Genomic DNA, 113,853 nt, shown 5'->3' on the forward strand with positions numbered 1-113,853 from the left:
CCGTGCCCAGGTACGTGTCGGACGCCGGGGTCACCTCGGCGGAGCACCTCGCGGCGCACAAGGACAAATTCAAAGGCAATATCTACGGCATCGCGCCGGGGGCCGCCGCCAACCGGATGGTGCTCGGGATGATCCAGCAAGATGTCTATGGCCTCAAGGGCTTCACGCTGGTCGAGTCCAGCGAGCAGGGCATGCTCGGCGAGGTGAGCCAGGCCGTGGCGAACAAGGAGTGGATCGTCTTCTTCGGGTGGAGACCGCACCCGATGAACAACCAGATCGACATGACCTACCTCGCCGATCCGCTCGAGAAGTGGGGGCCGGGCGGCGGCGCGTCGGTGGTCCACACGGTGGCGAGCAAGGGCTTCGTGGAGCGTTGCCCGGACCTCGTGAAGCTCTTCAGGAACATGAAGTTCACCGCCGAGATGGAGAACGTCCTGATGGGGCAGATCCTCGAGGGCAAGATGGCCCCGGAGGACGCCGCGCGGGCGTGGCTCCGCGCCCACCCCGAGCAGGCCGAGGCCTGGAAGAGCGGCGTGCCTCCCGCGCGCGCGGCGGCCCCTCGCGCCACGACCCCCGCGGCGCCGCTCACCGAGGCAGAGACCCCGGCGGCGACCGCGCGGAAGCTCCCCCTGGGCGACTGGATCGAGCGCGGGACAAGGCTCATCACCGCCCGGTTCGCGGGGCAGTTCCGCGCCGCCTCCAGGGCGGTCTCCTGGCTGCTCGAGGGGAGCGTACACCTCTTGCTCCTCGCCCCGCCGCTGCTCCTGATCGGGGCCGCTGCCCTGCTCACCTACGCGCTGCGGCGCCGGGTCGCGCTCTCGGCCGCGGTCCTCGCCGGAGGGCTCTTGATCTGGAACCTCGGCTACTGGCAGCCGACCCTGGAGACGCTCGTGCTGGTGCTTATGTCCACTACGCTCTCCCTGCTCCTCGGCGTGCCCCTCGGCATCGTCGCCGCGCGGCGCGCCAGGTTCTACGCAGCGCTGCGGCTGTTGCTCGACCTCATGCAGACCATCCCGACGTTCGTTTATCTCATCCCCACGCTGATGCTGTTCGGCCTGGGCGTCGTCCCCGGCCTCCTCTCGACCGTGGTGTTCGTCCTCCCGGCGCCGATTCGCCTGACGTACCTGGGCATCACCAGCGTACCCAGGGAGATCATCGAAGCCGGGGAGGCGTTCGGCGCGCGGCCCATGCAGCGCCTCTTGAAGATCGAGATCCCGCACGCGCTGCCGACGATCATGGAGGGCGTGACCCAGGCGCTGATGCTCTCTCTCTCCATGGTGGTCGTCGCCGCGCTCGTCGGCGCCGGCGGCCTGGGCTCGCCGGTGGTGCGCGCCCTCAACACCGTCGATATCCGTCAAGGGTTCGAGGCAGGGCTGGTCATCGTCATCCTGGCCATCTTGCTCGACCGGACGTTCAAACATCACAGACCCCAGCGCACCTTTTCGTGAGGCAAGAGCGCATGATCAAGGTCGAGCATGTCTACAAGGCGTTTGGCCCCTCCCCGCGGGGCGCGCTCGCCCGCCTGGACCACGGAGAAGATCGGGAGGCCATCCGCAAGGCCACCGGAAACCTCGTCGCGCTCGCGGACGTCTCGGTCGAGGTGAACCCGGGAGAGATCCTCGTCGTGATGGGCTTCTCGGGGTCCGGCAAATCCACGCTCCTCCGCTGCCTCAACGGCCTGGTCCGACCTGATCGCGGCCGCGTGCTCATCGAGGACGGGGGCCGGGAGATCGACCTCACCACCGCGGACGAGGAGACCCTCCGGCAGATCCGCCTCACGCGGATCGCCATGGTCTTTCAGAAGCACGCGCTCCTGCCCTGGCGCACGCTGCGCCAGAACGTCGCCCTGGGGCTCGAGCTCCGCGGCCTCAGCAGCGCCGAGATCGACAAGATCGCCGACGCGAAGCTCGATCTCGTGGGCCTCGGTGACTGGAAGGACAAACACCCCGACGAGCTGTCCGGCGGGATGCAGCAGCGCGTCGGCCTCGCCAGGGCGCTCGCCACGGACGCGGACATCCTCCTCCTCGACGAGCCCCTGAGCGCGCTCGACCCCCTGATCCGCATGCGAATGCAGGACGAGATCCTGGCCCTGCAGCGGGTGCTCAAGAAGACCATGATCTTCGTCAGCCACGATCTGGACGAGGCGCTGCGGATCGGCACTCGCATCCTCCTCATGGAGGGAGGGCGCGTCGTGCAGCTTGGCACCCCGGCGCAGATAGTCACCGCCCCGGCGACGGCGTACGTGAAGAAGTTCGTGGCCCACGTCAACCCGCTCGCCATCCTCCGCGGAGATGCGCTGATGCGGCCCCTCGCGAGCCTCCCACGTGCCCCTCTGGACCCGCGCGTCGTCCTGCTCGACAGAACCGGGCGTTACCGCTGCGTGCTGAGCGCGGAGGGCCGGCCTTCCACGCTCGTTTTCGAGGGCAAAGAGGGGGGGCGCTTCGTTCCCTACGACGATACCCTCGCGCTCGACAGGATCGCCGAGGACGCGATCGTCACCGGGAGGCTCGACACGACGATGCGCACCGCGCTCACCGTGAACCACGCCACAGGCCGGCCCATGCTCATGGTGGACGCCGACGGCAGGCTCGAAGGGGTCATCAGCGAGTGGGAACTCCTGCGCGCGATGGCGGAAGAACGATCGACCCCCGCGGATCGACAGGGCTCAGCGCAGGGCATCGAGGCGGCGGCGCCATGAGCCCCCACAAGACCCGGCCGAACATCCTGTTCATCATGGCCGACCAGCTCGCGCCGCAGTTTCTGCCGGCGTACGGCCACCGCGTCGTGAAGGCAAACGCGATCGAGCGGCTCGCCGGCACGGGCGTCGTCTTCGACGCCGCCTACTGCAACGCCCCGCTCTGCGCGCCCTCGCGCTACGTGCTGATGACCGGGCGGCTTCCGTCGCAGATCGGGGCCTGGGACAACGCCGCCGAGCTCTCCGCCGACATCCCCACGTTCGCCCATTACCTCTCGAGCCTCGGCTACCGCACCTGCCTGAGCGGCAAGATGCATTTCTGCGGCCCCGACCAGCTCCACGGCTTTCAGGAGCGGCTCACCACGGACGTCTACCCGTCCGACTTCACCTGGACGCCTGACTGGGACGCGCCAGACCGCGTGCTCGACTGGTATCACACGATGGACGTCGTGCGGAACGCCGGCCCCTGCATCCGCTCGAGCAACCTGGACTACGATGACGAGGTCGCCTTCACCGCGACGCGTTACCTCTTCAACCACGCGCGGCAGGCCGACCGGCGGCCGTTCTGCCTGGTCGTGTCCTTCATCCATCCGCACGATCCGTACACGATCCGCCCCGAGTTCTGGTCGATGTACGACCCGGAGGAGATCGACATGCCGGCGGTCAGCGCGCAGGACGCGCCGCGCGACCCGCACTCGGAGCGGCTGCGGCGCGCGATCGGGATGGAGGATCCGCCGCCTGCGCCGGACCAGGTCCGCAACGCGCGAAGGGCCTATTACGGCGCCGTCAGCTACCTTGACGGCAAGGTCGCCGCGCTGCTCCAGGCGCTCGAGGAGGCCGGCCTGGCCGAGAACACGGTCGTGATCTTCACGAGCGACCACGGCGACATGCTGGGCGAGCGCGGCCTCTGGTACAAGATGAGCTGGTTCGAGCACTCGGCCCGCGTCCCGCTGATCGTCTCGTTCCCTGCCGCGTTTCCGGCGCGTCGCGTCGCGGCCTCTGCCTCGCATGTCGACCTGCTCCCGACGCTCGTCGATCTGGCGACCGGCGGCGGCCGGTACGATTACCCGACCCCGCTGGAGGGCCGGTCCTTGCTGCCGGAGCTCTCGGGGAGCGTCGGCCGGGACGAGGCGATCGGCGAGTACTTCGCGGAGGGCACGGGCGCGCCGCTCTTCATGATCCGGCGGGGCGCCCGGAAGTTCGTCACGTGTGATGGCGACCCGGATCAGCTCTACGCGCTCGACGAGGACCCGCGAGAGCTCCGCAACCTGGCGGGCGATCCGGCGCGCGGCGGCGAGGTGGAGCTGCTTCGCAACGAGGCGAAGCGGCGCTGGGACGTGGCGAGCCTCCGGGCCCAGGTGCTCCAGAGCCAGCGGCGCCGGCGCTACCTCGCCCAGGTGATGCGCACGTCCGGCGTGAGCTGGGATTACCAGCCGAGGGAGGACGCCTCGAAGGCCTATATCCGGAACAACCTGCCCATCTACGAGATCGAGCGCAGGTCCCGCTTCCCGTGAGCGCCGCACCAGGTTGGCAGGCCATTCGCGCCTCACGCCCTTGCGGCTCGTCGAGCTGGCGGATCTTGACCTCCCTCGGATCGGGGCCGAGCGCCTGGCTCAGCGCGTAGATTGCTCTTCCGCGCGTGCTGCTGGCGACGGTAGGCCCCCGGCGACATGCCCGACCACTGTCGGAACGCGTGGCTGAACGAGGCTTCCGACGCGTAGCCGGTGAGCTGAGAGGTGCGCGCGAGCGTCGCGCCTTCGCGCAGCAGCGTCGTCGCCCTCTGCATGCGCATCCGCGTGAGGAAGCCGAGCGGCGGCTCGCCCACGAGGCTCGTGAAGCGCGCCGCGAAGGCAGACCGCGACAGCCCGACCTGCTCGGCGAGCGAGGCGACCGTCCACGGATGCTCCGGTCGACGGCTCATCAGGCCCAGGGCCGTGGCCATGCCCGGGTCGCGCAGCGCGCTGACCAGCTCGAGCGATCGACACGAGTGAGAAGGCTCGTCGCCGAGCGTCTCGACGTACGCCCGCATCACGTGGACGAACAACACGTCAGCCATGCGGGCGAGCACGAGATCGGAGCCGAACGGCCTCGACTCGATTTCTCGCGCGAGGAGACGGAGGTGCTCCACGAGCGACGTCTGACCCGCGCCCGCCCCAGCGAGCCGGAACACGGGCGGCAACGACGACACGACGGGGACGGAGAACGGATCCTCGAGCTCGACCAGCGCCGACGTGACCCTCGTCTCGGTCCCCGCGCCGCCCAGGGTCAGGCGCCACACGCGATCGTCACCGCTCGCACGGACCCCGGGCAGCTCTTCGAGAGCGACCACCGGCGTGCCTTTGCGATCCCGGAGCGAATGCGCCAGGCCGTGCGGTACCACGACGACATCACCGGTCGTCACGGCGAGCGCGTGGGCGTCGTCCTCGGTCGAGAGCCAGGCCGCGCCGCTCACCACATGGTGGATGCAGAAGGTCGAAGGCCCACCTCGAAGCGCGACGCCCCACGGCGCCCTCGCGTCGAGGCAGGCCCACGACGCGGCCCTCGCTCGAACCGAGGACAGGAGTTCGCTCAGAGGGTCCACGCGCGGCCCCGGCTGGACGATTTCGTAAGCAACTTGGACGCGCTCGACTGGTCGCATCCGCGCGAGCGCCGCATGGTTGTGGGGTAATTCGAGGCCTTCATTCGCCTCGGGAAGGGTAACTCATGTCCATTGAAGCGACCACCGAGCCGGTGCTGGTCACCGGCGCCACGGGCAAGCAAGGCGGAGCCGTCGCCGCTGCGCTGCTCGAGCGAGGCGTCCCCGTGCGTGCGCTCGTTCGTGACCCTGCCGCGGCCCCTGCGATCGCGCTGCGCGCTCGCGGCGCTGTCCTCGTGCGGGGCGACTTCGACGACCCCGGCTCGCTGCGCGTCGCCAGCGAGGGAGCGCGGGCGGTGTTCTCCGTGCAGCGCCCGAACATCGCCGACCTCGAGTCGGACTGCGAGCGAGTGCAGGGAAAGAACCTCGTCGAGGCGGCCCGGGCGGCCGGCGTGCCGCAGTTCATCCACACCTCGGTGTCCGGAGCCGGCGCGCACCACCGGCGCGCGCCGGGCTGGGAGCTCGAGCGGGGCGCTGCCCGTAACTACTGGGAGAGCAAGGCGTACACCGAAGAGCTGGTGAAGGACGCCGGATTCCGCTTCTGGACCCTCATCAAGCCGTCCTTCTTCATGGAGAACTTCGTCCGCCCTTCCGTCATGTTCGAGGGGGGCACGGGGGACCACCTGCTCACCACGATCGCGCCTGACACGGAGGTGGCCCTGGTCGCCGTGCAGGACATCGGGGCAGCGGCCGCGGCCGCTGTCCAGGAGCCGTCACGGTTCCACGGCGTGGAGCTCGAGCTCGCGAGCGAACGGTTGACGATGCGCGAGATCGCCCGTGCCCTGTCCCGTGCGCTCGACCTTCCCATCGAAGCTCCGTCGCTCACTGTCGACGAGGCCATCGCCCGGGGTGCCTTGCCCATGATCGCGCGCCCGCACGAGCGGCTGAACCACCACGGCAGCCCGGCCACTCCCGAGGCGGCACGCGCGCTTGGCATTCCGCTCACCGACTTCGAGACCTGGCTGCGACACCACCCTGTGTGAGGTCGAGGGCTTGCCTGACGGCGCGTGTTGGTGCGGTCACTCCGACTCGCCCTCGGCGAGCGCGACGGGCTGGTGGCTCTCGGTCAGCACGCCGCGCCCGTGCCACACCATCAGCACCGCATAGAGCGCCGCGAGCACGCGAAAGCCGCTGAGCAGGCCGAAGCGCTGCCCGAGCGAGCCGCCCGCCACCGCGCCGATCAGGCTCCCGGCCGGTCCCGAGAGCGAGAACAGACCGCCTACCCGGCCGCGGCCGAGCTCGGCGGTGAGCGCCGCGAAGCGGTTGACGCTCGTGAGGTGCTGCACGCCCAGCCCGAGCCCGAGCAAGATCGCCCCGATCCACAACGACGCGACGCCGAGGGGGAAGGCGAGCAGGAGCTCGGTCGCGAGCAGCAGCGAAAAGGCGATCGCGTAGCGGGTCGCGTCGCGCAGCGGCGACAGGGCGCCCCCGGCGAGGAGCAAGGTCAGCACGAACACGGCGCCCTGGATGGTCACCAGGCTCGCGGCTTGTGGGACCGAGAGGTGAAACTCGCGAATCGCGATGAGCACCACGAACACGGCGAAGTAGGACATCGCCATCTGACCACACAGCTCGATGAGCATGCTCTGGCGCAGCTCGCGGCGAGACAGGATGATCCCGACCTGTCCGCGCAGGCGCTCGACGAGCGGCGTGGCCGAACGTCCGCGGCCGGGGGGAGCGCCGGAGAGCACGCGATCGCCGACGAAGACCGTCGCCAGCAGCCCGAGCCCGGTCACCACGAACACGCCGGTGTAGCCGAGCAGGCCCAGGAGCTGCGCGCCGAGCATCGGGCCCACGAAGAACATGCCGAGCGAGTGGGACGCGCGCTGCCAGCCTGCCTTGCGCGGGCCGAGGCGAGGAAGCAGGTGAAGAAACTCGGTCTGGGTCGCGACCATGCGAAACGGGTTGAGCAGCCCGAAGAGGACCACGCCCGCGATGAGCTGCCAGGGCCGATCCATCTGGGTGAAGCCGAGCAGGTACAGCGCCGCGCCCGCGAGGCCGCCGAAGCGGAACAGCGGCCGGCTGCCGTGGCGGTCGATCAGGCCTCCGACCGGCATCGAGAGCAGCAGCATGCCGGTGAACTGCAGGCCGCCGACCAGGCCGATCTGCCAGGGGGAGGCGTGGAGCGAGGCGGCATACAGCGGCAGGACCACCTTGGCCACGCCGTTGCTCGTGCCCGCGAGCATGCCGAGCACCATGAAGCCGAGAAGATAACGCTGGGGGAGAGGCGGCGAAGAGGTCATCACGCGAACCGAGGCGAGCAGCCGCTCGATCGGCGCGTTCGTCCGCCGTGCCGAATCGGGTGTTGCTGCCGCGCGGGCGCCCTGCAAATCACGCTCCCGAGCCGGCGCAGGCCCATCACCAGCGCGCGCCTTGAGACGTCGCCGACACGCGCGGCAGGACTCGGCGGCCCCTCGTCACGCCGCGCCGCCCGCCGCCTGCTGCGCCAGCAGCACACGCGCAGCACGCGCCCGCTGCTGGCGCAGCACGGGAGCATCCGATATAACGGACGACGCATCTTTCCCAGCGGACGCTCGAGGGCGGGCTCGGGCTGGCAGTGGTCCGCCTGGGGGCCGCCTCCTGCGTGGGCCGAGGGCGGCTCGTCGTGGTACAGCCCGCCCTCGACGTGAACGGCGCGAGCGATCGCCCGTCTGCGTCAGGCGATGCACCTGGACCGCCGGCGTCTGCGCTCGATCGCAGGCGACTCGGCTCGAAGGAGTGACACATGAAGATCGGAATCATCGGCGCCGGCTCGATCGGCGGGTCGCTGGCAAAGCTGTTGGGGAAGCTCGGTCACCAGGTCGTGATCGCGAACTCGCGCGGGCCGGAGACGCTCCGCGAGGTCGCCGCCGAGACCGGGGCCACCCCCGTCACGGCCGCGGAGGCCGCGCGCGGCGGCGAGATCGTGGTCGTCACGATCCCCCAGCGCGCGGTCGTGGACCTGCCGAAGGATCTCTTCGCCGGCGTGCCCGCCGACGTGGTCGTGATCGACACCAACAACTACTACCCGGTCCGCGACGGCAGCATCCCGGCCATCGAGGCGGGGCAGGTCGAGAGCGCGTGGGTCGCCGAGCAGATCGGGCGGCCGGTGGTCAAGGCGTTCAACAACATCTACTTCGAGAGCCTGCTCACGAAGGGCAAGCCGAAGGGCGCGCCGGGGCGCGTCGCGCTCCCGATCGCGGGGGATCCGCCGGAAGCGCGGGCGAAGGTCATACGCCTCGTCGACGAGCTCGGCTTCGATCCGGTCGACGCGGGCGGCCTCGAGGACTCGTGGCGCCAGCAGCCGGGTACCCCTGCCTACATCCACGACCTCGACGCGCCTCGGCTGAAGGAGGCGCTCGCCGCGGCCGAGCGGAGCCGCATCCCCGAGTACCGCAAGGCCTCGGACGACTGGCTGCGATCGCTCCTCGCGTCGCAGAGCCCGAGCTGATCAGCCCGGCCTGACCCGCTGGGCCGCAGGACGGCTCGTGCAGCGGGCGATCCACGCGTTCACGTTCGCGAATGGCGAGAGATCCACGCCGAAGCGGGCGAGGAACGGCAGCGCCGTCACGATCGCCACGTCGGCGAGCGAGAACTGGTTGCCCACGAGGTACTCCTTGCCCTCGAGCGCGCGGTCGAGGATCCCGATCCCGTTCGCGAGGTCCTGCTTCGCGCCCTCGGCGACCTTGGGGTTGCGCTCGTCGGCGGGGAAGCGCTCCAGGGTGTTGCGCAGGAGCCGCGTCGTCGCCTCGAACAGCGTGACGTTGCTCCAGGCCATCCACTTGAACGCCTCGGCGCGATCGCCGCTGAGCGGCGGCGGGAAGAGGCCCTTGTCCACGCCGAAGCGCTCGCCGAGGTAGAGCAGGATCGCGAGCCCCTCGAAGATCGGCTTCCCCTCCGCGATCAGCAGCGGGACCTTGCCGTTCGGGTTGAGCGCGAGGTACTCGGGCTTGCGCTGATCTCCCGCAGCGAGGTCGAGCTTGACCTTCTCGTAGGGGACACCGAGCTCCTCGAGCGCCCAGTGCACCCGGTCTGCGCTCGTCATGGGGGCGTAGTAGAATTTGAGGTCGGACATGCGGCGAGCAGAACCCCGCCGCGCTCGAGCCGCAAGGGGGCTTTGTTCGTCGCGCAGGAGCTCGATCTCGGTGGGCGGCGCTCCACCTGAAGGACGTCACGCCCGAGGCGCCGTGACCCGACCGGGGTTGGGGGAACCAAGCCACGGCCCTTGGCTCCGCGTGCTCCTTCGAGCGTCCACGATTTGCGCCTTCCCGCTCACGCGGCTTCGAGCCCCGTGACGAAATCACGCAGCGCGGACGCGAGCGCGAGGGGCGCCTCGAGGGGCGACAGGTGCCCTGTGCCGGGCAGGACGCGCAGGCCTGCGCCGGCGATGCGCGGCACCACCTCGCGCCGCAGGACGTCGAGGCGCTCGACCTTGTCGAGCTCACCGGCGATCACCAGCGCCGGCGCGTCGATCGACGCAACGGCTGCGGAGATGTCCTCCTGCGACGCGACGTGCGGCCAGGCGGCCTTGGCGGCGGGCGCGCCGCGCAAGCTGTCCTCGATCACCTGCTGGCGCAGCGCGGAGCTCAGCGGACGCGCGGTCAGCACATGATCGAGCACAAAGCCGACCGATTCCGGCGAGTCATAGGCGCGGGCCATGGTCGCGCGTTGCTCGTCGCTGAGCGGCATCGGCGTGGGCGGCGCCGGGGCGACGAGGACGAGCCCCCGCAGTCCGGCAGGCCGGCGGGACGCTAGCAGCTGCGCGACCTTGCCGCCCATCGAGTGGCCCACCAGCACGTGGCGCTCGAGGCCGAGCGCCTGGATCACGGCCTCCGCGTCATCGGCCAGGTCGCCGATGCGATAGTCCTCTTCCGGCGCGTCGGAGTCGCCCCAGCCGCGGTGGTCGATCGCGACCGTGCGGCACCTCGGGGAGAGGGCCTCGGCCACCGCCGCCCAGGTGCGCGATGAGCCGCCCCAGTAATGGAGGAAGACGAGGGCGATGTCCCCCTCGCCTCGCTCCCGGACATGGATCTGGATCCGGTTCGCCGTGATCTTCATGAGCGCTCCATCCAGCTCAGCTGTCGAAGGGGGCGCCCTCCAGGAGGGCGCTGGCGTCGAAGGGCTGGAAACCCGGCACGTAGCGGCGGCCGTAGTCCGAGAGGAAATTGCCGGCCGCGGTGTGCGGCTTCCGCTCCACGACGCCGCAGAGGGCGCGCCGGAACGCCTGCTTCATCTCGAGCCGCGGATAGGCCCTCAGGATCTCCTCGACCGCCCCGCGCGGCAGCGCCTCCAGCCCGAGGCCGCCGTAATCGATCCCGATCCCGAGATGGGCGACGGCGACCTCCGGCTCCTTGTGGGGAGCGATGCCCAGGCTGGTGTGCAGCGCGATGGCGTCCCACACGAGGGACACCTTCTCCCGGGGCAGGCCGCGCTCGACGAGAAAGGTCCGCGCGGCGTTGGCGCCGTCGACCTCGAAGCGCTCGGGGCCGGCGAAGCGCTCGGTCAGGCCGAGGTCGTGCAGCACCACGGAGAGGTAGAGCAGCTCGCCGTCGCAGGCGAGGCCGCGCTGCCGTCTCGCGAGCTCGCCGAAGTAGTACGAGCGCATCACGTGGTGGAAGAGGTAAGGGTCCGAGACCTCGCGCGCGAGCTCGGTCGCGTCGCGGGCGAGGCGCGTGTCAGGGGCGTGGATTCCGGCGATCTCTCGGGTCATGGCGGGGGCTCCTGTCTGCCGGCGAAGGCCAGGCTCCAGGAGAATGCGCGCTCGCCGGCCGGGCGCCCTGCCGAGCTGCCGTCACTTCCTGCCACGCCCGCGGGCGCTCCCGGAGAAGCGCTCCCGGTACTCGAGCGGTCCCACGCCGAGCCGGCGCAGGAAGGCGCGGCGCAGGTTCTGCTCGTCGCCGAAGCCGCACTGGTGGGCGATCCGCTTGAGCGGGAGGTCCGTGCCGGCGACGGCCTGGCAGGCCGCCTCGAGGCGCATGTCCGCGACCGCCTTCGCCGGCGTCTGCCCGAGCGCGGCCGTGTACGCGCGCGCGAAGGTGCGCGGGCTCATCCCCGCCTGCGCGGCCAGGCGCTCGACGCGCAGATCGCCGGCGAGGCGGTCCGCCATCCAGGCATGCAGGTCGGCGAAGGTGCCGCCCTCGGCGGCCTGCGCCGCGAGCGGCGCGCTGAACTGCGACTGCCCGCCGGGCCGCTTGAGGAACACGACGAGCTGCCGGGCGACCGCCATCGCCGCGCGGTGCCCGAGGTCCTCCTCGACGAGCGCGAGGGCGAGGTCGATGCCCGCGGAGATGCCGGCCGAGGTCCAGATCGAGCCGTCGCGCACGTAGATGGAGTCCGCGTCGACGCGGACGCGCGGGTGGCGCTCCGCGAGGCGCGGCGCGGAGCGCCAGTGGGTCGCCGCGCGGCGGCCGTCGAGCAGGCCCGCGGCGGCGAGGAGGAAGGCGCCCGTGCACACGGCGCAGGTGCGGCGCACGCGCGGCGCGCGGCGGGCGAGCCAGGCGACGAGATCAGGCGGCACGGCCGGGGCCTCCGGCGGCCCGCTGCCCGGCACGATCAGGGTGTCGATGGCCTCGTCCTCGAGCGTCGCGAGCGGCTCGGCGCAGGCCGCGAGCCCGGTCGTGGTGCGCACCGGCCCTCCGGCCGTCGAGGCGACGATCGCGCGATAAGGCGGAGGAGCCGCCGGCGCGCGCAAGGTGGTCGCCACGGTGAAGGCCTCGAGGGGTCCGGCGAGATCGAGCAGCGCGACGCCCTCGAAGGCGAGCAGGACGACGAGGCGGGGCTGGGTGAAGCTCGCTGTCATGAGGGGACGGGGAGAGATAACTCAGGGCGGGCCAGCCGGGAGCGCTGGACGGCCCCGCGAGGTCGGGCGCGCGTCTCGTGATCGCCCCGCGGCGTTCACGACGCCGTGGTCGTCGTGCTCAGGTCGTGGCCGAGAGCGGTGTTCGGATTCACCACCACCTGGTAGTGACGTCCCGTGGACAGCACGCTCGGATCGACGCCCTCCTTGAGCGGTACGCGCGTCTGCGTGAGCTGGTGGCCGGGCAAGCAGCACGCGAGGGTGAAGGCCGCGTCCCAGCGCAGCCGATCGAGCACCCTGTCCATGTGCACGTGGGCGTGGACGAACGTCACGAACACCGGCATCGGGGGCAGGGCATTGAGCTCATCCGCGACGTCGTCGATGCTGGCCTTGTGCCACGCCAGGCGCCGGATCCCGAAGCGCTCGCGCCACGCCCCCACCAGGGCGACGTTGAGCAGCGGATCGACGCTGATGTTGTCCGCCTCGCTCTTCAGCGAAAAAAGGGCTCCGGTCCTCGCGTGGGCCCCGTCCCCGACGTGAATGACGCGACATGGGCGGCCCTTCGTCAGGAGGGGCCGAAGATGGTAGAGGGCAGAGTAGCTCTCGGTCATTTCCTTGGCGGGCTTGGTCGCTTTTGCGAACAAGGGCCACAGCGCTTCGAAGGAGCTCCTCCGCATCAGCCGGTCCAGGTAGTCGCTGTTCGAGGGCTGCGCGTCGGTGCTGGCCATGGAGGCTGCTTATAGCAGAGCTGCCGCGATCCGCGCGGCTCTCCCGTCTGCGTATTCCGACGGACGTGGCGGCTTGCTCCGGAGCGACGCGACGGCCCAGCCCGGCGTCACGGGCAGAGGTTCCGATACATGGGGGCCTCCGGCGGCTCGCGGCGCTCCTGCGCGGCGGCGCATCGGGGCACGACGGGGCGCTCTCGTAACCGGCGCCTCGCCGACGGTCACTCGAGCTGGAGGCCGCATCGCCGTGCGTGGCGGACCCGAGCCATGGTATAGTTTCTCTATGTCCACCGAGGAGCTTCTCGCGCAGGTGCTGCTGTTGCCCCGCCACGAGCGGGCCCGGCTGGCAGAAGAAGTGCTCTCCAGCCTCGAAGAGTGGCCCGCCCGATACGGCAATGCCCCCGACGCCGCTTCACGCTGCAGGTGATTGCCAAGGCGCGACGTCGTGGGCATGCTCGTCGCAGAAGGTACTGACGTCTACATCTCGGCAGCGACAGCATGGGGATTAGAGGAGACGCAGCATGGACCGATTCACCGGAGGTTGCCTGTGCGGCAACGTGCGAATTGTGGCGTCGGGGCTCCCATACCGGGTCGGCCTTTGTCACTGCCTCGACTGCCGCAAGCACCATGGAGCCCTTTTCCACGCTTCTGCGGTGTTCCCTCAGGATGCGGTGACGATCGAGGGCGAAACACGCGACTACGCTGGGCGGTTTTTCTGTCCCCGCTGCGGCTCGTCTGTTTTCGCGCGCAGCGCAGACGAAATCGAAGTGAACCTAGGGTCCCTGGATGCCCCAGACCAACTGACGCCGACCTACGAAAGCTGGATCGTCCGTCGCGAGTCCTGGTTGCCGCCGTTTCCACTCACGAGACGATACGACCGCGATCGTGACGCCACGGGTCGCTTTGAGGAGTAGGTCGCACGAATCTCTGGCCAGGAACAGCGCCGCGTCCGTCGTGTCCCGCACCTCGTCGACCCGCTAGAGCGGGTGGATCGAGGCCAGCGAATCCGCCTTCCGGAAGGCGCAGGCTGTTTGTAATCGTCGCCACGGCCCGCGCGCGGCCTGGTTGGTGGCGCAGGCGCTCTGGGAGGATCTGCGTCGCGGCGGCTGCGACGTCGGGCTGCTGCCCTGACACGCCGGGGCCTTGCGGTGGCCACCCCGCGGGGAGGACAATCGCGTGTTATGGTGACGTCCTCCTCGCCGGTGCAGGTCGATCTGCTGGAGCGGACGGACGTCTACGTGGTGGCGACCTGGCGGCGCCTCATGCTGCTCGTCTGGCATGGGCAGGCCAGCGTCGCCGGCGTCGAGCGTTCCCGGGCGCTCTTCCAGCCCTGGGCGGAGCGCCAGCGGGGAGGGGCAGCGTTCCTGATCGTGGTCCCCCGCCAGCGCACCGGGCCGCCCGACGAGGCGACCCGGGCGGCGATGCAGCGGGCGGCGAGCGCTCCCGGGGGGTACTTGAAGGGCATGGCCACGCTCATCGAGGCCGAGGGGTTCATCGCCGCCTCGGTCCGCGCCCTCATGATGCGGCTGCAGCCCCGCGGGACGCAGGGGCCCGCGCCGAGCTTCTTCCGGACGCCGGCCGAGGTCGCGGCCTGGGCGGCGGCGGTGCTGCAGGACCGGGAGGTCACGCCAGAGGAGCTGGCGGAGGTGATCCGCGTGGCGCGCGAGGGCTGAGCGCGCGCCCGCCGCCCGATCGCCATCGGGGCGGCGAGGAACACTTCCAGCTCGGGTACGAGCGGCGTCTGGTCGGGAAGGAGCCAGGCTCCGTTCTGCGTGGCCTGCATGGACTGCAGGCCGGGCGTCGCCGGCAGCGGCCTAAGGACCGGGGCCGCCGCGAGCCACGGCCCCTCGCCCAGGACCCGCGTCGAGGCGGGTTCGGCTCGTGACCCGGCCGAGCTTGCCGTAAGCTCCCTGCATCATGAGCGACGTCGAGGAGGTCCTGGTCGCGGCGCTGCGTCTGCCGGCGGAAGACCGAGCGGCCGTGGCGACCGCGCTGATCCAGGGCCTCGACGAGACCGAACAGACGACCGAGGGGCTCGCGGCCGCGTGGGCCGAGGAGATCCAGCGACGTCTCGCCGACGTCGACGCCGGGGTCGTCACGCCGGTCCCTTGGCCGGATGAAGCAGAGGACTGATGACAACGATCAACTACGTGGTTGGCGACGCTACCAGGCCAGTCGGCGAGGGTTCACGGATCATCGCCCACGTGTGCAACGACATCGGTGGCTGGGGCCGGGGCTTCGTGACCGCGCTGTCGGCTCGCTGGGCTTCGCCAGAGGTAGAATACCGACGCTGGCACCGAGGAGAGCTCGCTGGTCCGCCGTTCGTGCTGGGCCAGGTGCAGTTCGTGGAGGTTGAACCCAGGTTGTGGGTCGCGAACATGATCGGCCAGCACGGCGTGAGAGCGCGCGACGGGGTCCCGCCGGTGCGCTACGAAGCGATCGATGCTGCCCTCGCAGCGCTCGCGGCTTTTGCGCGTCAGCACGACGCATCCGTGCACATGCCTCGCATCGGCGCAGGCTTGGCCGGGGGCAGCTGGAGCGAGATAGAGCTCCTCATCGAGCAGAACCTGTGCGCGGCGGGGCTTCGCGTCAACGTCTATGATCTTCCGGGTCAGCGGTGATCACCTCGCCGGCCCGACCCTTCGTTGTGCAGACCGACGCAGATAGCCGGGTTGTTCGGCCTGGGCAGCTCGCCACCAGCGCATGAGGGATTCACGTGATCAACTTGCGGGCCTTGACGTCCGACGATTGGGCCGCCTGGCGCGACGTCAGGCTGCGCGCGCTCGCGGACGCTCCCTCTGCTTTCGGCTCGACGCTCGAGAAATGGGAGAACGCATCCGAGGAGCGCTGGCGCGCGCGCCTGGAGCTGCCTGGTTCCCACAACCTCTTGGCCTACGTCGACGGCGAGCCGGTCGGCATTGCGACGGGCGCGCCTTTCGAAGGCACCTACGAGCTGATCAGCATGTGGGTAGCGCCGGAGGTGCGCGGCCGCGGAGTCGGAGACGCGCTGGTCGAGGAGATCCTGCGGTGGGCATGCGAGCAGGGTGCAAGTGAGCTCCGCCTCACCGTGAAGGAGCACAATCTCCGCGCCATCTCGTTGTACATCCGCCACGGATTCATCGACGTTGGTCCGTCTCGCGAATCGGGCGAGCGAGCCATGATGAAGCGTGTGTGAGTCGACGATCGAGCTGGCGATCGCGTCCAGCGACGGCCGGGTCCCCGGCCCGCGGGACGGGTAGGCTCGACGAGCCCACGAAAACTCGGGGCGCTCACCGTCCGCCGCGCTCTCCGCCATGGCGCCGCCACCCCTTGAGAGGGATCCTTGCTCGGGTTCTCGCGTCGTTTCGCGTCGGTACGGGGTGTGCCAGGGGCCCAGAGTCATGCCGACGCTCGAGCACAACGCCCTCGTCGAGATGTTCCGCGAAACCCCGGAGCTCGCGCCCCACTTCCTCGTGACCCTCTTTCACGTCGATGTGCCGCGGCATGCCTCGGTCGCGGTGGTCGAGTCCTCGCTCGACCAGCTCATCCCGGTGGAGTTCCGCGCGGATCTGGTGCTCGAGCTCCGCGACGCGAACGGCGCGCTCGTGCTGGCGATCGTCATCGAGGTCCAGCGCGAGGAGGACCCGAACAAGAAGTTCTCCTGGCCGGTGTACGCCACGGCCGTGCGCGCGAGGAAGCGCTGCGGCACGGTCGTCCTCGTGGTCGCACCGGACGCCGGCGTGGCCGCCTGGGCGGCGCAGAACATCGACGTCGGCCTCGGCCTAGGCCACGTCAAGCCGCTGGTGCTCGGCCCGGCCGTCGTGCCCGAGATCACCGATCCGGCCGAGGCGGAGAGGGAAACGGAGCTCGCCGTGCTCTCGGCGGTGGCGCACGGCAACGGGCCGAACGGGCTCGCCGTGGTCCAGGCGGCGCTCGTTGCTCTCGAGCGGCTCGACCAAGAGCACGCGGCGGTATACTTTCAGGTCATCTGGAACGGGCTGCGCGAGCCCATGCGGCGGGCTCTGGAGGCGTTGGTCATGGAACGACAGATCGAAGGTGAGGCGACGTTCCCCTCATTCATGCAGAAGCTCATCGATCGCGGCAAGCTCGAGGGCATCCGCGAGGGCGAGCTCAAGGGCATCCGCGAGGGCAAGCTCGAGGGCATCCGCGAGGGCGAGCTCAAGGGCAAGAGGGACACGCTGCTGCGGCTGCTTGCCCGTGCAGGGATCGCGCTCACCGAGGACGAGAACGAACGCATTCAGGCATGCACGGACATTGCAACCCTCGACCACTGGATCGATAACGTCCTCAGCGCGAAGACCGCCGCTGAAGTGCTCTCCTGACGGTTGAAGGATTCCCCCCGGCAAGGCGATGAAAAGGACGGGCGCCGCCCGCCGCTCATCGCCAGGTCGTTCGGCCGCGTATCCATCCGCCCCACGCTCGTGTACGTGGTGACGACGGCTGAGTACTCGGCATGAGTTCGGCGCTTGGCTCCAGCCCGTGGCGAGAGGTTTTAACAATCACTTGACGCGCCGAGCGGACCGCAGGGAGCCTTGATGCCGATATTCTCCGCGTACTTAGACCTGAACCACTTCATCACACTCACGAAGCTGCGGCAGGCAGGGACAGTTCCATGACGACCTGGCTCAGTGGAGTCTGCGAAACGAACGGCATCAACATCCACTACCTCCGAACTGGAGGCGCCAAACATCCCGTCGTTCTGCTCCATGGTTTGATGGGGAGCGGCGCCTGCTGGACTCCCGTGGCGCGGGCGCTCGAAGGTGAATTCGACGTCGTCATGCCCGACGCCAGGGGGCACGGCGGTTCGAGCGCGCCGCACCACGGATACCGGTACGACGATCACGCGAGCGACGTCGTGGGCCTCATCCGCGGCCTGGAGCTCTCTCGTCCGGTCCTGCTTGGCCACTCGATGGGCGGCATGACCGCCGCGGTGGTGGCGAGTCGAGGGGCGGGGGTCCTCCGCGGCCTCATCCTGGTCGACCCGACGTTCTTGAGCCCCGAGCGCCAGCGCGAGGTGCACGACAGCGACGTCGCCGATCAACACCGCCAGGCCCTCCGCTTGCAGAAGTCCGAGCTCGTTGCGCAGGCCCGAGCCCGACACCCGCGCCGCTCGCCCGAGCTCGTCGAGCTTCAAGCCGAGGCGAGGCTGAAGACCCGGATGGGCGCGCTCGACGTCCTCACGCCGCCCAACCCCGAGTACCGCGACGTGGTGAGCGCGATTGACGTCCCGAGCCTGCTCGTCATTGGTGACAGCAGCCCCGTCGTCACGCTCGAGATGGCAACGGAGCTGCGCAGCCTCAACCCACGCGTACGAATCGAACAGGTACAGGACGCCGGCCACGGCCTTCCATTTGAACAACCCGAGCGCCTGGGAGAGGTGGTCCTGTCGTTCTTGCGTGAGCTGGCCTAGCTGCTGCACGCGGCGCGCGCTTGAGTCTCCCCAGCGCGCCGCGGGGGCGTCGTCATGAGCGGTCGCTTCGACGACGACCGAGCTGCGCGCACGTGCACGGGGCTGCCCCCGCGCCTTCTCGCTTGCCTCGGGCGACCGCGAGGGATACATCGTACCAATGCCCAGAGACGCCAGGGTCTTCGTATTCGATCACGTTTCGGTCGGTGTCGAGAACCTCGAGCGTGCCATGGAGTTCTACGACGCCTGTCTGGCGCCGCTCGGTTATGTCCGGCTTTGGCAAAACGCCCGTAGCGCGGGGTATGGGCCCGAGGGATACGAAGCTGAGGCGCCCTTCGCCATTGTCGCGTCCGGTCCTGACGCGAGGCCTCCCGGTCGGGGCTTCCACCTCGCCTTTGTTGCCCCGAGCCGCGAGGCGGTCGCTCGTTTCCATGCGGAGGCTCTCAGCAAGGGTGGTGTCGATGAGGGACCGCCCGGCGTTCGCGAGAATTACGATCCCGGCTACTACGCGTCGTTCGTTCGCGACCCCGACGGCCACCGGCTGGAGGCGGTGTTGCATGAACATTGACCGTGCGGCCGTTGGCCTGCTCGATCGCCGTGGCGACGTCGTGAAGCCGCGATCACTGACGACTCCCTGGAGAACCCACGGATGACGGTCGACCACCCCTTCCCGGATGCAGACGCCATCCGCAGGCGGCCCGGCATGTACATCGGCGACGTCGCCGACGGGAGCGGCTTGGTTCACTTGATCTGGGAGCTCGTCGCCAACTCGCTGGACCAGCACCTCGCCGGGCGATGCAGTCGGATCGATGTCGTCCTGCAGCACGACGGCTCTGCCCTCGTCGAAGACGACGGGCCGGGCATTCCTCTCGTCGACGTCGATGGCCGGCCCTTCGCGGAAGTCGCGTTGACTCGTTTTCACGCGACGCCGACGTTTGATGGGCACGCGCCCCACGAGCACGTCGGCGTTTGGGGCGTCGGCCTGTTCGTCGTCAACGCCCTGTCTTCGCGTCTGTCGCTCGACGTGCACAGAGACGGCTTTCACCATACGCAGCGGTTCGAGAGAGGCTTTGCGGTAAGCCGTCTGGAAAAGTTAGGCTCCTCCACGCGCACCGGCACCGGCGTATCACTCCAACCAGACCCTGCGATCTTTTCGGATCCCTGGTTCAACGCCGGCTCGATCTCTGCTCGTTTGCGAGAGCTCGCGTGGCTCCTGCCTGCATTGACGCTCACGTTCCAGGACCGCCGAGAGCACGCATTCTGTGAGCCGCGCGGGCTGGTTGTCTTCCTCGAACGCACGCGAAGAGGGCTTTTGCCGATTGAGAATGCGCTGTTCGTCGATCAGCTCGTCGGTGAAATCCGCGTAGAGGCTGCCGTCGAGTGGCTCCCGTGCCGCTGGTCGACGGTGGAGAGCTACGCCAACATCGAGCGCACCACCGATGGCGGCACGCACGCCCAGGGGCTCGTCGAAGGCCTCGCCGAGGCGCTTCGAGACGCGGTCCCCGCCTGGAAGGCCCGACCGAAGAAGAAGGCGATCGAGGCGGTCAGCAGCGGGTTGCACGCCATCGTATGCGTGAGGCTGCACGATCCTACTTACGATGCGCCGACGAAGAGCCGCCTGACCACGCCCGGAGCCAAGCGCGCAGTATCCTCCGCGGTCCGGGCCGCGTTCGCCGCGTTCGTGCAGCGCAATGCTTCGTTGCTCGGGCACTTCACTGGAGATTCGTGAGCATGCTTCCCGAAGGCATGAACCCAAGCACGGCCTTCGATCAATCGCGCGCAGTGCTGCGCGGCGCCGTCCGTGCGGTTGATGTCCCCGAAATGCGGAAGATGGCCACGGTCATCTTCCGTGTCCTGGAAGGATCTCTCGTCTGCCGGGCATGTGGACGCTCGTGGGACGTAGATCGCGGCGTTCTGGAGGGCGCAGCCTTTGAAAAAGCAGGAGCGCCATGAACATCTTGGACTCTCCCTTCCCGGTAGGCTGGTACACCGCGGGCTCGCACGAAAGCTTTTGGGGCTGGGGGCGCGGGGACACCTACACGTTGATCCCCTACGATCAGCTTCCTGAGCTCGGGCAGGACCATCGGGATGGCTCGTTTCGGTGGCTTCCTGCGCCGCCTGGCCGCGAGACGGTGTTGGACGTTCACGAGGAGAGCAACGGCAAGCGGCTGGATCTCGGCCAGCTGCACAGGGAGGCACAGCAGGCAGGGCTCAGGATTCCTGATGCTTTCGCCGTGTTCCTGACGACGCCGGAGATTCACCGTCGAGTTCCCACGTGCACGGCGTGTTATCTCGACCTGTCCGCGCGCCTCCTTGAACCTCCGGGCAACCAGCCAGGCCGCCTGCTCCGGTTCATGAACGACCAGCAGGCGTGTGTGCTCTGGTACCTGTACCTCCCGCCGGGCGATGTGCCCGCCGTCGTCGCCGGAGCGCCCGAATGGCACGATGAGGCCTCCGAAGACTCGCTCGTCGACGACGACGACGGCGTCGTGTTCGAACAATTCGTGTTGTGCGCTCCAGACTTCGAGACCTTCATGTATCGCTTCTGGATCGAGAACGCGATCTGGTACGCGCTGGCCGAGCGAAGGCCGCTGACGAGCGCACAGAGAGCATATCTCGACGCGGTTCAACGCGCCCGGCGGCAATCGAGGACGTGACTCTGCTCCGCTGGGCCGGCCCCGCAGGCTGAGGCTCTGCCATGCTGAGCTCGGCGGCCGCAACCGCGTGCTCTATGGGGGGCGGGGACGCGCCCCGACGACGTCTGAAGCGGGGCGAGCCGCCCCCCCTCACCCGCCCCGCGTCTTCTCGGCCTTCTGCCGCCGCACCATCTCCGCGATCCAGACCGGCGCGAACGGCGGCGTGCAGCCCGGCGATGCCGGGTAGTCCTTGAGCACCTCGAGCCGCTCGCCGATGGCGATCGCGCGGGCGCGCAACCCGGGGTTGCGGATGCCGATCTCGGCGAGGCAGTGGTTCATCGACCACTGCTTCGGGCCCGGCGCCGTCTTCATCTCCGCCTCGATCTGATCGAGCAGCGCGGGGAGATCGAGGCCTGCAGGGCTCTTCACGACGCGGTCCGTCGTCAGGCTCCAGCCAGCGCGCCCGACCAGCTCGCTCGCGGAGTCCTTCCAGCGGACACGCAGCTCCTCGACGTGGCGCGACGCCTTCACCACGTTGACGATGAACCAGTCGAGCAGCTTGGGGTAGCCGATCTCCCGGACCATCACGTCCAGCTCGTCCGCCGAGAAGGCCTTCGGCTTGAACACGAGCGTCGCCAGGAGGCGGGCGTCGGGGTCCCCGGTGCGCCACAGCTCGACGGCCAGGGCGTGGTCAGCCTTCAGCTTCTTCGCGAGCGCGCGGAGCTGGGTGAGGTTCACGCCGTGGGCGTCTCCGGCGCGGGCGTTGACCTCGCGCATCTTCTCGTTGCCCAGCGCGGCGAGGTCCCGCATGACGTCGGTGAGGTTCATGGGCCAGCGCTAGCCGCATCCGCGGGCGTCGTCCAGCGGCGCGGCGTCGCGTGTCGCGGCGCTCGTCACCAGGAGGTCCCCTGAGGTCGATACGGCGCGTCTCGCCAGCCCGCAAGCTGTCGAGTGAAGGCGGCCCCGCTTACTTGGACTCGACCCGCCCGAGCGGGTTGGCCGCGCCGGTCAGCGCGTCCTGCGCTTCCTGCCAGGCGGAGTCTCCTGGATAGAGCGCGGTGCGGAGGTAGGCCCAGGCGAGACGCTGGACGGCGGCCACTCGCTCGGGGTTCTCGTCCGTGGTCTCGGCGACGTCATATCCCGAGACCCCGCCCAGCCCGTGCCCTGCGTCGAACAGGGTGACCAGGGACTTGGGGCCCGGGGAGAGGAAGTAGGGGTCGGCGTGCCAGCCGGGGCCGGCGACCGTCAGGTGGGGAGAGGCGTCCTTGTCGCCGGCGACCACGAGCGCGGGCGTCGTCATCCTGGAGAAGTCGATGGTCGAGAAGATAGGATACTTCTTGGCCGCGAACTCACTGAGGGCATCGCCGCCTCTGCCGGGCGCGGCGAGCAGCACGCCCGCCTTGATCCTGGGCTCGGCGAGGTTCACCTCCGTTCCGTCGCGGGGATCCTTGAGCCGCGCGCCCAGCAGCACGCTCGCGGTGTGCCCGCCCATCGAGTGCCCGACGACGGCCACCTTGCTCCGGTCCAGACGCCCGGCGAGCGCAGCGACGGCGCCCTCGATCACGTCGAGCTGGTCGAGGATGCGCTTCATGTCCTCGGCCCGCGATCGCCAGTACAGCGGCGCCTCGGGGTGATCGGAGTCCCTGAAGGGGAGCGTCTTCGAGTCGAGATGGGTGGGCTGGATCACGACGAAGCCGTGCGCCGCCAGGTAGTTGGCGAGCGGGGCGTAGCCGTTCAAGGAGGAGAGGTGGTTGGAGGGACCGTGACCGTGCGAGAGCAAGAGGATGGGCAGCTCGCTTCCGGTCACGGGCGCGGAGACGCGCACCTGGAGATCGACGGCGCGGCCGGGGGCTGGCAGCACGACCGGGCTGACCGAGAGGACCGGCGTGGGTGCGCGGGGGGTGTCGGCTGTGGGAGTCGGTTTGCTCATGATGTTGATTTCCTTTCGTGACAAAGCCTTCTCGGGCGCCATCCGAGCACGTCCGATGCCGCGCCCTTGATGGTGCCGCTTCCGCCATCGGTGCGCCGCGGCCTCACCCCGGCTGCTTCTCCAGGTACTCCCGCACGCGCGCGAACGCGTTCGGTTGCGTATAGACGTCTCCGCGGCCGCTCAGGGCCGCGTCGCACAGCACGTGCGCGACCTCCTCCGCCGTCTGCGTCGCGCCGCCGATGGCGGCGAGGACCTCGGCGGGGAGCTTCCCGCTATCCACCATGCGCTGCCCCAGCGCGTTCTGGCCGAAGTCGGTCGCGATCCGGCCGGGGTAGACGACCACGACGCGGATATCGGGGTGCGAGCCCGAAAGCTCGATGCGGAGCGCCTCCGAGAGCGAGCTCATCGCGGCTTTGGCCGCGGCGTAGGCGGCGCGCGGAGGCAGCGGGGTGCGGCCGAGGATCGACGACACGTTCACGATCGCGCCCGTGCCGCGGGCCTTCAGGTGCGGCGTCACGACCTGCATGCCGTAGAGCGCCGACTTCATGTTGTCGCGGATCATCGCGTCGACGTCCTCGTCGGTGATCTCGAGCAGGGGGCGGCCGATGCCTCGCCCCACGTTGTTGATCCAGATGTCGACGCGACCGAACCTCGCGACCGCCTCGTCGGAGATGCGCTGCACGTCGCTGCGCTTCGTCACGTCCGCCACGACGGGGTGGGCCTGGCTCCCACAGCGCTTGGCCACGTCGCCGAGGGGGCCGGCGCGGCGCGCGGCCAGCACGACCGATGCGCCACGTCGCGCGAGCTCCTCGGCGGCGGCAGCTCCGACACCCCCGCTCGCCCCGGTGACGACAACGACGTGGTCTGAGAAATCTCGGTTGCTCATGCCGTACCTCCACCGCCTTCGTACCTCCCGCTGCCGCCCCCCGATTGGAAGAACCGGACATTTTCATCGCCCCTCCCGCGCCGGCTTGAACGGCCGCAGTGGACGTGCGACCCTGCGAGGGTGCTGCGCACGTTGGACTCTCCCGCCGTGACGTTCTCGCTTCCCCGCTTCGTCGAGGATGTTCGCGTCATCGCGCCCGCCGCTGGACGTGCATGTCACGTTGATCGGCTGCCCGACGGAAGAACGACCCTTGTGTTTCGAGTGATTGAGAGAGGCCGGAAAGGGGATGTGTGCGTCGCGGGCCCGCGAACGCGGGCGCTGTTCAAGGACGCGACCGGCATCGCGCGGGCGGTAATGCTTCAGTTCAAGCCAGGCTGGTCGGCGTCGCTGCTGGGCGTCGCAGCGAACGCGCTGACGGACCGGATCATCCCGCTGGAAGACATCTGGGGCCGTTCGGGCGGCGACCTCTGCTACGAGCTCCTTGCGGCGCGAAGCCTGCCGGAGGTGCTCGACCGACTCTCTCGCGCGATCGCCCTTCGTACCCGCCAGGCATCCGAGCCGGCCTCGGCGCGGCTCGCTCGCCGCGCGGTTCACTTGCTCGAAGGGGACGAGGTTCGGGTGGAGAGCGTGGCGGAGCGGCTTGGCGTCACGGCGCGGCATCTTCGCCGCGCCTTCACGGAGAGCGTCGGCATCGGGCCGAAGGAGTTCGCGCGGACCGTTCGCCTGCAGCGCGCCCTGCGGATGGCGGCGACCTCGAAGGACTGGGCGCGCATCGCCGCGGACGCGGGCTATTACGACCAGGCGCACCTCATTGCCGACTTCCGGGAGCTCGTCGGGCTCACGCCGGGCGCCTTTCTGAAGCGTGCGGGCGGGACAGTGTACTAGCTCAGGGCGCGCCCGTGGGTGGTTGGGCCGCTCGCTTACCGTTCGATTGATCCCTCCGGTCCTCGCAGGATTACCTGGACCCGTGAGCTGACACGTCCAGTAGCCGCCCCGCTCACGCTTGGAGCAGGCGCACGTGACGCGCCTTGCCGTAGTCGTGGATGGCGCGGTCACGTGTAACCAGCGTGGCGTCCATGCAGCGCGCGGTCGCGATAATCAACCGGTCCGCCGGATCGCCATGGCAGGTGCCGGGTAGCTCCACGCTGTCTACGGCGATCGTCGGTTCGAGCGGCGCGACGTGTACGCGCGAACGGTCGATCGCCACCTTCATCCACTCGAGCGTGGGCATGCTCAGCTGCAAGCGGCCCTTCCTGGCGAGCATGGCGATCTCCCAGAGGGAGATCGCCGCAATCCAGAGCCCACTCTCCTCGACGGAGCGCGAGATGCGGCGCGTAACCTGCACCGGCAGCCGCACGCCGCCCACGACGTCGACCCAGACGTGTGTATCGAGGATGAGGGTCTCAGTCGCGCTCGGCACCCCACACCTCACCCGTCGAGAAGAGGTCGTCCTCGCGGCGGACGATGGTGCCTCGCATGCAGCCGAAAATCGAGGGAAGAGGCTCGACCTCATCGACCGGTACGAGCTTGACGAGCGGCCGGCCGCGCTTCGTGACGACGATGGGGGTGCGTTTCGTGGCGACCTCGTCCATGAGCTTCAGGCAGCGCGCCTTGAACTCCCCGGCAGGGACCTCGATTTTCGCCTTCATGACCATGGTCACTTTGCCATGGTCACTTCAGCCTGTCGAGCGCGAGCCGCACGTCAGCCCGGCGTGAGCCGACAGCGACCGCCGCCCTCACCGACCTCCCGCGCCCCCGCGACCTCGAGCGTGCTCCTTCGCCCCACCCGGTACGTCCTCACCGGCGCCCTCCGGACGAGGCGGTCGTGCTCGACCCGGCGCGCGGCCTCCTCCTCGGCGCGGCTCCGGGCGGCACGCTCGGCGAGCCGCTCGGCGATGCGCTCCACCCCGCGGCGGACGTTCGCGTGCTGCGAACGCTCGTCCGCGACGCGCACCGTGATCCCGCTCGGCCGGTGGTGGATCCGGACCGCCGAGAGGGTCTTGTTCACGTGTTGCCCTCCCGGCCCGCTCGCCCGGCAGGCCGAGATCTCCACGTCGCCGAGGTCGATCCCGACGCCGGCCGCCGCGCCGGCCGCCGCGCCGGCGCCCGGCGCGGCCGGGTGGACCGTCACCCCCGCGAACCACCGCTTGCGCGCCGCCCGCCCCCGGCGCGGGCTCTTATCGAGCAGCGCGTGGGTGCCCAGCTCGCCGTCGAGGCGGCGCCGCGCGTCGCCCTGCACCAGGATCTCGACCGAGCCCGGCGCGTCCTCGCCCCCGTGCACCGCGACGTCGACCACAACGAGCCCGCGCTCCTCGCAGACCGCCTCCATGCGCTCGGCGAGCCGCGCCACGAAGCGCCGCGCCTCGATCGGGCCCCTCCCCGCGCTGATCTGCACCCACCACCGGCTCATCGCTTCACCGTGACGACCGGCACGAGCGGCGCGACCGCCGTCGCCAGCCCCGCCTCGACCAGGCTCTCCACCACCGGCTCGATCGGCTTGTACACGTCCGGGTGCTCCTCGAGCAGCAGCGCCGGGTCGTCGCACACCACGCGGCCGCCGAGCTCCGTGCGGGTGAGCTCGCGCCGCCGGTACTTCGCGGCGATCTTCTCGCGCGCCTCGCCGCGCCCCATCTTGCGCCCCGCGCCGTGCGCCACGGAGCGCAGCCCCGCCTCGGCGTCGCGCGCGCGCATCACCCATGACGGCGCCCCGCGCGACCCGAGCACGATCGTGAAGTCGTCGCCCCGGGCCGGCGCCGCCCCCTTGCGGTGCACCCAGGCCGGTTCGCCGCCCACGCTCTCGCGCTCGACGCCGTTGTGGGTGATGTCGAGCCCGCCGGTGATCTTGGACGGCCGCGAGGCGCCGAGGGCGCGCAGCATCCGGTAGGCGAGCAGGAACCGGTTCGCCTGCGCGAAGCGGCACGCGCCCGCGAGCTCGCCGAGGTACGGCTCGGCGGCGTCCCCCGCGAGCGCCGCGTCGCCCCAGCGCTCGGCGAGCGCGCCGCCGAGCCCGCGCGAGCCCGAGTGGGCCAGGACCACGAGGTCCCCGGCGGCGAGGCCGAGGGCCTCGGCCGCCGCAGGGTCCCGGACCGGCCCCACGCGCGCGATCTCGAGGAAGTGGTTCCCCCCGCCGATCGACCCGAGCGCGCCCTCGAACCGCGCGCCGTACGGGCGGTACGGCGACGCGTCGCCGCTCGGGCGCAGGCCGTCCTCCGGCTCGGCCGCCGCGAGCCGCACGAGCGCCTCGGGCGCGCCGTCGATCTCCGCGAGGCCCCGCGCGCCGCGCCGCCAGACCTGCTCGAACACCTCCCGGGCGTCGCAGCCGTCGAGCGGGTCCTCCTCCATGGCCTGCCGCGCGCGCCGCTCGAGGAGGTCCGGCGCCGCGCGGCCGATCGCGGTCGCGACGAGCCGCACGCCGCAGCCCGCGTCGCCGCCGATGAGCTGCGGGACCACGCGGCCGGCGAAGGCGAAGGCCGCCCCGACGGGGATGCCTCTGCCCGCGTGCAGATCGGGCATCCCCACGGCGCGGACGCAGCCGGGGAGCGCGGCGACGCGCGCGAGCTGCTGCACGGCGTTGCCCTCGAGCCAGACGTCCTCGCGGGCGACGAGGCGGGCATGGGCGGGGAGGACGACGCTGTCGGCGGGCGCTTTCATGAGATCTCCGGGGGCGAGGATGGACGCGGTAGAAGAGGGGACTTGCGGATCTCGTGCCAGCGCGCGAGACCCGCCCTCGCCGGGAGGACGCCTCAACATGGTGCGCCGTGCACCATCCTGGCTGGTGCATGGCGCATCACCTCTGGTGTACGGTGCACCAGTGAGTCGCCTCCTCCTGACGTGGTCGGACGCGGGCACGCTCGGCCCGATGCCGGCGCACCAGAGCCGCCGGCCGGAGGGCGATCGCGGGCCGGTGCTGCGGCTGCTCGACCAGGAGGAGAGCCGCTACGACGCGATCGTGGTCCTCACCATCCCGGCGGGCGAGGCGCCGTCGCGGGCGCTCGTCGAGCGGGCGCGGGCGCGGGCGCCGCGGGTCGAGCTGCGCGTCGTCGACGTCGACGACCCCTCGGACTACGCGAAGCTCTTCCGCGCGCTCGGGCCGCTGACCTCGCGGCTCCGGCGGTCGTTCCCGCCGGCGGGGTGGGCGACGGACGTGCTGCTCTCGGCGGGCACGCCGCAGGCGCAGACGCTCTGGGTCATCCTGGTCCAGGCGGGCCTCCTGCCCGCGCGTATGCTCCAGGTCATCCCGGCCGCGTTCGTGCCGCACCCGCACCCGCGGCCGGTGCGCGAGGTCCGGCTCGACATCGAGGGGTTCCCCGAGATCCGCGCCCTGCGCGACGAGCTCGTGCGCCTGCGGGCCGAGGCGCGCGCCCGCGACGTGGTCTTGGTCGGCGAGAGCGAGCCGATGCGGCTGCTCCGCGCCCGCATCGCCCGGGTCGCCGCGACCGACGTGCCCGTGCTGATCGTCGGCGAGACGGGGACCGGCAAGGAGCTCGCGGCCAGGGCCATCCACGAGCACAGCCCGCGCGCGAAGGGCCCCTTCATCGCCGAGAACTGCGGCGTCTTCGCCGAGGGCGTGCTCGCGAGCGAGCTCTTCGGCCACGAGGCGGGCGCGTTCACCGGGGCCGCGGGGCGGCGGCGCGGCGTGTTCGAGCAGGCGCACGGCGGCACGTTGTTCCTCGACGAGATCGGCGAGCTCTCGCCGCGGGTGCAGGCGTCGCTGCTGCGCGTGCTCCAGGACGGCGCGCTGCGCCGGGTGGGCGGCGAGGCGAAGATCCAGCTCGACGTGCGCGTGCTCGCGGCCACGCACCGCGACCTCGCGGCCATGGTCGAGGACGGGAGCTTCCGCGAGGACCTGTACTACCGCCTGCGCGGAGCGGTCATCGAGGTCCCTCCGCTGCGCGCGCGCGGGGGCGACATCGAGCTGCTCGCCGCCGTGTTCCTCGACGAGGTGCGGGCGCGGCGCAAGGGGCGCGGCCTCAAGGTGACCCGCGAGGCGCTGAGGCGCCTCGTCCAGCATCCCTGGCCGGGCAACGTCCGCGAGCTGCGCGCCGAGGTGCTCCGGTGGGGCGTCTTCTGCGATCACACGGTCGACGTCGGCGACCTCGCGCCCGAGATCGCGATGCCGCCCACGAGCCAACCGGCCGCTGGCGGGGGCGCGAGCGCGCGGGCGGAGGAGGCCGAGGCGGCGCCCGGCGGCGAGCAGGTCGCGCCGCTCGCGGAGTCGGTGGCGCGCGCGGAGCGGGCCGCCATCGGGCGCGCGCTCGACGCGCATCAGGGCAACATCTCCCGCGCGGCGCGCGCGCTCGCCATCGACAGGAACACGCTCAAGCGCAAGATGGCGGCGTACGGCCTCCGCGAGGCCGAGGCGCCGCGCGGGCGGCGCTGAGCGCGGCTGACAAGACAGCCGCCCCTAGCCCCTCACTTGTCGTCGAGGAACGTCATGTGGGGCAGCTTGACATTGGGGTCTTCCTGGCGGGCTTCCGCGTGAACCCTGTCCACGAGCTGCTTGCAATGGTTCAGGTCGTCGACCCGGAAGAGGAACAGGATCTCGTTAGGATCGTCCGCGTTGCTCCACAGGTGCTCCAGATACATGCCCTGCTCGGCATGACCAGGCGCGTCTCCCTCCAGCTGCTGTTTGACGTCCGCAAACTTGACGCCGGAAAGCCTCGCCAGAATGTGAGCCATGTTCGGATCTCCTGAGGGTGACGACCTGTCGACGACGAAATCATCGCGCGATCCTGCGACAATTTGACAGCGCCACTGGATCCCACGACGCCGGCCAGCCTATCGGGGGCGCGGAGGGAGTGTCAAGCCGGGGTTTCGTCAGCGCCGCGCCGGCGCCTACAGGAAATCCCGACAGGATCCCTGGCGCGCGGGGTTAGAATCGATACCGCAGCAGCCGCCCGAGTTGGGTTACAACCCCAACCATCCGCCGGGGGACAGGCTCCAAGGGCAACAGAATGCGGGAAGAGAAACACCGCAAGAGCGCAAGATGCCAGAGAGGGGATAGTTCCCTGTTTTCCCCGTGCGCCCCTCGCGGTGTTTCTTCTCTTCTGTTGATTTCTCCGAGACGCCACTGTGATCGGTGTCTAACCCTCCCGAGCGCGCCCGTCCTCCGCACGGACGAACGGCGCGCGGACGTCCCGCACGTCGAAGAAGAACACCCGATCCCAGCAGGGCACCTGATCCCGCTCCGAGAGCTCGAACACCTGGCCTCGGGACAGGCTGCCGACGAGCCGCGCGTGCGACCGGCCCCTCAGGCTCCACCGGAACTCGTACGGAAGCTGGACGCTGGGATCGCTGAAGAAGCCGCGCTTCTCGGTGAAGCTCCGCCGGGCGACCTCGCAGAAGTCCCGCGCGTGGCGGAGGTTCGGGGCCACGATGTACGTCGCCGCCAGGCCCTCCTCGAGCAGCTGCCGGTTCACGAGCTGACCTCCGGAGAGGACGAACCCGAGGACGCGCCCGTAGCTGTCGAACTTCTGCACGTCGGTCTGGATCTCCACCTCGGCCCCGACGGGGAGCAGCTCGGAGAGCCGCGCGGCGGCCGCCTCGGCCCAGCGCCCCTGCGAAGCGCCGAGGAAGTGCGTCTCCGGCGTATCGATCGACAGCAGGCGAACACCGCGGAGAACGCCGATCTCGTCGCGCACCCGGATCGTGTCTCCGTCCACCACCTTCACGACTTGCCCGCGGAAGCTGTCGCCCGAGAGCTCTGGCGCGCTACGGAGCCTCCGCCTCCCGGCAACAAGGGAAACGTAGTCGATGAACCTCCGGTAGACCGGAAGAAGTCCTGTCATCGCCCCCTCCTTCGGATACACTCCCAGAAACCGCCGTTCTTCGACGCGCCGGACGCTCGTCCTGACCAGGCGGCCTGATCCAGGATGTTATAGAGCGCCCCGCGGCCTCATGACAGCGCCCGCGCCCTCGTGGAGGTTGCAAACTCGCCTGGGAAGTCGGGAGGACCGCCGGAGCGGAACAGCGGATAACAAACTCGCCTGGGAAGCCGGGAGGACCGCCGGAGCGGAACAGCGGATAAAGATGCCTGGCGCGGAGCTCGCGGCTCGTGCCGCTCGGGGCCGCGGCTCGTGCCGCTCGGGGCGCCCCTCCCCTCCGGCCAGGGCATCGGCTAGACTCCGGTCGTGGTCCAGCCTCTTCCCAGCGGTTACTTCTTCGACCCCGCGGACCCGCGCGCCCCCACGAGCGACCAGTGGGCCCGGATGACGCCGGCCGAGCGGGCGCGCGTCGTCGACATGCTTCCGGCCGAGGTCCCGCTGGAGCTCATGCCGCCGGAGGGCGACCCGCACCGCAAGGCCAAGCGCGGCGCGCTCGACGCGCTCGACGGCTTCTTCCGCCGCGCCGCCCGCAAGGTCTATCTCTCCTCCGAGCTCGGCGTCTACTACCCCGGCGAGGCGCGCTTCGCGCCCGACCTGCTCGCCGTCCTCGACGTCGCGCTCCACGACCGCATGAAGTGGGTGGTCAACGACGAGGGCAAGGGCCTCGACCTCGTGATCGAGGTCCACGTGGCGGGCGACCGCGCCAAGGACGAGCAGACGAACGTCGATCGGTACGCCCGGCTCGGGATCCGCGAGTACTTCCTCTTCGATCGCGCGCGGCTGCGCCTGCACGGCTACAGGCTGCCCGCGGCCTCGGAGGGCGACCCTTCCCGCCCGCGCGTGTACCAGCGGCTCGTGCCGCAGGCGGGCCGCTTCACCTCCGAGGTGCTCGGCCTCGACCTCCTGCTCGACGGCACCCGCCTCCGCTTCTTCGCGGGGAACGCGCCCCTCGAGGACGCCGACGAGATGATCGCCCGCCTCGGCGGCATGCTCGACGACGTCATCGCCCGCCAGGAGGAGGCCCAGCGCCTCGCCGAGGAGCTCGCCGCCCAGCTCGATAGAGAGCGGCGCCTCCTCGATGAAGAGCGGCGCCTCCTCGATGAAGAGCGGCGCCTCCTCGATGAAGAGCGGCGCCTCCGCGAGGACGTGGAGCGGCAACTCGCCGAGGCGCGCGCCGAGATCGAGCGGCTCAAGGCGCGCTGAGCGCGCGCTCGGGCCATCGTCACGATGGCCCCGCCCGCACGCCCAGAGCCATCCGTCCGCTGGAAGCCTTCCGCGCTCGCCGCCGCGCGCCGCAGAGCACGCCGGCGGCCACGATCATGCAGCCGAGGAGCCCGCCGTGGCGCCCCTTGCCCGACGCCTCGCAGGCGCAGCCGCCGCCCGCCGCCGCGCCCGTCCCGCTCCCGCCCGCGCCCGCGCCCGTCCCGCTCTCGCCCGCCCCGCCCCCGCCCGCGGTCGCGGTCCCGCTCGCGCCGGCGCCGGCATCACACGACCCCGCGGCGCCCAAGAAGCTCGCGGTCGCCGGCCAGAGGGCCGGGCACGCCTCGCCGGTCTCGCTGTCGCTGCCGCAGGCCGGCGGCGGGCCGCAGAGGCGATCGAGCGTCATCAGGGGCGAGAACGTCTGGCCCTCGTCCGTGGAGATGCCCGCGGTGAAGCCGTCCACGAACTCGTCGGCGCAGGCGAAGAGGCCCCGCGGGGTCCAGGTCAGGCAGCGGACGCCGAGGTTCCTGACCGGGGTGAACGTGAGCGTCGCCGTCGGGGCGGTCCACAGGCCGCCGTAGTCGCTGCCCACCGCGATCTTCGATCCATCGGGCGACAGGGCGAGGCCGACGAGGCTCGCGGCCTGGAACACCTCCTCCCAGGTGGCGCCCCCGTCCCGCGTGACCAGCAGGGTGTCCGCTTCGTCGCCGTCCCGGCGGACGTACACGACGTCCGGATCCACCGGATCGACGGCGCCGATATAAGGCAGGTTGCGCTCGTCGCTGCCGGGGACGTCGAAGTCCTCCCAGGTCCGGCCGCGGTCCATGGATCGCTTCAAGATCCCCTGGAACGATGGGCCGTTCCACCGGCCGCTCACGTAGAGCCGCCGCGGGTCGCTCGGCGCGCTGTCCAGGGTCACGCCGAGGAAGGTGCTCGGGAGGTCGACGCCTGCCTGGGCCCAGGTCCTCCCGTCGTCCTTCGACTCCCAGACCTGGGTCAGGATCTCGTCGCTGCCGAGCACGCTCGAGCCGAGCAGGATCACGCTCCCTGGCTCGGCGCGGTCGATCGACAGGTCGACGATGTTGCGATCGGCGACCCCGCCCGCCCCGAGCTCCCACTGGCAGCCGCGATCGTGCGTGGCGCTCAGCCCGCCGAAGAGCCCGACGAGGATCGATCCGTCGCCGGTGAGGACCATCATGGGATCCTCGATGCCGATGTAGCCGATCGCCGGCTCGCAGATCCACGACCAGCGCTCGCCGCCGTCGCTCGTGGTGAGCACGCCGTAGGTGGCGCGGATCCAGAGATGATCCGGATCGGCAGGGTCGACGAGGATCTGCCCGGCGGAGGGGTAACGGCCGTTGGCAGACGCGGGCGTCGAGGCGGCCAGGCAGATGCACGCCGCGGCGGATCCGATCGTGATGGCGGGAAAGATACGGCTGCGGTTCACCGAGGGGCGGGTCATCCATTCTCCTGCACGTCGCCGCGCGCTGGCCGGAGGCCCGCGGCCTCGGAGCAGTCTAGTCCCGTCCGCCAGAAATCCGGCCAGGGTCGGCCGGATTTCTGGCCGCCTCGCGGCGGCTCCGGGCGGGCGGACCCAGCCTTACTGCCGCCGGAACTGCTGGTTCGTCCCGGTGTGGCAGGTGTACTGGATGAACCGGCCCCCATCGGCGGTGCTGGCGCCCGAGACGTCCACGCACTTGCCGCTGTTGGACGACCGCAGGGAGAAGACGCCGCCGCCGCGATCGATGAGCTCCCATTGCTGGCTGGCGCTGCCGTTGCAATCCACCTGCGTGATGTTCGCGCTGTTGTCCCGGCTGGCCCCCGCCACGTCGAGGCACTTCCCGCTGTTCACGTTCTTCAACAGCACCTTGCTCGTGCCGGTGATGCTCTCGATCTGCCACTGCTGATCGTTCGCCCCGGTGCACGGCCACTGGGTCACGGTCGCGCCGCTGGCGACGCTCGCGCTGGCGATCCCCATGCACTTGCCGGAATGGAGGAACGTCAGCCGCTGGCCGGTGGGGGTGCCGGTGCCGGTCCCAGTGCCAGTGCCAGTCCCGGTCCCGGTGCCGGTGCCAGTCCCGGTGCCGGTCCCGGTGCCCGGGCCGGAGACCTTGACCTGCGCGCCCGTGGGCGACACCGACAGGAGCGTCAGCGTCACGTCCGTCCCGAAGAGCTTGTGGGGGATGCCGACGGCGAGCGGCGCGTCCCTGAAGTTGCCGCCAGGGACCATGTCGAGGAGGTGCGCCCGGCCGCTCTCCCGCGACTGCGTGAAGAACGCATGGACGAGGAGGCCGCTCACGGAGAGATTGCGCGAGTCGACGACGTTCGTCTCCGCCGACTGCCGGAACTCCACCTGGTACATGAGGTCGTTCTGCCCCTTGACGCGGAGGAGCTGGGTCCCGGTGCTCGGCGCGGTCATCGGGGCGAGCGTGTAGGTCTGCTCGCCGCTCGCCGTCACGACCTGCGACGACGGGATCCACCCGAGGTTCACCTTGTAGTTGGCGTTGTAGTGCTGCCTCATGCCGTTGCCCATCGGATCGAATGGGTCGCCGTACTCGTCGATGGTGCAGCTGTCGCTCATGGTCACCGCCGCGCCCCCGCTGGTGCACTTGCGCGAGGAGGCGTGCCACAGGCCGAAGTTGTGGCCGAGCTCGTGCACGATGACCCCGGAATCGAGGCTGGCGAGCCAGGTCGCGCGGCCGGGCTGCTCACCCATGCCGGAGTACCCGCAGTTCATCTTCCCGAAGATCATGAAGTGCTGGTACCTGTTGAGGTCGAAGCCGGCGTTCCGCGCCGCGTTCTTCGCCTCGTTCTGCCAGCGGCCGTAGTCATCGCACTTGCCGAAGGTGAGGTTGAAGGGACCGGCGACGTCGTACTCGAGCGTCATCTGCCCGAACGAGGAGCCCGAGAGGTGCTTCGCCGCGCCGTCGAGCGAGTTCTTGACGTCCTGCTCCGTGCCGAGCATCTGGCCGCCGTCGAACTGCACGCGCAGCGCCAGGACACGCTTGGTCCCGGTCGTGACGAGCGCGCTCGTCAGCTCGCCGATGCCCTCGGCCGGCCGCATCACCTCCACGTCGATGCTGCCGTCGTCGTTCTCGACGCCGAACACGTCGACGGGCGAGCCGCTCGCCGTGCGCCAGTCGGTCTCCGGCTCGGCGCCGGGCGCCGCCAGGTTCGACATGGCGTCCAGGTTCAGGCGCACATAACTCCCGTCCTCGCGCTCCAGCATGTACCGGGCCTCGCCGTTGGCGACAGCGACGGTCAGCTTCCCCGAGGCGGTGGGCGCCCGCCCCGCCCCCTCGTCGCCAGCGTCGAAGCCGATGCAGCCCGACGCGAACGAACACGCTGCAACGACGAACGCAGTGGACAACTTTGTCTTGAAGCCCTTCATGGTGCCTTCCTTTCGAGCTCGGTCCGATACGCCCGCCCCCGGGGGAGGCCGCGACCGTCTCCCCCCGGGGCGAGATCGCGGCGCGACGAGCGCTGCCAAAGGAGAGGCCGCGAGCGCAGCAGCCCCTCTGCCGGCGGTGGAGATTGACAGCGTAGCTGTCGTGTTGATGGCTTGACGCTCGGCCTCGACCGTCGCGCCGGATCGCCATCCAGGCACCCTCACCCCCAGCGTTTCGTCCACCAAGCAATAGCAAGATCTCGACCACTGCTCGGCTGTAGCCGCCTCGCCTCTCTCAGCGAAAGAATCGCCTGAGGACGTTTGATAATCCAATCTGATGTGATGTTTGCGCGGTCCGTGTGGATCCTGTGAGATCCTGAATGGACTCGAAAAAACCACCCTGCCGAGGCCTCGCACCGCCGCATACCCGGTGTGCTCGGCCAGGCGAGCGCGCTGAGCCGTGGCGCGCGGGCTCGCCTCCTTCGAGGGCGATGATCGGTAATGAAGGGTGGAGAGGAGAGCTAGTGAAGGGCGGAGAGGAGGGCTGTCGAGCGAGGGCCCCGCGGGGGATGCGGACCCGTCTGCGGCGTTATCCGCCCTTCAGCTTCGCGGCCAGGAACTTGCGAACATGCTCCCACGAGTCGGCCGCGGCCTTCGTGTCGTAGCGCTCTCCGGACGGGTTCGCGAAGGCGTGGTCGGCGTCGTACCGCAGCACCTCGTGCTCCACGCCCGCGTCGTGGAGCGCCTTGTCGAACTCATTGACGGTCTCGGGCGGAATGCCCTTGTCCTGATTGCCGAAGATGCCGAGCACCGGCGCCTTGATCGCCTTGAGCTTCGCGGGGTCGGTGACGAGCCGGCCGTAGTAGATGACCGCCGCGTCGAGCTCCGGCTCGTTCATGGCGAGCTTCAGCGACCAGGCGCCGCCGAAGCACCAGCCGATCGAGCCGGTGCGCGGCGCCGCGACGCGCGCGTCCGTCGTGAGGAAGCGGTGGGCGGCGCGCACGGTCTCGATGCCCTTGGCCTCGTCGACCGCCTTCATCGCGGCCATCGCGTCGTCGGGCGTGGTCGCGACCTTGCCGCCGTACATGTCCACGGCGAGGGCGGCGTAGCCGTCCGCGGCGAGGCGGTCGGTCCAGTGCTTGATGTGCTCGTTCAGGCCCCACCACTCGTGGATGACCACGAGGCCCGGCAGCGGCGCCTTCGCGCCCGGCGGCAGGCTCAGGTACGCCTGCGTCCCGGCGATCTCGACCGTCTGCCCGCGCGCGGGCGGGGCCTTGTCCGATCGGAGCTGGTGGAGGGCCTTGAACTCCTCCTCCGAGAGCAGGCCCGTCGGGCTGTCCGCGGCGCTGGCGGGCGCGGGCGCGGGCGCCGGCGCTGCGGCGCCGGGCGGCGCGTCGGCGGGGGGCGGCGGCGCGGAGGAGCAGGCGGCCGACAGGGCGAGGGCGAGGGAAGCAACCAGGCGGCGGTGGAGCGGGCGGAGCTTCATGGCGGCGCACCCTACCAGCTCAGGGCGCCGCGCCGGAAGCCTCGCGCGGCGACGCTACGTCGCGACGCGCAGGCGCAGCTGGCTCGACGCGAGGGCCCGCTGGACCGCGGTCGCCAGGGCCTCCGGGGGGAACGGCTTCGCCACGAAGGCATGCGCGCCGAGCCTGAAGGCGCGCTCGCGCTCGCGCGCCGAGGACATCGCGGACACGATGAGGATCGCGACGTCCCGGTGGTGCCGGCTCTGCCGGATGAACCGGATGAGCTCCAGCCCGTCGATGTCCGGCAGGTTGATGTCGATGACCACGGCGTCGTACGCGCCCCGGTGCATCACCCGGAGCGCCTCGAACCCGCTCGCCGTCTCGGCGACCTCCACCGAGCCCCCGAGCTGGGGCGCTCCGACGAGCGCGGCGCGCATGTGCGCTCGCATCGCCGCGGAGTCATCGATGAGAAGGATGCGGGTCATTCGAGGGGTCCTGTCGTGACGGTCGAGCGGCCTTGTACAACAGAAACGACAAAATAAAAAGTAGGTGTCAGGATTCCGACACGTGCCCCCGCCGGCCGCAGCGTGGACGCCGGGGGAACGGCGGGGACGACCGGCGCCGCGAGGCGCGTCCGCCGCCTGCGGGCGCGATGGACGGCTGCGGGCGCGATGGACGGCTGCGGGCGCGATGGACGGCTGCGGGCGCGATGGACGGCTGCGGGCGCGATGGACGGCTGCGATGGCAGCCCTAGCGAGCGGGCGGCGGCCCTGCTAGGCGTGAGCGCTGACGACACCATGGCTTCGAGCACTCGATGGCTCCGGCGCGCGCCGGCCCTCTCGCTCGGCGCGCTCCTCGCGGTCGCGGCGCCGCAGGCCGAGGCGCAGGGCCAGCCATCGGCGCCGCCGCAGCCCTCCGCGGAAGGGCCGGCGCCCGCCGCGGAACCTGCGCCGGCGCCCGCTCCGGCCCCGAGGAGCCCCGCCGCGCCGCCGGGCCCGCGCGCGCAGGCCGGCCCCAGCCTGCGATGGGACGAGCGGTATCCGCGCGTCAGCCCGCTCGAGCACGCCGTCACCGCGGGGCTCGGGCTGAGCGCGATCCTCGTCGACCAGCTGCCCGTGGGCGACTCCGGCCGCTGGGAGAACGGCTTCGACGAGGGGATCCGCGGCGCGCTCCGCGCCGAGTCGCGCGCGGCGCGCGCGACCGCGGCCAGCGTGAGCGACGCGCTCTACTACGGGCTGATGCTCTACCCCGTCATCGTCGACACGGTCGCCGTCACGGGCTGGAGGAGCAGCGACGTCGCCTGGCAGATGCTGATGATCAACGCGCAGTCGCTCGCGATCTCCGGCGTCGCCTCGATCCTGGTCGAGCGCGTGGCCGGGCGCGAGCGCCCGTACGTGCGCGAGTGCGCGGCGGACCCGGAGTACCATCCGCACTGCGTCGAGGGCCCCGTGAAGCAGAACGTGAGCTTCCCGAGCGGCCACACGCTGATGGCCACCACCGGCGCGGGGCTGATCTGCGCCCACCACCTGCACCTCCCGCTCTACGGCGGCGGCTGGCCCGACCACGTGGCCTGCGGCGTCGCCCTGACCGCCGCCGGCGTCCAGGCCACGCTCCGGATCACGTCCGACAAGCACTACGCGACCGACGTCCTCGTCAGCGGCGCCCTCGGCCTCGGCGCCGGCTACGCGCTGCCCAGGCTGCTCCACTACCGCGCCGACCACGCCGGCGGCGCGCGCGTGGTCGTGATCCCGTACGCGACCGGGACCCAGGCCGGGCTCACCGGCGTGGGGACGTTTTGAAGCGGGCCACCGCCCCTGCCAGGGTGCGTCAAAGTGCGGTAGGAGGGCCCTCATGGTCGACATGGACCGGCTGGATCCCGGGAGCATGGCGCGCGTGTTCCGGGAGGCGTTGCGCCGCGGGATGGATGTGGAGCCCGCGGCGCTGTTCCACGATCTCGGGCGCATGCGGTCGCGGATCGCGCGCGTCCGCGCGGCGTTCCCGCCGGGCGCCCTCCACACGGTCGCCATCAAGGCGAACCCCCTCGTCGAGGTCCTCCGCGCGGCGGTCGACTGCGGCGCCGGGCTCGAGGCCGCCTCGCTCGAGGAGGTGAAGCTCGCGCTCGCGGCCGGGTGCCCCCCGGATCACATCGTCTACGACTCGCCCGCAAAGACCCGCGCCGAGATCGCGGAGGCCCTGCGCCTCGGCGTCCGGCTCAACGCCGACAACCTCGACGAGCTCGGGCGCATCGACGAGCTCGTCCGTCCCGGGGCGGCCGCGGGCCGCGTCGGGCTGCGCATCAACCCGCAGGTCGGGGCCGCCGGCATCGCGATCACGAGCGTCGCGGACCGGCGCTCCAAGTTCGGGGTCCCCCTCGAGCAGGAAGGCGCGGTGCGCGCCGCCTTCGCGCGGTACCCCTGGCTCGCCGGCCTGCACGTCCACGTCGGCTCGCAGGGCTGCGGGCTCGCGCTCCTGGTCGAGGGGATCCGCCGCGTCGAGGCGCTGCGCCAGGAGATCCGCCGCGCGCTCGGGCAGGGCGCGGCCGGCACCCTGGACATCGGCGGCGGGCTGCCGGTCGCTTACCGGAGCACCGACCGCCCTCCCCTGCTCGAGGACTACGCCGCCGCGCTGCGGCGGGAGGTCCCGACGCTGTTCGAGGAGGGGACCACGCTGGTCACCGAGCTCGGCCGCTGGGTCCAGGCCGGCTGCGGCTTCGCGGTCTCGCGCGTGGAGTACGTGAAGGAGGACTCGGCCGGGCGCACCGCGATCCTCCACCTCGGGGCCGATTTCCTGCTGCGCCGCGCGTACCACCCGGAGGACTGGCACCACGACTTCGCGGCGCTCGACCCCGACGCCGCGCCGAAGGAGGGGCCGCTCTCGCCGTGCACCCTCGCGGGCCCGCTCTGCTTCGGCGGCGACGTGCTGGCCCGCGACCTGCCGCTGCCGGAGCTGTCGCCCGGGGATCTCGTGCTCATCCGCGACACGGGCGCGTATACTTTGAGCATGTGGTCCCGCCACTGCAGCCGCGGCATCCCGGCCGTGCTCGGCGTCGACGCCGGCGAGCTCCGGGTGCTGCGCGAGCGCGAGCGGCCCGAGGACGTGGTGGCGTTCTGGAGCCGAGGCCGTGGCCAGCCATGAGGCCGCTGCGCGGCGTCCACACGGCCGTTGCCGGGCGAACCGAGCATGGGGAGAGCTCTCGGCAGCGAGCACAGCAAACGGTGAAGGAGCAGCGATGAGATCGACTGGAACGTCCAGGATCCCCGTGCGGTGGGCGCGAACGTGGCAGGTGGTCCTGCTCGGCGCCACGCTGGTCGTCCCGCCGGTGGTGAGCGCGAGCTGCAGTGGGGACGACGAGGCGAACCCCCTCGACGCCTCGGGCGGCGGCGGTGAAGGCGGCGGCGCGGCCGGCTCCGGCGGCGCGACCGGCTCCGGCGGCGCGACCGGCTCCGGCGGCGCGACCGGCTCCGGCGGCGCGACCGGCTCCGGCGGCGCGACCGGCTCCGGCGGCGATGGTGGCCATGCCGGCGGCGGCGATGGTGGCCACGGCGGCGACGGCGGCTCCGGCGGCGGCGAGGACACCGTGCGGGTGCAGGTCCTCGCCTTCAACGACTTCCACGGCAACCTCGAGCCCCCCGCCGGCAGCGGCGGCAAGATCAGGATGCCCGACGCGACGCAGGTGGACGCGGGCGGCGTCGCGTTCTTCGCGTCGCACCTCGCCGCGCTCCGCGCCGCGAACCCGAACACCGTGGTGGTCTCGGCCGGCGATCTCATCGGCGCGAGCCCGCTCGTCTCGGCGCTGTTCCACGACGAGCCCACGATCGAGGCCATGAACCTGGTCGGCCTCGACATCAACGCGGTCGGAAACCACGATTTCGACAAGGGTACCGCCGAGCTCCTCCGGATGCAGTACGGCGGGTGCAGCCCGACCAACGGCTGCACGGACGGCACCTTCTTCGGCGGCGCGAGCTTCAAATTCCTCGCCGCCAACGTCGTCGTGGACACGACGAGCGGCAGGACGCTCTTCCCGCGCTACGACATCCGCGAGTTCGACGGCGTGAAGGTCGCCTTCATCGGCATGACGCTCGAGGACACGCCGTCGATCGTGACCCCGATCGGCGTCGCGGGCCTCTCGTTCAGGGATGAGGTCGACACGGTGAACGCCATCGTCCCGGAGCTCCAGGCGCAGGGCATCGAGGCGATCGTGGTCGTGCTCCACGAGGGCGGGCTCCCGACAGGCCACTACAACGAGTGCCCGGGGATCTCCGGCCCCATCGTCGCCATCGCGGAGGACCTCGATCCCGCGGTCGATGTCATCGCCAGCGGGCATACACACCAGGCGTACAATTGCATCATCGATGAAAAGATCGTGACGAGCGCGGCGTCGGCCGGCCGTCTGATCACCGACATCGATCTGGAGATCAGCCGGAGCACGGGCGATGTGACGGCAAAGACGGCGAACAACGTGGTCGTCACGCGCGAGGCGCCCGACGCGGGGCTGGGCGCGCTCGTGACCCGTTATCAGGGCCTCGCGGCGCCGCTGGCCAGCGTCGAGATCGGCACGATCACGGCGACGCTCGATCGCTCCGTCCCCCCCATGGGCGCCGGGCTGTTCACGATGGGCGCGGTGATCGCCGACTCCCAGCTCGCCGCCACGCGCCCGGCGAGCTTCGGCGGGGCGCAGGTCGCGTTCATGAACCCGGGCGGCGTGCGCGCCGATCTGGGGTACGCGGCGTCCGGCGCGGAGACCACGGACGGATTGGTCACCTTCGGCGAGATCTTCACCGTCCAGCCGTTCGGTAACAGCCTGGTCGTGATGACCCTCACGGGCGAGCAGATCGACAGGCTGCTGGAGCAGCAGTTCTATCTGGACGCGATGGGCGTCGTGCGGAGTCGGATCCTGCAGGTCTCCGAGGGCTTCACGTACACCTACAGCCAGAGCGCGCCCATCGGCAGCAAGGTCGATATCGCGTCGATCCAGATCAACGGTGTTCCCATCGAGGCGACGCAGACGTACCGGGTCACCGTGAACAGCTTCCTGGCGAGCGGCGGCGACAGCTTCTCGGTGCTCGTCGAGGGCACCGATCGCCTGGGCGGCGCGGTGGATCTCGACGCCATACGGGATTACTTCGCGCAGCGCTCGCCCGTCTCGCCGCCCGCGCTCGACCGGATCACCGTCGTGCCCTGAGCCGGCGCGGCGCGCCCGGCTGACCGGCCGGGGTGCCGTGCCCCCCCGTCCCGCCCTCGTGGTCCGTGATTCGATGGCCGTGGGCCGCTACGGGTTCACGGCGAGCCTGCTCCCGAGCGACGAGGTGCTCGTGCTCGGAGGCCAGAACGGCGGGGCCGTCTCCACGGCCGAGGTGTATACGCCCTGATCAAGGAGCCCCGGTGATCTCCGCCATGCTCGACGCGAAGTTGTCTCGTGGGGCGAGGCCCAGCGCGCGCCGAGCCTTCTCGGTCGAGAAGCTCCCCCGGAAGCTCATGAACGCGGGCACCTGGTCCGCCGTGGCGGCGGGCAGCGCGCCGGTGCTGAAGAAGGCGGTGTACTCGCGCCAGCGGAAGTGGCCGTCGACGATGTTGAAGGCCTGCCCGACCGCCTCACCGGCGCGCAGCGAGCGGACCACGGCCTCGACCAGCGTGCTGATGTGGAGATACCCCATGATGGCCTCCCCGCCGTCCACGAGCGGGAGCTGGCCGGCCGCGATGGTGCGGGGGAGGACGCTGCCCCAGAAGGACGTGGGGTGTACGCCGAGGATGGCCGCGGGGCGGAGGACGACGGTGGGGAGGCCCCGGGCCGCCACCGCGGACAGCGCCTGCTCCCCTTCGGCCTTGCTCACCGCATAGGCGTCGCCCTGCGCCTCCATCGGCGCGGCCTCGTCCAGCACGCCCTCCCGGTTCCTGAGCTGGTACGCGGCGATCGTGGAGATGTGCACGAAGCGCTCGCAGCCGGCGGCCAGCGCGGCCTCGGCGAGGGCCGCGGTCGCGTCCACGTTCACCCGCCGGGCCTCGTCCAGCTCCGACGAGGCCGACGCCGCGCAATGCACCACGAACTGCGCACCCCGCACGGCCTCCTCCCGAGCGCCCTTCTCCGTCACCTCGCCCAGCGTCGTCTCGGCGCCGATCGCCTCGAGCTCCGCCCGCGCCTCGGGGCGACGCACGAGGGCGCGGACCCGCATGCCCTCCTCGCACAGGCGCTTCACGATGTAATGTCCGACGAACCCGTTTGCACCCGTGACGAGGGCGACCTTGCCTCTCATAAACGTACGAACCTCCAGGCGCTCGAGATCAAGGTGGCGCCTCTTGGCCGTCTACTCCAGCGAGGCCACCGCGTCACGTCCGGGCCGCCCGCGGCGCGTCGCGCGGCGTGGAGGACGAATCGATACCACCTCCCGGTAAGAGATGGTGTCCTCACGACGGGGAGGTGGGGGGATCACTCACCGCGATCGAGGAAGTCCATCAGCCAGGCCATGGCCGGCCGCATCGTGCCGTCCGGGTGCAGGAGGCCCGTGTTGGTCCGCCAGGTGGAGCCGACGACGTAACCCCAGAAGGTGATGCCTTTGACGGCGCTGTGATTGTAGAACATCGTGAACTGCTCCTCCATCACCCTGCGCTGCTCGTCGTCGTCCGCGAGGGGGATGTCGTACTCGGTGATGTACACGGGCAGTCCCGTGGCGGCGAGCCCGTCGATGTAGCCCTTCACGGTGTCGGTGTCGGTCCTGTACACGTCGTGGGCCTCGGCGCCGAGCCCGTCGATCGGGGCGCCCGCTTCGAGCGCCGCCTTCACGATCTCGACGAAGTGGTCGTGCTCGCGTTCGTACTCGATGTTGCCGTGATCGTTGAGGATCAAGGTCGCGCCCGGGCAGAGCTCGCGAGCCCACCTGAAGGAGTTGACGATCCAGTCGTAGCCGCTCTCGCCGTCGCCTCCGATGGCGTTCTTGAAGACAGGCGTGGTGTGGGGCGGCGGCTCGTTGACGACGTTGATGTACTTCGTCTCGGGGTACCGCTCACAGAACGCCTGCATCCAGTCCCTGACGGCTTGCCGCTGCTCCTCCGCGGGGAGGCTCGCGATCCCGATCGGAGGCGTGTTGCCCCACACGAAAGTGTACTGCATGAACGGGATGTCGTGGTCCTGTGCGTACGCGTAGGCCGCGTCGAGCCTGCTCCAGTCTCGAACGCCGCGGGACATCTCGACAGAGGCCCAGCTGCCGTCGTTCTCCGGCGTGATCTGGTCCCAGTACTGGATGAAGTCGTCGCGCACGGCGTGGTTCGTCGTCGTGCTACCGACGAACTTGCCGGCGCTCGTGCCGCCCGAGCCACCCGCCCCCTCGCCGGAACCGCCGGTCCCGGAGCTGCTCGTTCCAGGACCTCCGGAGCCGCCTTCGCCTGCGCCGCCCGTACCAGCGCCGCCACCGCCCGCGCCAGCCCCGCCGGCGCCCGTCGTCCCGGCGCCGCCGCCATGGCCGCCCGCTCCCGTCGAGCCGCCCGCGCTGGACGCGCCGCCCGGACCGCTGTCAGGCACATCCCCCCTGTCAGAGCAGCCAGAGAGGGCCGCGACTCCGAGCGCGAGCAAGGTCGTGCCGCACAGCCATCGACAAGAACGGTGCTTGTTCATGCCACCACCCGGCCACATCACGTGGTCCTTTCGAACGAGTCCTCATGGCTCATCGTCACATCGTCGCGGGTCAGGGACGACATGACGCTCTCGTAGCTCGCGAGCAGCCTGCGAGCCGAAACAGCATCCGCGGGATCTCCCACCAGGAGGTCCTTGCTGGCGTCGTCCCATACGTCCGGCCCTCGATCCGAGGCCACCGGGATGGTCCTCTCCCGTCGGTTGTACTTGACCCGCTCCAGCTTCGTGTTCGGCACCCTGACCCGCTCCAGATCGACCTTCAGGTCCGATATCGCCCTGTAGAAGCGCTCCGAAAAGCACCTCTGGGCCTGGCACATGGTCCTGATCACCTCGTAGGCCCCCAGCGTCCACAGCCACATCAGGTCCGACGCACGCGTCCTCGCGTCGTGCGAGAAGCCGCCTTCGCTCGAGGCGCACGCGTCCAGCCTCTCGGTGATTTCATTCGCGATCGACAGCAGGACCTGGTGCCGACCGGACAGGTAGATCGAGAACGCCGAAAGGGGGTGCTGCGTGGACATCTCTTCTTCTTCGAACGATCTGGAGGGGGTGTTGGTGGTGAAGGACAAGCGAAACGGCGCGATGATGTCAAGATCGAAGCGCCGCTCGTCTTCAGCCGCGTCGCCCATCGCGAGCGGAGCTGCGGCCCCCGGCGGTCCACGCCGTCCTCCGCCGTGAAACACAGCCTCGTGACGGACAATTGCGTCCTCGCGGCCGTCGAGCACGAGGTGAAGGGGCGTGCGATCCGTGCGTCGGGGACGGAGCTCGTCACGCCGCCGCTGTCCCCACCACGCCCGAGGTCGCAGGATCTCTGCGCCAGCAAGGAGGACGTGCCGACGCGCCAGCACTTCCGCGAGTGATGGACAACCGTCGTCCCTGGCCTCCGGGCGGCGAGCTCGCGGAGCGCCGATGCCTACGCCGGTCTCACTCACGAGCGCGCCCGCCGGGTTCGCTCCTTGCATCGCTCATCGATGCAGCGTGGGAGGTAATGCGAATGCTGGCGCTCACATACCATGGGCCGAGATGCGTCCGTGTCGAGGAAAACCCGGAGCCTCGGATTCAGCATCCGAACGACGTCGTCCTCCGCGTGAGCCGCGCCTCGATCTGCGGCTCTGACCTGCATCTCTACCATGGCTACATCGCCGACACGCGCGTCGGCACCATCTTCGGCCACGAGTTCACCGGCGTCGTGGAGGAGATCGGGCCATCCGTGCAGACCCTGAAGCGCGGCGACCGCGTCGTGGTGCCGTTCAACATCGCCTGCGGGACGTGCTTCTTCTGCCAGCGGGAGCGCACCTCCGCCTGCGAGAACACGAACCCGCTCGCCACGATCGCTGGCGGGATCTTCGGTTATTCGCACACCACCGGCGGCTACCAGGGCGGCCAGGCCGAGCGCGTCCGTGTCCCCTTCGCAGACGTCGGCCCCATGAAGATCCCCGACGACCTCTCGGACGAGGAGGTGCTCTTCCTCTCGGACATCCTCCCCACGGGGTACCAGGCCGCGGAGATGGGGGACATCGGCCCTGCGGACACGGTGGCCGTCTTCGGCTGCGGGCCCGTCGGCCTCGTGGCCCAGCGGTGCGCCTGGCTCCTCGGCGCGCGCCGGGTCATCGCCGTCGATTCGGTCGGCTACCGCCTCGATTTCGCGCGCCGGTACAGCCGCGCAGAGACGCTCGATTTCAGCAAGGTCCCTGATGTCGTGTCCGTCCTCCGGGACATGACCGACGGCCGCGGGCCGGATGTCTGCATCGAGGCGGTCGGCCTCGAAGCGAGCGGCTCGACGCTGCACGACGTGCTCGGCAAGACGCTCATGCTCGAGGCCGGCTCGCCCGTCGCCCTCAACTGGGCCATCCAGTCGGTCCGCCGCGGCGGGCGGGTCTCGATCGTCGGCGTCTACGGGCCGCCGTGGAACCTCGTCGACGTGGGCGCGGCCATGAACAAGGGCCTGACGCTCAAGGCCGGGCAGTGCGACGTGAAGCGGTACATGCCCCACCTCCTCGCGCACATCCGCAAGGGGAACCTCGATCCCAGGCCGCTCATCACCCACCGCGTCCCGCTCGAGGCGGCCGCGGAGATGTACCGCCTGTTCGCGTCGAAGACCGACGGGATCATCAAATGCGTGCTCATTCCATCGGGGGCCAAGTGAGCTCCGTCATCGAGGAGGCGACCATGGAAGCCGAGATCGCCGCGATCCTGCGGCCGAAGGAGCTACCGTACTGGGGAGTTGATCTGTGCCCGGAGGACAGGCCCGGCGTCCCGAGAGAGGCGCCGCCGCACCTTCTTTCGTGCACGCACTGGATAGAGCCCGAGCGGCAGCCGATCGAGGGCCGGGTGCTCATTCACTCAGGGCTCGCCCGCCCGACCCCGGTGTTCAGCACGGCCCTGCCGCCGAGGGGGGCGAGCGGCGCGCTGCGCCGCGTGGCCTACGCGGCCCCGGATCACCGGCTTCCTCACTGGATCCTGCTGGCGGTCGCGGATCGGGTCGACGTGCTCCAGAGCCTTCCTCTCCTGCTCAAGAGACGGGCCGTCAGGGCGGGCAGGCGCAGGAGCGCGGCGCAACAACCCAGGTGACAGGGGCGCCGAGCTGCGTCCCGGCGAGCTCGGCGAGCCCTAGGCGCCCCTCGGCGGCGCGCTCGTCCCCCCTACGGCCGCGGAGGCCACGCCATCCGCTGCACGGCCGGGCCCGCGGGCGCGTGATAGATGGCAGGCGACGCCAGGAACGACGCGTCCTCCTGGGACCCGCCGCTCGCGAAATCCCTCGGCCACCAGCTCATGCTGAGGTGGATGTGGTGATGGTGGTACGGCCACCCCTCGCCGTAGGCCATCCGGTCCTCGAAGCTCTCGAGCTCGGCGCGGGTGATCTTCCTCGGATCGTCCGCCGGCAGATCGTACAGCGCGGCCGCTGTCTCCGCGAGGAGAGGCGCGATGACCTCGTCGACGCCGATGACGCGCGTGCGCCGCGAGCGGAACAGCCGCGCCATGAAGAACGCCTCGCGCTCGAGATCCACGATGTGGTTCCGCTTGGCGGTCGAGGAGCAGAACCCGTCCTCGTGCTTCGACCCGTCGCCGCAGATGATCACCCCGTCGTTCGAGCCGTCCGTCTGGAAGTACGCGATATCGATGTTGCCGCCCTGGTCGTGCGTCGACTGGGGGTGGCGCGGGCTGCCGACGTCGTAGCCGGGCGTGGTGCCGTCGATCTGGCAGACGTCGATGAGCGACAGCGGCGTCGTCCCCGGGAAGGCCCGGAGCGTCTCCGCGAGCGCGTCGCGGACGAGCATGATGAGCTCGCGGCGGGCAAACCGGTAGTTGCTGAAGGTCTCCCAGACATAACCGCCGCCGACCACCGAGTCGTCCGGGTCGGGGAACGGGAACGGCAAGAGCCCGCTGCCGCCGTCGCCGAAGCCGGCGCACTCGTCGGACGAGAAGCCGGCGCCCGTGCAGCTCGGGCCGTCGACGTAAGGATACGTCGTCACGTCGAGGCGATACGCGTTCTGCTCCCCGTCGTGGCCGACGACGCGGACGAAGTACTCGGCGCCGCCCCGCTCGGAGTAGAACCCGTACACCTCCGTGCCCGTCTCATGGCCGCGGTACGAGTACGGGTACACCTCGCCGTAGCGCGAGCCGAGCAGCCGCCCCTCGCGGTCGTACGCCACGAGATCCAGGTCCCCGGCGGCGCCGCGGAACTCGACCCCCACGCGGACGATCGTGCCCTCCGGCACCTCGATCCGGAACCAGTCCTCGTCCCCCGCGCACACGGTGAGCTCCTCCGTGACGCCCTCCGACGCGGTCACCGCGGACCCGAGATCGTCGTTCGGCTCGAGCGCGTCGCCCTCGCCCTCGCACGCGAAGCGCTCGCTGCGGCACGCGCCGTCGTCGCACGTGGTCCCCTCCGGGCACCACCCGGACGGCACGTCCGGCGAGCACGCGACCTCGTCCGACACGCAGAGCTCTCCGAGGCACGTCGTGCCGCTCGGGCACGTCGCCGCGGCGTCGCACCCGGCGAAGCAGGCGGACCTGCCCTCGCCCTCGAGCGTGTGGCACACGTAGCCGGGCCGGCAGTCCAGATCGCTGCCGCACGTGTTCATGCACAGCGGCGAGCCGTCCGCCGCCGCGGCGAAGCAGCCCGCCTCCGGCCCGCACTGCTCGTCGCCCTCGCAGCCGAAGGCGAGGCAGTAGCCCTCGACCCAGCCGTTCGGCTCCGAGGTGCTCGCGTCGCTGTAGCAGGTCGCGTCGGGGAGCGCGCAGGCGTCGGCCGCGTCGCAGGCCGCGCCCACGCTCCCGGGAGCGACGGTGTCCTCCTCGCACGCGGCGCCGCACGCCGGGTTGCACCCGTCGCCGCGCCGCGGAGAGCAGAGGCCGTGACGGTTCTCCACGCCCTCGCAGGTCGCGGGATCGTAGATTGGATAACACACCCCCGTGTCCGCCAGGATATCGGTGTTGAAGCAGCGGGAGCCGGGCGCGCAGCCCTCCTCGGTGTTCGGCGCCGCACACGGTCCCTCCGCGCGCTGCATGCATATCCCGAGCATGCAGACGGCGGCCTCGCCGCCGCAGTCCGCGTCGCAGCTGCAGCGCGCCCCGGGCGGCCCGGCCTTCGGGCTGACCCCGCCGCGCAGGCCGCTGTCGCCCACCGCCGGCGCCCCCCGGCCATGATCACACGCGCCCAGAGCGCCCATGAGCGCCGGCGCAACCACGAAGAGCCATCGCCACCGTAGAACCATCTTCCCTGCCTGTCGACGAGTGCGAGAGTGCACGCGGCGCGCGTTCTAACCGCAGGCGAGGCGCAGAGGGCCATTGAAAAGAGAGGGCGAGTTGCGCAGGCCACCCCGCGCGGGCATATTCCCACCTTCACCGCCGGCGCGGAGCGGTGTTGTGAATCGTGGAGGTGGGGTTGCCTACTCGACGGGTGCGCGACCGCGCGACCGCCGCGACGGGCATGCGGGCGTGCGGGCCTCGGTCGGCGCAGCGCGGCGCGCGCCCGCGCGTATTTCGCGCGGCGCGGCCCGCGCGTATTTCGGTCGGCGCGGCAACCCCGGTTATCTCGGTCGGCTCGGCGCGCCCTACTCGTATTTCTGGACGACGCGGAACGAGCCGAGCGAGCGCACGCCGGTCGCGTGCTGCTCGAGCAGCGCGAGGGCCTCGCGGAAGGCGGGCTCCTCGGTGCTGCCCTCGCACTCGACGAGGAAGAGGTACTCCTCGGGGTTGTCGGGCAGCGCGCGCGAGACGATGCGGGTGAGGTTGAGTTGATGTCTGCCCAGCGCGGACAGCGCCGCGACCAGGGCGCCCGGCCGGTGGTCCAGCCCGAACAGGAGCAGCGTGCGGCCGCCGGACGGCGGCGGCTCCGGCTTCTTCCCGATGATGAAGAAGCGCGTGACGTTCTCGCCCTTCGCGCCGAGCTTCGGCACCAGGACCTCGAGGTTGTAGATCGCCGCCGCGCCCCGGTTGCCGATCGCGAGGGCCTCGCCGTCCTGCGCCGCGCGCTCGACGGCCTCGGCGGTGCTCTCCGCCTCGAGGATCTGCGCGTCAGGGTACTGCTCGCGGAGCCACTCGCCGCAGTGCTTGAGCGGGACGAAATGGGAATAGATGCGCTTCGGCAGGACGCCCTTCCGGCCGAGGAGCGACAGCGTGACGTGCAGCGAGAGCTCCTCGCACACGGCGAGCTCCGCGCGCGTCCCCTCGCGGCGGATCAGCTGGTCGACCGTGTCGTAGATGGGGCCGCCCACCGCGTTCTCTATCGGCACGACGCCGTAGGTCGCCGCGCCGGAGACCACCGCGTCGAACACCTCCGAGATGGTGCGCCGGGGCGTGAGGTCCGCGCGCCCGCCGAACCGCCGCGACGCGACCTCGTGGCTGAACGTCCCCGGCCGCCCGAAGTACGCCACGGCGCCCAGAGGCGCGCGCGACGGCCGGGCCTCCCCCGCCTCGCCGCCCAAGGGCGGCGCCGGCGCCTCCGCCGTCCCCGGCGTGTCCGCGTCAGCAGCCATGGGCGACGTGCACCTCGCCCGGGACCGCGCGGGCGACCGCGGCGCGCCGCCAGCAGGGCGCGCTGCTCCGCCGGAGGGCCGGCGTCGTTCGGTAATACCAGGACATCTCGGGCCGCGTGTCTACCGGCGCGGCGCCGTGGCGTCCAGGGGAGGAAGGCGAGCCGCGGCGACCAGAGCCGCGGCGACCAGCACGCCGTCCGCGCCGTCCGCGCCGTCCGCGCCGCCTCCCCCACGCAGGACGAACACACGCTCGCCTGGAGGAACGATCGTTACATCCTCAAAACAATCGTGGATCCTCCGATTTCGGCACGATTCAGCGCTGCTCCAAGCAACTCGCCGATCGCGGGCGCCGGACAGGAAAGTGCCACCTTTGCCTACATGAGCGCACCTTTTTGGTCAAAATTTGCCGGGAATGGCCGCGGCCGTGTTTTGCAAGTTTCGTTTCCTGTGATAACGATCGTTACGCGATGCCGGGCACGGGGCACGAGAGCGATGGAGCAGCGCCGCCGAGCGACAAGGAAAAGGCTTTTGCTAGGATTTTTAACAAGACAACGATAGTGCTCGTCAAGCGCTGGCTGCGCCTGCTCGGCGTGCCTCGCCGCGACCGGAGGGACATCGCCCAGGACGTCATGCTCGCGGCGCACGTGAGCTTCTCGAAGTACGACCCGGAGCGCGGGCCGCCCGACCGCTGGCTGAACCGGATCGCGGTCCACACCGCGTCTCACTACGGCGAGCGCTCCCGGCGCAGGGTCGAGGTGCCGCTGCCGGACGACTACGAGGCCGAGCTCGAGCAGCCGTCGGCGGAGGAGCAGATCGGGTCGGAGACCGACCGGCTGTTCGTGCTCGAGATCCTGCAGCAGATCGACGCCGAGCTCAGCTCGGTCCTCGTGGCGCACGACCTCGAGGACATGCCGATGTCGGAGTTCGCGAGCCGGGCCGGAATCCCCCTCTCGACGGCCTACAAGCGGCGGGTCCGCGCGCTCGCCGCGCTGCACGCCCTGGCGCAGGCGCGGCTCGACCCCCTGGACGAGACGGAGTCCCGCGAGGGCGAGCCGTCGCGCTCGTCGCCGCCGCCGTCGCGCTCGTCGCCGCCGCCGTCGCGCTCGTCGCCGCCGCCGCCGTCACGCTCGTCGCCGCCGCCGTCGCGGCCGTCGCCGTCACCCGGGGGCGCGGTGATCTTCCTGTCGCCCGAGCGGCCGTGACGCCCGCCGGCTCACCGCCCGGGGCGCCGGCTCGACGACGCCGGGACGGAGGACCGCGGGGCGCGCTCCTCCGCGCGAGGCCGGGAACGCGGCCGCGATCGCTCGGTGTCGTCCTGGATGAGCGCGAGGATGGCCTGCTTCTTCTGCGACTCCTCCGGCTCGATCAGCAGGAAGAGGATCGCCTCCTGGAGCGCCTCGGGCGCGCGGTCGAAACGATCGGCGACGACCGCGGAGACCGGGCTCCGGCCGTCGCCGGGCAGGAGCAGCCGAGCATCGCAGTTGAGCCCCTGTGCGATGAGCGCCAGCGCGCCGAGCCCGAGATCGCGCTCGCCGCGCTCGACCTGCCGCAGGTACGTCGAAGAGAGGTGCGCCTTCTCCGCGAACTCGGCGTAGCTGAGCCCGTGCAGCAGCCGGAGCACGCGAATGGCCCGACCGACCTCCTTGGGAAGCGCCTCGCCCATACCCGCGCAGCCTATCAACTCTCACCACGGCCAGAGAAGCACGATCGCACCTTTCTCTCCGCAATCAGCGCCTCCTGACCTGGCCTCGCCTAGCCTAGCCGCGCACGCGAAGACCGACCTCGCTGCCGGTTACTTACCATAACTGATTCACCCCCTCTCCACCTGCGCCCGGAACTGCGAGCTCTCGTCGTTTCGAACACCGTGGTTGGGAGAAACGCGCCCGCGCCGGCAAGTTCGTCGCCGGCCGCGCAATGCGTTGGTGAATTCCGTCGACCCCTGGTCCATGCTGCGCGCAACCATCGATGCGGGCCGGAGACGTGGCGCGAGGCGCGAGGTGTGATGCGGAGGGAGAGCGATGATCCGTCTGGAGCTGGCCGCTGAGCACACCCGGCTGCACTCGACCCTGTGCAGCGCGTGCCCCCAGGGGCCGGCGGGGTGCTGCGTGAGCCCGCCCGAGCTCGACTGGACGGACATCGGGCGCGTGGTGTCCCTCGGCGGACGCGGCTGGCTGCTCGAGCAGATCGCCGCGCGGAACCTCCTCCCCGTGAGCCGCGGCCTCGAGCTCCGGCGCGTGCGGAGGCGGGAGGCGAGCACGGCGCCGCGGCGCGCGAAGTGCGTCTTCCACGGCGCGCGCGGCTGCACCATCGGCGCGGAGCTGCGCGCCGCGACGTGCAACTACTTCCTCTGCGAGGACGCCTTCGCCGAGCGCCAGGACGGCGCGCCGGACCCGGCCGAGGGCGCGAGCCGCCGGGCGCACGCGCTGCTCAGGGAGGTCTACGAGCGCTGGGACCGCGAGCTCGCCGAGGCGGTCGCCTCCCGGCCGGAAGGGGCGTCGTGGGACGCGCCGTTCCTCGACTGGCTGGGCACGGAGTTCGAGCGGCGGGCGAGCGCGGCGCGCGGGGAGCTCGCGGCGCTCGCCGCGCTCACCACGCCGAGATGACGTGGCGCGGGCGCGGCCGGTCGGAGCATCGAGGCCGGATCGACGTCGAGGATCACTCGTGCGGGCGCGCGGGCGCGGCCGGTCAGAGCATCGAGACCGGATCGACGTCGATGATCGCGCGCGCGCCCCGATCGAGGTCGTCCCGGAGGAGCCGGGCGATCGCGGCGAGCGCGATCCGGAGCGGGCCGCGCTCGCGCGCCCGAAGGAGCACGCGGAAGCGGTACCGCCCGCGCAGGCGCGCGATCGGCGCCGCCGACGGCCCGAGCACCTCGACGCGCCGCGCGAGGCCCTCCGGCGAGGTGCGCGCGCACGCGGCGATCTTCGCCGCGGCGCCGCGGCCCACGGCCTCGTCGACGGCGTCGACCCGGATCAGCGCGAGGCGCGTCGCCGGCGGGTAGCCCACCTCCTCGCGGTCGCGGATCTCGCGCTCGAGGAAGCCGGGCACGTTGTGCGCCGCGGCGAAGGCGATCGCCGGGTGCTCCGGGTTGCGCGTCTGGATGAGCACGCGGCCGGGGCGGTCGCGCCGGCCCGCGCGCCCGGCGACCTGGACGAGCAGCTGGAAGCCGCGCTCGGCCGCGCGGAAGTCGGGCAGCCCCAGCGCGGCGTCGGCATTCACCACGCCGACCAGGGTCACGTTCGGCAGATCGTGGCCCTTCGTGACCATCTGCGTGCCGACGAGGATGTCGATCTTGCCCTCGCGCATGCGCGCGAGGATCACCTGCGACCGGTCCTTGCCCGCGACGTCGCGATCGAGGCGCGCCACGCGCGCCTCCGGGAACGACTCGGCGATCGTCGCCTCGAGCCGCTCGGTGCCGAGCCCCTCGAGCAGCAGGCTCCGTGAGCCGCACGCGGCGCAGCGCTCCGGCAGCGGCCCCATGTAGTCGCAGTAGTGGCAGCGCAGCCGCCCGCCCTGGGGCCGCTCGTCGAGCTCGGCCGCGGCGGGCGCGGGGGCGGGCGCGCCCGCGCCTGCGCCTGCGCCCGCGACCGCGCCGGCCGGCCGGGGCGGGTCGCGGCGCCGGCCGCGGTGGTACGTGAGCGCGACCGAGCACGCCTCACACGTCGTCAGCGTGCCGCACGAGCCGCAGACGACGCTCGGCGCGAAGCCGCGGCGGTTCAGGAACAGGATCGCCTGCTCCTTCGCCGCGAGCGTCTTCTCGAGGGCGCGGTGGAGCGGCAGCGAGATCAGCGGGTCGCCGGAGGGGCCGGGGCCGAAGCGGCGGAGATCGACGAGCGTCACCTCGGGCAGGCTGGCCTCGCGGTGCGCGCGCTCGGGCAGGCGCAGCTCGGCGAGCTTGCCGCGGCGCACGAGCGCGACCGACTCGATCGAGGGCGTCGCGGAGCCGAGCACACACACCGCGCCGGCGCGGTGGGCGCGGAGCAGCGCCATGTCGCGCGCGTGGTACCGCACGCCCTCCTCCTGCTTGAACGAGCCGTCGTGCTCCTCGTCCACGAGGATGAGGCCGAGCGCCGGCACCGGCGCGAACAGGGCGGAGCGCGCGCCGATCGCGACGCGGACGCGGCCGCTGTGCAGGCTCGCCCACATGGCGTGGCGGTCGGCGTCGCTGAGCCCGCTGTGGAGCACGGCGAGCTCGTCGCCGAAGCGGGCGCGGAAGCGCGCGACGAGCTGCGGGGTGAGCGCGATCTCCGGCACCATGACGAGGGCGCCGCGGCCCCGCTCGAGGCAGCCCTTGATGGCGCGCAGGTACACCTCGGTCTTGCCGGAGCCGGTGACGCCGAAGAGCAGGAACGCGCTCGGTCCGGCGGCCCGCGGCTCGTCGCCCGCGTGCGGGCGCGGCGCGCCGTCGGCGGGCGGCGGCGGTAGCGCGGCGAGCGCGGCGTCGATGCGCGCGGCGGCCTCGGCCTGCGCCTCGTTGAGCTCGGGGGGCACGTCGCGCTCCTCGGCGAGGCGGAAGAACGGGTCGCGCGGCGGCTCGCGCTCGTCCAGGGCGACGAGGCCCCGTTCGGCGAGCTTCTTCAGGGCGTTGCGGGCGTTGCCGAAGCGCTCCTCGAGGCGCGCGACCGGCTGCTCGCCGCCCGCCCGCAGCAGCGCGAGCACCGCGGCGGCCTGCCCGCGGAGGGTGCCGGGCTCCTCGATCACGTCGGTCGGGCGGGCGAAGGCGACCTTGCGGCCGCCGACCTGCTTGGCGCGCGCGAGGTCGAGCACGCCGTCGAGCTCGCCCTGGGCCTTGAGCGCCCGCACCTGCTCGCGCTCGATCGCCGGCAGGGCGAGGCGGAGGACCTCGCCGATGGGCGCGAAGTAGTAGGCGGCGAGCTCCTGCAGGAAGGAGAGCAGCTCGGCGGGCAACGCGGGGCGGGCGTCGACGAGCGCGGCGAGCGGCTTGATCTTCGCGGGGTCGATCGCGGCGCTGCGCTCGCTCACGGCGAGCACGACGCCGAGCAGCTTGCGGCGGTGGAAGTCGCAGAGCACGCGCGCCCCGGGGCGGACCCCGTCGGCGAGCGCGGCGGGGACCTCGTAGGTGAAGGCCTGCGAGAGCGGGACGGGCACCGCGACGTCGGCGAGGAGGGGCATCGCTCCGGGGGCCGCGCGCGGCGCGGCATGGGCGGGATACCAGAGAACACCGCGCAGGACGAGGGGCGCGGGTGTGGGGGGGCGATGGCGCTGGCTCGGGGCGCGGGTGTGGGGCGCGGGCGAGAGGCGCGGGTGCAGGCGGGGGGCGCCGGCGCGGGCAGCTACTGCTCGGGTCCGCTCAGCTCAGCTCAGCGCCGAAGAGCCACAAAAAGAAAAAGCGCCGCCGGGGCCTCGGGGGGGGGGAAGGCCGCGCCGGCAGCGCAGTGAGGACATAGAGCAGTGTCCATGCCATCCCGGCTGGGGTCGTTTTGAACGTATTTCGCCGTTGATGCAGAGACGGGTATTTCGAACCCGCAAAACGTGGCATTTCGCGATTGCAAAAGCGAACTGTGCTGGAGGAAGCCATCCGAGGAGGTGAGGCAAGACGCCACATCTGCCGCGCAGGGTGGCGCGACGGTGCGGCGCTCTGCCCTAGCGGCCCGCCCGGCGGAGCTGGAAGGCTGAGAACCCCCAGGCCGATTGCGAGGGGTCCACCGATTGCTCGTGCTGGTCAGAAGCGCCGCGGGGTCGCTGGCGGCCCGGGCAACGTGGGTGGGATGTGCGCCAGACGCACGCGCCTTGGAGGAGAACATGATCGGAAGGGCAGTCGAGGGAGCGATCGTGGAGCAGGACTGGATCGACCGGATCGCCGACCCGCTTCAGCAAGGGATCCAGGCCGCCCTGAAGCGAGCACCTGCCGTCGCCAAGGTGCTCCACGGCAAGTTCCTCGGGCATCCCCTGCACCCGGCGCTGGTCACCATCCCCATCGGAGCGTGGACGTGCACGCTCGCGCTCGACATCGCCGGCCTCGGCGGAGGGCGACGCCTCCACAGGGGAGCGGACGCGAGCGCAAAGCTCGGGCTCGCAGGGGCGCTCGTGGCCGCCTTCGCAGGGCTGGCGGACTGGAGCACCACCCGGGGCGCGGCGAGGAGGATCGGGTTCGTGCACGGCGCCATGAACATGGCAATCGCCGGGCTGTACGGGGCGTCGATCGCGTCGCGGGCGGTCGGGCTGCGAGGGCTCGGGATCGCGCTCTCGACCACGGGGTTCGGGATCGCGGGGGCGAGCGCGTGGCTCGGAGGGGAGCTTATTTATCGGTATGGCGTCGGGGTCGGGATCGATGCGTGCGAGCAGAAGACGGAGTCGCAGGTGCCGGTGCCGGAGGCGCCGATCGCTAGCGCGTACGGGGGATGACGGGAACGGGGGAGAGGAGAGAGGAGAGGAGGAGAGAGGAGAAAGCGAGCACGTGCACGTGCACGAGGACGATCACGAGGACGAGAGACGAGAGACGAGAGACGGAAGACGAGAGACGGAAGACGGGGGACGGGGGACGGGGCTTTTCGTGGCGTGTTCGGCGGCTCGCAGGGCGGACGCGCTCACCGCGGGGGGAGAACTACCTCGTCGCGAGGAAGCAGACGATTGCGCACAGCGCGAGGAACACGAGCAGCTGTGCGGCGCGCACCAGACGCGGGGGGAGCGCGCGGGAACGAACGGGAGCAAGGGCTCGCGGCGTGTTGGTCCAGGGAGAGGGGGGCTCGACGGCGGAGGGCGTGAGCGGTGCGGTGCGCACGCGCGGCACGAGGGGGACGAGCGGCGCGAGGGAGACGAGCGGCGTGATGGGCGCGAGGGGGGCGAGCGGAGCGGCCGGCAGCGCGACGGGCTCCAGCACCGCAGGAGGGCCTAGCTCCAGGGCGCGCACGGCGCGCTCGCGCGCGCGGCGGGCGGACAGCATCTCGGCGCCGAAGTTGTCGCGCAGCCACGCACCGAAACGCAACGGGCTCGCCGTCAGGTCGGCGGCGGCGGCGTAGGCGGCGAGATCGCGGAGCATCGCGGCGGCGGTGGGGTAACGGTCGTCAGGAGACGCGGCGAGCGCACGCGAGACGATCGCGTGGAGGGACGGCTCGTCGGGGAGACCGCGCTCGGGGAGCGGAGGGATCACGGCGCGGCGGGCGAGGTCGAGCAGCTCGTCGCGCGCGTCCTCCTTGGACAAGGAAGCGGCGCCGGACACGCTGTACATCCTCCGGCCAGCGAGCAGCTCCCACAGCAGGATCCCCGTCGCAAACACGTCGGAGCGCACGTCGGGGGGCTCGCCGCGCGCCTGCTCCGGGCTCATGTAGCCGGCCTTGCCCTGCAGCACGTCCGAGAGCGGCGCCTCGCTGCGCTCGTGCGCGCGCGCGATGCCGAAGTCGCAGAGCTTGATCTCCCCCTCGAAGCTCAAGAGCACGTTCGACGGCGAGACGTCGCGGTGCACCACGCCCTTGCGGTGGGCGTAAGCGAGCGCCTGCAGCGCCTCGACGACGATCAGGAGCGAGAACGCGACCGGCAGCTTCACCCGCTGGCGCGCGCAGCGGCGGAGCAGCTCCCGCAGGTCGAGGCCCTCCACATACTCCATCGCGATGAACAGCGCGCCGTCCTCGCGGCCGAGATCCTCGACCTGCACGATGGACGCGTGGCGCAAGGCCGCGGCCAGCTTGGCCTCGCTCGCGAGCATCTCCACGAAGCGCGGATCCCGCGCGAGCCTCGGGACGACCTCCTTGATGGCCACCAGGCGCGCAGCGCCCAGATCCGTCCGCGCCCGCGCGAGGTAGAGGTCGGCCATGCCACCCTGGCCGATGTGATCGAACAGCGTGTACCGACCGAGTCGGCAGGGCAGCAGCCGGCCTCCACGAGGCGACGGACGGCGAGGGGCCGGCGCCTCGCGCTCGGCCTCCCCACCCGCGGGGTCCGGCAGGCCAGAAGGTGGGTACGGGAGCGTTGCTCCGCGACGCACATCGAGGCGTTCGATCTGCACACGCCCTCGTCGCAGATGTCGCCCGGACGGGCCAACTAAGCGGAGGACCCTCCCCTACGGCCGCGGCCGCTGCGGCGGCGCGGCGAGCGTGCAGCGCGCGCGGCGACGGGCTACACCCGGCACATGTCGTTCAGCGCAGGCTGGGGCCCGGCGTTCGCCGGGGCGTTCATCCGCATCATCGACGATCGCGGGCGCAAGCACGAGTGGCGCGCCCCGCCGCAACGCATCGTCTCGCTCGTCCCGAGCGACACCTACTCGCTCGTCCAGCTCGGCGCGAAGGGCCGCCTCGTGGGGCGCACCCGCTACTGTGTCGCACCCGCGGGAGAGGTCGAGGGCGTCGAGGTGGTCGGCGGCACGAAGGACGTCGACGTCGAGCGCGTCGCCGCGCTCGACCCGGACGCCGTCGTCGCGAACCAGGAAGAGAACAGCAAGCGCGACATCGACCGCCTCGACGCCGCCGGCCTGCGCGTGCTCGTCTCGTTCCCGAAGCGGGTCGCCGACGGGCTCGCGCACCTCGCCCGGCTGGCCCGCATGCTCGGGTACTCCGCGTCGAGCCGCGCAGGCGCCGAAGGAGGCGCCCCGGACCCTTCCCAGCCCCAGGCCGCCGGCCGCGCGCTGGTCGCGGCCGCCTACCGCGCCCACGCCTCGGCCGAGGCGCGGCGCCGCGAACAGCCGCCGGTCCGCGCCTTCATCCCGATCTGGATGGACCCGCTGATGACCGTCCACGGCGACACGTTCATCTCCGACATGCTCGACCTCGTCGGCGCGCAGAACGTCTTCGAGGATCGACCCCGGCGCTACCCGCTCGCGGCCGACCTGGGCAAGGCGCCGCCGCTGCCGCCCGAGCGCACCCAGGGCCGCGACACCCGCTACCCCCGCGTGACCCTCGACGAGGTGGTCGCGCGCGCCCCGGACATCGTGCTCCTGCCCGACGAGCCGCACGCGTTCACCGACGCCGAGGCGGGAATATTTCGGTCCCTCGACATCCCCGCCGCGCGCCGCGGCCACGTCGTGCTCTGCGACGGCAAGGATCTCATGTGGTACGGGGCGCGGGCGATGGAGGGGCTCAATCGGCTGCGCGCGCTCATCGACGCCGCCCGGCCATGACACGCGCCGCGCACGACGCCCACGGACCGCGCTCGCCGCGCGACGCCCACGGCGCACGCTCGCCGCGCGACGCCCACGGCGCACGCTCGCCGCGCGCGACGCCCACGGCGCACGCTCGCCGCGCGCCGGTGCGAACGCGACGCGGGCGGAAGCGCCGCGCTCTCGCGCCTTGCCGCCCGAGCAAGCCCCCTCCTCGCCACGCCGCAGTTGGGGTAGGACCGGACGATGACGTGGACACGGGAGACGTTGCGGGCAGAGATCATCCAGCTCCTGGAGGGACACACGGCCGGCGAGGTGAAGGTGACGGAGTCGAGCCACCTCGTCGCCGATCTGAGCATCGACTCGCTGGGGGTGATGGAGATCGTCGCGGATATGGAGGATAAGTTCGACCTCACGATCCCCGACGAGGTGTTGCGCGAGGTCGACACGGTCGCGGACGTCGTCAAGGCCATCGAGCTCAGGCTCAAGAACGAAGGAAGGCTCTCGGGATGACGGCTGTTTGGAGACCGCGCACGGTCGCGCAGGCGATCGAGGACGCGGCGGCGAGCACGAAGACAGGGTATCGCTTCATCGAGGAATCGAGCGAGACCGAGCCGTTCTTCACACACGGGGGGATCGAGCGGGCGAGCGCGCGCATCGGCGGCGCGCTCCAGGCGCTCGGGCTCCAGAAGGGCGACCGGGTCGCGTTGATCCTGCCGGACAACGCCGACTTCATCTTCGCGTTCCTGGGCGCGATCCGCGCGGGCATCATCCCGGTGCCCATCTACCCGCCGACGGGGCTCGGCAAGCTGACCGGGTACCTCGAGAACACGCTGCACATCGTCGCGAAGAGCGGCGCCAGGGTCCTGCTCACGAGCGCGGAGATCAAGCGCATGCTCGGCACGATCCAGGCGCAGGCGCCGGAGCTCGAGCAGATCGTGGCGGTCGAGGGCATCCGCGGCTCCCGCGAGGAGCTCAAGCCTGTGAAGGTCGAGCTCGACGACGTGTGCTTCCTCCAGTTCACGAGCGGCTCGACGTCGCGGCCGAAGGGCGTCGTGCTCACGCACGCGAACCTGGCCGCGAACGTCCGGGCGATCATCGAGCTCGGCCTCGCGGTGCGCGAGTCGGTCGACACCGGCGTCTCGTGGCTGCCGCTCTACCACGACATGGGGCTCATCGGCTTCGTGATCGCGCCGCTCTACCACGTCAACACGGTCACCTTCCTGCCGCCGCTGCTCTTCCTGAAGCGGCCGGTGCGCTGGCTGGAGACGATCACGCGCCACCGGGGCAACGTGTCGTTCGGGCCGAACTTCGCCTATGCGCTCTGCGTGAAGCGGATCCGAGAGCAGGAGATGGCGGGGCTGGATCTCTCGACGTGGCGGGTCGCGGGCTGCGGCGCCGAGCCGATCCGGGCCGACAACCTGCGCGCGTTCGCCGAGAAGTTCGCGCCGGTGGGCTTCGACGAGAAGGCGTTCGTCTGCTCCTACGGCATGGCCGAGAGCACGCTCGCGGTGTCGTTCAGCGCGCTCGGGACGGGGCTGCAGACGGACACGGTGAACGGCGAGACGCTCTGGCGCGAGGGCAAGGCGGCGCCGGCGCCGGCCGAGAGCGAGGGCGCGTCGGCGCTCGTGCAGTGCGGCTCGGCCTTCGAGGGGCACGAGATCGCGGTGTTCGCGTCGGACGACGCCGAGAGCGCGCGCCCGCTCGGCGACCGCGAGGTCGGCGAGATCCGGCTGCGCGGCCCGAGCGTGATGTCCGGCTACTTCAACGAGCCGGATCTCACGAAGGAGGCGTTCGCGGGCGGCTGGCTGCGGACGGGTGATCTCGGGTACCTCGCGGACGGCAAGGTCTATATCTGCGGGCGCTCGAAGGAGGTCATCATCGTCAACGGGCGCAACTACTACCCGCAGGACCTGGAGTGGGAGGCGAGCCGCGTCTCCGGGGTCCGCAAGGGCAACGTGATCGCGTTCGGGACCATGAAGCCGCACAACGACCGCGAGCGCGTCGTCATCGTCTTCGAGACGGCGGCGACCGAGGAGCAGGAGCGGCAGACGCTGAAGGGCGAGGTGCGCCGCGCGGTGCAGCAGGCGATGGGGCTGACCGTCGACGACGTGGTGGCCGTCGGGGCCGGGGTGCTGCCGAAGACCTCGAGCGGGAAGCTCCAGCGGAGCAAGACGCGCGAGCTCTACGAGAACGGGGAGCTCCTGATCCGGAGCTCGTCGCGCGAAGGGGATCGGCTCGATACGGCGAAGGAGTTCGCGAAGAGCCAGATCAACTACTTCCGGCACGCGATTTTCCGCGGGCGCGGAGGCTGAGGCGAGACGCGGGGGCTGGCGAAAGGGGTGAGGGAGGGCTCCGGGCGCGCGCGGGGCCCCGCCGAACTCGCATTCCCAGCGGGAGAATCGCGCTGGCTCGGGTGGTTCTCCGGCTGGGAATGCTCAGACATCGGCCCTCCCCGCGCGCGCCCGGAGCCCTCCCTCACCCCTTTCGCCAGCTTTCCAAGGACGAGCGGACGCTCGTGCGAAGACGTCTGGCGGCCAGGGAGGCGAGACCCCTCACAGGCCCCAGCGACGAACTCGGGCGACACGGTACGAGGGCGTAGCCGCTGATGCCGAGGGCCGTTATCGTCGCGGCTCGGAGGGCGATCCATGCCTGCCTGGCTCAATCAGCTGCTGCCGATCCTTCTGCTGCTCGCGGCCATCGCGGTCGTCATGCGGCGGCTGCCGAAGATCGACCTCGGCCACTCGGACGCGTTCCGGCGGCGGCGGCTGTTCAACTGGTTTCCGCTCGGGCTCACCTACGCGTTCCTCTACATGGGGAGGTACAACTTCTCCGCCAACGCGTCGGCGCTCGACGCGATGCAGCTCGTCAGCAAGCAGGAGTTCGGCAACATCGACGGGTGGGGGTCGGCGGTCTACGGCGTCGCCTTCCTGCTGAACGGGCCGCTGACCGACCGGTGGGGCGGGCGCGCCACCATCCTGCTCGCGGCCGGCGGATCCGCGCTGATGAACATCCTCATGGGCATGGCCGTCCGGTTCGCGACGGAAGGGCAGATCGCGCACGACGAGACCATCAGCGCGATGACGCTGCTCTTCGCCGGCAACATGTACTTCCAGAGCTTCGGCGCCGTATCCATCGTCAAGGTGAACGCGCCGTGGTTCCACGTCCGGGAGCGCGGCATGCTCGGCGGCGTCTTCGGCATCCTCATCTCGCTCGGGCTCTACTTCGCCTACGACTGGAGCCGCTTCATCGCCAAGGTCCTGCCCATGCCGTGGGTCTTCCACGTCCCCGCCCTGCTCCTGCTCGGGTTCTTGGCCCTCGACTACTTCGTCATCCGCGATACGCCAGGCCAGGCGGGATTCCAGGACTTCGACACGGCCGACGCCTCCTCCGGCGACACCGGCGAGCGGCTCGGGCCCGTCGAGGTCGCGAGGCGCATGTTCTCGCAGAAGGTCATCTGGATCATCGTCGCCATCGAGTTCTGCAGCGGATTCCTGCGCAACGCGGTCATGAAGTGGTACCTCATCTTCGCGGACAAGACCGGCCTCAAGGGGTTCGTGTCGACCCACTGGGGCGTGCTCCTCTGCATCGCCGGCATCCTCGGCGGCGTCTTCGCGGGGTTCATCTCCGATCATGTCTTCGAGTCGCGCCGCGGGCCCGTGGCGTCGGTGCTTTACGCGGGCCTCGTGGTCGGCGCGGCGATCGTCCTCTTCACCCTGGATCTCCCGATCGCGGGGTGGACCGTCGTGTTCATGTCCCTCTGCGTGATCGGCGTCCACGGCATGCTCTCAGGCACCGCGAGCATGGACTTCGGCGGAAAGAAGAACGCCGGCGTCGCGACGGGCATCATCGACGGCTTCGTCTACCTGGGCACGGCGGCGCAATCGTTCCTCTACGCGAGCATCCTGCCCTCGGGGGACGCGGCGAAATCCCCGGGGAACTGGACGCCATGGCCGCTCGCCATGCTCCCGGTCGCCCTCGTCGGCCTCGTGCTCGCGACCCGCGTGTGGAACGCTCGGCCGCAGCGGCACGCGGCGAACCACTGATCGGGTGAACGCCATGGCCCCCGCCGGTCTCGCCGGGGGGCGCTCCGCCGGTCACTCGGCGGCGATGGCGTAGGTGGCCCGCGCGGCGGGCGGGCGCTTGTGAAACTGGCCGTCCTTCATGATCGCGAGCAGCCGGCCCTTGTCCTGCAGGATGCGCACGTCCTTCGACGGATCGCCGTCGACGAGCAGGAGGTCCGCCAGGAAGCCCTCCCTGACCTGGCCGAGCTCGTCGCCGCGCATCATGAGCTGGGCGCCCAGCGCGGTCGCCGCGACGAGCGCATCCATGGGCGTGTAGCCGAGCAGCGCGACGAAATGCTCGAGGTCGCGCGCGTTCCGGCCGATCGGGTTCCAGGTGAAGCCGTAGTCCCCGCCCGGCAGGACGCGGACCCCGCGCCGGCGCAGCGCCTTCATGTTGTCGCACCCGAGGGCGAGCTCGTGCTCGAGCGCGCGCGCCACGTCGGCGGGCGGCGGCGCGCCGTGGTCCTTCGCCTCGTACAGCGACGTGTAGGTGATGCCGAGGGTCGGCGCGACGAAGATGCTGTCCTTCGCGGCCTCGAGCATCTCGAGCGCCTCGGCGTCCGAGAGCGTCGCGTGGAAGAGGACCTCGACCCCGTTGCGCAGGGACATCTTCACGCTCTCGGCGCTGCGCGCGTGGGCGGCGACGCGCCTGCCGCGCGAGCGCGCCACCTCGCAGACGGCGGCCACCTCGGCGTCGGTCATCACCGTGTGTTTCGCCCTGGCGCTCGGCACGTACTCGTCGCCCGAGGGGTTGATCTTGAGCGTGTCGACCCCCTCGCGCACGAAGTGCCGCGCCGCCCGGCGGAACTCGTCGGCCCCGTCCGCGATCACGGCGAAGCTCTCGCGGTGGTGGTGGTGGAGCCGCACGTCGCCGAGCCCGCCGGTGACCGTCATCTCCGGCGAGGCCGCCAGCATGCGCGGCCCCGGGATGTCCCCCGCGTCGATCGCATTGCGGATGACGACATCGAGCCGCGGCTTCGCCGACGCCGCGCTGAAGAGGCTCGTGAAGCCGTGGTCGAGCAGCACGCGCACGTTCTTCATCGTGAGCAGCGTGTGCTCCTCCGGCGGGATCAGCCCGAGCGCCTCGATATCCGGGGTATCGGCGAAGCTCGGGTGCGCGTGGGCCTCGACCAGGCCCGGCATCAACGTCGCGCCGCCCCCGTCGATCTCCTCGGCGGAAGGAGCGGAGAGCGCCCCGGCCGTCCGGGAGATCTCCTGGATCCGGCTGCCCTGGACCAGGACCTCGCCGCGGAACGGCGGCGCACCCGAGCCGTCCACGATCGCCACGTTCCTGAAGACCGTCTGTGCCATCCCCGCTTCCTTCCGCACTTCCGTGGCGCTGCACGTCGCAGCACGCGCTCTCGCGGCCTCGCCGGCTGGCGCGGCGGTCGCGTTCCCCCTTGGAAGGGAAGTGTAGGAGGGCGGAAGTTACCGTGGAAGTCAAGCCTTCAGGTGGATGGCTGTCGCACTCATACAGCCTTGCTGCAATTCAATGTGACAGGCGCCTCGCGTGGTCTCGGCGCTGCCGGAGCGCGCGCCGTTAGCGCGCAGCGGGACGGTGCCCACGCCGTCGGCGCGCATCGCTCCGGTTGGTCCGCGGGGGCGCCGCGCCGCTCTGCGGATCGATTCATCGTGTCATCGAGACCTCCTCGCTGCCGCGCGCTCGTCTCCTCACCAGGGGATCGGGCCTGCGTCGTCCGAGAAGGTGCCAGTCGGCCCGTCGGGACCGAGCAGCGCGAGCCGCACCGGCTCGCGCGCGCCTTCGGCGACGGTGCGCGTCCCGCTGTGGTTGTTGAGATCGGTCGCGACGTAGCCGGGGCACACCGCGTTGACCTTGATCGCGGTGCCGGCGAGCTCCTGCGCGAACGCGATCGTCACCGCGTTGAGCGCGCTCTTCGACGGGCTGTACGCGACGCCGCCGACGCCGCGGTTCGGACTGGCGGGATCGCTGATCCAGGTCATCGAGCCGAGGCGGCTCGACACGTTGACGATCCGCCCGGCCGGCGCCTCGCGGAGGAGCGGCAGCATCGCCTGGGTCACGGCGATCACGCCGAACACGTTGGTCTCGAACACGGCGCGGACGTCGGCGATCGAGGCCACGCTCGGCCTCCCGCTCCGGGCGATCTCGTCGACCGTGACCCCGCTCTGCGCTGGGCCTTTGGCGACGCCAGCGTTGTTGACGAGGACGTCGAGCCGGCCGAGCTCGCGACGGATCCGCGCCGCCGCGGCGGCGATCGAGCCGGCGTTCGTGACGTCGAGCGCGATCGCGCGAGCATCGCCGGTGATCTGCTTCGCCGCGGCTTCGCCGCGCGCGGGGTCGCGCGAGCCGATGAGCACGGTGTAGCCGCGCGCCGCGAGCTCCTTCGCGATCGCGTGGCCGATACCTTTGTTGGCCCCCGTGACGAGGGCGACGGGTTTGTCTTGCATGTCCCCTCGGTAGCGACCGCCGCGGGCGCTGCCTTGGTGATTCTTGGCCGGTCGAGGGGCGGCCAAGAATGCCCAAGCCGAGGGGGCGCGCCGGTCATAGAATGGGGGCGTGGCGACCCGTGCCGACCTCCTTACCGTCCCCGTGCCCGGCGTGCACGTTACGCGCTGGTCGACTGACGAGCTCTACGCCGGCATGAAGGAAATGTACGCGATCGCTCGCATCGAGGTTGGGTGCTCGGAGTGGTGGAGCCGCGGAAAGGTGTGGAGTTGCGGCCCGGGCTCGCTGCAGATCCTGCAACCCGGCGACGTGCACCGCGACATCTCGCGCGACGGCCCGGGCACGGGCCAGTGCGTCGCGATCTCGGCGCCCATGGTCGAGAGCGTGATCGGCAAGGTGTGCGTCCATCCGCAGCTCGCCGCCGATGACGAGCGGGGCGCGCCGTTCCACCGCCTGCATGACGCGGTGCGCGCCGGCGCCGATCGTCTCGTGCTCGAGGTCGCGGTCGCCGAGGCGATCGGCGCGCTCGCGGCGGTCGGTGACGCGCAGCGCGACTACACGCGACCGGTGCGCCGCGCGATCGAGCTCCTGCGAGAGCGGCTGGCCGAGCCGGTAACGCTCGACGACCTCGCTGAGCACGCCGGCCTCGAAAAGTTCCACCTGTGCCGCGCGTTTCGCGCGCAGGTCGGCATGTCTCCGTACGCCTACCTGACGCGGCTGCGGATCATGCGCGCGAAGGAGATGCTCGTCGCCGGCGTGAGGCCGCGCGACGTCGCCCCGCAGGTCGGGCTCTACGACCAGAGCCAGCTCAACCGGCACTTCCGGCGCATCGTCGGCACGACGCCAGGCCAGTACGCGCGCAGCGTCTAGAGCGGGGCTGTATCAAGGAAGCAGGTAATCTGGCGACGACCGTCCTGTGATCGAGCGAAAGGCGGAGCCAACCCCGATGAGAGTCAAGCGCGTCTGGCACGTGGATCCGGTGATGCGCCTGTCGCTCCTCGCCCTGACCTCCCTCGTCGCCCTGGGCCCGAGCGGCTGCGGCGGTGAGCCCGAGCGGGCGGCGTCGGCCCCGGCGAACGCGCTGCGGCAGCGCTTCCCGGACCAGGCGACGCTGGTGCTCGAGCAGGAGCGCGCCCTCGCCACGAGCGACGGGTTCGCGCTGGCCACGCCGGGCGCCAGGCGGCGCGTCGAGATCGCCCTGCCCCGCGACGGCCGGCAGGCCATCCGCCTGCGCGGGTTCGGCGGCGCCGAGGTGCGGGTGCGGGAGCTCGGCGTGCTGGGCGAGGGCGCGCTGGCGGAGCGGGCGGTGGCGTATCCGCGGCAGGGCGGCACCTCGTTCTGGGCGGCGGCGCCGGGCGGCGTGGAGGAGTGGCTGCACCTCGAGGCGGGCGCCGCGCCCTCCGGGGAGCCGGCGGCGGCCTGGGAGGTCGAGGACGCGACCGTGCGGCAGCGCGGCGACGGCGTCGAGGTGGTCGACGCGGCCGGCGTGGTGCGGCTCGCCGTGACCGCGCCGAGGGCGTATGCGGCGGGCGGGCGGGAGGTCGGCGCGAGGCTCCTCGGGCGCGGGGCGAGGATCGAGCTCCAGGTAGACGCGAGCGGGGAAGAGGTGCTGGTCGATCCGCTGTGGGTGCCCACGGCCTCGATGCACGACACCCGCGCGGCGTACACGGCGACGCTGCTCCCGGACGGCAGGGTGCTGGCGGCGGGCGGCGCGGACGGCACGGCCTACCGGGCGAGCGCGGAGCTGTACGACCCGACCACCAACACGTGGTCCCCGGCCGGCGCGATGAGCGCGCGCCGCTCCATGCACACGGCGACGCTGCTCCCGAGCGGCAAGGTGCTGGTGGCCGGCGGCTACGGCGGCGCGAACTTCCTCGCGAGCGCGGAGCTGTACGATCCGGCGACCGACACCTGGTCTCCGGCCGCCGCCATGCGCCAGGTCCGCATCGACCACGCGGCGACGCTGCTGCCGGACGGCAAGGTGCTGGTGGCGGGCGGCTGGGCCGAGGGGACGGCGCAGCCGAGCGCGGAGCTGTACGACCCGGCGACGAACTCCTGGTCTCCGGCCGCGGACATGCGCGACGGCCGCATCTTCCACACCCTCACGCTGCTCGGGAACGGCAAGGTGCTGGTGGCGGGCGGCACCCCCGACGCCGTCGGCTCCCTGGCGCGCGCGGAGCTGTACGACCCGGCGACGAACTCCTGGTCTCCGGCGGCCCCGCTGGGCCAGACGCGAAGCCATCACACCGCGACGCTGCTCGGGAGCGGCCAGGTTCTGGTGACGGGCGGCGTCGAGTCCGAGCTCGTCGAGCTGGTGAGCGCAGAGCTGTACGACCCGGCGACGAACTCCTGGTCTCCGCGCTCACCGATGGAACAGCCACGCTCGCTCCACACGGCGACGCTGCTCGACAGCGGCAAGGTGCTGGTGGCGGGCGGACGGGGCGTCGGAGGGGCCTTCCTCTGGGCGAGCGCAGAGCTGTACGACCCGGCGACCGACGCCTGGCTCCCGCGCAGCCCGATGGCCGAGGCGCGCGACTGGCACACGGCGACGCTGCTCGGCAGCGGCCAGGTGCTCATCGCGGGCGGCCGCGCCCCCAGGAGCTCGCTGGCGAGCGCCGAGCTCTACTCCGCCGGAGGGCCGCTGGGCAGCGCCTGCACGCTGCCCGACGAGTGCCAGAGCGGCGCCTGCGCCGATGGCGTCTGCTGCGACGCCCCGTGCGGCGGCGGCACGGGCGGCGCTGGAGGCACGAGCGGCGGCGCGGGCGGCAGCGGTGGCACGGGCGGCGCTGGAGGCACGAGCGGCGGCGCTGGAGGCACGAGCGGCGGCGCTGGAGGCACGAGCGGCGGCGCTGGAGGCACGAGCGGCGGCGCTGGAGGCACGAGCGGCGGCGCTGGAGGCGCGGGCGGCAGCGGAGGCACGGGCGGCAGCGGCGGCGGCGCGGGCGGCAGCGGAGGCACGGGCGGCGGCGGCGCGGGCGGCAGCGGAGGTACGGGCGGCGCTGGAGACACGAGCGGCGGCGCGAGCACCGGCGGCGCCGCCAACGCCGGCGATGGCGGACGCGCGGACGGGGGCGCTGACGCGGGCGGCGACGGAGGACCGGGGCACTCGGCCGGTTGCAGCGTCGGGACGAGCCCAGCCGAGACGCCGGTGCTGCCGTGGATCGGGCTCGTCGCGCTGCTCGCTCGTCACCGATCGCGGGCTCGCCGCGGCCTGCGCGCAGAGAGCCGCAAGGCGCACATCGACGCCGCTCGTCGAGCGACGTCCCGCAGCGATTTCGGTTAACCTCGGGCCATGTCGAAATACGTGATCTTCTACGAGATGGCGCCAGGGGCGATGGACAAGGTCGTTCAACTCTTCCCCGCTCACAGCGCGCGCCTCGACGAGTTCCACGGCCGCGGTCTGTGTCTTGGAGCCGGCCCGCTCGGCAACCCGCCCGAAGGCGCCATGGGCATCTTCACCACGCGCGAAGCCGCCGAGGAGTTCGTGGCGGGCGACCCCTTCGTGAACCAGGGGGCGGTGGCCAAGTGGCGCCTGGTGGAGTGGAAGGCGGCGTTCATGTAGCCGAGCGGGCCCCGAACCCCGTCGAGCGCTCCCCGTTCCGCGCACGCCAGGGTTCGACCCCTCACGCGCGCTCCGCGCTGCGCGCGACCGGCATCCCCGACCCCTCATCACCGCTCTGCATTGCGGCCCGGAGGGGTCCGGACCCCCCTTCTGGCACAAGATCAAGCGCCCCGGCGGGGTTCATGGCACAGAAATGCGCGTTCCAGAGCGGATTCTGGCACAGTTTTCCCCCCGGAGACCGCTCTGAATAACGTCGTCGGGGGGTCCAGACCCCGGTGTGCCGCAATGCATTGCGGTTGAGCCAGTCCCCGACCCCCCTCATTTGGCACAGACCAGGGCCGCGTTGGCACACTCAGGGCCGCGGAGGGCTCGGGACAGGGGCGGTGCGATGACGACGGCCGGCCGCCGGCGCGCCAGTTCCGGCGTGGGCATCCGCCCGGAAGGTGCTGAGCGAGAAGAGCTACGGCGTCGAGGGGCAGCGCGACGCCGGCGATGCGCCCGCCCCCGCAGCGGCCTCGGAGCGCCTTCGCCCGGGCCGCGCCTCCATGTCACCAGAGACGGCGAACACCATACTGTTCGAACACCCTCTCGTTCGTGATCAGCGGGACATCTAGCGCCAGCGCCTGCGCGATGAGCATGCGGTCGAAGGGGTCCTTGTGCGGCCCCGGCAAGCTCCCCGCGCGCTGCCCATCCGAAACCGAGATTCCGAGAGGTGTGAATCCCTGCCTTCTCAGGCAGTCCATGATGTCCGCGGCGACATCGAGAGCCCCGGGAAGCTTTCCGATCCTCGCTTTGGTCGCGATTTCCCAGGCGCTTGCTGCGCTCACGAAGATTTCGTTGCCGTCATCGGAGATAAAGGCGCGCGCCGGGAGCGAGAGCTGCTCGTCCCCGTCAAGCCACCAGAGGAACGCGTGAGTATCGAGCAGGGCGCGCATCTCATTGCTCCCATGCAGCGAGCTCATCGTCCGGTAGCGGCTCGAAGAACGCGGCGTCCACCCTCGCACGGCCGCGCATGCTGCCGAACACGCGCGCCGGCGCGGGGGCCTTCACCGGGACGAGGCGAACCACCGGCTCGCTGCCACGGGAGATCACGATCTCCTCGCCGGCGCACGCTTCCTCGATGAGGCGCGAGAGGTGGGTCTTGGCGGTGTGGATGGTGACTTGCTTCACCCGGAGCCTCTTGATATCGGTCGCGCTGCGATTGTGGACTAAGATGTTAGTCCATACTGACTCACGGAGCAACGTCCGGGACCGCGTTCCGAACGGTGGGCCGCCAGTCCCCGCTCGTCTGTCACGAGCAGAGGCCGCCTTGGCACACGCAGCGCCGCTGGTGCTCCGGGATGAACGGGGCGACGCGTTCCTGCTCGCTCCCCCGCCCCACCACGAAGCGCCCGGCCAGCGCGGCCGTCACCACCGGTCCTCGACCGCCTCCACCCTCACCTCGCACACGTCGTCCCCCCGGAGCGGCGATCTCGTCTCGTGCACCCGGAACCGCGTCCCGATCTTGAACAGCCCACAATACGTGTCCTCGTCGACCGGCCGCTCGATCCCGAAGTCCACGCGGTGCAAGAGCTGCATGATCGCGAGCGCCGTCCCCTGCTGGAACAGGAGCCGGCCCCTCGTCGCCAGCCCGTGCTTCATCGCGTAATACGCGCTCTCGTGCGTGATCGGCGCGCGCAGCGAGAGGACCCGGCCGGGCTGGAACTCCGGCGCGGAGAACGCCCCCCAGCCGAGCGCGCGGGCGAGCCCGAGCAGCTGCTCGAGGCGCGTGTGCTGGTCCTTCCCCACCGGGCCACACGCGGCGCGGAACGACGGCGACGAGAGCATCCCGCCGAGCAGGTGGAACGCGCCCGTCTGCGCCGCCTCCCGCACCAGCGCCTCGAACACCGGGACCAGCTCCGGCGATCGCCGCTCGACGAGGTGCACCGTGTCGAACGTCTTCTGATCGATGTAACCCACCGGCAGGAGCGCGAGGTTCACGCCGTACGCCGGGATGAGCCCGCGCTCGTCGGACCGGAGCGCGCCGAGCTCCCCGGACATCGCGCTCGCCGCGCGGCGCACCTCGGACGCGGCGCCGCCCTCGTACTCCCAGCTCACCCGCGCCGACTCGATCACCTGGCGCGTCAGCGTCTCGCCCACCCGCAGGCGCTCGGAGCGGCGCGTCAGGAGGAACGTACAGACGGCGTCGCCCCGCGCGACACACGTCACCTCGTCCGCCTCGAGGCGGCCCCAGTCCGACGGGAACGCGAGGCTCGCCGCGGCCGAGCAGTAGCCGGCCGCGAACGCGTCCACCGCCGTCCGGTTCTGGACCCGGCCGCCGTACTTCGCGAGGTAACTCGTCCCGTGGAAGAGCGACTCCGCCTGCACCGCGCCGCCCTCCGCGCTCAGCTCGAACCGGAGCCGGCCGTGCCCCATCGCGGCGAACAGCTCTCCCGCGAGCTCGAGCTTCTCCCGCGGCGACGCGCCGGGGCGCTCCGCGTACAGCGGGCCGAGCAGCGCCTGCGCCGCCTCGAACGCCGCCTGCCGGCGCACCCCGCGGCTCTCCCCGCCGAGCGCGTCGAAGATCGTCTGCTCCAGGAAGAGCGCGTAATGGTGGCTGTGCGCGAGCACGAGCTGGTCGCCCACGTGCAGCAGGCTGTGCGGCGCGATCGCGCCGAGCAGGTCGCAGAGCGGGCCGTCGACGCGCGGCCGGAAGCCGCGCCGGGACGCCGTCACAGGAGCCTCCGCAGCGCCGCGCGATCCAGGCCGAGGATGTCCGCCACCGCCGTCTCGATGAGCAGCACCGACTCGGCGGCGAGCGCGCCCGGGTGCTCCAGCGCGAGCGGCGTCAGGCCGGCGCGCAGGGCGAGCCGGAGCCGCGCGACGTGCGGCTCCGGCGAGCGCGCCTCGAGCAGCGACACGAGCCGCTCCGCCCGGGCGACCTCGGCCGACGGCGCCTCCGCCGGCGGCGGCGTCCCGCCCGTCCGCCGCGACGGGGCGTTGGACGGCGCCCGCGACGGCAGCGCGCGCGCAACGCCCCGCACGAGGTCGTCCACCGTGTCGGCGCTGAGCGGCTCCTCGAACAGGCCCGGAGGGTCGCTCAGCATCTCCTCGGGCGGCTCGGCGAGCGGCAGCTCGGGCGCGATCGCCGCCTCGAGCCGCTGCGCGACGAGCCGCGCCATGCCGAGCGGCATCGTGCCGTCGAAGAGCGACGCGACCACGCAGGCGCGCACGCGGCGCAGGAGCACGGTCCGGCCGCTCAGCTCCAGCGTGACGACGGGGTTCGGGAGCTCCTCCGCGCGCTCGCGCGAGCCCGGCGGCTTGCTCGACGACCGGGCGCCGCGGACGCGGCTCGACCGGGCCGACGCCTCGCGCTCCGGGACGAGCCGCTGCGCGGCGAGCTGGCTCCCGAGGTACGCGTCGCGCAGCCCCGCGGCGACGTCCGGCGGCGACAGCGGCGCCCCCTCGCGGACGAACAGCGCGTGCACGCGCGCGTCGGCGAGCTCGAAGACGACGATCGCGTCGAGGCCGTCGACGCCGTAGCCGATGCTGTCGAGCGCGATCGGGGCGAGCGGATCGTCGTCGTCCAGCGCGCCCGCGAAGGAGGCACGACCGAGCGCGGGCTCGCCGTGCTCCGTGCTCACCCGACGACCCCGACCGCGGCGTCGAGCGCGTGCCGGCACGCGATCCGGACGGCGTGCACCTCGCGCGGCGTGAGCGGGGACGATCGCATCAGGCCGACGATGTAGGCGGCCGTGCTCACCTGGAAGCCGATGAGCTGGAAGAACGGGCCGTCGCCGACGCAGAGCTCGAAGCGCTGCGACGGCGCGCCGGGGAGCGCCGTCACGAGCGAGCCGACCGCCGACGCGATGAGGCCCGAGGCGGCGAGCCGCGCCTCCGTGTCGCGGATCGCGCCGGCGAACGGGAGCCCGGCCGCGTCGGCCAGGAACACGTCGGTCGCGCCGGTCGCCTCCGCGATCCACTCGACCGCCTTCTCGCAGCGCATCACCGGCCCCGCGGCCGCCGAGAGGTCCGGGAACCGCGGCAGCGCGCGGCCGGCCGCGAGCTCCCGGACGGCGTCGTCGAGGCGCTGCGAGAGCGGCCCGGAGAGCGCCGCGAACGAGGCCGAGGACGCCGGCGACGGCAGGTCGAGCGCCATGTCGTGGCTCGCCAGCTCGTGCCGCGACAGCTCGTACCGCGACAGCTCCTGCCGTGACAGCTCCTGACGTGACAGCTCCTGCCGTGACAGCTCGTGCCGCGACAGCTCCTGCCGCGACAGCTCCTGCCGCGGCTCGACGTCGTCGCCCGACGGAGGCAGCGCGCTCCGCAGGCCGAGCCCCGCGCCCGCGCCCGCGCCCGACAGGGGCGAGAGGTCGCTCGAGGGCGCGAGCTCCTCGAACGCCGGCGACAGGGGCGACGCGGACACCGGCTCCGGCTCCGACCGCGAGGGCGGCGGGCGCGACTCGAACGACACGAGCGGCGCGCCCGCGGGCGCCATCGACGGCGCCCGCACCTTCCTCGACTTGGTCTTCTTGACGAGCGCCGCGGCCGTCGCGACGGCGCCGTCGATGTCAAACGAGGAGCGGGATCGGGTCATCGTCGTCCTCTGCCGGGGCGGGCTCCAGGCGTACGAGCACGTCGTTCGCGAGCTGATCGAAGATCCGCGCGAGCGGCGGGGGGCGCTTCTGCATGAGCAGGAGCGGCGCCCCGCGGAGCGACGCCTCGAGGAACGCCTCGTCGCGCGGCACGACGGAGTCGAGGATGATCCCGTCGGGGAACTTCGTCCAGAGCGTCTCGGCCACCTCGAGCGACGCGGACGCCTGCCGGTCGAACATCGACAGCACCATGCCGAGCACCGACAGCCGCGGGTTCTTCTCGGCGCGGACGCGGTCGATCAGCGCGAGCATCTGGCCGACCGATCGGAGCGCCAGCGGCTCGGCCTGGAGCGGCAGGAGCACGTGCGTCGCGATCTCGAGCGCCCGCGTCGTGACCTTGCCGAGCCCCGCGGGGCAGTCCATGACGACGAGATCGAAGTCGGGCGCGAGCCGCGCGATCACGCTGGGGAGCACGGGGCCGCGGGCGAGCGCCTCCTCGAAGCCCGCGACGGTCGTGGGGTCGACCCGGCCGACCGTGAGCACCTGGAGCTGGGGATCCCGCGTCCGGAGCAGCACCGACTCGAGGCGCTCGACCCCCGTGAGCAGCTCGGCGACGCCGGGCCGCGCGCGGTCGGCGAGGCCGAGCGACAGCCCGAGGCTCCCCTGCGCGTCGAGCTCGAGGATCAACGCGCGGTGCCCCGCGCGCGCAAGGGCGAGCCCCAGGTTGAGGGAGATCGTGGTCTTTCCCACGCCCCCCTTCTGGCTCGCGACCGCGATGACGTACATGGGCTCCCTGAAAGCGCCCACGGCGGTGGCGCGCGGGCGCCATTCTAACAGGACGGCAGCCCCGGGTTGATCCGCTAAAGCAGCGAGATCCGCTTCATCAGCGTGCCGCAAAGGTCGCTCTGCGGGTTGCGCTCGCGCTCGAGCGCGAGGCCGGCGCGGTAGATCTTGTCGGCGCTCTCGAGGTTGCCGAGCATCTCGTGGCAGATCCCGAGCAGCTCGTGATCGCCGGGGTCGCTGTAGATCGAGACGAGCTCGGTCAGGGCGGGGACGGCGGCGCGGTGGGCCTCGATCATCGCCTCGGTCGGCTTCGACGGGACGCCCTTGGCGAGGATCATGAGCCGCAGCACCTGCCGCTGATCCTCGGGGCGGTGCTTGAGAAACTCCGGCTTCTGGAAGAGATCGCGGTACCCCTGGTAGGCGGCCTCGAGGTTGCCCCCGCGCGCGAGGGTGACGATGGACTTGACCGCCTGGACGAGCGCCTCATTCGGCATGGCGACAACGATACACGGGCCCGCGCCGGCTGGGGAGGGCGTGGCTGCCGCCGCGCGACGCGCGCACGTGGTCGAGCTCGTCACACGAGTCCGTCACAGACGACGCGCGCGCCGCGCGAGGTGATGCGCCGGGGCTTCGCTTGCGGCGCCGGTGTGCGCCGTGGTAGTCGCGTTGCGCTCCCTCGCCCCGAAGGGACCCTCGTGGAGACGCACCGCTGGCTGTTCCTCTGTTGCCTCTCGGCGGGCGCGCTCGCCGCGCCGGCGCTGCGCGCGCAGCCCGAGCCGGCGCCGCAGCGCGAGCAGGCGCCGCAGCGCGAGCAAGCACCGCAGCGCGAGCAGGCGCCGCAGCGCGAGCAAGCGCCGCAGCGCGAGCAGGCGCCGCAGCCCGCCGCGGTCGTGCCGCCGCACGTGCTCGAGCACGTGGATCCGATGTACCCGCCGGAGCGGCTCGCCGAGGGCGTCGACACGACGGTGACGCTGTTCGTGACCGTCGAGCGGGACGGGTCGGTCAGCGACGTCGTCGTGGCCGAGCCCGGCGGCGCGGGCTTCGACGAGGCGGCCATCGCGGCCGTGCAGCGGTGGCGCTTCTCGCCGGCCATGCGCGGCGGCGCGCCCGTGCGGGCGCGGATCCGGGTGCCGTTCCACTTCGCGCCGGGCCCCCATGAGCAGGAGCCCGCGCCGGCGCCGGCCGAGCCCGCGCCGCCCGCGTCCGCGGCGGCGCCGCCTCCGCGCGCCGCACCGGCGCCCGCGCCGACGACGGCGCCGGTGGAGGAGTTCTCCGGCGGCGTCGCCGGCCCGCACGCCGTCGCCGAGCCCGGCAAGCCGATCGAGATCCACGTGCAGGGCCGGCCGAACCCGCCGCGGCGCGCGTCGAGCGACTTCCGGATCGGCCGCGCGGTGCTGTCCGCCGCGCCGCACGCGACCGCCGCCGACCTGCTCCGCACCGCGCCGGGCGTCCACATCGCGCACCCCGAGGGCGACGCGGTCGCGCAGCGCATCTTCCTGCGCGGCTTCGAGGCCGAGCACGGCCAGGACGTCGAGCTGCGGGTCGGGCCGATCCCGCTCAACCAGCGCTCGCACGTGCACGGCCAGGGGTACGCCGACCTCAACGTGATCATCCCGGAGGTGGTGCGGTCGCTGCGCGTCGTCGAGGGCGTCTACGATCCGCAGCAGGGCGACTTCGCGGTCGCGGGCAGCGCGTACTTCGATCTCGGCGTCGAGGAGCGCGGGCTCCTCCTGAAGGGCACGCTCGGCTCGTTCGGCACCCGGCGGCTGCTCGCGCTCTGGGCGCCGGAGGCGCAGTCGGAGGACACGTTCGGGGCCGCGGCGGTGCGCGCCACCGACGGCTTCGGCGACGGCACGCGCGGGGCGATCTCGGGCGCCGCGATCGGCCAGTACCGCGTGACGCTGCCGGACGAGTTCTCGGCGCTGCTCCACGTGGCGGCGCACGGCGCCCGCGCGAACCTCGCCGGCGTGCTCCGGCGGGACGACATCGAGGCGGGGCGCGTCGATTTCCACGACGCCTACCCCGACCTCTCGGCGCGCTCGCAGTCGGCCGCGTCGACCCGGCTCCAGCTCGCGCTCGTCGTCGAGCGGGCGGACGACGACGGATCCCGCAAGAGCGCGTGGCTCTGGACGATGGCGTCCGGGTACCGGAGCCGGATGAACTTCACCGGCTACACCCAGCGCTCGCGCGAGCGCCCCGCGTGGACCGGCCGCGGCGACCTCTTCGAGCAGTCGAGCCAGGACGCCGCGCTCGGCGGCGGCTTCACCTACAGCACGCCCGAGGCCCCGGTCACCTCGTGGCTCACCGGGCAGGCCGCGCTCGGCGCCGAGGTGCAGACCGACTGGATCGATCAGGCGCAGAACCTCCTCCAGCAGCCCCAGAACGAGACGTGGGACCGGCGCATCGACGCCTCGATCCAGCTGACCGGGATCGGCGTGCACGGCGACGTGCTGCTCGAGCCCGCGCGCTGGGCGCGCCTGCGCGGCGGCCTGCGCGCCGATCTGCTCGTGTTCGACGTGGACGACCGCCTCGGCAACTTCATCCCGGCGGCCCAGAAGGAGACGCACATCGAGGGGTTCCGGCGCACGGCGGCGGGCGTGGCCTTCGGCCCGCGGGCGACGCTGGAGGTCGATCCGCTGCCCCGGCTGCGCCTGTCCGCGTCCTACGGCCACGGCTACCGCTCGCCGCAGGCCCTGTGGCTCGAGGACGGGGAGAACGCGCCGTTCACGGCCGTGAGGAGCTACGAGGTCGGCGCGACGCTGCGCCCCGGCGGGGGCCTCAGCGCGACCGCGGCCGCCTACGAGACGCGCCTCTCCGAGGACGTCGAGGCCGACCCGACCGAGGGCGGGAGGATGCGCCGCATCGGGCCGACGACCCGCCGCGGGGTCGTCCTGTACTTGCAGGCGGCGCCGAGCCCCATGCTGGTCTCGACCGTCAGCGCGACGTTCACCCACGCCACGAAGGACGCGCCGCCCGCGCCGACGCCCGACAACCCGAGCCCGTCGTACGTCGCGGGGGAGCCGCTGCCGTTCGTGCCGCCCGTGGTGGTGCGCGCGGATCTCTCGCTCCGGCGGGAGCTCGTCGCGATCGCCGGCGCGCCCGTCGAGGGGCGGCTCGGCTACGGCGCGACGTTCCTCTCGCCGCAGCCGCTCCCGAGGGCGCAGCGGGCCGCGCCGGTCCTCGTGATGGACGTGTCCCTCTCCTTCCGGCGGCGCCTCGGCGCCGGGCGCGGCGACGCGCCGTCCCGGCCCTGGATCGAGGTCGGGGTCGAGGCGCAGAACCTGCTCGACGCCGAGTACGCCGACACCGAGTACTCGTTCGTCTCCAACTGGCCGACCACGCCGGTGCCGTCGCGGCTGCCGGCGCGGCACATCAGCGCCGGGCCGCCGCTGACGATCCTCGGCAACGTGACGCTCTCCCTATGAACGACCGCCTGGCAGCGCCGACGATGAACGACCGCCTGGCAGCGCGGAGCGCCCTCCTCCTGCTCCTCGCGGCGCCCGCGATCGGCTGCGCCGAGACGAGCCAGCCGGAGGTCTCCTACGACGCGCACGCCGAGGCCGCGCTCCCCGGCGCGATCGCCGCGGGCGCGTGGACGGTCGCGCTCGAGGAGGCGTCGGTGGCGTTCGGGCCCGTGTATTTCTGCGCCGCGTCCGGCGGCGCGGCGACGCTCTGCGACGCCGCCGTCGCCGAGATGCTCTCGATCGCGCGCGTCGACCTGCTCGATCCCGCCCCCCAGCCGCTCGGCCGGGTCCACGGGTTCGAGGGGGAGATCCGGAGCGCGTCGTTCGATTACGGCGTCCACTGGTTCCTGACCGAGGCGTCGCCCGCGCCGGCGCCCGGGGCTCCCGGGGGCCACTCCGCCCTCCTGCGCGGGCGCGCGACGCGGGGCGCGGAGGTGCTCGACTTCGTGGCCGAGGTCGACGCCCTCCCGCAGAACCCGGGACAGAACGCCGTGCCGAGCGTCGGGGTCACCGCGCGGGTCGGCGCCGAGCCGGTCCGGCTGGTGGTCCGGTTCGACGTGGGCGCGTGGATCACGCGCGTCGATTTCGACGCGCTGGCCGCGGACGGAGCGGCCGAGGTCGCGATCGCGCCGGGCTCGCGGGCGCACAACGTGCTGGTCAAGGCCATGACCGCGCAGGACCTGCCGGAGCTCCGCTGGATCGACGCGGCGGGCGCGCCGTGACGCGCCGCCGCGGCGCCGCCGCCGGCCCGGCGCGGGCGCTCCCCGGCGCCGGCTGGCGCGCGCGCTGGCTCGCGGCGCTCGCGGTGCTCGTGCAGCTGTGTGGCCTCTCGCACGCGCTGCTCGTCCGGCACGCGCGCTGCGAGCACGGCGAGCTCGTGCACGTCGTCGCCGCCGCCGCCGCGCTGCATGAGGCCGGGCGTCGGCCGCCCGGAGCGGAGCTCGGCGAGCGCGCCGCGGAGGACCCCGGAGCGGAGCTCGGCGAGCGCGCCGCGGAGGACCCCGGAGCGGAGCTCGGCGAGCGCGCCGCCGAGGACCACCTCGACGACGACCACTGCGACGCGTTCACCCTGCGCGGCCAGCTCGGCGCGCCCGTGCACCCCGTGGCCGAGGCCACGCTGCTCGAGGTGCTCTGCCCGGCCTCGCTCCGGCCCTCGCCCGAGGTCCGGCCCATCCCCCTGCTGATCCTGGCGCCGAAGAGCTCCCCGCCCGCGGCCTGATCCCCTCGGGCCTCATCACAACACGAGAGCGCGGGCGCGGGGCGCGCGACGCAGCGCGGGCCTTTGCTCGCCGGGCGCGCCCGTGCGCGCTCGCTCGGACTACGGCGGATTCAGGACGATTCAGGAGCTCGATCATGCAGAGAATGAGAGAAACAGGGTTCGTGGCGGCGGTCTGCGCGCTCGCGCTCGTCGCCGGGTGCGGCGATGGCGGCGCGGCGTCGGAGACCGGCACGGTGCAGGTGTTCGTGGAGCCGGAGGACACGATCCCCGAGGGCCTCGAGCCGGGCACGGGAGAGGAGAACATCGCCGACGGCTGGAAGGTCACGTACGAGCAGTTCCTCGTGACGGTGGGCAACGTGCGCGCGGGGCGCACGGACGCGGACGAGACGCTCGGCGACCCCTCCGTGTTCGTCCTCGATCTCAAGAACGCCCCGGCCACGCGGTACGTGATCGCAGAGTTCCAGGACGTGAGCGCGGTGCGCTGGAACCACTTCGGGTTCGACCTGCCGAACGCACGCGCTGGCGTGAAGACGTTGCCTCCGACCAAGGAGGACGACGTGGCCATGATGGTGGAGAACGGCTATTCGCTGTTCTTCGCGGGCGTCATCGAGAAGGCGGGCGGCGAGTCGTGCCCGCCTCCCGGGGACACGTGTGTCCCGGCGGAGCAGGTGCGCTTCCGATGGGGCTTCTCGGCCGGGACGTCGTTCGACGACTGCGCGACCGAGGACGGGCTGACCGGGTTCAGCGTGCCGACGAGCGGCACGGTCGCCGTGAAGCCGACCATCCACGGCGATCACTGGTTCTTCGACAACATCACGACCGGCGTGGAGCTGACCAAGCGCTACGCGCAGTACGTCGCCGACTGCGACCTCGACGGGGACGGCGAGACGACGATCGAGGAGCTCAGGCAGGTGAGCGCCACCGACGTGTTCGGCGACGAGTACAACATCACCGTGCCCGGGGACCCGATCGAGACGGCGTACGACTACGTCGTCGCGCAGGCGCGTACGCTCGGCGATTTCCAGGGCGACGGCGAGTGCCCGACGCGCAAGGTGCTGCCGTGATCGGATGACGGAGGCGGGCCGCGCCGGTCATCGCCGGCGCGGCCGCTGCTGTGCCGCCGCGTCTCCTGCGAGGCTGGCGCCGCGTCCCGTGGGCGCACGATTCATCGTTCGTCTCCGAGCTCAGGCGCGATGCCGGGGGTTCCGGGCCGACGTGCGCCTCGCCGCACCATTCCATGGTCTGCGTGGCGGGCTATCCGAGGCGCTCGAGGCGCTGCCCCGAGGGGCCATCCACCACGACCCATGGTGCCGCCGGGTCGTACGCTGTAACACCCCACACCGGCAGCGGCGCTCCTTGAGCGATTTCAGCAAGACCATGTCGCCTTATTGCATCGCCGGCTTTCGACAGCCTGTAGCGAACCTCAAGCATAGGCCGGTCCGGTCTATACGGTATGCTCTCCAGCGCAGCCTCTGCCCCACGGTGCCCGGCCCACTGACGCATCCGCATGGCAAGAAAGACGTCGCCGATGAGCGTCATCCATTCCTTACGCAGCTCGTCGCCAGCCGACGAACGGTGCACAAACACGTCCACGGGTGTCATCCAGTCCTTGTCGAGACAGGAGAATAAGAGCTCGTCGAACCGAGACAGGGCGAGCGCGCGTCCCACCATCCGAGGAAAGAAGGCCGCCTGATAGGCACCCAGTTCGACGAGCTCCTCCTTTGCTCGGCCGGCGCGCCCGCCCTCGGCCGACAGGACGGGAGCGCGACCCGACACCTTCCGCCAGCAGCGCGCCATCTCCCGGACGCGCGTCGGAGAGGGAGCGCGCGCGTCGCTCTGACCCCGGCGCGCATCGGCCGGCGTCACCCGGATGCTTCCACGACCGAGCCCGGCCTCCGGCGCATCGCCGAGGACGACGACTTCGAGCTCCGGCCGCTCGGGCCGGTGGTCGAGCCTCCACGCGCAGATAGCCCACAGCGCCATCACGTCGCCTGAGAGCCGCGACGTCCACGCGACGACGCGCTGGCGCGACGCGACCGCGCCGAGCAGCTCACGAAACGATGCACGAAATCGCGCGCCTTCCCGCCCCTGGAATCCCCAGAAATCACAGCGCCGCTGGCCGTGCACCTCGGGATCCAAGGCGCACGGCCCCACCAGCAGGTTGTCGGGCACGAACGCCACGGGCACGCGAAGCCCGCGCCGGACCACCCTCCCGATTTCCGCAGACGTAGCGACGTGGATCATCTCCGGATCCTCAAAACCTGCAGTTGCGGCATTCACCCGAAGGAGAATCTCCGGCGTTGCACCTTTCCCAGCACCGCTGACACACCGTCTTGCCGGCGCTCTTCTTCAGGCACGACGTCGGGCCGTTGTCCACGCAATCCTGGTACTTGGCATCACAATCCACGTTCTCCTTCTGCTGGCAATGCTCCCGGCAGCTGCGATAATCCGCGTACGCGCTGTCACCGCATGCCCTTCGCTGAGCTTCACTCTCGCTCTTGCCACAGGCGACGGAAGCTGCCTCGTAGTCCGCCTGGCACCTCTCGTTGCATGGGCTCTGGGTGGCGATGTTGCAGACGGGAGGAGGAGGGTCCATGTCTTGCGGCTCCAGCGGCGGCACCGGCCCGAAACCGCCGGATCCTGTCGGGCTGGTCCCGTAGCCCCCGACCCCTGTCGCGGTGAGGATGACACCGCCGGCACCGCCCTTCCCATCATCCCGTAGGTAGCAATCTCCAACATCGAAGTTGCACCCCGCGAGGATGAAGCACAGGGCGACAGGAAACTTGTTCATCTCGATTCTCCACCGAACCTCCAGACGGGCCCAGCAGTGACCATCACGATCAAGTTACCAGGAAGAAGACGGCTGCTCCCGCCAGCCCAGTCCACGTTAACGCTCGCGGACGCGCCCAGACGCCCGGCGAAATACCAGTCCGACTGGGCGCGACCGCCTGGGGCGATGCCCACCACACGGTCGCATATCACGGCGCCACACACCGGCATCGCGTAAACCGACAGGGACGGTCCGAGGCTGACGTTGCCTGTCTTCGTGTCGTACCCGAGAGCAATCGCCGTTCGATCGTAAACCCCCACACGTGAGCCTGGAACGACGCTGAGCATGTGGTGAACCTCGATCCGGAAGTCCTTTTCTCTGCGCCAGAGCACCCCGAGGAATGGGCTCACTGCAAGCTCCGGCTCGGTCCCGACCTGGATCCCGCCCACGCTCACGCCACCGCTGAGCTCGAGTGCCTGCGCCGGCGCCGGGACAACGACGGGCGTACATGCACACAAAAAGCAGAAGATCCGCTGCGGCTGGATCACGCAGGCTTCCCCTCCCCTCCGCGATCATCTCTCGTCGCTAGTGCACGACTCGAGGACGCTGACCATTTTCCTGGGTTCGTCTTAGACGTCAAGCGCAAACTGGTGATTAGATCACAACCGACGTGATCGATCCGTTCCGAACGTGGCTCGTAATGCTCACGCGCTTCCACGAGCGCGCATGCGGTCGATTCTGAAATTAAAGAACGGCCATACGGGCAAGAGCACCACAGCGGCGCGGCACCAAGTCCACGGCGGGGCGCCCGAGGTGGTCAGCCCACGGCCGCCGTAAGCTCGATTCCTGATCTCGCCCACGGCCGCACCACATCACGCTGATGGACGCCAACGGGGACCAGGCACCGAGTTCACCCTACTGGACAGCGACCCCCGTCAGCTGAGTTCGACGAGACGCACCGGGGCGTTGCCCAGCGGCAGCGTGGTCGCACCGCGGGGCAGTTCGGCGGCTGGCCATTGAGGACACGGCGGCCGCGCGCATCGCCGCGGGTCCACCTGCGGGCGCCGCCACCGTCCCCGTGCGCGCCGGCTCGGCCGCGGGCGGGGCGCCCGGGGAGCTGCTGGCCGCGGGGTTTAGGCGACCCATCGCGCCACCTGCTCGGGCAGCTTCCTCCGCTCCGCGTCGCCCAGGTCAAGCAGGCTGGGGCGGAGAACTCCTCGAGCGACAACCAGGATGAAGCCGCCTGAGGCGCGCAGAACTTCGAACCGCCAAGGCGCCAAGGACGCCAAAACACGGTCTTTCTTGGTGTCCTTGGCACCCTGGCGGTTCATCTCTCGCTCGAGCAACGTGATCGGCGTGCCGGCGTGGCGTCGTCGAGCGGCCGATCGCGCCGCCAGCTCAGCCTTACGGCACCCGCGTGAGCGAGGTCAGCTCGGCCGTGATGTAGACCGCCCCGTGCTGGGCCGGATGCCCGCTCGAGTACTGAAGCGAGAGGAGGACCTCCTTCATCTCGAACTTGCTCAGATCCGGCGGTGTCCCCGTGAGCGCGGTGGACGTCACCGCCGACGGATCGCTCAGGTTCCTGAGCTCCAGGTTCCAGTGAGCGGACCTGCTGTCGACATCCCATGAAGGGAGGCCCGCGACCGCGTTGAGCTCGCAGCTCACAGTGTAGTTATCCTCATAACCAGGCACACCGTCGGAGATCGAGATGTGCGAGCTGTCTCCCGAAAACTCCTGCGGAGACGGCGATATCGAGGTCACCGTCAGTGGACCGACCTGCGCTTGATGCCCGAAGAAGCCCGGGAAGTTCTGGAAACTATAGCTGGCCCAGAAGGGATGGCCGTTGCCATCGTGCATGTGCGGGTCGAAAAAGTAGGTCCCGGTGAAGGGATCGCCGACGACGACCCCGCTCTCCTGCGGATCCAGGCTGCCCGTGTGGGTCACGCTGGTGACGACGCCGCTGTACGCGAAGGTGACCGTGCTGAACACGCAATCGTTGGCGCACCCATCGTCGTCGTCCGTGTTGGCGTCGTCGCACTGCTCCACCGGGGTCTGCACCACGCCGTCGCCGCACACCGCGTTGACCGAGACCGGGGTGAGCGTGCAGTCGCTCGTGCACCCGTCCTCGTCGTCGTCGTTGGCGTCGTCGCATTGCTCCGACGGCCTCTGCACCACGCCGTTGCCGCACTCCACCTCCAGGGGGGCTCCCCCCGCGCCGAGGTAGCCCTCGTTGTCGTCGCCCTCGCCGCCATCCTCGGGCAGCAGGCAGTCCGGACACGGGTCCGTGAGCGCGCCCTCGTCCGTGGTGTCGAGTCCTTCGAGCGTGCTCGTGTCGCACGCGTACAGCAAGAAGAGCACTGCCGCCGCGGCGAGCGGCCACGGGCGCGCAAGAACATGGTAGCTCATGGGTTCTCCCTCTCGAAGCGAGGCCACCCGAGGCCTCGCCTGGATAAGTGGGTGTGACGCCGTCTCCGTAGCTCACGAAAATCGGATCTCCCGGGGGCCTCCGCCTCAGAATCCCAGCCTGAGCCCGAGGCTCGGGAGGAACACCGGGCGCCCGGTCCGGCCCACCTCCGCGCCCGCGATGGTCACCACCGGCTCTCGCGCGAGCAGGAGGACATCGAGCTGCGCGAGCGCGGTGAGCTGCGGAAGGAGGCGCACGCCGACGCCGCCCCCGAGAGAGACGCCGGCGGTGAGCCAGGCCTGGCGCCGGTCCCGGTGCGGAGGGTTCGCCCGGCCGTCGACGGTCAGGTGGTAGACGACCGCGTCGATCGCGATCACCGGGTGGACCGGCCACGCATCGCCTCCGGCCGCATGCGAGACGCCGACCAGCGCGGCCGTCTGGCCGAGCGCCACGCTCCCGGCGGGGGCCTCGAGACGCCGCTCGGCGACGGGCGGCACGAACGTTCCGCGGAGCGAGAAGCCCGCCGGGAGCCTGTGGTCGACGCGCACGTACGGGCCAGGGACCGCCCCGAAGCCCCCGGCGAGCACCGCGAGCCCGGCCTCGAGGCCCAGCCGGAGATCCCCCAGGGCGCGCCCGCGCGGCGCGGCGCGACGGCGCGCCCGGCGCGGCGGCGGCGACGCGGCGGGCGCGCGCGTCGCCGCAGCGTCCTCTGCGGGCGCGGCCGCCGCCGCCGCGCGCGCCGGATCGGCCGCCCCTGCGCGCGCCGGATCGGTTGCGGGCGCGACGGCCGCAGGCCGCGGCGCCTCGGAGATCCATCGCGCCACCTGCCCCGGCAGCTTCCTCCGCTCCACGTCGCTCAGGTCGAGCAGGCTGGCGCGGAAGAGCTCCGCCGACCCCACGGCGAGATCGCTCGCGGCATTGGTCGCGCCGGGATCGCCGAGGGCGACGCGGCGGACGATCGTCCGCTTCGCCGCGCGATCCGCGACCCACACGTCGGCGACCGCGCCGCCGTCGGTCTCGACGATGGCGATCGCGGCGAACGCGCCGCCGGGCTCCTCGATCGCCACGCGGCCCTCGACGCCCGGCGTGCCGTCCAGGAAGCGGGCGGAGAGGCCGACGGCGCGCAGCTCGCCCGCGAGGCGGACGGCGGCTTCCTCGACCACCTTCCCGGCGCGCGGCGGGCGCACCACGATCACCTCGGCCCCCTCCCCCGCGCGCGCCTCCCAGGGCACGAGGAGCGCCGCGCAGAGCGCGAGCGCGAGGCCGCGCGCCCTCATGGCCGGCCGAGGATCTCCGCCGCGGTGGCCGCGAAGGCGCCGCGCGGGTAACGCGCGAGGTAGTCCTCGGCGATCGGTCGGGCCGCGGCCTCGCCCCGGGAGGCGCGCACCACCATCATCTTCCGCCCGAGCGCCTCGGCCGCGAGCGAGCCCGCGGGCGACTCGGCGAGGTACCGGTCGTACCAGACGATGGCCGCCGCGGGCGAGCCCGGCTCGGCCATGCGGCCGAGCAGGAACGCGGCCGATCGCGCCTCGGGCGAGCCGGCGAAGCGCGAGCGCTCGGCGAGCAGGACCCGCTCCGCGAGGTCGTTCCGCCCCGCGTAGCGCGCGGCGTCGGCCAGCGCGGCGAGCTCGGAGAGCGGGCTCGCCGCGATGACGGCGTCGATCCCGCGGGACTCGGCGTCCGCGATCGCCCTGGCGAAGTCGCCGCGGGCCACGCGCTCGCGGTAGCTCTGCGGCGCGGCCGCGCGGTCCGGGACCGCGCTCGGCGCGGCCTCCGGCGCGGGCGCGCCACGCTCGGCCGCGGCGGGCGCGCCCTTCTCCTCGCGGCCGCTCTTCTCCTCGCGGCCGCCCTCCTCGCCGCGCCCGCCCCTCTCGTCCGATCCTGCCGCCCCGCTGGCCTCGGCCGTCGCGCCCGCATCGGCCGCCGCCTCGCGCCCCGCGGCCGCCCCGGGCTCGCGCGGATCGCCGCCCTCCGGCGCGTGCGGCTCGGCGGCGGCCTTCTGGTCGGCGATCGTGAGCTCGCCGCGGACGACGTCCGCGACCAGGCGCTGCCCGCCCCGGAGCCCGATGCCGCCGGCCGCGAGCGGGCCGCGCACGGCGACCGAGCCGCTCTGCATCGTCAGCTCGAGCCGCTCGTCCTGCCAGCTCAGGTCGAACTCCGTGCCCGTCACGGCGACGGTGAACGGCCCCGCCTCCGCGATCCACTCGGCCCCCGGCAGGTGCACGACCTCGAAGTGCGCGGCGCCGCGCTCGATGTGGATCGCCGCGCCGCGCGCCGTGATCGCCGCGACGCGCCCGCGCGCGCCCGGCGCGAAGCGGACGGTCGTCCCCTCGCTGAAGCGCGCCGTCGCGCCGCCCTCCCCCGCGCGCACGTAGCTGTCCGCGGGCGCGGCCCCGTCGATCCGTACCTCGAGGCGCGCCGCCGGGCGGAGCACCCACAGCCCCGCGATCACGAGCAGCGGCGCGAGCGCAGCCGGGACGAGCCAGCGCCTCCGCCACGGCGCGCGCGGCGGCGCCGCCCGCTCGACCTCCTCGATCAGCCGCGCGCGCCCGCGCGCGAGCGCGGCGTCCGTGCGCGCCACCGCGCCGGCGTCGCGCGCCATCGCGGTGAGCCGCCGCAGGGCCACCTCCGGGGGGACCTCGGGCCTCGGATCAGCCATCGCTGCGCTCCTCCGCGCGCTCCTCCGCGCGCTCGTCCGCGGGCGCGATGTAGGCGGCGAGCAGCGGATCCCGCTCGGCCATCGCGCGGACGCGCGCGGTCACCCTGGCCAGGTGGCGCTTGGCCGTGGCCAGCGACATCCCGCTCGCCTGCGCGGTCTCGGCGAGCTCCAGCCCCTCGATGTGGCGCAGCACGAAGAGCAGCCGCGCCCTGTCGTCCAGCGTGTCGAGCAGCGCGTAGAGCCGCGCGACCGCCTCGCGCGCGCCCTCGTCGACGCCCTCTGCTGGCTCGTCCGGCAGCACGCCGCTGTCGGTGATCGAGAACCAGCGCCGGAACCGCCGGCGCCGCAGCGCCGACCGCGCCACGCGCACGGCGATGCCGAGGAGGAACGGCCGCAGCGCCGCCGGATCGCGCAGCTTCTTCACCTCGCGGAAGAACTGCAGGAACGTCTCCTGGATGTGGTCCTCGACGTCGCCGCCCGGGCCGAGCACGCGGCGGAGCAGGCCGTGCACCTGCGCGCCGTAGCGGTCCCAGACGGCGCCGGCGGCGCCGGGTTGGCCCTCCGCGGCCGCGCGAGCGAGGCCGGCGTCGTCGAGATCCGCCGCGGCGCGCGCGCGGACGAGCGCGAGCCGGGGAGCTGGGGCTGGCTTGGCCAAGATCACGGGAGCTGAAATAGGTGGTCGCGCGGCGCTCCCAGTGGCTCACAAAAAGACGGGGGCGCGGCCGAGCGCCCTCGGAACGCCCGGCGAGCCGCCGCGCGCCCTCGGAACACCCGGCGCGCCGCCGCGCGCCCTCCGGAGCGCCCGGCGAGCCGCCGAGCGCCCGCACCGCCCTCACGGCGCGAGCACGAGCACCTTGACCTGGCTCGGGACGATCGACACGCCCGGGCAGTTCGTGGAGTTCGTGATCGTCATGCTGGTCATGCGCGTCGAGGGGATCCCGCCGACGAGCACGGTGAACGCCGCCGTGATGTGGCGCGACGGCCCCATCACCATGCCCGAGGCGACGCCCAGGGCGACGCCGGGGTTGTCCCCGTTGGTGAGCGGCACCGTCGTCGCCATGTTGTGCGCCGGAGCGCACATGAAGAGGACGTTGTACGCGGCGGGGATCCCCATCGGCTGCGCCGAGATGTTCGGGTAGGGAACGGGGACCGGCGCCGGCGTCGGCGTGAGGCAGACGTCGGGGAAGCCGATGGACATGCCCATCATCTGGGTATTGGCGAACATGGTTTCCTCCTCACCAAGGTGTCTTGCTGGTCATGTCGGGCCGGTCAGCCGACCAGCCATGGTTTCGCCCAGACCTCGCCGGGGTAGATAATCGCCGGATCCTGCGGGTCGATCTTGACCGTCACCGTCTGCCCGGATTGCACGAGAGGGAGAGAGATCAGGTTGATCTCCCACTTCGTCCTGGCGGCGTACCGCTCGCCGCTCGGCGGCGTCACGTCGAGCCGGAGCTCGACCACGGCCGCGCCGCGCCCCGGCATGGTGGTCGTGGTGTGGCTCTGAACGACGGTGGCGCGCGCCACCGTGGAGCGCGCCGTCCGCGCCGCGATCTCGGCCATCCGCTGCGTCCCGAGCGCCACCAGTTTGTGCTGCTTGCGGATGAGCAGGACTGTGGCAATCCCCGCGCCGAGCAGGAGGGTGATCGGGATGAAGATGACGTACCAGTGGTCGCCCATGCTCGCCCTCCCCTAGAACGACAAACGGATTGAAGCCGCCTGAAATGAGCAGAGTTTCGAGCCGCCAAGACGCCAAGGACGCCAAGAGCGCCAAGAAGAGGGCAGAATCTTGGGGTTCTTGGCGTCCTTGGCGTCCTTGGCGTCTTGGCGGCTCATCTCTCGCTCGAACAACGTGATCAGTGCTCTAGGCCGCCGCGCGGAGGAACCCGGCCCGCGCCCCGCGCCGCCGCGGCGCCGGATCGCGGCGCGCGCTCCGCTCAGCCCACATGGATCTGCCCGCCATCGATCTTGGCGAGCTCACCGCCCGAGACGATCGTGGTCTTGGCCTTGATGCTCACCGCGGTCGTCGCCGAGACCTCGACATAGTTCGCCCGCACCTGCTCCGACTCGGCGACGAAGCGATACGCCCGCTCGAGCCGCTGCACCAGGCGCTCGGCCACGGACTCGACCTCTCTCGCCACCGTCTTCACCCGGTCGACCTGGGCGGCGAGCTGCTCGCCGACGTACGTCATCGCCCCCACCGCGAGCGAGGCCTCGGTCGCCGCCACCCGCACCTTGCCCGAGGCGATCGCCGTCTCCCCGGGCGAGACGATGCGCACGCCGTGCTCGGCCGCGAGCGTCAGGTGGCCGGCGGGCGCGCTCACCTCGATCGGCCCGTCGGCCGTGAGACGCACGGGCGCGCCGCCCTCGCGCCCCTCGCGCTCGAGCACGGCGAGCACGTGGCAGCCCTCGTCGTGCAGCGCGAGCAGCACCCGGTCGCCGAGCTCCGGCTCGACGAGACAGCTGACCGCCCGCCGCGCCTCGTACTCGCCCGAGCCCGCGCGGACGCGCAGCGAACGGCCGAGGGCCGCCACGACGGTGCCCACCTCCTGGACCGCAAAGGTGTCAATCGGCTGCCTCGCCAGGTTGTCCCGCATCGCTTGCCTCGTCCTGCGCAAAGGTATCATCGCTTCGGCCTCCACTGCTCCGCTTTCCGCAGCTCCTGGTCGTCCCCGAGCGCGGCCGATCGATCGGTGAACACGGCCCCGCCCTCGCGCGTCTGGTGGAAGCGCGCCCGGAAGAGCTTCGCCCAGGAGAAGTCGGCGCCTTCGAGATCGGCATACGACAGGTCCGCATAAGCGAGCTCCGCGCCGAGCAGCTTCGCGCGCGCGCACCTCGCCCGCTGGAGCACGGCCTGGAACAGATCCGCCTCGGTCAGGTTCGCGGCCTCGAGCGTGGCGTCGACGAAGATCGCCTGCCGCAGGATCGCCTTCGTGAGGCTCGCGCCGGCGAGGTTCGCCTCCACGAAGAGCGCCCGCTCGGCGTTCGCCCCGTCGAGCTTCGCCCCCGCGAGGTTCGCCCCCTTGAAATTGACCTGCACGAGGCCGGCCCCGCGCAGGTCGCAGCCCGACAGGTCCGCGTCCGTGAGCTGCGTCAGCGTGAGGCTCATCCCCGACAGATCCTGCCCTCTCAGGCTCCCGCCGACGAGCACGGCGCTCTCCAGCGTCGCCCCGCGCAGGCTCGCCGTGGAGAGATCGGCCTTGGCGAGCCCCGTCTGCCGCAGGGTCGCGCCCTCGAAGGCCGCGCGCGCCGCGGCGAGCTCGACGAAGATCGACCGGTCGAGGTTCGCGCCGCGGAAGCTCGTCTCGTCGGCGCGCGCCCTCACCACGCTCGCGATCGTCAGGTCCGCCCGGTCGAGGCGCGCCCCGGAGAGGTCGCAGCCGACGAGGCTCGCGCCGACGACGTCGCAGGCGCTCAGATCCGCGAGCAAGAACGTGCACTTGTCCCACGTCCCGTGCCGCAGCCGCGCCCCCGAGAGATCGGCGCTGGAGAAGTCGCACTCGCTGAACAGCGACTCGCCGAGCCTCGCCCCGGCGAGCTTCGCCCCCCGGAAAGACACCTTCTCGAAGACCGCGCCGGAGAGATCCTGCCCGGCGAGATCAGCCCCGGAGAGGTCCTCCCCGGAGATGGGCTCGTTCCGCTCGACCTTCGCGAGGAGCTCGTCCCTCGTCATCCGCTCTGCCTCGTGAACAGGGCCTGCGTCACATAAGCGCCCGCGAAGCGGGTGCGCTGATCGCCCTTGGCGCCCATGAGCGTCGCGCGGAAGAGGTTCGCGTCCTCGAACTTCGCGCCCGCGAGCGCCGCGTGCTGGAGCAGCGCCTCCATCAGGTTCGCGCTCGTGAGATCCGCGTCCGTGAGGTCCGTGCGCTGGAAGCGAGCGCCCCGGCCGCGGAGCCGGACGAGCCGCGCCCCGCGCAGGCTGGCCTCGCCGAAGTCGGCGCCCTCGGCCCACGCGTCCTCGAAGCTCGCGCCGGTGAGGTCGACGCCCCGCAGCGTCGAGAGGCGCAGGTCGGCGCCCGTGAAGTCCGCGCCCGGGAGCGCCGACTTCGAGATCAGGCGGAGGTTCCGCGCCCGGGCCTCCCGGAACGAGGCGCGCTCGGCGACGAGCTCGAGGAAACCCGTGCCCTCGAGGATCGCCTGGCTGAAATCGATCCCCTCGCAGGAGCACTGGAAGAACGTCGCCTTGCCGAGCCGCGCGCGCGAGAAGCGCGCCTCCCGCAGGTCCGCCCGGAAGAAGAGCACCTCCTCCGCCTGGGCGCCGCTGAAGTCCGCGCCGCGCAGGCCGGCCTCCATCAGGTCGGCCCCGCGGAGATCCGCGCCGGAGAAGCCCGCGCCCGGCAGGCACGCCTTGTAGAAGATCGCCTTCCCGAGGCTGGCGCCCGCGAAGCTCGCGCCCTCGCCCTCGACCTCGCCGAGGTTCGTGCCCGCGAGCGTCGCGCCCGCGAGCGTCGCCCCGTCGAGCTTCGCGCGGGCCAGGAGCGCGCCCGACAGGTCGGCGCCGGCGAGATCGGCCCCGGTCAGGTCGGCGCGCTCGAGCAGCGCGCTGCGCAGGTTCACCCCGGCGAGCCGCAGCCCGCGGAGATCGGCCCCGGTCAGGTCGCGCCCGGCGAGCGGCTTGCCCTCGAAGACCGCCCGCTCCACCTCGGCGCGCAGCCGCGCCTGCTCCTCGGGGGGCCGCCCCTGCGCGGGCGGGAAGACGTGCCCGAACGAGCGGTACGCGAACAGCTGCATGTCCTCCATCTTCTGGAGGCCCGCGCGGAAGGCCGGATCCTCGATCTTCGCCTCGAGCTCCGGCATGGGCGCGCCGCCCGCGCGCGCGATGCCGGCGAGCTCCCGCAGGCGCGTGATCTCCGCCTCGGCGCGGAACGCCGGGGGGCCGCCGCCCTCCTTGCGCCCTCGCTCGACCAGCGCGTCGAAGTCGATCCCCTGCGCGGCGCAGGCCGCGCGCGCCTCGTCCATGGCGCTCCGCTGCTTGACCTCGGCCTCGGCCTGGATCTCCTTCGCCTGCGCCTGCACCCGCTCGACGTACTCGGGCAGCTCGTCGAGCGTCGGCGGCTTCTCCGGGGGCGGGAGCGCCTTCGGCAGCTTCTCGTCGGGGTCGAGGCCGAGCACCCGCATCGAGAGCCGCGCCTGCTCGAGCTCGCGCTCGGCGCGCGCCCGCGCGCGCTTCTGGAGCGCCCCCTCGCGGCGGAGCAGCTCATCCATGTCGCTCACGGTCTCGTCGGCCAGGGCGGGCGCGCCCGGGTCGGGCTCGGGCAGGAGGTCCTTCTCGCGGAGCCCGTAGAGGTGCCCCTTCTCCTTGTCGAGCCGCTGCGCCAGCGCGGCGCGGTAGTGCTCGATCGGCCTCGGCGCCCCGGGCCCCTCGAGCGCCGCGAGCAGGGTGGCCACGTCGGCGGCGTCGTCCTCGGCGATCGGCTGCACGGCCCGGAAGACGGCGACGCCGCGCTCGAGGTTGGGGAACAGGAGCACGGTGTCCAGCCGGGTCGGGACCTCGTGCAGGGGCGACTCGCCGCCCGCGCCCTTCATCGCGACGAAGCACCGGGCGCGCAGCCGCGGCACCCGGGTCTCCTGGCGGGGCTTCGTCGGGTGCATGTTCTCGATCACCACCTCCTCGCCGCCCTGGAAATACCCGTCGATGCGCTGGTCGAGCGGCGCCGTCTGGAAGAGATCGGGGTCGACGTCGCTGGCGAGGCCCGGGAACTCCGTCTCGAGCCATCTGGCCCCGTAGGTGCCCGCCTTCTGCGCGCGCTGGGGCCAGGTGATGTCGAGCGGCCCGAAGCCCGCGGGCGCGGGCCGGTCGCCGGGCGATCGCAGCAGGGCCTTCGGGTCCTCGAGGTGCGGCAGGTAATGCACCTTGGCGCCGTCCTCCTCCACGGGCGAGGCGCCCATGCCCACCGGGTTCTGCGCGTAGCCGGGCCCGCCGAAGGCGTTCTCGTACGTGACGGGCATCTCGGTGATCGGCTCGGGCTCGGTCGGCCCGTCATAGGCCCACCGCCGCCGCCCCACGACGAAGACGGCCTTGTCGACGGTCCCCGCCTGCACGCGGGCCTGGAACGCCGGCCTCGGCTGCCCCCCCGGCGAGAACGCCTTGCCGTGGACGAGGAGCTCGCCGCGCGGCTTCGGCAGCCCCTCGTCGAGCGCGGCGTCCTTGCCGAGCTGCCTCACGACCTTCTGCCACATCGTGATCTCCGGCAGCGGGAGGTCGGGCGCCTCGAAGGGGAAATAGACGAGCAGGCTGATGGTCAGGCGGCTCTCGCACCGCACCGTGAGGACGCGCTGCAGGATCGACAACCGGAGGGGCTTGATCACGCGCATGGCTGGGACCGAGGGAGGGAGAGGCGCCGCGCCGTCACATGAGGGTGTGGAGGCCCGAGAGGCTGTACCGCACCGCGCTCATGCCCATCCACGCCGGCATGTGCTCGATCGCGGCGGCCACCTCCTTGACCGCGGTGACCTTCGCCGTCACCTCGGCCGCGGCGTTGATGCAGAGGGCCGCGCCGAACTTGTACTCCATGCTCACCGCCGCCGTCATCGCGAACTTGTAGGCCGCGTTGAACTCCGCGAAGCCGCCGAGGGTCGTCGAGATCTTCCCGCCGATGAAGTTCTCGTTCGCGATCCCGATCTTCGTGTCGCTCGTGAGCCCGACCGTGACCGAGATGCCGGAGCTGCTGTTGAACTTGAACCAGTCGCCGGTCGTGTACTGGTACCACTTCTGCGCGCCGCTCACGCTGATGTCGCCCTCGGACTTGATGTCGATCCCCTGCGCGGCGTGGATCGTCATCTTGCCCGACTTCGCGTCGATCGTGATCTGGCCGCTCTCCGAGTTGATGACGATATCGCCCTTGCTGAGGATCTCGGTCTTGCCCGACTTCGTGTCGATCTTGGTGTTCGCCGTGTCGACGCTCACGGTGTAGTTGCCCGTCTTGACCGTCGTCGTGGTGTCGCCCTTCACGGTCGTCTTCATCGTGCCCTTGTCGACGTCCTGGAAGAGGTTGCCGTCCGTGACGTGGAGCCACGTGTCGCCCTTCACCTCGGTGTACGAGGTGGAGGCGTCGACGTAGAACTCGTGGACCCCCGACTGGACGTGCGTGATCCAGGCGTCCTTGACGGTGCAGTTCCACGAGCCGCCGCCGTTCTGGCCCACCGTGAGGTCGAAGGTCTTGCCCGCGTCGAGCAGCGTGTTGTCGTCTGTCTTGACGATGAGCTCGTGCTCGTCGTTCGGCGCGCCCATCCTGAGGTACGTGTTGGAGTAGGGCGTCGACAGGGTGACGCGCTGCTGGCCGGACTTGTCCTCGAGCTCGAGCCGGTTGCGCCCCCCGGTCTGGATGACGTTCTTCGTGTGGTTGCCGCTCGTGACCGGGCTCGGCGTGAGCGCGTTCGGGACGACGCCCGAGATGACGGGGCGGTCGGGGTCGCCGCCGAGGAAGCTGAACACGACCTCCGTCCCCTTGCGGAGCGGGAAGTGGAACCCCTCGATGCCGCCGCCGTGCGGCTGCATCATGCGCACGAACGTGGACGCGTTGCCGGCCTTCAGGCTGCTCTCGTCGAAGTTGAACTTGACGCTGTAGCGGCCCTGGCCGTCGATCTGCGCGTACTCGCTGTCCAGGGCGCCGTCGACGATCCCGTTCTCGTACCCGTAGATGCGGGGCCACGGGGCGCGGCTCTCGGCCCGGAACTGGGTCTTGGCCGGGATCGCGGTGATCTCGACGAAATAGACATCCTCGTGCGGCAGATCGATCAGCTCCTTGAACGCGTCGGAGCCGCCGGACTGGTTGCCGTAATGGTGCGCCTCGATGGTGAGGTACCTGGCGTTGAACGACGCGCGCGGGTGGTCGTCGAGGGCGAACGTGGCGCCCGTCCGGAGGTGCGTCCGGGTGCCCGCCGCGTGGTAGAGGACCTGGCGGGCGAGCATCTCCTCGGCGCGGAGCCGGGCGAGGCGGTCGCCGGCGGCCGGCGTGAAGAAGCGCTCGCCGTACAGGCTCACCTCGCCCACGCCGCTCGTCGAGATCCGGGCCGAGCCGGCGACCTCGAGGTTCGGCCGGGCGTAGTCGTAGTCCTTCAGCTTGATCTTGGCCGGGAGCGTCCGGTGGCGGCAGGTGAACGTGCGGAACGACGCCCCCGCGCTGTGATCGCGCCCGAGCTGCGGGTGGTAACGGACCGGCTCGCCTATCGGATCTTCCGGATAGGACCTGTCGTCGCAGACGATGAGCCTGTCGCCCTCGGGGCGGTGCTCGAAGAAATAATAGATGCCCTCGCGCTCCATCCACCGCGAGAGGAAGTCGAAATCGCTCTCGCGATACTGGCAGATGTGCTCCTCGACCTCGTAGTTGCCGAGGCGCAGCTCGTAGTCGTCCGAGCCGAGCCCGTTCTCCTCGAGGACGGACTTGATGACGTCGGGCACCGCCATCCTCGTGAAGATACGGCTGTGCGTGGACAACCTCAGCTGCCAGAGCTTCGGGACGAGGAGGCCGCGGACCAGCGCGCGGCCGTCGAGCTCGTGCAAGAGCTCGACGTTCGCGAAGATCCCCGCGAACACGAAGGGCGGGAGCCGGTCTGTCGCGCGATCCAGGGTGAGCACCGCCTTGCCCCCGATCATGTCGGCGAGATCGAAGTCGTCGGCTTCGGTGTCCTGAAAGGAGAAGGAGAAGAAAATTTCAATCTCGTACGGCGTCGAGATGGCCTCGACGCCGCGGAAGCCGACGACGCGTGTGGAGGGGGGGAGCACGCTCGAGGAGATGGAAATAAGATCGTTCATGGCCGGTGCGGCGGCGCGCGATGGGATCGCCGCCATCTCGGGAACGTATCACCAACTGCGCAGGACAGGGAACGGCGTTGCCCTGCGGCATGGCGCCCCGGGATCACGCGCTGTCCGGGGAGCCGCCGGGGCCGCCGCCGCCGAGGTGGGATGCGCCGGCGGGGCCGTGCGAGGGCGCGTGCGCGCCGTCGTCCGGGGGCGCGCCCTCGACCACGCCGCGCAGGATGGCCCCGCCCGTCCTCGCGCTCGCGAGGTGGACGCCGTGGAGGGTGGCGCCGGTGAGGTCGGCGTCGCGGAGGTCGGCCCCGTCGACGATCGCGGCCGCGAGGGTGGCGCCCTTGAGCTTCGCGCCGCGCAGGTTCGCCCTGGTGAGGTTCGTCCGGCCGAAGCGCGATCCCGAGAGGTCGGCGCCGCTTCCGGGGCAGGACGTCAGGTCCGCCCGGTCGAAGACGGCGCCGGGCAGGCGCGCCTGCCGGAGATCGGCCCCCGCGAGCGACGCGCCCACGAAGCTCGCGCTGGTCCCCCTCGCCCCGGCGAGGTCCGCGCGGGCGAGCGACGCGCCGTCGAGCCGCGCGCCGTCGAGCCGCGCGCCCGAGAGATCGGCGGCCGTGAGGTCGGCGCCGGCGAAGCTCGCCTCCGTCAGATCCGCGCCGCGCAGGTTCGCTCCGGTCAGGCGGGCCCGCTCGAACTTGCACCGGACGAGGCTCGACCCCGCGAAGTTCCAGTGCTCCAGCGAGGCGCCGCTGAAGTCGATGTCGTCGAGATCGGCGCGGCTGAGCCTCAGATCGTGGAGCGGCTCGCCGCTCTTCAGCCGGGCGAGCACCGTCGCGCGCAGGCCCGTGGCCTTCGGCTCGGGCGCGCTCGGCTCCGGCGCGCTCGGCTCCGGCGCGCTCGGCTCCGGCTCGGATCGAGGAGCGCCGGCGAGCGCGGGCGCTGCCGGCGCTGTCGGGACGAACGGCAGCGCGCTGGACGCGGGCGCGGCCTCGGCGTCCCTGGACACCGCGACCGTCTCCCCCAGCGACGGCGCGCGCGGCCCCAGCGGCGACGAGCGCGGCGCCCCGGCGCCGGAGGCCGTCGCGCTCGGCTCCAGCTCGGATCGAGGAGCGCCGGCGAACGCGGGCGCGGCCGGCGCTGCCGGGACGAACGGCAGCGCGCCGGACGCGGGCGCGGCCTCGGCGTCCCTGGACATCGCGACCGTCTCCCCCAGCGACGGCGCGCGCGGCCCCTCGGCGCCGGAGGCCGGCGCGCGGGTCGGGATCACGAGCGAGCGCGTGAGCTCGGCGTCCTCCCGGTCGGGCCACGACGCGGAGGGCGGGCACCGCTCGGCGCTCCACGGCGCGCCCGGGATCGGGTTCGGCGGCGGCGCGGCGCCCGCGGCCGGCGGGGCCAGCGCGAACGGGGCGATCGGCCGCGCCAGGATGACGTCCATCTCGGTCTCGTCCGACTGAATGGTCACCCCCGGGCGGCGCCGCGCGGCGGCGGCGGTCGACGTCGGCGCGGCGCCGGGCGCGTCGTGCGCTGGCCAGCGCACGGGTACCCCGCGCAGCTCGACGCCCGCGAGCACGTGCAGCCGGTCGGGCGTGTCGCCGGGCAACAAGGCGACGTTGCCGCGCCAGACCACGGAGCAGATCAGCCGATCCGCGTCGATGGTCAACGTGTCCGCGACCAGATCGACGGCCTGCTCGCGATCGTGGCCGCTCGCGCCGGACCGGCGGAGCCTCGCCACGCCGCGCGCGGACGGCAGCCTCGATCGCACCCAGGGGAGCTGCGGGTGCATGCCCTGGAGGAAGATCCACTCGTCGCCGCGCAGGAAATCGATCTGCTGATCCAGAGGCGCCGCGTTGAAGTAACGGAAGTCGAAGCGCGCATCGAGCTCGGGCGCGGCGGCGCTCGGCTCCTCCGCGCCGCCGAGGAAGTACCTGCGCGGGGCCCACCGCCTCGCGATCGGACCCAAGCCCGCAGGCCGGGTGGGCTCCGCCGGATGGACCACGTTGGGCAGCGCCGAGCCGGCGTCCATGCCGACCGGGTTCGCCTCGACGTGAGCGCCGCCGTACGCGCGCTCGTACACGATCGGGATGCGCTGGAACGGGCGGGGCCTCGGCGCCTCGCGGGTGCGGTCGCCGAACACGTGGAGGCCCTTGTCGAGCGTCCAGCGTCCGTCGCGGTGGAGCGCGAGCCTCACCGTGAGCGCCGTCGTGGGCTGGTCCGCCGGAGCGCACGCGTGCCCGCGCACGAGCACGCCCGCGCCAGGCAGGTACGGCGCCGTCTCGGAGGCCTCCTCGAGGCTGCCGCGGCCCTCCGCCGGCAGATCGGACCGGACGATCTCGATCGGCGAGGCGAGCTCCGCGTCCGCCTCGTGGACGAGCCGCAGGGTCGCCTTGACGACGACGGTGAGCCGCCCGAGGCCCTGCATGCGCCAGAGCACGGAGCCCGAGGAGGCAGGCGTCAACGAAACGACGGGGACAGGCCAGGGCGGCTGCACGATCGATGAAGGAAGGGGCTCGCGAGCTATGGGTCGCGCCGCCTCGACGGCGCGCGCCGCGGGCGGCGCGACCGGCCCCAGGAGAGAGGACGGTACGCCACAGGCGCAGAGGCATGCAAGCGACGCCGAGAGGCAGCGCCGCGCTCTCGAGGTGCCGCGCGGGGCGCGGCGAGGCGCAGGTCAGAGGAGATGGCAGGCCGTGGTCGGCGGGCTCACGCGCGCCGCGCCGCTCACCTCGCCCCCGCGTCGCTCACCGCGATCAGCGCCCCCAGCGCGGCCGCGCACACCGTCTCGGTGCGCAGCGTCAGCGCGCCGAGGCGCACGCGCTCGAACCCGAGCGCCGCGCACACGCCGAGCTCCTCCGGCGTGAGCCCGCCCTCCGGGCCGACGACGAACGCCGCCTCCATGCCGGGCCGGAGCGCCGCGAGCCGCGCCCCGAGCGGCGTCTCCGCGTACGGGTCGAGGCACATCCCCAGCGCGCCGCCCTCGCCCGCGCGCGCCGCGGCGAGCGCCGCCGCGAGCCCCACCGGCGCGTCGACCTGCGGCGCGTCGCCGCGGCCGCACTGGCGCGCCGCCTCCACCGCGACGCGGCGCCAGCGCTGGCTCCGGTCCTCGGCGGGGCGCGCCACGCTGCGCGCCGAGATCGCCGGGATGATCCGCGTCGCGCCGAGCTCGGTCGCGTCGCGCACCACCGCGTCCATCTTGTCCCCCTTGCCCACCGCCTGGATCCACGTCACGCGCCGCCCGGGCCGCAGCGCCGCGGGGCGCGGCGCGTCGATGCGCACCTCCGCGCTGCGGCGGCCGATCGCCTCGAGCGTGGCGTCCGCCTCGATCCCGAGCTCCGGGTCGAACACGATGAAGCGGTCCCCCTCGCGCAGGCGGTGCACGCGCACGACGTAGCTCGCCGCCTCGGCCGGCAGCGCGGTCACGCCGGGCGCGATCGCGCCGAGCGGCACCCGCAGGATCCCCTGGCCGCTCATCCCGCGGCGGGCGCCGCGCCGTCCGGCGCGCGGAACAGGAGCGCCACCCAGCCCTCGCCCCCCGCGTCGCCCCGCCCCGCCGGCCGCGTCGGGCCGCGCTCGCCGCGCGGCGCCGCGGGATCCGGCCGGGTCGCGACGTGCTCGAGCGCCCGCGGCAGCGACGTGTACCGCGCCACGAGATCGTCGCGCTCGCTCTCGAGGATGCCCGACAGGATCAGCCGCCCGCCGGGCGCGAGCACGCGCGCGAGCTCGGGCGCCATCGGCCGGAGCACCCGCGCCTCGATGTTCGCGACCACCCACGGGAACCGCCGCGTCACCGCCTCCACGGTGCCGGCGCTCGCGTCGATGCGCCCCTCGAGGCCGTTGCGCGCGGCGTTCTCGCGCACCACCTCGATCACGTCGTCGTCGTTGTCGATCGCGACGGCGCGCTCCGCGCCGAGCAGCAGCGCGACGAGCGCGAGGATGCCGCTGCCCGTGCCCACGTCGAGGATCTCGCGGCCGCGGAGCTCCGCCGCGTGCTCGTCGAGCAGCTCCGCCACGAGCGCGGTCGTCGCGTGCAGCCCCGTGCCGAACGCCCTGCCGGGCTCGAGCAGGAGCGCCCGCTCCCCGTCGCCGCGCGGCGCGTGATCGACCCACGGCGGCACGACCGTGATCGTGGGCGTCAGCGCGAACGGCGCGAAGTGCTCCTTCCACGCGTCGCGCCACGCGTCGCCCACCACCTCCTCGAGCCGCCCCTCGAGCGGCGGCGAGAGCTCCCCGAGCGCGGCGATGGCCGCGGCCGCCTCCTCGTGGTCCTCGAAGCTCGCGACGAGCGTCACCTTGCCCGAGAGCGCCCCGCGCACGAGGGTCTGCTCGTCGCGCTGCTCGACGCCGCTCGCCCCCAGCTCGAACAGCGCCGCGGCGATCTCGTCCGCCTCCGGCTCGGGTACATCCACTGCAACGAACGGGTATCGAGGCTCCACCTGGCTTGCTCCGTCACGCCCGCCGGCCTGAAGAGCGGCGGCGGCGCGGCCGCGAGCCTAGCGAAAATCTCGCGCCGCGCAGCCTTCGATCGCGCGGAATCGCTGGAGAGCGCGGATCCTCTCCCAGGCGCTGACGGCGTGCGGTCAGCGCCCGACGTAGCGCCGACGCGACGGGACCGAGACGAGCACCTCGGAGCGCGACGCCGGCGGCGGCACGCGCTCGCCCTCGTGCAGCACCATCGCGGTGAGGCGCCCGCCGTAGACCGCGCCCGTGTCGATCCCCGTCGCCCACGCGTGCATCTGCGGCTCGCTGCGCGCGTTGTGGCCGAACACGACGTGCGGCGGCCCCTGGTACGTCGCGCCCCACAACGTCTTGCCGCCGCGGCGCTCGACCGGCTCGCCGTAGCGCCCGAGGCAGCGCACGTACATCAACGTGTGCGGGTCCTGCCGCTCGATCGGCAGCCCCGGGATGAGGCCGGCGTGGACGACGCGGAGCCCGTGCTCCGGCAGGTCCATCCAGTACGGCAGCGTCTCGAGCCAGGCCCAGTCGCGCTTGCGCAGCTGCTGCGCCGTCTCCTTCGAGAGCTCCCCGAGCGGCTCGCCGCGCGGATCGCTGCGCCCGGCGCGCCAGCGGAGCAGCCGATCCTCGTGGTTGCCCCGAACGGACACCGCCCCGATCTCCCGGAGCAGATCGAGCGTTCCGCACGGATCCGGCCCGCGCACGATCAGGTCGCCGACCATGACGACACGGTCGCCCGACGTGTAACCGACGTGCTCGATCAGCCGTGCCAGCTCATCCCGGCAGCCGTGAACGTCACCGATGATGATCGTGCGCGGCATCGCACACCAAACGTAGCAGGGACGCCCGGTCAAGGGGGCCCTGCAGGCCCCGACCTCCCGCGGGAAGCGGGCTCCGCCGGGTCTCAGGCGGCGGGCGAGCGGCCGCGGGCCTGCGGCTGCCTGAGGAAGATTCATCTGGAGTTACGGACACTTGCGGGTCACTTCCCGGGCGGCGCCGGGTCGCCGGGCGTCCGGGCGCAGGGGTCCGCCGGCGCACGTCACCCCCCCAGCGCGGCGCGCTGGAGGGGGGGACGGCGCACGGGCGCGGGGCGCCTCGGTCAGGGGCCTTACGGGGAATCGATCTTGGCGCGCTTCGGGATCACGACGATCCCGCCCTCGCTGACGAACCACTTCTTGCGGTCCTCCTCGAGGTTGAAGCCGATCTCGGCGCCGGCGGGGATCTCGACGTCCTTGTCGATGATGCAGCGGCGCAGCTTGACGTGGCGCCCGATCTTCACGTCCTCGAACAGCACGCACTCCTCGATGTGGCTGAACGAGTTCACGCGGACGCGGTTCGAGAGCACGCTGCGGTGGATCCGGCCGCCGGAGATGATGCAGCCGAGGGAGACGAGGCTGTCGGTCGCGATGCCGACGCGCGCGTTCGCCTCGTCGCGGAACACGAACTTCGCGGGCGGGTCGTGGCTGATGCCCGTCCGGATCGGCCAGCGCGGGTTGTAGAAGTTGAACGCCGGCTGGATGCTCACGAGATCCATCTGCGCCGCCCAGTACGCGTCGATCGTCCCGATGTCGCGCCAGTAGCCCGCGCCCTCGTCCTCGCCGGGGACGAGGTTCTCGTGGAAATCGTAGACGTAGACGCGGGCGCCGCTCTTGACCATCCGCGGGATGATGTCGCGCCCGAAGTCGTGCGCGCTGTCCTCCATCGCGGCGTCCTGCTCGAGCACGTCGAGCAGCGCCGGGGTCTTGAAGATGTAGTTGCCCATCGAGGCGAGGCACATCCCCGGCCGGCCCGGCATGCTCGGCGGGTCCTGCACCTTCTCGTGGAAGGCGAGGATGCGCCCCGACTCGTCGCACTCGATGACGCCGAAGGCGCGCGCCTCGTCCTTCGGCACCGGGATGGCCGCGACCGTCACCTCGGCGTCGCGCGAGAGGTGATCGTGCAGCATCTGGCGCACGTCCATCTTGTAGACGTGGTCGCCGCCGAAGATGCAGAGGTGCTCGGGCGACTCGTCGGTGATGACGTGCTGGGTCTGGTAGACGGCGTCGGCCGACCCCTTGAACCAGCTCTTGCCCGTGCGCTGCTGCGCCGGAACGGTCTCGATGAAGCTGTCGAGCATCGGCGACAGGCGCCAAGCTCGGGCGATGTGCTCGTCTAGCGACGCGCTCTTGTACTGCGTGAGGATCTTGATTCGGTGCAAGCCGGAGTTGACGAAGTTCGAGAGGACGATGTCGATGATCCGGTAGCGGCCGCCGAACGGCACGGCTGGCTTCGCCCGATCGTGCGTGAGCGGGCCAAGCCGGCGGCCTTCGCCGCCCGCGAGGATCATCACCAAAACCTTCGACGCTTCGAACGCCGCGCGCAGGGTCGTCTCGCGCATGGGACCGAGAGGGTACTCGATCGATGTTGCCAGCGCGAAGAGCGGAAACGCCTCCCTGACGTATTGCGGGCAACCGGGGCGCTGGCGCCGCGGAGGCCGCCGCGCCCTGGCAATACGCCGCGCGCCAGATCGACGCGGCCGGCGCGGCCGGCGCGGCCGGCGCGGCCGGCGCGGCCGGCGCGGGCGCGCCGATCCGGAGCGCGGCGCGGGAGCGCTGCCGGCGCTGCGCGGGCGCCTCCGGTCGCACCTCCGGGCGGCGCGCGGGGCGCCTCCGGGCGGCCCTCCGCGCCGCACCGCGCCGCGGCCGCGCCGCACGGGAAGCGCGCCCGCGACCCCCATGGCCACTTGATGAAGAGAGGGGGACGTTCCCGTTTCTCTTTACGATCTACTCGCGGCCGTGTTAGCCGTTTGCGCCGCCGCGGCGCTTGCGAGAGGCACCTGGCCGCACGCGGTGCACTGCTGTCCGGCGGCTACTCCAGAGCTGGATCTTTCCTGCTGGATGTGCCTGCCGCCCTGTTGACCCTGGAGATGCCATGAACGTCCGATTCGGTCGAACCCTCGCCGCCGCTCTCCTCCTCGTCGCGGGCACTTCAGGGTGCGGAACGGACGAGCAGCCATACCAGCCGAAGCCCGCGTTCAGCGGCCGGAAGGCCAACCTGCCCGCGGTGCCGACGCTGCCGACGAAGGCCAAGAAGCAGGGCGACGCCTACACGGTCTGGGGCATCACGCACGACCTGCGGAGCCGCGTCCACGCCGACGACGTGAACGGCAAGAAGGTCTCGGTCATCGGCTACATCGTCAAGACGAACCTCCAGGAGGCCCCGCCCTGCGCCGTGCACAAGACCGGCAAGGCCGACGCGGCCGACTGTAAGGCGCCAGTCCCGAGCTTCGCGATCGCCGACGAGAAGGGCGAGACGAAGGACATGATCGACGTGATGGGCTGGGCGTCGAACTTCGCGCAGATCTACAGCATGATCGAGGCGATCGACAAGGCGCCGCGCGGCAAGGAGAACGAGGCGAAGCTCACGGACGAGTTCTGGGGCCAGGAGCTGCCGAACCCGATCCCGAACGTCGGCGCCAAGGTGAAGGTCACCGGCACGTACGGCGTGACGTTCACGAAGTCGACCGGCGGCGCCGCGGCCAACCCGAAGTACGGCATCCTCGCGGCGGAGACGATCGAGTACCTCGAGCCGCCCCCCGAGAAGGCGACCCTCCCCGGCCAGAAGCGCCGCCAGTAAAGCGACGGCGCGCGGCGGGACGCGCCGGGGGGGTTCAGCGGGACAGGGGGCGGATGCCGCTGCTGGGCTCGGCGGCGGCGGACTCGAAGATGGCGTCGACCAGGAGACGGCGCGCCTCGGGGTCCTGCGCCTCGCCGGCATCGATCCGCAGCAGCGAGGCCGGGGTCTGGCGGACGAACGCGTCGAACGCGCCCGGGTCGAAGCGGTACAGGTCCTCCATCACGATCAGCGCGTAGGGCTGCGACGACGCCATCAGCGCCCGGAGCGAGCGCAGGTCGCACTCGCGCACCAGGACCCCGAAGCGAACCGCCGCGTCCCGGCACTCCGCGACGAAATCGGCGGGACAGCCGGCGACGACGACGAGCGGAACCGGGGGAGCGCTCGGGACGACTGCCCTCCGTGGCTTCAACTCGTCCATACGCCGCCCAGCCTAGTCCATGACGTGAGTACGCCGGCAAGGGAATTGTTCATCCACACACCGGGCGCATCGCCGCACGCGACGCGCAGAAGGCGAGCAATTCCGTGAGAAACCACGGGGCCAACCCTGGGCCGGGCCACGCGATGCGCCGCGCCGCGGTCCATGCTCAGCGGGCGCCGGATCCTTGCTGGACATGCCAGCCACGGCGCTCCTCCGCGTCCGCGCCGAGGAAGCCGATCCGCCCGGATCGCTCCAGGGCATCGACGAGGTCCTCCGCTTCGAGCTGCGAGAGGTCAAAGCGATCGCAGAGCACGTCCCGGAACTGCGTCTTGCCCTGCACGTAGTCGGCGTCGACCAGGGGGCCGAGCACGGCCGCGAGGGTCTCGGCGGCCAGCTCCAGGGTCAACGCGGGCGTGACCACCGTCTCGGCGGCCGTGCGGACGCTCTCGTCCGTGGTCTGGACGGCCGCGTCGCCCACCGCCACGTTCTCGTCCCCCGTGACGGGGGTGCCGTACTCGACAGGGTTCGGATCCATCGCCATGCCTCCAACCTGGCCACCCCCGACGATCCCGGGGTCCGGCGCCCGCGCCGGGCGGCCCTTCACGCACATGGGGCGGGAGGGGCAGGAACGGAAGCCGAACGGAAGCCGAGGCCGCAGGGCCCCTCCAAGAGAATGTCGAGCCCAGCCGTGGTTTCGGCGGGCACGCCGCGGGGAGATCGGAGACACTAGGCCCGCGTTCGGCCCGTCGTGCGCTGGGGGAGCACCGGCCCACGAGGAAAGATGTCGCCCCCGGAGGACCTACCTTCTCGCCCCAGCCGCCTGGCGATACGCACGCCGCTCCCCAGGCCGCAGGGGTTGATCGCGTTCCAGCTGGTCGGGCGGGTGCTGCTCCACGCCATCCTCGTCGGCGTGGCCGCCGGCATCGTCGGCTCGTTGTTCTTCGCCGCCCTCGAGCTCGCCGAGCACGAGCTCCTCCTCTCCCTCACCGGCTACGTGCCGCTCCGCGCGCGCGGCGAGGCGGTGTTCAGCGGCGCGGACGGCGGGCCGTTCCGCCCCTGGCTCGTGTGCGTGTTGCCCGCGCTCGGCGCCCTCGCCGGCGGCCTGCTCACCACGAAGCTCGCGCCGGAGACCGGCGGCGGCGGCGGCAACGCCTTCATCGAAGCGTTCCACCACAAGGGCGGCGCCATGCGCAAGCGCGTCCCGCTGGTGAAGGCGTTCGCGTCGATCTTCACGCTCGGCTGCGGCGGCTCCGGCGGGCGCGAGGGGCCGACCATGCAGATCGGCGGCGCGATCGGCTCGATCATCGCGCGCGGCCTCCGCGTGGGCACGCGCGAGCGGCGGATCCTGCTCATCGCCGGCGCGGCCGCGGGCATGTCGGCGGTGTTCAGGACGCCGCTCGGGGCCGCGCTCCTCGCCGTCGAGGTGCTGCACCGCGACGACTTCGAGGCCGACGCGCTCGTGCCCTCCATCCTCGCGAGCGTCGTCTCCTACTCGGTCTTCATCTACTTCTTCGGCGAGTCGACCCTCTTCGCGCACGCGCCCCGCTACCCGTTCGTCCCGTCCCACCTCCCCCTCTACGCCGCGCTCGCGGTCATCGTGTCGCTCGTGGCCGCCCTGTTCCTCCGGACGATGCACACGGTGGAGCACACCGTCCGCCAGATCGCGCTGCCGTCGTGGGCGAAGCCCGCGCTCGGCGGGCTCGCGCTCGGCCTGCTCGTGACCCCGATGCTCATGCTCCTCGGGTCGCGCTTCGACCGGCCGGGGCAGGGGTTCGGCATGCTGGGCGCGGGCTACGGCGCGGCCCAGATCGCGATCACCGGCGCCACGTGGATGCCGGCCGGGTGGACCGCGGTGCAGCTGCTGCTCGTGCTGCTCGCCACGAAGATGGTCGCGACCGCCTTCACCGTCGGCTCCGGCGGCAGCGCGGGCGACTTCGGCCCCTCCCTCGTCATCGGCGCGCTCACCGGCGGGGCCTTCGGGCGCGCGGCGGAGCTCCTGCTCGGCGACCCGCGCATCGATCCCGGCGCGTTCGCGCTCGTCGGCATGGGCACGTTCTACGGCGGCATCGCGCACGTGCCGATCGCCTCGCTCGTCATGGTCTGCGAGCTCGCCGGCAGCTACGACCTGCTCGTGCCCCTGATGCTCTGCGAGGGCATCGCCTTCGTGGCGCTCCGGCACAGCACGCTCTACCGCGCGCAGGTCGCGACGAAGCGCGAGTCCCCGGCCCACAAGGACGATCTCATCATCGACGTCCTCCGCAGCATCCGCGTCGCCGACGTCGTGATCCAAGGCCGTCCGTTCGTGTCGTTCGAGGCGCGCACCCCCGCCTCCAGCGTCGTCGAGCGCATCGCGGCCTGCGAGTGGCAGGACACCTTCCCGGTGCTCTCCGAGGACGGCAAGGTCATCGGCACCGTCGACGTGGAGATCCTGCGCACCACCGCGACGGCCCCCGAGCTGTCCGGGTTCGCGATCGCGCACGACCTGATGACGACCCCCGCCTCGGTCAGCGAGACGGACGACCTGCACCGCGCGCTCCAGGTGCTGCTGGACCACGGCGTGCGCGAGCTGCTCGTCACCGACGGCGACGGCAAGATCGTCGGCTTCCTCGACGAGTCGGACGTCACCCGCGCCTACCACGAGGCGACGGCGCGCCTCGAAGGTGCGGCGCAGTAGGGCGCCCTCGCGCCGCCGTGCCCGCGTCCGCCCGAGCGGAGCACTTTCCCCGCGGGGGACGCAAGTTTCCGACATCGCTCCCCGCCCCGCGCGGGACGCCGCCGCGGGGACGCCCGGGCTTCAGCCCCGCGCGGCGCCGCGCGGCCACGCGCGGATGTCCCGGTCGCGAACGGCGGCCCATCGCGTCACCGGCGCAATCGGCTCACGCGAAGCCGTCCGCGGTTTCGGGAGTCTCCTGAGCTCCCAATCTTGGATTCCACGCAGCGACGGAACGAAATGCGTGGTGGATACTCTGGCTCGTCCCTGGAATTCAGTCCGGTGAGCGCGCAGGGGAGAAGAGCATGCTGGTCGATACCTTCGGAGGTCGGACGGTGCGGCGCAACGCTGAGGTACGGTCACGCTCGAGCGCGCCGAACAGCCGCGCCAAGCTCGTGGTGGTCGTCGACGATGAGCCGAGCATCCAGGAGGTCGTGAGCATGATCCTGGAGAGCGAGGGGGGCTACGAGGTGCGCTGCGCGTCGAACGGCGAGGAGGCGCTCGCGCTGCTCGACCAGATCGCGCCCCCCGATCTGCTCGTCGTCGACATCATGATGCCGATCATGGACGGCTGGGGTCTGATCACGGCGCTCCGGCACAACGAGAAGACGGCGCGGATACCGGTCATCGTCTCCTCCGCGTCGTCGAAGCACGACGCGGCGAGCCTCGGTGTCGCGCGCGTGCTCCCGAAGCCGATCGACTACGACGCGTTCCTGGCCGCGGTCGACGAGCTCACGCGCTGTCGGGAGCTCGAGCGCCTCGACGCCGAGTAGCCTCTCGGAAACACGGCGGAAACGCGCACTCGATCCGCGCACTCGATCGTGGACCTAGAGGGGCTCGAAGCGGTAGCTTCGAGCCAGTGTTGCAAGAGATCCCGGGTGCCGGCCTCTTCGCCGGCTACACACCACTCCCCGGCGCCTACGACGAGCTGTTCGGTCCCGACGGCGCCCCTCGACCCGAGTTCCTGCGCACCGCAACGCTCCTCGGCGCGCTCACGCCGAGCGAGTTCGCGCGCGCGCAGCAGCTCGCAGAGATCGCCCTGCTCAACCAGGGCGTCACGTTCTCGGTCTACGCGGACCAGCGCGGCGCGGAGAAGATCTTCCCGCTCTGCCTCATGCCCCGGATGCTCTCCGCCGCGGCGTGGGCGCACCTGGAGCGGGGGCTGGAGCAGCGGGTCCGCGCGCTCGGGATGTTCCTCGACGACGTCTATGGCGAGCAGCGCATCCTCAAGGAGGAGCGCGTCCCGCGGGACCTCGTGCTCGGCTCCGGCCAGTACCTGAAGCGGATCCACGGCCTCGCGCCGCCGGGCGGCGTGCGCATCCACATCGCCGGCGTCGATCTCATCCGCGATCCGGACGGCACGTTCCGCGTGCTCGAGGACAACCTCCGCACGCCGTCCGGCGTCTCCTACGTCCTCGAGAACCGGCTCATCAGCAAGCGCGTGCTGCCGCACCTGCTCGACAAGGCGCGCGTCGAGCGGGTCGACCACTACCCCGCCCGGCTCGCCGAGACGCTGCGCTCGGTGTCGCCCGTGAGCCCGGGCAGCACGAGCGCCGTCGTGCTCACGCCGGGGCCGTACAACTCCGCCTACTTCGAGCACAGCTTCCTCGCCCGCACGATGGGGCTCGAGCTCGTGCAGGCGCCCGACCTCTTCGTCGACCAGGACCAGGTCTTCGTCCGGACGACGCGCGGCCCGCGGCGGGTCCACGTCATCTACCGCCGCACGGACGAGGCGTTCCTCGATCCCGAGGTCTTCCGCCCGGACAGCCTGCTCGGCGTGCGTGGCCTCATGCGCGCCTACGCCGCGGGCAACGTCGCGCTCGCGAACGCGCCCGGCAACGGCGTCGCCGACGACAAGGCCGTGTACCCGTTCGTGCCGGAGATGATCCGCTACTACCTCGGCGAGGAGCCGATCCTCGAGCAGGTCCCCACCTACCTCTGCATGCGCGACGACGACCGCCGCTACGTGCTGGAGCACCTCGAGGAGCTGGTCGTCAAGGCGGTGGACGAGGCCGGCGGCTACGGCATGCTGATGGGCCCCCAGTCGACGGCCGCGCAGCGGGAGGAGTTCCGCGCGCGCATCCAGGCCACGCCGCGCCGTTACATCGCGCAGCACCGGGTCGAGCTCTCGACGAGCCCGACCTGGGACCCGGCCACGAGGAGCGCGGTCCCGCGCCGGCTCGACCTCCGCCCCTACGTGCTGACGGGCCGCGACGGCTCGTGGGCGCTCCCCGGCGGGCTCACGCGCGTCGCGCTCGTGGCCGGCTCCTACGTCGTCAACTCGAGCCAGGGCGGCGGCTCGAAGGACACGTGGGTGCTGAAGAGCGCGGGCAACGGCGCGCAGCGCCCCCCATCGATACAGTCGCAGTCGCAGTCGCAGTCGCAGTCCCAGTCGCAGAGCTCGGGCGGGGCCGCGGGAGGCGCGCCGCCCTCGGACGCGGCCTCCGGGTCCGCGACGACGGAGGCGCCATGATCTCGCGCGTCGCCGATCACTGCTTCTGGCTCGGCCGCTACCTCGAGCGCACCGAGAGCGTCGCCAGGATCCTCGCGGTCACCCAGAACCTCGCGCTCGACGCCGAGCTCTCGCCGACCCAGTGCTGGCTGCCGGTGGTCATCGTCGCCGGGCAGAAGGCGCACTTCGTCGACGCCCACGGCGAGGACGCGGCCGCCGACGGCGAGCTCGTGCAGCGCTACATGAGCCTCGACGAGGACAACGCGACGAGCCTCCGCCGCTCGAGCTCCGCCGCGCGGTGGAACGCGCGGTCGATCCGCGAGGTCGTCAGCCTCGAGGTGTGGGAGACCGTCAACGAGCTGCACCTCTGGATGAGCAGCGAGGCGGCGCAGGAGGAGTTCAGGTCGAGCCGCTACGCCTTCTACCGGCGCGCCCGGAGCCTCACGCAGCTCTGCCTCGGGCTCACGCAGAACACGATGCTGCACGACACGCCGCTCGATTTCATCTGGCTCGGCGTGCTGCTCGAGCGGGTCGGGCAGACCGCGCGCACGCTCGACGTGCACCACCACGCCCTGACCAACCTGCCGCGCCCCTCGGCCGACGAGGCGCCGCAGGGCGGCCTGGAGAAGCGGCACCGGGTCGTGGAGACGGCGCTCTGGCTGTCGCTCCTCCGCGCCTGCTCCGGGTTCGAGCCGTTCATGAAGCTGAACCAGGGGCAGGTGAACGAGCGGGCCGTCGCCCAGTTCCTCCTCTTCGAGCCCCGCTTCCCGCGCTCGATCCGCCACTGCGTCCACGCCGCGTTCGCGCGGCTCTGCGAGATCCGCCCGCCGGACAGCGCCACGCTCCCCGGCGGCGAGAGCCTCACGCGGCTACATCTCCTACATCAGTGGGTGTCCGACAGGGCCACCGAGCCGTTCGATCCGCTCGCCGTGCACGCGGCGCTGACCCATGTGGTCGACGAGACCTCCACGATCTGCGACGGTATTGGTCGCGAGCTGCTCGGGTACGGGCCGCCGGACAGCAGTCCCTCCGCCACGAGCCAGTAGCGCGCAGCAGCCGAACCAGAACATGCCCAATCTCCTCGCGATGTCGTTCGAGGGCGAGCTCGCCCCGTGCTTCGATCTCACGTGCCTGCGCCCCGGCGGCAAGCTGCCCGACGGCTGGGGCATCGGCTACTACCCGGGCGGGGAGCCGAGCGCCTCGGTGCTCAAGGAGCCCGCGCCGCCGCAGGGGAGCATCCGCAGCGAGCTCGTGAAGGCGTGGGAGCACCTCGAGTCGTCGCTGCTCGTGCTCCACATCCGCACGGCGACGTGGGGTTCCATCAACGACGCCAACACGCAGCCGTTCAGCCGGAGCTGGGGCGGGCGCGACTGGCTGTTCGCGCACAGCGGCAGCCTCGTCGACCGGATCGAGGTCGATCCGAAGTCGCTCTTCCAGCCGGTCGGCTCGACGGACACGGAGCTCATCCTGTGCGAGCTCCTGCGCTGGATGGCGTCGGAGGGGCTCCGGAGCATCGGCGACATCGACCCGCGGGTGCTGCGCGACTGGTTCGACGAGATGAACGAGCACGGCCCGCTCACCTCGGTCCTGGCGGACGGCCGGGATCTCGTCGTCTACGCGGATCGCGACCGCGAGGGCGACGCGTTCCTGTGGGAGGTGCTGCCGCCGTACGAGCGCCTCGCGTTCGGCGACGACGACCTCGAGGTCGATCTCACCCGCCGCGGGGTCAAGAGCAGGAAGGGCGTCATCGTCTCGTCGGAGGAGCTCAAGGTCCACGCGGGCCCGCAGGCGGCGTGGACGCGGGTCCCGCCGGGGCACCTCGTGGTGCTCCGGCAGGGCGCGCTCCGGGCGACGGTGTCGCCGCGCACGGACAAGCGCGGGCCGTCGCCGTCGACGCCGCCGCTCTCGTCGCGCCCGATCCGCCGGCCGACGCACGCGTCCGTCCGCCGCTTCAACGTGGTGCACCGCACAGCGTACCACTACGCGACCGCGGTGGAGCGCAGCACGCACCTCCTGCGGCTGACGCCGGCGCACGATCGGCTGCAGTCGCTGCTCCGCAACGAGCTCCACCTGTCGGTCGAGGGCCAGCAGCGCGACTACGAGGACGTGTTCGGCAACCGCGCGCGGCGGGTGCTGCTCGACACGCCGTTCACCGAGCTCATCATCGAGTCGAGGTCGCAGGTGGAGCTGCTCGACACCGATCCGCTGAGCTTCCGCCCGCTGCGCGCGCGGTCGACGATCCCGCTCGTGTGGATGCCCTGGCAGCGCCAGGTGCTGCAGCCGTTCCTCCTGCCGCCGGAGCTGGCGGAGAGCGAGCTCGCGGAGCTCATCGAGTATGCGATGACGTTCGTCGAGCGGAACGACTACGACCTTCTGGACACGCTGCTCGACCTGAACGCCTCGATCTTCGAGGAGTACGAGTACAAGCAGGGTGCGACGAACCTGTTCACGACGGCGTTCGACGTCTACGCGAACCGCCGCGGCGTGTGCCAGGACTTCACGAACCTGTTCATCTGCCTGACGCGGCTGCTCGGCGTGCCGTCGCGTTACGTGTGCGGCTACATCTACACGGGGCCGAAGCACGAGAACCAGCGGCAGAGCGAGGCGTCGCACGCCTGGGTGCAGGTGTACCTGCCGGAGATCGGGTGGAAGGGCTTCGACCCGACGAACGGGGTCCTGACGCAGACCGAGCACATCCGCGTCGCGGTCGGCCGCAACTACGTGGACGCGACGCCGACCTCGGGCACCATCTTCGTCGGGGGTGGGGCGGAGCGCCTCGAGGTCGACGTGCGGGTCGAGCCGACCGAGTGATCGAGGGAGAGGAAGGGTGGCTCTGGGCCGGTCAGGCGCTCAGGGCCGCGTCGCGATCCAGTAGAGCAGCGCGGTGCGGCTGAGGCCGTCGTCGAGCTCCGTCTGGGCCGCCGCCGCCTCCCAGGCGGCTTCCTTGTCGAGGATCGCCTGCGCCGCGATCAGGGGGGTGTTCCAGGGCACCGGCTCAGGCTTGACGGCCTGCTCCATCAAGGGCCACGCGTCCTCGATCCACTGCTCCGAGAGGAGCGACTCCGAGATGGGCGTGAGCGGGAGGATCTGGCTGCCATAGACGTACGCGGGGTCATCCCCGAGCCGCGTGGCGAACTCGGCCTTCGTGGACCAGAGGACGCCAACACCGCGGTTGTCGCGGAACGGCTCGCCGTAGATGGTGCTCTGCGCGGTGACCTGCCAGTAGGTCTGCGCGGAGGCCGTCTCCACCGCGAGGAGCAGCCGGCCGAGGTTCTTCACGTCCTTGTTGCCGATCGCGTCGCCGAGGAGCTGCACGCTGTACCAGGCGTTGACCGCCTCGGACGTGGACTCCTGGCTGCGGCCGTCCGCGGACGGGAACAGCCCGGAAGCCCAGGAGTGGCCCCGGAACCAGTCCACGTGGCGGAACGGCGTGAAGTGATTGTCCTTGTTGCTCGGGTTGGCGATGTCCCGGACGAGCCAGAGCGCCTTGTCCGCGTAGCCCTCGCGCCACGCCTCGTCGCCCTTCGCCAGGACGGCCGCGGCGTAGAGCAGGTAGCCGTACTGGGAGTGGTGATCGTTGTAATACCCCTGGCCGGAGTCGACGTCCGGGTCGGCCACGCCGCTCGTCGTCACGATGCCGCCCCAGGTCTTGTCGTAGACGAGGGGATTGCCGTTATCGCCGTCGAGCCACGCGTTGACGAACGGCTTGAGCCGCTCCCTGAGCTCCTCCGCGATCTCCGCCTTGCCGACCTCCTCGGCGATCTGCGCGAGGCGCGCGAGCTTCGCGAGCTGCTTGCCCCCGAAATAAGGATCCGTGTCGGCGACCGTCGGATCCGGCTCGAAGTCGCTCTCTTCCTGGAGCGCCGTCACGATGTCATCGCCCCACTTGTCCGCGGCGCGGCGCGGCGCGTTCCACTCGATGGTGCTGAGCGGGTACACGAGCTCCCAGCGCGATCCGTTGACGCCCGTCATCCGGCCGATCGCGGTCTGGTACGAGATCTCGGCGGGCTTGGCCTTGTCGAGGTGCGCCGCGTGGTGCGGCAGGGCCAGGGTGAGGAGGTCGCCCTCGCCCTGCGTCTTCCAGGCGAAGCTCACCGCGGCGGTATCCTCGGTGATCGAGGCCTCGACGTCGCCGCCCACGGGGATCACGGCGGCGTGTTTGTCGAGCACGTCCGCGGAGTCGGGGCCGGACACGAGGGCCACGCGGAGCGAGCCCTCGTAGGCGACGCCGGCGTCGGCCGTCAGCGAGAGCGCGTCCCACTCGAGGCTGATCGCGGGAGACGCGTAGAGGAGCCACGTCTGACCGTTGTTGAGCGAGATCTCG

At 71.8% G+C, this 113,853-nt stretch carries 102 protein-coding genes (2 of these 102 running past the window's edge); 46 read left to right on the top strand and 56 right to left on the bottom strand.

Going from position 1 to position 113,853, the window contains the following annotated elements; translation table 11 throughout:
* The 3 genes in view from WMF43_RS39525 to betC are tightly spaced (at most 11 nt apart) and all read left to right on the top strand, a layout consistent with a single transcriptional unit that may run on beyond the window.
* A protein-coding gene (locus WMF43_RS39525) for a glycine betaine ABC transporter substrate-binding protein (RefSeq protein ID WP_437672967.1) crosses the window boundary here: on the top strand, positions 1–1,448 show its 3' portion. The gene continues 364 nt to the left of window position 1, outside the view; only the last 1,448 of its 1,812 coding nucleotides appear in the window; its start codon lies off the left edge, out of view; the stop codon is at positions 1,446–1,448.
* An 11-nt stretch (positions 1,449–1,459) separates the two neighbouring features.
* Positions 1,460–2,698, top strand: a complete 1,239-nt coding sequence (locus tag WMF43_RS39530) for a quaternary amine ABC transporter ATP-binding protein (RefSeq protein WP_437672969.1) — start codon at positions 1,460–1,462, stop codon at positions 2,696–2,698.
* A complete protein-coding gene (betC, locus tag WMF43_RS39535; RefSeq protein ID WP_437672971.1) occupies positions 2,695–4,209 on the top strand; it encodes a choline-sulfatase in 1,515 nt (504 codons plus the stop codon). The genes WMF43_RS39530 and betC overlap by 4 nt, the downstream gene beginning before the upstream one ends.
* A gap of 32 nt (positions 4,210–4,241) precedes the next feature.
* On the opposite strand, the gene WMF43_RS39540 is transcribed toward betC, so the two are convergent.
* Positions 4,242–5,276, bottom strand: coding sequence for an AraC family transcriptional regulator (locus WMF43_RS39540; RefSeq protein ID WP_437672972.1), 1,035 nt, complete (start codon positions 5,274–5,276; stop codon positions 4,242–4,244).
* 128 nt (positions 5,277–5,404) lie between these two features.
* Between WMF43_RS39540 and WMF43_RS39545 the strand changes: the two genes are divergently transcribed.
* Entirely contained in the window at positions 5,405–6,313 is a 909-nt protein-coding gene (locus WMF43_RS39545) for an NmrA family NAD(P)-binding protein (RefSeq protein ID WP_437684187.1), read from the top strand.
* Between the two features lie 36 nt (positions 6,314–6,349).
* Here WMF43_RS39545 and WMF43_RS39550 read toward each other — a convergent pair whose 3' ends face one another.
* The gene (locus WMF43_RS39550; RefSeq protein WP_437672974.1) at positions 6,350–7,573 is read right to left on the bottom strand and encodes an MFS transporter; all 1,224 of its coding nucleotides are present in this window, start codon (positions 7,571–7,573) and stop codon (positions 6,350–6,352) included.
* A gap of 482 nt (positions 7,574–8,055) precedes the next feature.
* Here WMF43_RS39550 and WMF43_RS39555 point away from each other — a divergent pair, with 482 nt between their 5' ends.
* Entirely contained in the window at positions 8,056–8,760 is a 705-nt protein-coding gene (locus tag WMF43_RS39555; protein ID WP_437672976.1) for an NADPH-dependent F420 reductase, read from the top strand.
* Here the strand turns inward: WMF43_RS39555 and WMF43_RS39560 are convergent, their stop codons facing one another.
* The 5 genes from WMF43_RS39560 to WMF43_RS39580 form a co-directional block, all read right to left on the bottom strand.
* The gene (locus WMF43_RS39560) at positions 8,761–9,384 is read right to left on the bottom strand and encodes a glutathione S-transferase family protein (RefSeq protein WP_437672977.1); all 624 of its coding nucleotides are present in this window, start codon (positions 9,382–9,384) and stop codon (positions 8,761–8,763) included.
* Between the two features lie 197 nt (positions 9,385–9,581).
* Positions 9,582–10,367 carry an alpha/beta fold hydrolase gene (locus tag WMF43_RS39565; RefSeq protein ID WP_437672979.1) on the bottom strand — a complete coding sequence of 262 codons (786 nt, stop codon included), beginning with the start codon at positions 10,365–10,367 and terminating at the stop codon, positions 9,582–9,584.
* Positions 10,368–10,383: 16 nt separating this feature from the next.
* Positions 10,384–11,019: a hypothetical protein gene (locus WMF43_RS39570; protein ID WP_437672981.1), complete on the bottom strand. Its 636-nt coding sequence runs from the start codon at positions 11,017–11,019 to the stop codon at positions 10,384–10,386.
* An 81-nt stretch (positions 11,020–11,100) separates the two neighbouring features.
* A complete protein-coding gene (locus WMF43_RS39575) occupies positions 11,101–12,108 on the bottom strand; it encodes a GlxA family transcriptional regulator (RefSeq protein ID WP_437672983.1) in 1,008 nt (335 codons plus the stop codon).
* 95 nt (positions 12,109–12,203) lie between these two features.
* On the bottom strand, positions 12,204–12,833 hold the full coding sequence (locus WMF43_RS39580; protein ID WP_437672984.1) for a hypothetical protein: 630 nt from the start codon (positions 12,831–12,833) through the stop codon (positions 12,204–12,206).
* 280 nt (positions 12,834–13,113) lie between these two features.
* Between WMF43_RS39580 and WMF43_RS39585 the strand changes: the two genes are divergently transcribed.
* From WMF43_RS39585 to WMF43_RS39635, 11 genes are all read left to right on the top strand, one after another.
* Positions 13,114–13,257 (top strand): hypothetical protein, encoded by a 144-nt coding sequence (locus WMF43_RS39585; RefSeq protein WP_437672986.1) that lies wholly within the window; start codon positions 13,114–13,116, stop codon positions 13,255–13,257.
* A 94-nt stretch (positions 13,258–13,351) separates the two neighbouring features.
* Complete coding sequence (locus WMF43_RS39590; protein WP_437672988.1) at positions 13,352–13,744, top strand: GFA family protein; 393 nt, start codon at positions 13,352–13,354, stop codon at positions 13,742–13,744.
* Between the two features lie 267 nt (positions 13,745–14,011).
* The gene (locus WMF43_RS39595; RefSeq protein ID WP_437672990.1) at positions 14,012–14,503 is read left to right on the top strand and encodes a hypothetical protein; all 492 of its coding nucleotides are present in this window, start codon (positions 14,012–14,014) and stop codon (positions 14,501–14,503) included.
* 244 nt (positions 14,504–14,747) lie between these two features.
* Complete coding sequence (locus tag WMF43_RS39600) at positions 14,748–14,963, top strand: addiction module protein (protein ID WP_437672992.1); 216 nt, start codon at positions 14,748–14,750, stop codon at positions 14,961–14,963.
* Positions 14,963–15,451, top strand: a complete 489-nt coding sequence (locus WMF43_RS39605; protein WP_437672994.1) for an Appr-1-p processing protein — start codon at positions 14,963–14,965, stop codon at positions 15,449–15,451. Before WMF43_RS39600 ends, WMF43_RS39605 begins: the two co-directional genes overlap by 1 nt.
* Before the next feature lie 95 nt (positions 15,452–15,546).
* Positions 15,547–16,005, top strand: a complete 459-nt coding sequence (locus WMF43_RS39610) for an N-acetyltransferase family protein (RefSeq protein ID WP_437672996.1) — start codon at positions 15,547–15,549, stop codon at positions 16,003–16,005.
* A 205-nt stretch (positions 16,006–16,210) separates the two neighbouring features.
* Complete coding sequence (locus WMF43_RS39615) at positions 16,211–17,152, top strand: hypothetical protein (RefSeq protein ID WP_437672997.1); 942 nt, start codon at positions 16,211–16,213, stop codon at positions 17,150–17,152.
* Positions 17,153–17,442: 290 nt separating this feature from the next.
* Positions 17,443–18,240, top strand: coding sequence for an alpha/beta fold hydrolase (locus WMF43_RS39620; RefSeq protein WP_437672999.1), 798 nt, complete (start codon positions 17,443–17,445; stop codon positions 18,238–18,240).
* A 157-nt stretch (positions 18,241–18,397) separates the two neighbouring features.
* A complete protein-coding gene (locus tag WMF43_RS39625) occupies positions 18,398–18,805 on the top strand; it encodes a VOC family protein (RefSeq protein WP_437673001.1) in 408 nt (135 codons plus the stop codon).
* Positions 18,806–18,886: 81 nt separating this feature from the next.
* Positions 18,887–19,966 (top strand): ATP-binding protein, encoded by a 1,080-nt coding sequence (locus WMF43_RS39630; RefSeq protein WP_437673003.1) that lies wholly within the window; start codon positions 18,887–18,889, stop codon positions 19,964–19,966.
* Between the two features lie 220 nt (positions 19,967–20,186).
* Positions 20,187–20,894, top strand: coding sequence for a hypothetical protein (locus WMF43_RS39635; RefSeq protein ID WP_437673004.1), 708 nt, complete (start codon positions 20,187–20,189; stop codon positions 20,892–20,894).
* A gap of 129 nt (positions 20,895–21,023) precedes the next feature.
* Here WMF43_RS39635 and WMF43_RS39640 read toward each other — a convergent pair whose 3' ends face one another.
* The 3 genes from WMF43_RS39640 to WMF43_RS39650 form a co-directional block, all read right to left on the bottom strand.
* Positions 21,024–21,701: a DNA alkylation repair protein gene (locus WMF43_RS39640; protein ID WP_437673006.1), complete on the bottom strand. Its 678-nt coding sequence runs from the start codon at positions 21,699–21,701 to the stop codon at positions 21,024–21,026.
* A 139-nt stretch (positions 21,702–21,840) separates the two neighbouring features.
* Complete coding sequence (locus tag WMF43_RS39645; RefSeq protein ID WP_437673008.1) at positions 21,841–22,803, bottom strand: alpha/beta hydrolase family protein; 963 nt, start codon at positions 22,801–22,803, stop codon at positions 21,841–21,843.
* Positions 22,804–22,906: 103 nt separating this feature from the next.
* On the bottom strand, positions 22,907–23,689 hold the full coding sequence (locus tag WMF43_RS39650; protein WP_437673010.1) for an SDR family oxidoreductase: 783 nt from the start codon (positions 23,687–23,689) through the stop codon (positions 22,907–22,909).
* Between the two features lie 147 nt (positions 23,690–23,836).
* On the opposite strand from WMF43_RS39650, the gene WMF43_RS39655 reads away from it, so the two are divergent.
* Positions 23,837–24,574 (top strand): helix-turn-helix domain-containing protein, encoded by a 738-nt coding sequence (locus tag WMF43_RS39655; RefSeq protein ID WP_437673011.1) that lies wholly within the window; start codon positions 23,837–23,839, stop codon positions 24,572–24,574.
* 112 nt (positions 24,575–24,686) lie between these two features.
* On the opposite strand, the gene WMF43_RS39660 is transcribed toward WMF43_RS39655, so the two are convergent.
* Genes WMF43_RS39660 through WMF43_RS39675 form a run of 4 tightly spaced genes read right to left on the bottom strand, consistent with a single transcriptional unit; the run spans position 24,687 to position 27,340 of the window.
* On the bottom strand, positions 24,687–25,109 hold the full coding sequence (locus WMF43_RS39660) for a type II toxin-antitoxin system VapC family toxin (RefSeq protein WP_437673013.1): 423 nt from the start codon (positions 25,107–25,109) through the stop codon (positions 24,687–24,689).
* Positions 25,093–25,338 carry a type II toxin-antitoxin system Phd/YefM family antitoxin gene (locus WMF43_RS39665; RefSeq protein ID WP_437673015.1) on the bottom strand — a complete coding sequence of 82 codons (246 nt, stop codon included), beginning with the start codon at positions 25,336–25,338 and terminating at the stop codon, positions 25,093–25,095. Before WMF43_RS39665 ends, WMF43_RS39660 begins: the two co-directional genes overlap by 17 nt.
* A gap of 53 nt (positions 25,339–25,391) precedes the next feature.
* Positions 25,392–26,099 (bottom strand): peptide chain release factor-like protein, encoded by a 708-nt coding sequence (locus tag WMF43_RS39670; protein ID WP_437673017.1) that lies wholly within the window; start codon positions 26,097–26,099, stop codon positions 25,392–25,394.
* Entirely contained in the window at positions 26,096–27,340 is a 1,245-nt protein-coding gene (locus tag WMF43_RS39675) for an RtcB family protein (protein WP_437673019.1), read from the bottom strand. Before WMF43_RS39675 ends, WMF43_RS39670 begins: the two co-directional genes overlap by 4 nt.
* A gap of 160 nt (positions 27,341–27,500) precedes the next feature.
* On the opposite strand from WMF43_RS39675, the gene WMF43_RS39680 reads away from it, so the two are divergent.
* Complete coding sequence (locus tag WMF43_RS39680; protein ID WP_437673021.1) at positions 27,501–29,069, top strand: sigma-54 interaction domain-containing protein; 1,569 nt, start codon at positions 27,501–27,503, stop codon at positions 29,067–29,069.
* Positions 29,070–29,101: 32 nt separating this feature from the next.
* Here WMF43_RS39680 and WMF43_RS39685 read toward each other — a convergent pair whose 3' ends face one another.
* Positions 29,102–29,368, bottom strand: coding sequence for a hypothetical protein (locus tag WMF43_RS39685; protein WP_437673023.1), 267 nt, complete (start codon positions 29,366–29,368; stop codon positions 29,102–29,104).
* A 404-nt stretch (positions 29,369–29,772) separates the two neighbouring features.
* Positions 29,773–30,477, bottom strand: coding sequence for a thermonuclease family protein (locus WMF43_RS39690; protein ID WP_437673025.1), 705 nt, complete (start codon positions 30,475–30,477; stop codon positions 29,773–29,775).
* A gap of 342 nt (positions 30,478–30,819) precedes the next feature.
* Between WMF43_RS39690 and WMF43_RS39695 the strand changes: the two genes are divergently transcribed.
* Complete coding sequence (locus WMF43_RS39695) at positions 30,820–31,716, top strand: Uma2 family endonuclease (RefSeq protein ID WP_437673027.1); 897 nt, start codon at positions 30,820–30,822, stop codon at positions 31,714–31,716.
* A 19-nt stretch (positions 31,717–31,735) separates the two neighbouring features.
* Here WMF43_RS39695 and WMF43_RS39700 read toward each other — a convergent pair whose 3' ends face one another.
* From WMF43_RS39700 to WMF43_RS39715, 4 genes are all read right to left on the bottom strand, one after another.
* Positions 31,736–33,175 carry a WD40/YVTN/BNR-like repeat-containing protein gene (locus WMF43_RS39700; protein ID WP_437673029.1) on the bottom strand — a complete coding sequence of 480 codons (1,440 nt, stop codon included), beginning with the start codon at positions 33,173–33,175 and terminating at the stop codon, positions 31,736–31,738.
* Positions 33,176–33,313: 138 nt separating this feature from the next.
* Positions 33,314–35,104: an RICIN domain-containing protein gene (locus WMF43_RS39705; RefSeq protein WP_437673030.1), complete on the bottom strand. Its 1,791-nt coding sequence runs from the start codon at positions 35,102–35,104 to the stop codon at positions 33,314–33,316.
* 586 nt (positions 35,105–35,690) lie between these two features.
* Positions 35,691–36,587 (bottom strand): dienelactone hydrolase family protein, encoded by an 897-nt coding sequence (locus WMF43_RS39710; RefSeq protein ID WP_437673032.1) that lies wholly within the window; start codon positions 36,585–36,587, stop codon positions 35,691–35,693.
* 54 nt (positions 36,588–36,641) lie between these two features.
* Complete coding sequence (locus WMF43_RS39715) at positions 36,642–37,049, bottom strand: response regulator (RefSeq protein ID WP_437673034.1); 408 nt, start codon at positions 37,047–37,049, stop codon at positions 36,642–36,644.
* Between the two features lie 312 nt (positions 37,050–37,361).
* Here WMF43_RS39715 and WMF43_RS39720 point away from each other — a divergent pair, with 312 nt between their 5' ends.
* From WMF43_RS39720 to WMF43_RS39735, 4 genes are all read left to right on the top strand, one after another.
* Positions 37,362–38,363, top strand: a complete 1,002-nt coding sequence (locus tag WMF43_RS39720; protein WP_437673036.1) for a phosphatase PAP2 family protein — start codon at positions 37,362–37,364, stop codon at positions 38,361–38,363.
* 52 nt (positions 38,364–38,415) lie between these two features.
* A complete protein-coding gene (locus WMF43_RS39725) occupies positions 38,416–39,699 on the top strand; it encodes a diaminopimelate decarboxylase (RefSeq protein ID WP_437673038.1) in 1,284 nt (427 codons plus the stop codon).
* Positions 39,700–39,793: 94 nt separating this feature from the next.
* Positions 39,794–41,746, top strand: coding sequence for a bifunctional metallophosphatase/5'-nucleotidase (locus tag WMF43_RS39730; protein WP_437673040.1), 1,953 nt, complete (start codon positions 39,794–39,796; stop codon positions 41,744–41,746).
* A 37-nt stretch (positions 41,747–41,783) separates the two neighbouring features.
* Positions 41,784–41,933, top strand: coding sequence for a hypothetical protein (locus WMF43_RS39735; protein WP_437673042.1), 150 nt, complete (start codon positions 41,784–41,786; stop codon positions 41,931–41,933).
* Here the strand turns inward: WMF43_RS39735 and WMF43_RS39740 are convergent, their stop codons facing one another.
* The 3 genes from WMF43_RS39740 to WMF43_RS39750 all read right to left on the bottom strand — a co-directional run bounded on the left by WMF43_RS39740 (position 41,934) and on the right by WMF43_RS39750 (position 44,814).
* Entirely contained in the window at positions 41,934–42,815 is an 882-nt protein-coding gene (locus WMF43_RS39740; protein ID WP_437673044.1) for an NAD-dependent epimerase/dehydratase family protein, read from the bottom strand.
* A gap of 173 nt (positions 42,816–42,988) precedes the next feature.
* The gene (locus WMF43_RS39745) at positions 42,989–44,077 is read right to left on the bottom strand and encodes an endo-1,4-beta-xylanase (RefSeq protein ID WP_437673046.1); all 1,089 of its coding nucleotides are present in this window, start codon (positions 44,075–44,077) and stop codon (positions 42,989–42,991) included.
* Positions 44,078–44,187: 110 nt separating this feature from the next.
* A complete protein-coding gene (locus tag WMF43_RS39750) occupies positions 44,188–44,814 on the bottom strand; it encodes a hypothetical protein (protein ID WP_437673048.1) in 627 nt (208 codons plus the stop codon).
* 60 nt (positions 44,815–44,874) lie between these two features.
* On the opposite strand from WMF43_RS39750, the gene WMF43_RS39755 reads away from it, so the two are divergent.
* The 3 genes from WMF43_RS39755 to WMF43_RS39765 all read left to right on the top strand — a co-directional run bounded on the left by WMF43_RS39755 (position 44,875) and on the right by WMF43_RS39765 (position 46,756).
* Positions 44,875–45,045: a hypothetical protein gene (locus WMF43_RS39755; protein WP_437673049.1), complete on the top strand. Its 171-nt coding sequence runs from the start codon at positions 44,875–44,877 to the stop codon at positions 45,043–45,045.
* Positions 45,046–45,179: 134 nt separating this feature from the next.
* The gene (locus WMF43_RS39760) at positions 45,180–46,331 is read left to right on the top strand and encodes a zinc-dependent alcohol dehydrogenase (protein ID WP_437673051.1); all 1,152 of its coding nucleotides are present in this window, start codon (positions 45,180–45,182) and stop codon (positions 46,329–46,331) included.
* Positions 46,332–46,354: 23 nt separating this feature from the next.
* Positions 46,355–46,756, top strand: a complete 402-nt coding sequence (locus WMF43_RS39765; protein ID WP_437673053.1) for a hypothetical protein — start codon at positions 46,355–46,357, stop codon at positions 46,754–46,756.
* Between the two features lie 71 nt (positions 46,757–46,827).
* Here WMF43_RS39765 and WMF43_RS39770 read toward each other — a convergent pair whose 3' ends face one another.
* Both WMF43_RS39770 and WMF43_RS39775 read right to left on the bottom strand, forming a co-directional pair.
* Positions 46,828–48,903: a PPC domain-containing protein gene (locus WMF43_RS39770; RefSeq protein WP_437673055.1), complete on the bottom strand. Its 2,076-nt coding sequence runs from the start codon at positions 48,901–48,903 to the stop codon at positions 46,828–46,830.
* 339 nt (positions 48,904–49,242) lie between these two features.
* Positions 49,243–50,166: a prephenate dehydratase gene (locus WMF43_RS39775; protein ID WP_437673056.1), complete on the bottom strand. Its 924-nt coding sequence runs from the start codon at positions 50,164–50,166 to the stop codon at positions 49,243–49,245.
* A gap of 557 nt (positions 50,167–50,723) precedes the next feature.
* On the opposite strand from WMF43_RS39775, the gene WMF43_RS39780 reads away from it, so the two are divergent.
* Positions 50,724–51,368, top strand: coding sequence for an RNA polymerase sigma factor (locus WMF43_RS39780; protein ID WP_437673058.1), 645 nt, complete (start codon positions 50,724–50,726; stop codon positions 51,366–51,368).
* Positions 51,369–51,379: 11 nt separating this feature from the next.
* Here WMF43_RS39780 and WMF43_RS39785 read toward each other — a convergent pair whose 3' ends face one another.
* Complete coding sequence (locus WMF43_RS39785; RefSeq protein WP_437673060.1) at positions 51,380–51,829, bottom strand: helix-turn-helix domain-containing protein; 450 nt, start codon at positions 51,827–51,829, stop codon at positions 51,380–51,382.
* Positions 51,830–52,184: 355 nt separating this feature from the next.
* Here WMF43_RS39785 and WMF43_RS39790 point away from each other — a divergent pair, with 355 nt between their 5' ends.
* On the top strand, positions 52,185–52,769 hold the full coding sequence (locus WMF43_RS39790) for a hypothetical protein (protein WP_437673062.1): 585 nt from the start codon (positions 52,185–52,187) through the stop codon (positions 52,767–52,769).
* An 82-nt stretch (positions 52,770–52,851) separates the two neighbouring features.
* Here the strand turns inward: WMF43_RS39790 and priA are convergent, their stop codons facing one another.
* Positions 52,852–55,299: a replication restart helicase PriA gene (priA, locus tag WMF43_RS39795; RefSeq protein ID WP_437673064.1), complete on the bottom strand. Its 2,448-nt coding sequence runs from the start codon at positions 55,297–55,299 to the stop codon at positions 52,852–52,854.
* A gap of 630 nt (positions 55,300–55,929) precedes the next feature.
* Between priA and WMF43_RS39800 the strand changes: the two genes are divergently transcribed.
* Positions 55,930–56,532, top strand: coding sequence for a DUF2231 domain-containing protein (locus WMF43_RS39800; protein WP_437673066.1), 603 nt, complete (start codon positions 55,930–55,932; stop codon positions 56,530–56,532).
* A 199-nt stretch (positions 56,533–56,731) separates the two neighbouring features.
* Here WMF43_RS39800 and WMF43_RS39805 read toward each other — a convergent pair whose 3' ends face one another.
* On the bottom strand, positions 56,732–58,129 hold the full coding sequence (locus WMF43_RS39805) for a serine/threonine-protein kinase (protein WP_437673068.1): 1,398 nt from the start codon (positions 58,127–58,129) through the stop codon (positions 56,732–56,734).
* A 123-nt stretch (positions 58,130–58,252) separates the two neighbouring features.
* On the opposite strand from WMF43_RS39805, the gene WMF43_RS39810 reads away from it, so the two are divergent.
* From WMF43_RS39810 to WMF43_RS39825, 4 genes are all read left to right on the top strand, one after another.
* Entirely contained in the window at positions 58,253–59,236 is a 984-nt protein-coding gene (locus WMF43_RS39810) for a helical backbone metal receptor (RefSeq protein WP_437673069.1), read from the top strand.
* Between the two features lie 225 nt (positions 59,237–59,461).
* A complete protein-coding gene (locus WMF43_RS39815) occupies positions 59,462–59,728 on the top strand; it encodes an acyl carrier protein (protein ID WP_437673071.1) in 267 nt (88 codons plus the stop codon).
* On the top strand, positions 59,725–61,530 hold the full coding sequence (locus tag WMF43_RS39820; RefSeq protein WP_437673073.1) for a fatty acyl-AMP ligase: 1,806 nt from the start codon (positions 59,725–59,727) through the stop codon (positions 61,528–61,530). The genes WMF43_RS39815 and WMF43_RS39820 overlap by 4 nt, the downstream gene beginning before the upstream one ends.
* 333 nt (positions 61,531–61,863) lie before the next feature.
* Positions 61,864–63,261, top strand: a complete 1,398-nt coding sequence (locus WMF43_RS39825; RefSeq protein ID WP_437673075.1) for an MFS transporter — start codon at positions 61,864–61,866, stop codon at positions 63,259–63,261.
* 51 nt (positions 63,262–63,312) lie between these two features.
* Here WMF43_RS39825 and WMF43_RS39830 read toward each other — a convergent pair whose 3' ends face one another.
* Positions 63,313–64,590 (bottom strand): amidohydrolase family protein, encoded by a 1,278-nt coding sequence (locus WMF43_RS39830; protein ID WP_437673077.1) that lies wholly within the window; start codon positions 64,588–64,590, stop codon positions 63,313–63,315.
* A 360-nt stretch (positions 64,591–64,950) separates the two neighbouring features.
* Entirely contained in the window at positions 64,951–65,706 is a 756-nt protein-coding gene (locus WMF43_RS39835) for an SDR family oxidoreductase (protein WP_437673079.1), read from the bottom strand.
* A 109-nt stretch (positions 65,707–65,815) separates the two neighbouring features.
* Between WMF43_RS39835 and WMF43_RS39840 the strand changes: the two genes are divergently transcribed.
* From WMF43_RS39840 to WMF43_RS39850, 3 genes are all read left to right on the top strand, one after another.
* Positions 65,816–66,574, top strand: coding sequence for a helix-turn-helix domain-containing protein (locus WMF43_RS39840; RefSeq protein ID WP_437673080.1), 759 nt, complete (start codon positions 65,816–65,818; stop codon positions 66,572–66,574).
* A gap of 76 nt (positions 66,575–66,650) precedes the next feature.
* Positions 66,651–68,987 carry a kelch repeat-containing protein gene (locus WMF43_RS39845; RefSeq protein WP_437673082.1) on the top strand — a complete coding sequence of 779 codons (2,337 nt, stop codon included), beginning with the start codon at positions 66,651–66,653 and terminating at the stop codon, positions 68,985–68,987.
* Between the two features lie 9 nt (positions 68,988–68,996).
* On the top strand, positions 68,997–69,266 hold the full coding sequence (locus tag WMF43_RS39850) for a YciI family protein (protein WP_437673084.1): 270 nt from the start codon (positions 68,997–68,999) through the stop codon (positions 69,264–69,266).
* A gap of 548 nt (positions 69,267–69,814) precedes the next feature.
* Here the strand turns inward: WMF43_RS39850 and WMF43_RS39855 are convergent.
* The 7 genes from WMF43_RS39855 to WMF43_RS39885 all read right to left on the bottom strand — a co-directional run bounded on the left by WMF43_RS39855 (position 69,815) and on the right by WMF43_RS39885 (position 75,117).
* Positions 69,815–70,201, bottom strand: a complete 387-nt coding sequence (locus WMF43_RS39855) for a type II toxin-antitoxin system VapC family toxin (protein ID WP_437673085.1) — start codon at positions 70,199–70,201, stop codon at positions 69,815–69,817.
* 1 nt (position 70,202) lies between these two features.
* Positions 70,203–70,436: a type II toxin-antitoxin system Phd/YefM family antitoxin gene (locus tag WMF43_RS39860; protein ID WP_437673087.1), complete on the bottom strand. Its 234-nt coding sequence runs from the start codon at positions 70,434–70,436 to the stop codon at positions 70,203–70,205.
* Between the two features lie 237 nt (positions 70,437–70,673).
* Positions 70,674–71,981, bottom strand: a complete 1,308-nt coding sequence (locus tag WMF43_RS39865; protein ID WP_437673089.1) for a hypothetical protein — start codon at positions 71,979–71,981, stop codon at positions 70,674–70,676.
* On the bottom strand, positions 71,978–72,889 hold the full coding sequence (locus WMF43_RS39870; RefSeq protein WP_437673091.1) for a hypothetical protein: 912 nt from the start codon (positions 72,887–72,889) through the stop codon (positions 71,978–71,980). The genes WMF43_RS39865 and WMF43_RS39870 overlap by 4 nt, the downstream gene beginning before the upstream one ends.
* A complete protein-coding gene (locus tag WMF43_RS39875; protein ID WP_437673092.1) occupies positions 72,886–73,842 on the bottom strand; it encodes a hypothetical protein in 957 nt (318 codons plus the stop codon). The genes WMF43_RS39870 and WMF43_RS39875 overlap by 4 nt, the downstream gene beginning before the upstream one ends.
* Entirely contained in the window at positions 73,817–74,626 is an 810-nt protein-coding gene (locus WMF43_RS39880; protein ID WP_437673094.1) for a ParA family protein, read from the bottom strand. The genes WMF43_RS39875 and WMF43_RS39880 overlap by 26 nt, the downstream gene beginning before the upstream one ends.
* Positions 74,627–74,700: 74 nt before the next feature.
* A complete protein-coding gene (locus tag WMF43_RS39885; RefSeq protein ID WP_437673096.1) occupies positions 74,701–75,117 on the bottom strand; it encodes a hypothetical protein in 417 nt (138 codons plus the stop codon).
* A 201-nt stretch (positions 75,118–75,318) separates the two neighbouring features.
* On the opposite strand from WMF43_RS39885, the gene WMF43_RS39890 reads away from it, so the two are divergent.
* From WMF43_RS39890 to WMF43_RS39905, 4 genes are all read left to right on the top strand, one after another.
* Positions 75,319–78,048: a TonB-dependent receptor domain-containing protein gene (locus WMF43_RS39890; RefSeq protein WP_437673098.1), complete on the top strand. Its 2,730-nt coding sequence runs from the start codon at positions 75,319–75,321 to the stop codon at positions 78,046–78,048.
* Complete coding sequence (locus tag WMF43_RS39895; RefSeq protein WP_437673100.1) at positions 78,045–78,809, top strand: hypothetical protein; 765 nt, start codon at positions 78,045–78,047, stop codon at positions 78,807–78,809. The genes WMF43_RS39890 and WMF43_RS39895 overlap by 4 nt, the downstream gene beginning before the upstream one ends.
* On the top strand, positions 78,806–79,306 hold the full coding sequence (locus tag WMF43_RS39900) for a hypothetical protein (RefSeq protein WP_437673102.1): 501 nt from the start codon (positions 78,806–78,808) through the stop codon (positions 79,304–79,306). The genes WMF43_RS39895 and WMF43_RS39900 overlap by 4 nt, the downstream gene beginning before the upstream one ends.
* A 134-nt stretch (positions 79,307–79,440) precedes the next feature.
* Positions 79,441–80,370 carry a hypothetical protein gene (locus WMF43_RS39905; RefSeq protein ID WP_437673104.1) on the top strand — a complete coding sequence of 310 codons (930 nt, stop codon included), beginning with the start codon at positions 79,441–79,443 and terminating at the stop codon, positions 80,368–80,370.
* Positions 80,371–80,560: 190 nt separating this feature from the next.
* Here WMF43_RS39905 and WMF43_RS39910 read toward each other — a convergent pair whose 3' ends face one another.
* From WMF43_RS39910 to glgC, 16 genes are all read right to left on the bottom strand, one after another.
* On the bottom strand, positions 80,561–81,550 hold the full coding sequence (locus tag WMF43_RS39910) for a hypothetical protein (protein ID WP_437673106.1): 990 nt from the start codon (positions 81,548–81,550) through the stop codon (positions 80,561–80,563).
* A gap of 1,930 nt (positions 81,551–83,480) precedes the next feature.
* Entirely contained in the window at positions 83,481–84,482 is a 1,002-nt protein-coding gene (locus WMF43_RS39915) for a DUF4215 domain-containing protein (RefSeq protein WP_437673107.1), read from the bottom strand.
* A gap of 105 nt (positions 84,483–84,587) precedes the next feature.
* A complete protein-coding gene (locus WMF43_RS39920) occupies positions 84,588–85,757 on the bottom strand; it encodes a hypothetical protein (RefSeq protein ID WP_437673108.1) in 1,170 nt (389 codons plus the stop codon).
* A complete protein-coding gene (locus WMF43_RS39925; RefSeq protein WP_437673110.1) occupies positions 85,754–87,139 on the bottom strand; it encodes a FecR domain-containing protein in 1,386 nt (461 codons plus the stop codon). Before WMF43_RS39925 ends, WMF43_RS39920 begins: the two co-directional genes overlap by 4 nt.
* On the bottom strand, positions 87,132–87,800 hold the full coding sequence (locus WMF43_RS39930; protein WP_437673112.1) for an RNA polymerase sigma factor: 669 nt from the start codon (positions 87,798–87,800) through the stop codon (positions 87,132–87,134). Before WMF43_RS39930 ends, WMF43_RS39925 begins: the two co-directional genes overlap by 8 nt.
* Before the next feature lie 171 nt (positions 87,801–87,971).
* Positions 87,972–88,364, bottom strand: coding sequence for a DUF4150 domain-containing protein (locus WMF43_RS39935; RefSeq protein ID WP_437673114.1), 393 nt, complete (start codon positions 88,362–88,364; stop codon positions 87,972–87,974).
* A 44-nt stretch (positions 88,365–88,408) separates the two neighbouring features.
* Positions 88,409–88,816 (bottom strand): hypothetical protein, encoded by a 408-nt coding sequence (locus tag WMF43_RS39940; protein WP_437673116.1) that lies wholly within the window; start codon positions 88,814–88,816, stop codon positions 88,409–88,411.
* A 257-nt stretch (positions 88,817–89,073) separates the two neighbouring features.
* Positions 89,074–89,733, bottom strand: a complete 660-nt coding sequence (locus WMF43_RS39945) for a DUF3540 domain-containing protein (RefSeq protein ID WP_437673117.1) — start codon at positions 89,731–89,733, stop codon at positions 89,074–89,076.
* 26 nt (positions 89,734–89,759) lie between these two features.
* A complete protein-coding gene (locus WMF43_RS39950; RefSeq protein ID WP_437673119.1) occupies positions 89,760–90,809 on the bottom strand; it encodes a pentapeptide repeat-containing protein in 1,050 nt (349 codons plus the stop codon).
* Positions 90,806–93,451 (bottom strand): DUF2169 domain-containing protein, encoded by a 2,646-nt coding sequence (locus tag WMF43_RS39955; protein WP_437673121.1) that lies wholly within the window; start codon positions 93,449–93,451, stop codon positions 90,806–90,808. Before WMF43_RS39955 ends, WMF43_RS39950 begins: the two co-directional genes overlap by 4 nt.
* A 34-nt stretch (positions 93,452–93,485) precedes the next feature.
* On the bottom strand, positions 93,486–95,927 hold the full coding sequence (locus WMF43_RS39960) for a type VI secretion system Vgr family protein (RefSeq protein ID WP_437673122.1): 2,442 nt from the start codon (positions 95,925–95,927) through the stop codon (positions 93,486–93,488).
* Positions 95,928–95,994: 67 nt separating this feature from the next.
* Positions 95,995–98,340, bottom strand: coding sequence for a DUF2169 family type VI secretion system accessory protein (locus WMF43_RS39965; protein ID WP_437673124.1), 2,346 nt, complete (start codon positions 98,338–98,340; stop codon positions 95,995–95,997).
* 263 nt (positions 98,341–98,603) lie between these two features.
* A complete protein-coding gene (locus WMF43_RS39970; protein WP_437673126.1) occupies positions 98,604–99,353 on the bottom strand; it encodes an RsmE family RNA methyltransferase in 750 nt (249 codons plus the stop codon).
* Positions 99,350–100,315: a 50S ribosomal protein L11 methyltransferase gene (locus WMF43_RS39975; RefSeq protein ID WP_437673128.1), complete on the bottom strand. Its 966-nt coding sequence runs from the start codon at positions 100,313–100,315 to the stop codon at positions 99,350–99,352. Before WMF43_RS39975 ends, WMF43_RS39970 begins: the two co-directional genes overlap by 4 nt.
* A 144-nt stretch (positions 100,316–100,459) precedes the next feature.
* Complete coding sequence (locus tag WMF43_RS39980; RefSeq protein ID WP_437673130.1) at positions 100,460–101,155, bottom strand: metallophosphoesterase; 696 nt, start codon at positions 101,153–101,155, stop codon at positions 100,460–100,462.
* A gap of 287 nt (positions 101,156–101,442) precedes the next feature.
* On the bottom strand, positions 101,443–102,711 hold the full coding sequence (glgC, locus tag WMF43_RS39985) for a glucose-1-phosphate adenylyltransferase (protein ID WP_437673132.1): 1,269 nt from the start codon (positions 102,709–102,711) through the stop codon (positions 101,443–101,445).
* 533 nt (positions 102,712–103,244) lie between these two features.
* Between glgC and WMF43_RS39990 the strand changes: the two genes are divergently transcribed.
* Entirely contained in the window at positions 103,245–103,949 is a 705-nt protein-coding gene (locus WMF43_RS39990; protein ID WP_437673134.1) for a hypothetical protein, read from the top strand.
* A gap of 34 nt (positions 103,950–103,983) precedes the next feature.
* Here WMF43_RS39990 and WMF43_RS39995 read toward each other — a convergent pair whose 3' ends face one another.
* Positions 103,984–104,367: a hypothetical protein gene (locus WMF43_RS39995; RefSeq protein ID WP_437673136.1), complete on the bottom strand. Its 384-nt coding sequence runs from the start codon at positions 104,365–104,367 to the stop codon at positions 103,984–103,986.
* 166 nt (positions 104,368–104,533) lie between these two features.
* Positions 104,534–104,902 carry a hypothetical protein gene (locus tag WMF43_RS40000; RefSeq protein WP_437673138.1) on the bottom strand — a complete coding sequence of 123 codons (369 nt, stop codon included), beginning with the start codon at positions 104,900–104,902 and terminating at the stop codon, positions 104,534–104,536.
* Positions 104,903–105,223: 321 nt separating this feature from the next.
* Here WMF43_RS40000 and WMF43_RS40005 point away from each other — a divergent pair, with 321 nt between their 5' ends.
* From WMF43_RS40005 to WMF43_RS40025, 5 genes are all read left to right on the top strand, one after another.
* Positions 105,224–107,041 (top strand): chloride channel protein, encoded by a 1,818-nt coding sequence (locus WMF43_RS40005; RefSeq protein WP_437673140.1) that lies wholly within the window; start codon positions 105,224–105,226, stop codon positions 107,039–107,041.
* A gap of 341 nt (positions 107,042–107,382) precedes the next feature.
* Positions 107,383–107,850: a response regulator gene (locus WMF43_RS40010; protein WP_437673142.1), complete on the top strand. Its 468-nt coding sequence runs from the start codon at positions 107,383–107,385 to the stop codon at positions 107,848–107,850.
* 86 nt (positions 107,851–107,936) lie between these two features.
* Positions 107,937–109,550, top strand: coding sequence for a circularly permuted type 2 ATP-grasp protein (locus WMF43_RS40015; RefSeq protein WP_437673143.1), 1,614 nt, complete (start codon positions 107,937–107,939; stop codon positions 109,548–109,550).
* Positions 109,547–110,575, top strand: coding sequence for an alpha-E domain-containing protein (locus WMF43_RS40020; protein ID WP_437673144.1), 1,029 nt, complete (start codon positions 109,547–109,549; stop codon positions 110,573–110,575). Before WMF43_RS40015 ends, WMF43_RS40020 begins: the two co-directional genes overlap by 4 nt.
* A gap of 22 nt (positions 110,576–110,597) precedes the next feature.
* On the top strand, positions 110,598–112,340 hold the full coding sequence (locus WMF43_RS40025; protein ID WP_437673145.1) for a class II glutamine amidotransferase: 1,743 nt from the start codon (positions 110,598–110,600) through the stop codon (positions 112,338–112,340).
* Between the two features lie 39 nt (positions 112,341–112,379).
* Here the strand turns inward: WMF43_RS40025 and WMF43_RS40030 are convergent, their stop codons facing one another.
* On the bottom strand, positions 112,380–113,853 hold the 3' portion of the coding sequence (locus tag WMF43_RS40030; RefSeq protein WP_437673146.1) for a glycosyl hydrolase. 674 nt of this gene lie beyond the right edge of the window; 1,474 of the gene's 2,148 nt are visible here — the last part of the coding sequence; the start codon falls outside the window, past its right edge — the gene reads right to left on this strand; its stop codon occupies positions 112,380–112,382.

It is taken from the genome of Sorangium sp. So ce131 (assembly GCF_051519095.1).
GTDB lineage: Bacteria > Myxococcota_A > Polyangia > Polyangiales > Polyangiaceae > Sorangium.

Coding starts and splice junctions, on each gene's coding strand:
- WMF43_RS39530 (WP_437672969.1), top strand. CDS start 1,460: ATGATCAAGGTCGAGCATGTCTACAAGGCGTTTGGCCCCTCCCCGCGG.
- betC (WP_437672971.1), top strand. CDS start 2,695: ATGAGCCCCCACAAGACCCGGCCGAACATCCTGTTCATCATGGCCGAC.
- WMF43_RS39550 (WP_437672974.1), bottom strand. CDS start 7,573: ATGACCTCTTCGCCGCCTCTCCCCCAGCGTTATCTTCTCGGCTTCATG.
- WMF43_RS39555 (WP_437672976.1), top strand. CDS start 8,056: ATGAAGATCGGAATCATCGGCGCCGGCTCGATCGGCGGGTCGCTGGCA.
- WMF43_RS39560 (WP_437672977.1), bottom strand. CDS start 9,384: ATGTCCGACCTCAAATTCTACTACGCCCCCATGACGAGCGCAGACCGG.
- WMF43_RS39565 (WP_437672979.1), bottom strand. CDS start 10,367: ATGAAGATCACGGCGAACCGGATCCAGATCCATGTCCGGGAGCGAGGC.
- WMF43_RS39570 (WP_437672981.1), bottom strand. CDS start 11,019: ATGACCCGAGAGATCGCCGGAATCCACGCCCCTGACACGCGCCTCGCC.
- WMF43_RS39575 (WP_437672983.1), bottom strand. CDS start 12,108: ATGACAGCGAGCTTCACCCAGCCCCGCCTCGTCGTCCTGCTCGCCTTC.
- WMF43_RS39580 (WP_437672984.1), bottom strand. CDS start 12,833: ATGGCCAGCACCGACGCGCAGCCCTCGAACAGCGACTACCTGGACCGG.
- WMF43_RS39585 (WP_437672986.1), top strand. CDS start 13,114: ATGTCCACCGAGGAGCTTCTCGCGCAGGTGCTGCTGTTGCCCCGCCAC.
- WMF43_RS39590 (WP_437672988.1), top strand. CDS start 13,352: ATGGACCGATTCACCGGAGGTTGCCTGTGCGGCAACGTGCGAATTGTG.
- WMF43_RS39595 (WP_437672990.1), top strand. CDS start 14,012: ATGGTGACGTCCTCCTCGCCGGTGCAGGTCGATCTGCTGGAGCGGACG.
- WMF43_RS39600 (WP_437672992.1), top strand. CDS start 14,748: ATGAGCGACGTCGAGGAGGTCCTGGTCGCGGCGCTGCGTCTGCCGGCG.
- WMF43_RS39605 (WP_437672994.1), top strand. CDS start 14,963: ATGACAACGATCAACTACGTGGTTGGCGACGCTACCAGGCCAGTCGGC.
- WMF43_RS39615 (WP_437672997.1), top strand. CDS start 16,211: ATGCCGACGCTCGAGCACAACGCCCTCGTCGAGATGTTCCGCGAAACC.
- WMF43_RS39620 (WP_437672999.1), top strand. CDS start 17,443: ATGACGACCTGGCTCAGTGGAGTCTGCGAAACGAACGGCATCAACATC.
- WMF43_RS39625 (WP_437673001.1), top strand. CDS start 18,398: ATGCCCAGAGACGCCAGGGTCTTCGTATTCGATCACGTTTCGGTCGGT.
- WMF43_RS39630 (WP_437673003.1), top strand. CDS start 18,887: ATGACGGTCGACCACCCCTTCCCGGATGCAGACGCCATCCGCAGGCGG.
- WMF43_RS39635 (WP_437673004.1), top strand. CDS start 20,187: ATGAACATCTTGGACTCTCCCTTCCCGGTAGGCTGGTACACCGCGGGC.
- WMF43_RS39640 (WP_437673006.1), bottom strand. CDS start 21,701: ATGAACCTCACCGACGTCATGCGGGACCTCGCCGCGCTGGGCAACGAG.
- WMF43_RS39645 (WP_437673008.1), bottom strand. CDS start 22,803: ATGAGCAAACCGACTCCCACAGCCGACACCCCCCGCGCACCCACGCCG.
- WMF43_RS39650 (WP_437673010.1), bottom strand. CDS start 23,689: ATGAGCAACCGAGATTTCTCAGACCACGTCGTTGTCGTCACCGGGGCG.
- WMF43_RS39665 (WP_437673015.1), bottom strand. CDS start 25,338: ATGAAGGCGAAAATCGAGGTCCCTGCCGGGGAGTTCAAGGCGCGCTGC.
- WMF43_RS39670 (WP_437673017.1), bottom strand. CDS start 26,099: ATGAGCCGGTGGTGGGTGCAGATCAGCGCGGGGAGGGGCCCGATCGAG.
- WMF43_RS39675 (WP_437673019.1), bottom strand. CDS start 27,340: ATGAAAGCGCCCGCCGACAGCGTCGTCCTCCCCGCCCATGCCCGCCTC.
- WMF43_RS39685 (WP_437673023.1), bottom strand. CDS start 29,368: ATGGCTCACATTCTGGCGAGGCTTTCCGGCGTCAAGTTTGCGGACGTC.
- WMF43_RS39690 (WP_437673025.1), bottom strand. CDS start 30,477: ATGACAGGACTTCTTCCGGTCTACCGGAGGTTCATCGACTACGTTTCC.
- WMF43_RS39700 (WP_437673029.1), bottom strand. CDS start 33,175: ATGACCCGCCCCTCGGTGAACCGCAGCCGTATCTTTCCCGCCATCACG.
- WMF43_RS39705 (WP_437673030.1), bottom strand. CDS start 35,104: ATGAAGGGCTTCAAGACAAAGTTGTCCACTGCGTTCGTCGTTGCAGCG.
- WMF43_RS39710 (WP_437673032.1), bottom strand. CDS start 36,587: ATGAAGCTCCGCCCGCTCCACCGCCGCCTGGTTGCTTCCCTCGCCCTC.
- WMF43_RS39715 (WP_437673034.1), bottom strand. CDS start 37,049: ATGACCCGCATCCTTCTCATCGATGACTCCGCGGCGATGCGAGCGCAC.
- WMF43_RS39720 (WP_437673036.1), top strand. CDS start 37,362: ATGGCTTCGAGCACTCGATGGCTCCGGCGCGCGCCGGCCCTCTCGCTC.
- WMF43_RS39725 (WP_437673038.1), top strand. CDS start 38,416: ATGGTCGACATGGACCGGCTGGATCCCGGGAGCATGGCGCGCGTGTTC.
- WMF43_RS39730 (WP_437673040.1), top strand. CDS start 39,794: ATGAGATCGACTGGAACGTCCAGGATCCCCGTGCGGTGGGCGCGAACG.
- WMF43_RS39740 (WP_437673044.1), bottom strand. CDS start 42,815: ATGAGAGGCAAGGTCGCCCTCGTCACGGGTGCAAACGGGTTCGTCGGA.
- WMF43_RS39750 (WP_437673048.1), bottom strand. CDS start 44,814: ATGGGCGACGCGGCTGAAGACGAGCGGCGCTTCGATCTTGACATCATC.
- WMF43_RS39760 (WP_437673051.1), top strand. CDS start 45,180: ATGCTGGCGCTCACATACCATGGGCCGAGATGCGTCCGTGTCGAGGAA.
- WMF43_RS39765 (WP_437673053.1), top strand. CDS start 46,355: ATGGAAGCCGAGATCGCCGCGATCCTGCGGCCGAAGGAGCTACCGTAC.
- WMF43_RS39770 (WP_437673055.1), bottom strand. CDS start 48,903: ATGGTTCTACGGTGGCGATGGCTCTTCGTGGTTGCGCCGGCGCTCATG.
- WMF43_RS39775 (WP_437673056.1), bottom strand. CDS start 50,166: ATGGCTGCTGACGCGGACACGCCGGGGACGGCGGAGGCGCCGGCGCCG.
- WMF43_RS39785 (WP_437673060.1), bottom strand. CDS start 51,829: ATGGGCGAGGCGCTTCCCAAGGAGGTCGGTCGGGCCATTCGCGTGCTC.
- WMF43_RS39790 (WP_437673062.1), top strand. CDS start 52,185: ATGATCCGTCTGGAGCTGGCCGCTGAGCACACCCGGCTGCACTCGACC.
- priA (WP_437673064.1), bottom strand. CDS start 55,299: ATGCCCCTCCTCGCCGACGTCGCGGTGCCCGTCCCGCTCTCGCAGGCC.
- WMF43_RS39800 (WP_437673066.1), top strand. CDS start 55,930: ATGATCGGAAGGGCAGTCGAGGGAGCGATCGTGGAGCAGGACTGGATC.
- WMF43_RS39810 (WP_437673069.1), top strand. CDS start 58,253: ATGTCGTTCAGCGCAGGCTGGGGCCCGGCGTTCGCCGGGGCGTTCATC.
- WMF43_RS39815 (WP_437673071.1), top strand. CDS start 59,462: ATGACGTGGACACGGGAGACGTTGCGGGCAGAGATCATCCAGCTCCTG.
- WMF43_RS39820 (WP_437673073.1), top strand. CDS start 59,725: ATGACGGCTGTTTGGAGACCGCGCACGGTCGCGCAGGCGATCGAGGAC.
- WMF43_RS39825 (WP_437673075.1), top strand. CDS start 61,864: ATGCCTGCCTGGCTCAATCAGCTGCTGCCGATCCTTCTGCTGCTCGCG.
- WMF43_RS39830 (WP_437673077.1), bottom strand. CDS start 64,590: ATGGCACAGACGGTCTTCAGGAACGTGGCGATCGTGGACGGCTCGGGT.
- WMF43_RS39835 (WP_437673079.1), bottom strand. CDS start 65,706: ATGCAAGACAAACCCGTCGCCCTCGTCACGGGGGCCAACAAAGGTATC.
- WMF43_RS39845 (WP_437673082.1), top strand. CDS start 66,651: ATGAGAGTCAAGCGCGTCTGGCACGTGGATCCGGTGATGCGCCTGTCG.
- WMF43_RS39850 (WP_437673084.1), top strand. CDS start 68,997: ATGTCGAAATACGTGATCTTCTACGAGATGGCGCCAGGGGCGATGGAC.
- WMF43_RS39855 (WP_437673085.1), bottom strand. CDS start 70,201: ATGCGCGCCCTGCTCGATACTCACGCGTTCCTCTGGTGGCTTGACGGG.
- WMF43_RS39875 (WP_437673092.1), bottom strand. CDS start 73,842: ATGACCCGATCCCGCTCCTCGTTTGACATCGACGGCGCCGTCGCGACG.
- WMF43_RS39880 (WP_437673094.1), bottom strand. CDS start 74,626: ATGTACGTCATCGCGGTCGCGAGCCAGAAGGGGGGCGTGGGAAAGACC.
- WMF43_RS39885 (WP_437673096.1), bottom strand. CDS start 75,117: ATGCCGAATGAGGCGCTCGTCCAGGCGGTCAAGTCCATCGTCACCCTC.
- WMF43_RS39895 (WP_437673100.1), top strand. CDS start 78,045: ATGAACGACCGCCTGGCAGCGCCGACGATGAACGACCGCCTGGCAGCG.
- WMF43_RS39905 (WP_437673104.1), top strand. CDS start 79,441: ATGCAGAGAATGAGAGAAACAGGGTTCGTGGCGGCGGTCTGCGCGCTC.
- WMF43_RS39910 (WP_437673106.1), bottom strand. CDS start 81,550: ATGATCCACGTCGCTACGTCTGCGGAAATCGGGAGGGTGGTCCGGCGC.
- WMF43_RS39915 (WP_437673107.1), bottom strand. CDS start 84,482: ATGAGCTACCATGTTCTTGCGCGCCCGTGGCCGCTCGCCGCGGCGGCA.
- WMF43_RS39920 (WP_437673108.1), bottom strand. CDS start 85,757: ATGAGGGCGCGCGGCCTCGCGCTCGCGCTCTGCGCGGCGCTCCTCGTG.
- WMF43_RS39925 (WP_437673110.1), bottom strand. CDS start 87,139: ATGGCTGATCCGAGGCCCGAGGTCCCCCCGGAGGTGGCCCTGCGGCGG.
- WMF43_RS39935 (WP_437673114.1), bottom strand. CDS start 88,364: ATGTTCGCCAATACCCAGATGATGGGCATGTCCATCGGCTTCCCCGAC.
- WMF43_RS39940 (WP_437673116.1), bottom strand. CDS start 88,816: ATGGGCGACCACTGGTACGTCATCTTCATCCCGATCACCCTCCTGCTC.
- WMF43_RS39945 (WP_437673117.1), bottom strand. CDS start 89,733: ATGCGGGACAACCTGGCGAGGCAGCCGATTGACACCTTTGCGGTCCAG.
- WMF43_RS39950 (WP_437673119.1), bottom strand. CDS start 90,809: ATGACGAGGGACGAGCTCCTCGCGAAGGTCGAGCGGAACGAGCCCATC.
- WMF43_RS39955 (WP_437673121.1), bottom strand. CDS start 93,451: ATGCGCGTGATCAAGCCCCTCCGGTTGTCGATCCTGCAGCGCGTCCTC.
- WMF43_RS39960 (WP_437673122.1), bottom strand. CDS start 95,927: ATGGCGGCGATCCCATCGCGCGCCGCCGCACCGGCCATGAACGATCTT.
- WMF43_RS39970 (WP_437673126.1), bottom strand. CDS start 99,353: ATGAGCGGCCAGGGGATCCTGCGGGTGCCGCTCGGCGCGATCGCGCCC.
- WMF43_RS39980 (WP_437673130.1), bottom strand. CDS start 101,155: ATGCCGCGCACGATCATCATCGGTGACGTTCACGGCTGCCGGGATGAG.
- glgC (WP_437673132.1), bottom strand. CDS start 102,711: ATGCGCGAGACGACCCTGCGCGCGGCGTTCGAAGCGTCGAAGGTTTTG.
- WMF43_RS39990 (WP_437673134.1), top strand. CDS start 103,245: ATGAACGTCCGATTCGGTCGAACCCTCGCCGCCGCTCTCCTCCTCGTC.
- WMF43_RS39995 (WP_437673136.1), bottom strand. CDS start 104,367: ATGGACGAGTTGAAGCCACGGAGGGCAGTCGTCCCGAGCGCTCCCCCG.
- WMF43_RS40000 (WP_437673138.1), bottom strand. CDS start 104,902: ATGGATCCGAACCCTGTCGAGTACGGCACCCCCGTCACGGGGGACGAG.
- WMF43_RS40010 (WP_437673142.1), top strand. CDS start 107,383: ATGCTGGTCGATACCTTCGGAGGTCGGACGGTGCGGCGCAACGCTGAG.
- WMF43_RS40020 (WP_437673144.1), top strand. CDS start 109,547: ATGATCTCGCGCGTCGCCGATCACTGCTTCTGGCTCGGCCGCTACCTC.
- WMF43_RS40025 (WP_437673145.1), top strand. CDS start 110,598: ATGCCCAATCTCCTCGCGATGTCGTTCGAGGGCGAGCTCGCCCCGTGC.